This window comes from Ideonella paludis (genome assembly GCF_018069865.1).
GTDB lineage: Bacteria > Pseudomonadota > Gammaproteobacteria > Burkholderiales > Burkholderiaceae_C > Ideonella > Ideonella paludis.
In genome coordinates, this window is the sequence record NZ_JAGQDG010000005.1 from 111,760 (window position 1) to 224,470 (window position 112,711).

The window sequence follows — 112,711 nt, forward strand, 5'->3', positions numbered from 1 at the left end:
GCCACCTGGGCCTGCCCCGCACCCAGCGGCCATTGGGCCAAGTTGCTGGCAGACAGGCCGGGCAGGCTGCTGGCCACGACACGGGTTTGTGAGGGGCTGATCTTCAGCCAGGCCATGTGCAGGTCGGACAAGCCATGCAAGTCCTTGGGGGCTGCGTCGGTCAGCGGAAAGCCCATCACCACCCAGCCCACCAACAGCGGCGCCTTCATCGGCACGGTCACCACTTGGTAGGCCTGTTGATCGACCAGCAGCCACTGGCTGAGCTGCGGGCTGCCATCGGCTTGACGCGGCAGTTGGCCCAAGGCTTGTCGCAGCGCCTCATCGCCGCCGCTGACGGCCCGCACTTGGAGGTCCGGCCCCAGCCAAGCGGCCAGCGTGGCGCCAATGCGGCCGGACTGGTTGGCCAACGCGTCTTGGATGGTGGCGCTGTCTTCGGAGTTGACCGCCGCACGAAAGCCATAGTCGGCGGCCAGCAGCGCCGCGCCTTGCTGCAACTGCTGCGCGCTTTGCGCCAAGAGCCGTTGCAGCACGCGCTCGCCCACTTCCAGCTCATCTTCCAGCAGCGCCCGCGCATTGGCCTCGATGCTGTGGCGGATGCTCAAAAAGCCCAGGCTTTGCACCACCAGCATCAGGGCCAGGAACAGGCCCAAGATCCGGCCTGCCAAGCCACTGTAGATAGGGCGGTGTTTCATGAGGCCGGCAAGTCCAGGGTGATCTGCTCACTGCCGTTCACCGTCACCGGCTTGAGCAGCCCTTGCGAACCTGCGGGCAGGCTGGGGTGCCAGGCCCGCAATTGGTAGGCGCCGTTGGGCACCTCGTCCCAGCGGGCGGTGCCGGGTGCGGCCGTCTTGGCCCACCAGGGCGTGTCGGTCACCACCACCCAGCCCACCATTTGGTCATGGATGTTGCAGCCCAAGACCACCACACCGCTGCGCTCAAAGAGGATGGGCTTTTCAGGCTTGCCCACATAGAGCTTGATCTCGAACTTCTTGGCCGGCGAGAAGGAATACACGTGATGGCGCACCGTGTCACGGTTCGGAAAACTCACGGCCGTCCCCGCCGTCACCACACTGACCAAGGGCTCAAAGCGCCGCTGGCGCTGGCCAATCTCCACCTCGGCCATGGGTTTGACCGGCGCTTTGGCGCCGAGGGGCTCCAGCATCAACACCGCATCCACCAGGGGCTGGCCCTGCTGGCCGCGCACGGTGACGCTGACGCTGCCCGCCGTGGCAGACAGCGCCACCCCGGCACAGCACAGGCTGGCCAAGGTTTTGAGCAAAGGTGGAAGCGCCATGGGAAAACCAGTGAAGGAGGAGAGGCCCGTCGATCACCGCTTTTCGGCTGTTGGGTGGGGGAGCTTGAGGCCGAGTTGGGGCGGATCGCTCAAGGCTTGGCGGATTGCCTGGCCCTGGCGCGGGCTGGTCCCCAGGGCTCATGCGAGAGGCGGTCGGCTGGCGCCGACTCCCTTGCGGTGCTCGCGCTGGCCTGGGCGCTGCAGAACTCGCTTCACTCACTGGCGCTCGTTACGCTCAATCATCTGCTGCGAGTAAGAGATTGATGCTCCACAGCGCGTCTCAAATCGCCCTGCGGCCCACCCCGCGCAAGGGTGGTGGGTGCGGCGCCACGGTTACTCTGGCGAAGGCCGCCTTGCCTTTCGGGCGGTATGTAGGGCCACAATGCCGAGAGACAGTTGCTGAAGAAATGGCCAAGGGGGTGTAGTAGGCATCCAGCACGATCACGCGGTTTTCGGGCTTCAATGCCGTTGTTGTCGAAACTCGAAGTAAAGCTGGCCGAATTGGTCATGCAGCATGTCGCCTTCATCTCTGCCGTACTTGAAATGGACGCCTTGCCATTGAGCCGGAGGAACATCCTTCGGAGCTGCAACATTGTCCAGGAGGTGGAAAAACTTCATGAAGGCGCATTCGCAAGCTTGGGCAATGAGCCGTTTTAAGACGAGCTCCTGAGCGGCGGTCAGCTTCATGCTTTCGAGCGCATCCGCGTCGGTGTCCGTGATCGCGCCGTCGGGTGGGTAGGACAGGACGGCATTGCGCGCGATAGTCGCTTGCATGCTCTTCTGCCAAACCGGATGGGTGATGTCCAGAGGATCAAGCCGCTTAGCGGACTCGATATCGGCTGCAGTCAGGAACCCCTCTCGGGCGTCGTCAGGCACTGCTTTCCCAAGAGGCAAGAGCGCGGACTCGCTGGATTCCGCAATGATTCTGTGGATCTCAAGCATCAGCAGGCGTTCAAGTTCGCTTTGATTCATGAAGTGTCCTATCGCGGTTCATGAGCGAGAGCCTTTGCGATGCCCTCATCTGCACGAGCCATGTTCATCGACGGTTGCAGTCCAGGACGCATGGAAAGGCAGAGAGGGATGGGGCGTGATGCAGCGAAGTAAAGAAGGAGGCCGAAGGCCGGGTGACATGAGCGGAATCATGCCCCATCCCTCTCTGCGCGCTCCAGCCGCAGCAGATTTCCGTCACAGCATACGGCGACGCAGCGACAGGCACACGCTTCATGACTAAAGCCGACGCCCTCACGCCTCCTCCCCCAAGAACCCCCCACTCTGATGCGCCCACAAGCGCGCATACAAACCCCCTGCTGCCAGCAACTCAGCATGGCTGCCTTGCTCGACGATGCGGCCTTGGTCCATCACGATCAGGCGGTCCATGGCGGCGATGGTGGAGAGGCGGTGGGCGATGGCGACCACGGTTTTGCCTTCCATCAGTTGGTAGAGGCTGGCCTGGATGGCGGCTTCGACCTCGCTGTCCAAGGCGCTGGTGGCTTCGTCCAGCAGCAAGATCGGCGCGTCCTTCAGCATGACCCGGGCGATCGCCACGCGCTGGCGCTGGCCGCCCGAGAGCTTGACGCCGCGCTCGCCCACATGGGCGTCGTAGCCGGTGCGGCCTTTGGGGTCGGAGAGGCCTTGGATGAAGCCGTGGGCCTCGGCGCGCTGGGCGGCGGCGACCATCGCGGCATCGTCGGCATCGGGGCGTCCGTAAGCCAAGTTGTCGCGCACCGAGCGGTGCAGCAGTGACGTGTCCTGCGTCACCATGCCGACCTGGGCGCGCAGACTGTCTTGGGTCACTTGCGCAATGTCCTGGCCGTCGATCAAGATGCGGCCCGCGCGCAGGTCATGAAAGCGCAGCAACAGGTTCACCAGCGTCGATTTACCCGCGCCTGAGCGGCCCACCACGCCTATTTTTTCGCCGGGGCGGATGGTGAGGTTCAGCGTGTCGATGACCTTGGGGCCGTCGCCATACGCGAAGCAGACCTCCTCAAACTTGACCTCGCCGCGCTTCACGTCCAGCGCGCGAGCTTGCGGCGCATCCAGCACGGTGGGCGCTTTGGAGAAGATGTCCATGCCGTCTTGCACCGTGCCGATGTTCTCGAACAGCGAGGCCATCTCCCACATCACCCAGTGCGAAATGCCATTCATGCGCAAGGCCATCGCGGTGGCCGCGGCGACGGCGCCCACGCCCACCTCACCGCGAGACCACAGCCACAGGCCCATGCCGGCACTGCCGGCAATCAGGCCTACGCTCAAGGACTGAATGGTGATCTCCAAGCCCGTGGACAAGCGCATTTGTGCATAAGCCGTGCCCATGAACTCTTGCATGGCATTGCGCGCATACAGCGCCTCGCGCCGGGTGTGCGAGAACAGCTTGACGGTGGCGATGTTGGTGTAGGCATCGGCCACCCGGCCCGTCATCAGCGAGCGCGCATCGGCCTGGGCTTGGCCCACACGGGCCAAGCGCGGCACAAAGTAGCGCAGCGCCACCAAGTAAAGCCCCAGCCAGACCATGAAGGGCAGCATCATGGTGGTGGAAAAGCCCGCGACGATGGCCACCATGGTGCCAAAGTAGATCAGCACATAGACCAGGATGTCGGCCACCGTCATCACCGTGTCGCGCACGGCCAGCGCCGTTTGCATCACCTTGGTAGCCACGCGGCCGGCGAACTCATCTTGGTAGAAAGCCAGGCTTTGCGCCAGCATCTGGCGGTGGAACATCCAGCGCAGGCGCATGGGGAAATTCGCATGCAAGGCCTGGTATTTGGACAGCGCCCACACGCTCATCAGCAAGGGGCTGGCCAGCACGGCCGCGCCCATCCACAGCACCTGGGTCTGGTGCTCGGCCCACCAAGTGGCCGGGTTGGCGCCCGACAGCCCGTCGACGATCTCACCCATGAAGGCGAACATCAGCGCCTCAAAGATGCCGATGGCTGCGGTCAACAGGGCCAGCACCGCAATATGGCGGCGCATGCCGGCGGTGCAGGCCCAGATAAAGCGGCCCAGGCCCTTGGGGGGCACGGGCGGCAATTCGTCAGGAAAGGGGGCGATCAGGCGTTCGAAGTAGGCAAACACGGCGGCTCTGCGTAGGCATGAGAGCCCTCGACGTTAGCCTATACCGGGCCTGCTTGCCGCAAGCGCCCGAGGAGGCCCTGCTCACATCGGCGTGGGCGTGCCCGCCATGCGGTCGTACTTGCTGAAGTACTGCCGGGCCAGCGCCACCAGTTGCGCGTCTGTCGGGTGGTCAGCCTTTTGGCTGGCAACGATGGTTTTGGCCACCGCCGGCAGGTGCTTGGTGCAATGGGCCTTGAACTCATCGTGCGCCGCGCCAGGGCCCACCACCAAGACCTCGTGCACGCCGGCCAGCGCTTGCGCGACATGGTTGTAGAACTCGGCCTGCGCCTTGGCATCTGGGCCGTGGTGGCGGGGGTGGTGCGAGCGGGCTTTGACGCGCGAGGCTTCGACCGACTCTGGGTCGAACTGCAGCACGTGGGCTTCTTGATGGTCCATCCAAACGACGGCGTGGAATTTGCTCATGGTGTTGTCCTTTCAGTGAGCGTGTGATTCAAAGGCGGTGGTGGGCGACTTGGCCCTCATGGGCGCTTTGGCAGCGCACACAGCGCTCGGCCCAAGGCTCGATGGCAAGGCGCTCGGCGGCAATCGCGTCGCCGCAATCGATACAGGTGCCGAAGTCGTGTTGATAGAGGCGCTGCAGGGCGCGGCTGATCAGGGCTAACTCTTGGTTGACACGGTCCGAGCGGGCCATGTCCACCTCGCGGTCGGCGTCGCGCTGTGGGGCGTCATCGCCGTCTTGCGAGAGCAGCTCGTGGGCGTGCTCCACGCGGCTCTGACCCTCTTGGTGGGCGTCGAGCTGCTGGGTCAGGGCTTGTTGCCGCTGCCGCAAGAGGGCTTCCAGGGTTTGTCGTTCGGGGGTGTTGATGATGGTGCTCATGAAGGGGTCTCCTTGATGCTCATCGTGCGCCTGCGGGGGGGTGTTTGCCTTGACGGGGGTCAAGGGTGCTGCCGGTGCAGGCCCCTGCCTACAATGGCCGCTTTCCGCACTCTTGAGAGGCCTCTCGACAGGCCCGCCGCGCCATGTGCCAGCTCCTCGGCATGAATGCCAACACGCCCACCGATGTGATGTTCAGCTTCACCGGCCTGGCCACGCGCGCCGACGAGCACAAAGACGGCTTTGGCATTGGTTTTTTTGAAGACAAAGGCGTGCGGCTTTTTGTGGACCACCACAGTGCTCGCCAGTCGCCGGTGGCCGAGCTGGTCAAGACCTATCCGATCCGCAGCAAGCAGGTCATTGCCCACATCCGCAAGGCCACCCAGGGCGTGGTGGCGCTGGAGAACACCCACCCCTTTCAGCGGGAGCTGTGGGGCCGCTATTGGGTGTTTGCCCACAATGGTGACTTGAAGAACTTTGAGCCTCGGCTGCACGGGGCCTTCAAGCCTGTCGGCTGCACCGACAGCGAGCGCGCGTTTTGCTGGCTGATGCAAGAGCTGGCCAAAAGCCACGCCAGCGTGCCCGATGTGGCCGAGCTGACCCACACCTTGGCTGAGCTGATGCCGCAGCTGCACCGCCACGGCACCTTCAACATGCTGCTCTCCAATGGCCAGGCCCTGTGGGCGCATGGCTCGACCAAGCTGCATTGGCTGGTGCGCCAGCACCCGTTTCGCCGGGCGGCGCTGCGTGATGAAAACTTGCAAGTCGACTTTGCCAGCGTGACCACCCCGCAGGACCGCGTGGCCGTGATTGCCACCGAGCCGCTGACCAGCGACGAAGACTGGCAGGCTTTTGCGCCGGGCGAGTTGCGCGTGTTTGTGGACGGCGCGCCGCGCTGACATTCATGCAGGCCATCTGCCGTTCATGACGGCCAGGATGCACTTCGCCCGCTGAATGCGCCGCCGCCGCGCTGGCCTGCCTACACTGCACGCCATGTCCACGAGCCACAACGCCTTACAACGCGCCTACTTCCGCTGGGCCGAGCCTCACTACCTGCGGTTGCCGCTGGAGCTGCGGGCCGAGGCGCGGCGCATGGATGAGTTTCTCTACACCACCCGCGGCGGCTTGGCTCTGTGGCTGGGCTGGTTCGCGGCGGTGGCGGGCTCCATGGCGGGGCTGGTCTACGGCGTGGGCATGCCCTGGGGCTTGGCGCTGGTGTGCAGCGTGGGCGTATGGCTGGGCATCCTCATCGCGTTGGGCAGCGCCTGGCTGATGCCCGATAAGTTCACCGGCACGCGCCTCTGGCGAGGGGGCCTGTTGGCGGTCGTCATGGCCTTTGCCGGCGCCTTCACCGGCTTCTTGGTGGGGCGGCTGACGCGCAAAGGCAATCTGGCGCTGGCGTTTGAAGACCTGGGCGACAAGCTGGCCATTGCCGCCAAGCAGGCCACGCCCATCTTGCTGATCGGGGTGGTGGCCTTGTTCGCGCTGCTGTGGGGCGTGGCGCAGATCCGCCGCACCCAAGCCCAGCAGCAGTTGGAGCAGGCCCGCGTGGTGCAAGCCCAAGATGCCTTGGCCCGCCAGGTGGCCGAAGCCCGCCTGAAGCTGCTGCAAGCGCAGATCCAACCCCACTTCATCTTCAACACCTTGGCGGCCTTGCAGCATTGGGTGGACACCTCCGACGCCCGGGCTGCGCCCTTGCTGCGCTCGCTCACCGGCTTTTTGCGCGGCTCCACCGAGCTGATGGCGCGTGACGAGGTGGCTCTGGGCGAAGAGCTGGGCCTGGTGCGCCACTACCTGGCCATCATGCAAGCGCGCTTGGGTGAGCGCCTACAGGCTGAATTGAGCAGCAGCCCTGAGGCTGAAGTGTGGACGCTGCCGCCCGGCCTCTTGCTGACCCTGGTGGAGAACGCCTTAGAGCACGGTGTGAGCCCTGCGCTGCAGCCGGTGAAGGTGCAGGTGGCGGCAGCGGTTCAAGAGGGCCACTTGAGCGTGACGGTGCAAGACAGCGGCCCCGGCCTGAGCCCCGACTGGCAAGAAGGCGTGGGCCTGGCCAATGCGCGCGAACGCCTGCGCCACCGCTTTGGCGACCGAGCCCACCTGCGCGTGGAGGCGGCAGAGCCGGGGGTGCGCGCCACGCTGAGTGTCGCGGGCCCGGCTGCGGTGGAGGAGGTGCGCCATGTCTGCTGATCGCATTGATTGGAGCCAGCTGTGGTATCCGGGACCGGCGCGTCGCTTCACACCGGAGGAGTTGGCACGGGCGGGTCGAGATATGCCCTCCAAAACCTTGATCGTCACTGTCGGATTCAACTTGCTTTCGATGGCGCCCATGATTTGGGTGCTTTCGGGTGCCGATTACCGTTGGGCCATCGTGGGCATCGTTTTCGCCTACCTGATTCTTTTTCTGCCCCTGGCCTCATGGTGCTGGCGACAGCCTGTGCGCAGCCGCATGATGGTGGCGACCTTGGCTTTGGCTGTTGTGCAGGTGGGGTTGGCGCTTTGCATGCGCCAACTTGGTTTGGAGCGAGAGGCGCGTCATACGCTGGCTGCTGTGTCGGGCTTGGCTTTTGTGGCGGCCGCGGCAGGTCTGTGGGTCTGGACCGCCACCCGCTCCAGCCAAATCTCTGCTCGCCTGCGCGAACTCGACGAGCGCGACCAAGCCATTAGCATGGCCTTGCAGTTGGCCACGGCCCAGGTTCAGCCGCATTTCTTGTTCAACTCACTCGCGTCGCTGCAGCACTGGGTCAGCACGGGCGATGGCCGAGCCGCGCCACTGCTGACCGCGCTCACCGCCTACCTGCGTGCGACCTTGCCGTTGTTCGAGCGCCGCAGCCTGAGCCTGGCCCAAGAGCTGGAGGCTGTGCGTCACTACCTGGCGGTGCTGGAGCTGCGCTTCGGCCAGCGCCTGCGCAGCAGCGTGCAGGCCGCCCCCGACACCCTGCAGGCCAGCCTGCCGCCCGGCGTGCTGCTGACGCTGGTGGAAAACGCGGTGGAGCACGGCTTGGCGCCCAAGCTGCAAGGCGGCGAGGTGCGCGTGGATGCAGCGACCGCCGCCGACGGCCGCGTCCGCATCACCATCTGCGACGACGGCGTGGGCCTGCCCGACGCGTTGCTGAACCCCATTGCTACCACGCCCGAGCCCGCCAACGGCCGCGGTGTGGGCCTGCGCAATACCCGCACCCGCCTGCAGCAGTTGCATGGCGACGCGGCCGAGCTGCATCTGTTCAACCCGCCCAGCGGTGGTGCCTGCGCCGAGCTGCTGCTGCCCCCGGGCCCATCCGCCCGTTCGTGAAACCCGCTTGACGCCCACAAGGTTTGAGATGAGCACCACCCCCCTGACGGCCCTGATCGCCGACGACGAAGAAGCCCCCCGCGCCCAGCTCAAAGCGGCGCTGCAACAAGCCTGGCCCGAGCTGCAGATCGTGGCCGAAGCCAGCAATGGGGTGGACGCCTGGGACGCCTATCTGGAGCACGAACCTCAGGTCTGCTTTCTGGACATTCGCATGCCCGGCCTCTCGGGCATCGACGTGGCGCGGCGCATCGGCAGCCAGACCCCGGTGGTTTTTGTCACCGCCTTTGGCGACCATGCTGTGACGGCCTTCGAGGCCGGGGCGGTGGATTACGTGATGAAGCCCGTGGAGCTTGCGCGCCTGCAGCAAACGGTGGAGCGCCTGCAAGCGCGGTTGCACACCCACGCGCCTGCAGCCCCCCAGCCGGATCTACAGGCCTTGTTGAGCCAGTTGGGCCAGAGCTTGCGCAAGCCAGCCCCGCTGAGCGTGATCCAGGCGGCGGTGGGTAAAGAAGTCAAGCTGCTGCGGGTGGAGCATGTGGTCTTTTTCGAGGCCGACTCGCGCTACACCCGCGTGGTGGTGGACGACCCCGTCACCGGCCCCAGCGAGGCCCTGATCCGCACCCCGCTCAAGGAGCTGCTGGCCCAGTTGGACCCCGACCAGTTCTGGCAAGTCCACCGCTCGGTCATCGTCAACCACCACCACATCGCCAGCGCTGTGCGCGTGGACGAAGGCACCATGGTGCTGACCCTGCGCGGCCGCCCCGACCGCCTGCCCGTGTCTCGGCATTTTCAAGGGATGTTCAAGGGGCAGTGAGCCCCCGGCTCATGACGCCAAGGCACCCCGCTGAGTGAAGCCCACAGGGATTTGAGGTGGGCCGGGCTCGTACATGTCTACATAAATGAGCCGGTCCTGATCTGTTCCGTCGACCCGAACGCGATAGACATCCAGCAGGCCGAGGCCCAGGGGTGAATGCACGCTGGGGAACTCGCAACAAGCGCCCTGCCGCTCATACTCCAGCGGCTGGCCTTGGGGGCCACGAAGGGCGTTGAGCAGCAGGATGTGAACCCCTGTGCGAAGCCGAGGGCCGACCTTGATGGGCTTCTCTTTTGTAAAGCCATAGTCGGGATCTCGGGAGGTCAAGAGCGGTGTTCTGAAGTAGGGCGCCTGCGTGTCAGAGCGTCCATTCGGAACACCTTTTCCGGCCTTCGTTGATTTGGCCAGTATCTCGGGGGCGGCCTGCGGCGGGGGCGTGGGCGCCGGCGGGGCTTGACAGGCTGTGATCAGCGCCGACAGCGTGAGGGCGATGCACAGACGAAGGGAGGAGCGGCGCATGGGCTTGGGTTTGATGGGGTGAGCGGATACCTTGCATCTTAGAGGCTTGTTCGGTTGAACCCTTAGGCGCTGGGCTGTCTTGCTCCCTCTAAACTGTCTTCATCCGCACTGACCGCCTGATGTGATGCCCACTTCCCTTCCCACCCCCCACTTCGACCGCTTCTACCGCCACCCTGAACTCACCGCCTTGCTGCAAGCCTATGCCGATGCGCGGCCGGACTTGGTGCAATTGCGGGAGCTGGGTAAAAGCCATGAAGGGCGGCCGATCTGGGTCGTGGTGCTGACCAACACCGCCACCGGCGCCGATGAGGATAAGCCGGCGATTTGGGTGGACGGCAACATCCATGCGGCGGAGCTGACGGCGTCTACCGCCTGCTTGTATTGGCTGCATCAACTGGTGCAGGGCTATGGCAGCGATGCCGCCACCACCGAGCTGTTGAACACGCGGGTGGTCTATTTGGTGCCGCGCCTCAACCCGGATGGGGCGGAGTGGGCCCTGGCCGACAAGCCGCGTCACATCCGCTCTTCCACCCGGCCTTATCCGTTTGACGAGCCGCATGTCGACGGGTTGACGGTGGAGGATGTGGACGGCGATGGCCGCGTGCTGCTGATGCGCATTCCTGACCCGCACGGCGGCTGGAAGCCCCACCCCGAGGAGCCGCGGGTCTTGATCCCGCGCCAGCCCGGCGAGTTTGGTGGCACGTATTACCGCGTGCTGCCCGAGGGCACGGTGCAGCAGTTTGATGGCGTCACGCTCAAGGCCAACCGCGATGTCGAGGGCCTGGACTTGAACCGCAACTTCCCCTCGATGTGGCGGCAGGAGTTTGAGCAGGTGGGGGCCGGCCCCTACCCCACCAGCGAGCCCGAGGTGCGGGCCATGGTGGACTTCATCGTCAAGCATCCCAACATTGGCGCGGCGGTGAGCTTTCACACCCACTCGGGCGTGATCCTGCGGCCCATGGGCACGCAGAGCGACACCGACATGACGCCGGAAGACCTGTGGCTGATCAAGCGCCTCTCCGACATCGGCACCGAGCTGACGGGCTATCCCAGTGTCAGCATTTTTCATGACTTCAAGTACCACCCCAAAGAGGTCATCACCGGCACCCAAGACTGGGTGTATGAGCACCTGGGCGCGCTGTTCTGGACGGTGGAGATTTGGGCGCCCAACAAAGAGGCGGGCATCACCGACTACGACTGGATCCACTGGTACCGCGACCATCCGCCCGAGGATGACCTGAAGCTCTTGAAGTGGAGCGACGAGCAGTGCGGCGGGTTGGCCCATGTCGATTGGTACCCGTTTGAGCACCCGCAACTGGGCAAAGTCGAGCTGGGAGGCTGGGACCGCCTGAACTTCTGGCGCAACCCCCCGCCGCACCTGCGCGAGCGCGAGGCGGCGCGGTTTCCAAAATGGCTGACCCAGATCGGCCTGACCCTGCCCAAGCTGGAGTTGCTGCATGCCACCGCCGAGCCGCTGGGCGACGAGCGCTGGCGCGTGCGCCTGGCCGTGGCCAACGCGGGCTACTTGCCCAGCCACATCACCAAGCGGGCGGTGGAGCGCAAGACCTCACGGCCCTGCGTGTTTGAGCTGGACCTGCCCGAGACGGCGACGCTGGAGATGGGCACGCGCCGCCTCGAAGGCCCGCACCTGGACGGCCACGCCGCCAAGCAATCCTTGCAGGCCTTTTTGCCCAGCAAGGAGCTGACGGCCGACCGCGCCCAGGCCGAGTGGATCGTCAAGGCACCGGTGGGCACGGTGCTGCAGCTCAGCGCCCATGCGGGCCGAGCGGGGCGGGTGCGGGCGAGTGTGACGCTGGGCTGAGCGGCTCAGCCCGCCAACAGCGCCATGGCGGCTCGCGCCGCCGCGCGCCCTTCATCGGTGGGCACCACCCACAGCTCCACCGCGCTGTCGGCGGCCTGCAGGGCTTGCACGCTATCGCCACTAGCGGCTTGGTTGGCGGTACCGTCGAGCTTGACGCCGAGATAGGCGAGTGCGCGGGCGACCTCAGCGCGCAGCAGGGCATCGTGCTCGCCAATGCCGCCGGTGAAGGCGATCAGATCCACGCCGCCCAGCAGGGCCACCAAGCCGCCCATCTCGCGCACGATGCGGCGGGTGAACAGCGCGATGGCTTCTTGAGCGGCGGGGGCTGGGCTGGCGCGCAGGGTGCGCATGTCGGCGCTCAGGCCCGACACGCCTTTGAGGCCACTGTCTTTATAGAGCAGCTCTTCCACCTGAGTGTGGCTCCAGCCCTGGCGCCACAGGTGCAACAGCACGCCGGGGTCCAGGCTGCCGCTGCGGCTGCCCATCATCAGGCCGTCCAGGGCTGAGAAGCCCATGGTGGTGGCCACAGAGACCCCGCCTTGCGTGGCGCACAGGCTGGCGCCATTGCCCAAATGGGCCAGGATGGCGCGACCTGAGGCGCACGGGCTGCGTGCAGCCAGCACCTCGCTCACATATTGGTAAGACAGGCCATGGAAGCCGTAGCGGCGCAGGCCTTGCTCTGCCAGCGCAGAGGGCAGGGGCAGGCGCTGCTCCAGCGGTGGCAGGTGGGCATGAAAGGCGGTGTCAAAGCAGCCCACTTGCGGCACGCCGGGCAGGGCGTGGGCAAAGGCGGCCACGCCGGCCAGGTTGTGCGGCTGGTGCAGCGGGGCCAGCGGGTTGAGCGCCGCCAGAGCGTCCAGCGTCGGTGCATCCAGCAGGCAAGGCGCCACACAGACGCTGCCGCCGTGCACGATGCGGTGGGCCACGGCCTGCAGTGGCACCTGGGCGGCGCTCAGCAGGCTCACCAAATGCGTTAAGGCCTGGGCCATGGGCGGCTCGGCGCTGGCGGGAAGGGGCTGACTTTGGCCCTCGGCCTTCAGGCGCGGCTGGCCGCCGGGCTCCAGCCCTTCGTAGGTGCAGGTCCAGCGCGCAGGCCCTTCGGCGGGGTAGAGGCCGCACTTGAGCGAGGACGAGCCGGCGTTGACCGCCAGCACGGCGGGCTGGCCTTCAAAGCGCTCGCGCAGGGTGGGCGTCACGGGCGGCGGCCCACCAGGGCGGCCAGGGCGGCCGAGGCCACGCGTGAGGCGGCCGTGTCGGCACGGCTGGTCAGCGCGATGGGCACGCGCGCGCCCAGCACCACGCCGCAGCTGGCGGCGCCGGCCAGGTAGTCGAGCTGTTTGGCCAGCATATTGCCGGCCTCTAAATCGGGCACCAGCAAGATGTCGGCGTCACCCGCCACGGTGGATTGGATGCCTTTGATGCGCGAGGCGTCGGCCGAGATGGCGTTGTCAAAAGCCAGCGGGCCGTCGAGCAGCGCGCCACTGATCTGGCCCCGATCGGCCATCTTGCACAGGGCGGCGGCGTCCAGGGTGGAGGGGATGCGCGGCGTCACCGTCTCCACCGCCGAGAGAATGGCCACCTTGGGGCAAGCCACGCCCAGGGCGTGGGCCAGGTCAATGGCGTTGCGCAAGATGTCGGCCTTGGTCAGCAAATCGGGCGCGATGTTGATGGCTGCGTCCGTCACCAGCAGGGGCTTGGGATAGGCGGGGACATCGAGCCGGAAGATGTGCGACATGCGGCGCTCGGTGCGCAGGCCGGGCTCGGCCAGCACGGCTTGCATCAACTCGTCGGTGTGCAGGCTGCCCTTCATCAGCGCATGGGCCTGGCCAAGGGCTGCGAGGCTTGCGGCCATGGCGGCGGCGGCATGGCTGTGCGGCGCGGCGATGAGGCTGATGCCGGCCAAGCTGCGGCCCAAAGTGTCGGCCAATTTCTGGATGCGCGCTTCAGGCCCGATCAGCAGCGGAATGATGAGCCCGGCTTCGGCCGCGTCCAGCGCACCGCTCAGCGAGGCTTCGTCACAGGGGTGGGCCACGGCGCAGGGCACGGGCGGGCGGCCACGCAGCTCGGCCACCCAGGCCGACATGCGCGCTTCGGCGGCAGCGGCATCCGCACGGTGGCCTGCGGGCAGGGCATGGTCTGCCGGGCGGCTTAAAGAGGCATTCATGGTCAGGGCGTCAGAGTTTGCTGGCTTCGTCGCGCAGGGCGGCGGCCAAGGCGGTGTGGTCGATGCGCGCATGGCGCGGCGTGGTGGGCAGCAGCAGGCCGTCGCGCTTGAAGCTGCTGACCAAGCGGCTGGCCGTCTCGATGGTCATGTCCAGCATGGCGCTCATCTCTTGGCGGCCGGGCAGCCAGATTTCGCCGCCGTCGGCATATTCGGTGAGCTTGAGCAGCAGCCGCAGCATGCGGTAGCGGGCAGGGCCGGCGCACAGCTCGGTCAGCCATTCGTCGGCGTCATCCAAGGCGCGCTGCCAGCGCTTCATCATGTCGCGCATCAGCTCGGGCTGCTCGCGGGTGAGGTCGTCCACCAAGGTGCGCGGCAGGCGGCAGACCTCCACCGGCGTGCAGGCCACGGCATCGGCGGCATAGCTTTGGCCCAGCATGGCCTCCATGCCCAAGAGGTCAGAGCGGCCGGCCAGGCGCAAGATGCGGCGCTCGCCGCGCTCGTTGTTGCGCTCCAAGCGCACCACGCCAGAGCGCACGGTGAAGGCGGCATGGCCGCTGCCTTGTGCTTCGTACAGGCTTTGGCCGGGTTCCAGCTTCAGGCTGGCGATGTGGACATGGATGTTGTCCAGCTCGGCATGATCCAACACGCCAAACAGGGCGAACTTTCGGACGCCGCACTCTGCACACACCCGCGCTTGGGGGTTGAACAGCGGCTCCTGCGGGGTCAGCGGGATGATGGTGGCAGGCATGTGCTCAGTATGCCGTCTGCGGGCGGCGAGCTGGCGGCCGGCAAGAGATGACCCCGGCATGAAAAAGCCGCCCAAGGGGGCGGCTTGAATCAGGAGGGGAGAGAAACCTTGGGGCGATCAGCGCTTTTGATCGGCCTTGAGCACACGCGCCATGCAACGGCGGTCATTGTGAATGGCCATGCTCCAGAAGGGCTCGAACTTTTGGCCCTTGTCGTCCCGCGCGGCCGGGGCCACCGGGTGCAGGCGCTGAGCAGGAAACTGAGGATGAGCAGACTTTTGCATGATGGTTCGCTTTGACTTCTGGCGCAGGCCTGAGGGGCTTGCGAGCAGTACAACGAGTCATCTTTCAGCGCCGATGACAGAAATTTGAAAATTTTTTGCATCCGTGCAGACCCGTGGTTTTGACGGACTTTACTCAGGCGCTTGTGCGGCGGTAATGTGTGCGTTCACTCTCTATATAGGCTATAAATAACAAGCCATTGGGGCTGTGGCGGTGACGGGTCAAGGCCGTTCATGACGCATTTGTGGCGTTAGCACGGGCCTTGTTCAGGCCTTCGCAGCGGGCCGGTTGGGCCAAACAGCCCCGGCCCGTTATCATGGTCGGTTGCCCGCGATGCGCCTTGCCGACCCCATGCCACACACCGATTTGCCCGCTGTCTCTGCTGCTCCTTCGACAGGCTTGCCCACCCTGTCCGCCACGGCCTTGGCCCAGGCCGCCCGCATCTCGGTGCGCGGTGCCCGCACCCACAACCTGAAGAACATCGACCTCGACATCCCCAAGCACGCCTTGGTGGTGATCACCGGTTTATCGGGCTCGGGCAAGTCCTCGCTGGCCTTTGACACCCTGTATGCCGAGGGCCAGCGCCGCTATGTGGAGAGCCTCTCGGCCTATGCGCGGCAGTTCTTGCAGCTGATGGACAAGCCCGATGTGGATGTGATCGAGGGCCTGTCGCCCGCTATCTCCATCGAGCAAAAAGCCACCAGCCACAACCCGCGCTCCACCGTGGGCACGGTGACCGAGATCCATGACTACCTGCGCTTGCTCTATGCCCGCGCCGGCACGCCGTTTTGCCCCGACCATGGCCTGGCCCTGCAGGCGCAGAGCATCAGCCAGATGGTGGACGCGGTGCTGGCGCTGCCCGAGGGCACCAAACTGATGGTGCTGGCCCCGGTGGTGCGCGACCGCAAAGGCGAGTTTTTGGAGCTGTTCCAAGACATGCAGGCCCAGGGCTATGTGCGCTTTCGGGTGGATGGCCAGGTCTTGGAGGCGGCCGATGTGCCGCCGCTGAAAAAGGCCGAGAAACACGACATCGATGTGGTGGTGGACCGCCTCAAGACCGGCGAGGGCATGAAGCAACGCTTGGCCGAGAGCTTTGAGGCCGCGCTGCGCATTGCCGACGGCCGGGCGATTGGGCTGGAGATGGACACCGCCAAAGAACATCTGTTCTCGGCCAAGTACGGCTGCCCGGTGTGCAGCTACTCGCTGCAAGAGTTGGAGCCGCGCCTGTTCTCCTTCAACTCGCCCGTCGGCGCCTGCCCGCACTGCGATGGCTTGGGGCTGCAAACCGTGTTCGACCCCGACCGGGTGGTGGCCTTCCCGACGCTGTCGCTGGGCTCGGGCGCCATCAAGGGCTGGGACCGACGCAACGCCTACACCTACTCCATGCTGGAGAGCGTGGCCAAGCACTATGGCTTTGACCTGGAAACGCCCTATGAAGACCTTCCGCCCAAGGCCCAGCAGGTGCTGCTTTACGGCTCGGGCGGCGAGGACATTGAGTTTGTCTACGAGGCCGAGGGCAAGAACGGCAAGCCGCGCAGCGTCAAGCGCTCGCACCCGTTTGAAGGCGTGATCCCGAATTTCGAGCGCCGCTATAAAGAGACGGATTCGGTGGCGGTGCGTGAAGACCTGGCCCGTTACCAAAGTGCCAAGCCCTGCGGCCATTGCGGCGGTGCGCGGCTGCGGGTGGAGGCGCGCAACGTCTTCATCCCCGGCACCGACGCGCAAAAAGGCCGGCCCATCTATGAGGTGGAGCACCTGACGCTGGCCGATGCCCTGGCCTGGTTCAGCAGCCTGGCCTTGACAGGCGCCAAGGCCGAGATTGCCGACAAAGTGGTGCGGGAGATCCGTTCGCGTTTGCGCTTTTTGAATGATGTGGGCCTGAACTACCTGAGCCTGGACCGCAGCGCCGACACCTTGAGCGGCGGCGAAGCCCAGCGCATCCGCCTGGCCAGCCAGATTGGCTCCGGCCTCACGGGCGTGATGTATGTGCTGGACGAGCCCAGCATCGGCCTGCACCAGCGCGACAACGAGCGCCTGATCGGCACCTTGAAGCACCTGCGCGACTTGGGCAACAGCGTGCTGGTGGTCGAGCACGACGAGGACATGATCCGCGCGGCCGACTGGTGCATCGACATGGGCCCGGGGGCGGGCAAGCATGGCGGGCAGGTGATGGCCGCGGGCACCCCTGAGCAGGTGGCGGCGCATCCAGATTCCCTCACCGGCAAATACCTGGGCCAAGTGCTGCGCATTGCGGTGCCCGAGAAGCGCCACAGCCTGGCCGACAGCACCGACCCCAAGACCTTGCGGGTGGTCAACGCCCGGGGCAACAACCTCAAGGGCGTGACGGTGGAGTTCCCCGTGGGGTTGCTGACCTGCGTGACGGGCGTGTCCGGCTCGGGCAAGAGCACCTTGGTCAATGACACGCTGTATGCGGCGGTGGCGCGCAAGCTCTACAACAGCCATGCCGAGCCGGAGGCTCACGACACCATCGAAGGCTTGGAGGCCTTTGACAAGGTGATCAATGTGGACCAAAGCCCGATTGGCCGCACACCGCGCTCCAACCCGGCCACCTACACCGGCTTGTTCACGCCCATCCGCGAGCTGTTTGCCGAGGTGCCCACGGCGCGCGAGCGCGGCTATGGTGCGGGCCGCTTCAGCTTCAATGTGGCCGGCGGGCGCTGCGAGGCCTGCCAGGGCGACGGGGTCATCAAGGTGGAGATGCACTTTCTGCCCGATGTCTATGTGCCCTGCGACACCTGCAAGGGCCTGCGCTACAACCGCGAAACGCTGGAAGTGCTCTACAAGGGCAAGAACATCGCCCAGGTGTTGTCACTGACGGTGGAAGAGGCGCATGCCTTTTTCAGCGCCGTGCCCAGCATTGCGCGCAAGCTGCAAACCTTGTTGGATGTGGGCCTGGGCTACATCACCCTGGGGCAAAGCGCCACCACCTTGTCGGGCGGCGAGGCCCAGCGGGTCAAGCTGGCGCTGGAGCTCTCCAAGCGCGACACCGGCCGCACGCTCTATATCTTGGATGAGCCCACCACGGGCCTGCACTTTGCCGACATCCAGTTGCTGCTCAAGGTGCTGCACCAGTTGCGCGATGCGGGCAACACCATCGTCGTGATCGAGCACAACCTGGACGTCATCAAAACGGCGGATTGGCTGATCGACATGGGGCCGGAAGGCGGCTCGGGTGGCGGCACAGTCTTGTCCGAAGGGCCTCCTGAGGTGATTGCCGCTTGCGCGGCCAGCCACACCGGGCGCTTCTTGCTGCCTCTACTCAGCCGCTGAAAGCGCTCAGGCGGCGAGCACGGTCACCCGGTCGCGCCCGCCAGTTTTGGACGCATACAGCGCTTGGTCCGCCCGCTGGAAGAACTCGGTGGGCGACTCGCCCAGCTTGTGGCGGGTCACGCCCAGCGAGAGCGTGACGCGGGCCAGGGTTTCTTCGGCACCATGGCGCCGAATGCGTGCGGCGCTGATGCGCTGGCGAACCATTTCCGCCAGAGATTGCGCGTCGGGCAGGGCGGATTCCGGCAGCAGCACGGCGAACTCTTCGCCGCCCACGCGCGCAGGCAAGGCGCCCTGCGGGGCCAAAGCCTTGAGCACCGCAGCGACCGCCTTGATGACCTGATCGCCAAACGGGTGGCCCCAGGTGTCGTTGATCTTCTTGAAGTGGTCGATGTCGCCCACCAACAGGCAGGGGGCGCTCTCACCGCCGGCCACGGTGCTGGCCAAACAGGCGGCCAGGCGCTGGTCAAAGGCGCGGCGGTTGGCCAAGCCGGTCAGGGCGTCCAGCAGAGATTCCTCGCGGGCTTTGCGCACCTCTTCGCGCAAGGCCATGATCTGCTTTTGGCTGTCGTCAAAGCGGTCTTGCAAGGCTTTCATATTGCCTTGCATAGCGCGGGTTTCGGCCAAGGCTTCGGCCACGGCGTCGGCATGGCCGTCACCTTGGTCGAGTGCCGTGGAGAGCCGGCCCAGGGTTTCGCCGAAACGGGCGGTGTCGGTGCCGGCTTGCGCGGCCGAGGTGGCCATATGGCCCAACACGCGCTGAAAGCCTTCGGTCACGCGGGCGGCGGTGTCGGCGTCGATGTCGGCCACATGCCGGTCAAATAAATGCCGGGTGGTGGTTTCGTCCAGGGTGCCGCTGCGGGCCATGACCTCGTCAATCGCCTGACGCAAATCAGGGTTGCGATTGGACACATAGTCATACCAAATGGCGTAACTCACTGGGTGCAGACCAGCGGTCTGGCGGGACATCAGTGGCAGTGCTTTACGCAGGAGTTCGGCGCTTTGCTCGATGCTGTCTTCGTACTTCACAAACTTCCCCAACGACTTTGAATTGACGCTGTGCCAGTGAAGGCCACAACGCAGACTGGCGGGTGAGCCCCCAGCCGTAGCACGGCATCAATGTACTCCTGTGCGCCGCTGCTGTGTCGTTGAAATAGTCGCAGCTTGTACCGCATTTGAAAAAGCAGTTGTCGCCTGCAACGCAAGGCCTCAGAATCCGCGCTTCAACATTTTTGCTTGTTCCTTGAGGTACACCAAAGAGTATGCCCAAGGCAGCGATGATGCTGTGCGTGAGCATAGGCTTCGCTGAAAAGCGTGACGGGATAGGGCTTACCGTCACGAGGGAAGGTGGTATGGATGTCAGACCTGTGTGCGCCAATGGCCGATGAACACCTACGTTTGGAGGTGTTGCGCAGCTTGCGGCTGCAGGAATCGTCGCCGGACCCCAGCTTTTTGCCGCTGGTGCGTCTTGCAGCTCAATTGACGGCTTGTCCTTCTTGTGTGCTGTCAGTGCTGGAATCTGAGGTGGTGCGCCCCTTAGCGTGGTGGGGCTGGCCGTCCGATGCCATGCCCCGCGAGGCGACGATGTGCGCTCAGATGATCAGCCAGTCGTCGGTCCTGGTGGTTCCGGATGCGCGCAAGGATCCGCGCTTCATGCATCTGCCGTCGGTCAATGGGCCCTTGGGCGTGCGCTTTTATGCGGCGGCAGCGATACAGGTTGACGGTGAGGTGGTCGGCGTTTTGTGCGTCCTCCATACCGAGCCCAGCACGCTGTCCAGCGTGCAGTGTCAGTCGTTGCAAGAGTTGGCTGAGTTGGCAGCGTCCTTGTTGATCCAAGGCCGGCAACGCCGGGAAGCGGATGACCATGCGCAGCGTCTCTATGATTTGGCGCGCGCCTCCGGTGATTGGATGTGGGAGCTGGATGCCCAAGGCTGCTGTACCTGGATTTCTGGGGACATCCAGGCCGTGACAGGGGTTCACCCTCGCGAGTTATTGGGCAGCCCCATGCCGCCAGAATGGCTGGTCGACGACAAGGGCGAGCCCTTGAACCCCCCACAACTGCTGAGCGACTTGCTGGCCACACGTCGGCCGCTGTCGCGGGTGCTCAGCCGCTGGGATGCGCCGCAAGGGCCGGTGTGGCTGTCGCGCAGCGCGCTGCCCGTCTTTGATGCGCAGGGCGGGTTTGTGGGCTATCGCGGCACAGCACGCAATATGAGCTCCAAGCTGGTGGCCCAGCAACACCGGCGCGAACAAGACGAGCGCCTGCAGCGACTCTCTGCCGAGGTGCCGGGCGCTTTGGTGCAGTTTGTGGTGCCGGCCGAAGGCGGTGACCCGCGTTATCTCTATGTCAGTGCAGGCCTGAGCCGCTGGATTGCCCCAGTGCCGGAGGGCACCACCGCGCTCGCGCCGTTTGGCCCGGCGGATGACATGGTGCCTGACGACCAAGCCCGTTGGCGCGCGGCGCTCAAGCGCTCAGTCAACAGCTTGCGGCCCTTGCAGGTCGAGTACCGCCGCCGCAGCGGCCGAGGGCCTCAGCGCTGGTTCGAGACCCGGGCTTCAGCCCAGCGGCTGCCCGACGGCAGCACGGTGTTTCATGGCTTCACCGCGGACATCACCGAGCGGCGCAATCTGGAGGCTTCTCGACTGGAAAACGAGGTGCTGCGCCGAGAAAAGGCGGCGGCCGAGGCGGCCAATGTCGCCAAGAGTGAGTTCCTCTCTCGAGCCAGCCATGAGCTGCGCACGCCACTCAATGCGGTGGTGGGCTTTGCGCAGCTCATGACCTTGGATACCGCCAACCCGCTGCCGCCCGAGCAAGCGCACCGTTTGGTCGGCTTGCGCAGTGCCGGGCAACGCTTGCTCGATCTGGTCAACGACGTGTTGGATGTGGCTCGCATTGAGGCCGGCGGCCTCAAGCTCAAGAAGGAATGCGTGGACCTGGGGCCTGTGGTGGCCACGTGCCTGGTCACCATGCGCCCCATGGCGGCCGCGCGGGAGGTGGTGCTGCTGGCCGAGCTGACGGAGTCCGCCGCGGTTTGTGGCGATGCCATGGCGGTCGAGCAAGTCTTGATCAACTTGCTGAGCAATGCGATCAAGTACAACAGGCACGGGGGGCGGGCCACCGTGAAGGTCTCGGCGGAAGGCGAGTTTCAGGTCCTGTCCGTCACCGACCAAGGCTGGGGCTTGGATGAGGCGGCGCAAAGTCAGTTGTTCCAGCCGTTCAACCGTTTGGGAGCAGAGCGGCGCCGTATTGAAGGCAGCGGCTTGGGCTTGGTCATCGTGCGAGATTTGGTGCATGCCATGGGCGGCACCATTGAAGTCATCAGTGCGCCTCAGCAAGGCGCGGAGTTCCGGGTCCGGCTGCCCAGAGACACCGCCAAAGAGCTGCCAAAGGCTGAGCCTGAGCTGCCCCGAGGGCTCTCGCGTGAGCCGCCTTTGGCCACCAGTTCCGGCACGGTGTTGTATGTCGAGGATGAGCCACTGAATGTGCTGCTGATCCAGGAGGTGTTCCGGGCCTACCCCGGCTGGACGCTGCACATTGCCACCGATGGTGCCTCAGGGGTGGCCATGGCGAACGCCTTGCAGCCCGACCTGGCCTTGATCGACATGAACCTGCCTGACATCGGCGGCTTGGAGGTCTTGCGCCTCTTGCGGGCCTCGCCCAAGACGGCGGGCCTGTGTTGCGTGGCGCTGTCGGCTGACGCATTGGCCGAGCAGATCACCGCCGCGCGGGCGGCTGGCTTCGACGACTACTGGACCAAGCCCATCGACCTGGCCAACCTGATGCCGGCCGTGATGCGGGCGCTTCAAGCGCACGCGCGCCCATAAAAAAACCGACCCTCAGGTCGGTTTTGCGCTTGGCCACCGCGGCTGCGGTGGCGTGGGCAATCAGCTCAGGTGGCTGTTGATCAGCTTGGTCATCTCGAACATCGAGACTTGTGCCTTCTTAAAGATTTCCTTCAGCTTGGCGTCGGCGTTGATCATGGTGCGCTGGGCCTTGTCTTGAAGATTGTTCTTCTTGATGTATTCCCAGACCTTCTTGGTCACCTCGGTACGCGGCACAGCCTTGTCGCCAATGATGGCGGCCAAAGCGGCGCTGGGCGTCATGGCCTTCATGAAGGCCGCGTTCGGGGTGCGCTTCTTGGCCGGAGCCGCCTTCTTAGCAGGCGCTGCTTTCTTAGCAGGTGCTGCCTTCTTCGCTGGAGCCGCTGCCGCCTTCTTGGCCGGAGCTGCCTTCTTTGCAGGAGCTGCTGCCGCCTTTTTCGCGGGAGCCGCCTTCTTGGCCGGAGCGGCCTTCTTCGCAGTTGCCATATCGATTCTCTCCATCAAAGGAATGTTGATGTGCCAGACCTGGGCGGCAGCCGCGTGAGCCACCGATCCTCTACGTCAATGAGCGGGGTGAATGGTACTGCGTGTACGAGGGGCTGAGAAGCGGTTTTCCCAGGTAAATCGTGCTGTGACCCCCGTGAAACCACGCTTTTTGTCGTTCGCAGGCATCAGGCGTGGGGTTTGTGTTGCTTCAAGCGCTGCGCGAGGACCGATCCAGGCGCTGCAAAGGTCTGTCGCGACACCCTTAAAAATACGGTGCAGGGTATGTATCGCGACCTTGGCGACTTGCAAAACCCCGGCATGACCTCAAAATGCCCCCGGAAGAACTGCCTGAGCGCTGTCGCGCGCAGGGGGTTTGCCCCACAGAAAAGAGGAGCCAGATGAAGCTGATTGTGCGTTGGGCCCTGTTGGCCGTGGCCTTGCTGTCGGTGGCCCAGGTTTATGCGGGTGTCACCTTGACGGGCTATACCAGCGCCTTGCTGGCGGCCGGGGTGCTGGGCTTGCTCAATACCCTGGTGCGGCCCTTGTTGGTGCTGCTCACCTTGCCCGTCACCTTATTGACCTTGGGCCTGTTCTTGTTCGTGATCAATGCCCTGATGTTTTGGTCAGCGGCCGGTTTATTGGCGGGCTTCAACGTCACCGGATTCCCGGCCGCCTTGATTGGGTCTCTGCTCTACAGTGCCTGCGGCATGATCATCGATGCCGTGGTGGAGCGCTTGTTCAGCCGCCCGGCGGCTTGAGCCTTACTCAGGCCGCTCGCCGCGCATCTCGGCCAGCAGCCGACGCCGCGGGACTTCCAGATCCCGCAGCCGCGCGGCGATGATGCTGGCCTCCACGTCGTCGCGGTAGTCCGGCGCGCGGAAGTTCTCCTGGGCGACCCTGAGGCGATCATAGGCACCCAGCAGATCGCCTTGGGCATGGGCGGCCTCTGCGGCGGCGCGCATGGCACGCAGCTTCAGCCCGAGGGGCTCTGCGCATTGGGCCAAGGTTTGCCAGGCGGTGGCGTCTTGCTTGTGGTCCGTCACCCAGGTTTGCAACTGCTCCATCGCCGCACGCAAGGCCTGCGCGCTTTGCGCTTGGCCCGCGCGGTGCCGCGCCAGCGCAATCTCGGCCCGCATCAGCAAGCCTGGCCGGCTGGAGTCTGCGTCCAGCGCCGGCATCAAGGCCTCCAGCTCGGGGCTGAGAGGCTCGCCGCCACCGCGGGCACGCTCAATCAAACTTTGGGCCTTGAGATGGGCCACGGCCAGACGCGCAAAGGGCTGGGTCTTCAGCGCGCCTTGAACAGCCAAGGCCTCGGCGTCTTTGATGAACTGTGCGGCCTTGGCATGGTCACGCAAGTGCACCGAGGCCAGCGCAGCCGCATATACCGCGGCCAAGCGTGCCTCACCGACTTGCGGGGAGCCGGGCTCGCCTTGGTTTTGCAGCCGACGCAAGGCCGTCTCGCTGCGGTCCATCAAGACGCGAGCGCGGGCCTGCATCAAGGCATGGCGCACCGGCTCGGCATAGGCGGGCGGAGCGGGCCGGTTCTCGCGGGTGCGCAGGCGCGCTTCGCTGATCCGCTCAATCGTCAGCGGGTGGGTGCGCAGATAGGGAAACTGGTTGTTGTCATTCAGCCGCGAGGCTACTTCCATCTTCTCAAACATGCCCGACATGCCGGAGGGCATGAAGCCCGCCAGGACCAGCAGTTCAAAACCGATGCGATCGGCCTCGCGCTCCATCTCGCGAGTGAAGTTGATCTGGCCTTGGATCATCGCGGCCTGACCGCCAGCCACCACGGCTTGGGCCACATCCGCATTGTTGCTGCGGCTGGCGGCAATCAGGCCCAGCAAAACGGCCGCCATGGCTGCCGTGCCCTGGCGTTGGCCATTGACCATGCCCCGCGCGATGTGGCGCTGGTTGATGTGCGTGAGCTCATGGGCCAAGACCGACGCCAATTCGTCGCGCGAGGCGGTCATCCCGATCAGGCCCAGATACACCCCGACATAGCCCCCGGGCATGGCGAAGGCATTGATGGCCTTGTCACGCCCCAAAAAAATCTCCCAGGCAAAGGCGCGGTCCATATCGGGGCTGATGTCGCCGCGTGCGCGGGCCGCTTCCAGCAGCGGTGTCCAGAGGCTCTGAACATAAGCCTGCAGCAGGGGGTCATCGAGGAAGTCGGGGTCGCGGCGCAACTCCCGCATATAGCGGTCCCCGAGCTTGCGTTCAGTCAGCAAGTCCACATCGTCGGACACCGAGTCGCCCAGTGACGGCAGGTTGACCTGCGCTTGCGCTTGCGGCGCCTGGGCTGTCGCCATCAAGGTCATCAAGCCCAGCAGGGAAAACGCACGGGTCAAACGGGAAGTGCTCATCAGGCAAGGTCTCACTGCGCCACAACGGCGGTCAAAGCTCACCGCTATCATGACACCGACTTGTATCTCCGATGTTGCGCCTGCTATGAATGACCACCTGACCCATTTCGATGACCACGGCCAAGCCCATATGGTCGATGTCGGCGCCAAAAGCGAGACCCACCGTGTTGCGGTGGCTACCGGCCAGATCCGCATGCTGCCTGCCACGCTGGCGCTGATCACCAGCGGCAGCGCCAAAAAGGGCGATGTCATCGGCATTGCCCGCATTGCCGCGATCCAGGCCTCTAAGCGCACCGCCGACCTGATCCCTCTGTGCCACCCTTTGCCCTTGACCCGCGTGGCAGTGAGCTTTGACATCAACGAGGCCGCCAGCACCGTGTCTTGCACCGTGCAAGCCGAGACCTATGGCAAGACCGGCGTCGAAATGGAAGCCCTGACCGCCGTGCAAGTGGGCCTGCTGACCATCTACGACATGTGCAAGGCCGTGGACCGAGGCATGGTGATGGAGGGTGTGCGCTTGCTGGAGAAGCAGGGCGGCAAGAGTGGGCACTGGGTCGCCCCGAGCTGACGCCATACCCTAACCTAGGGCGGCGAGACCCGGCACAATCCGGCCATGAGCATTGCACCCACCAAGCGGCTGCGCGAGCCTGCGCCTGATCGCCCTCAAACTTTGGGCGAAGAGATCGCCAACGCCATCAGCCATGGCCTGGGCTGTGTGTTGGCCATTGCCGCACTGCCAATCTTGGTGCTGGATGCGTGGATTGAGGGGAGCGGCTCCGACGTGGCGGCCGTGGCCGTGTTCGGCGCCTCCATGATCCTGCTTTATGGCATCTCAGCGCTCTACCATGCGCTGCCGGCGGGCCGGGCCAAGCTGTGGCTCAATCGGCTGGACCATGCTGCCATCTATTTGTTCATTGCGGGCAGCTACACGCCGTTCACGCTGGGGGTGCTCAAGGGCGGCTGGGGGTGGACCCTGTTCATCATCGTCTGGAGTGCAGCGGCCGCCGGTGTGGCCATCAAGCTGCTGAACCGGCTCAAGCACCCGTGGCTCTCTACCGGCCTCTACGTCGCGATGGGCTGGGTGGCGGTGCTGGCCGCCGGCCCGCTGATTGAGCGCATGCCCGTGGCCGGCTTGGCCTGGTTGGTGGCGGGTGGGCTGAGCTACACCCTGGGCGCTTTGGTGTTCCTGATGGACAACAAGATCCGCTACGCCCACTTTGTCTGGCACCTCTTTGTGCTGGGGGGCAGCGTCTGCCACTTTTTTGCGGTGCTGGGCTACGCTCGCTGAAGCGCAGAGGCCTGAGCACTCATCCACTCGATCACGGCTTGTCGCGCTTCCGCGTTCAAATGCAAGCCCAGCTTGCTGCGGCGCCACAGCACATCCTCGCCGGTCAGGGCGAACTCTCTGGCTTGCAGGTGGCGCAATTCCGCCTCAAACACCCCGGGGGCCACTTCTGCGCCTAAGCCTTGCAGCGAGGTGGCCGCCCCTAGCAACTGGCTGACCTGGCCGCCATAAGCGCGGGCCCAGCGCAGCGCCAGGGCCGGCGGCAGCCACGGGTGGCGTTGCTGCAGCGCTTGCACAAAGCGGGCAAAGTCGGTGTCTGGCCGCTGCGGCGGGCCAATCCAGGCGCTCAGGTCGCCACCGGGCAAGAGCGCGCCTTCCGTCCAGGGGTGGCGTGCCTCGCCCAGCAGGCGGCCGACCTCGGTGGCCGCATCCTCCGCCAGCTTTCTGAAGGTGGTGATCTTGCCGCCCCACACACTGACTAATGGTGCCCCCCCCGCTGGCGCGGTGGCCCCCCCGAGGGGGGCAGCAGACTTGCTTGGGGCGGCCCGGCGCGCGTCTGATGGCGGTGCCCCCCCCGCTGGCGCGGTGGCCGATGGCGCCCCGCCCAAGGTCGGCAAGACATTGCTCTCCAGCATGTAGTCCCGCGTCACTGCCGAGGGGTCGCCCGAGTCGTCGTCCAGCAGCGGGCGAACGCCGCTGTAACTCCACGCCACGTCAGCCGGCGTGATGGGGCGCGTGAAGTAGCGGCTGGCTTGCTCGCAGAGGTAGGCCACCTCGGCCTCGCTGATGCGGGCCTGCGCCGGGTCGCCGTGGATCTCCTCATCCGTGGTGCCGATCAGCGTGAACTCGCGCTCATAGGGGATCGCAAAAATGATGCGCTTGTCCGGGTTTTGGAAGATGTAGGCGTGGTCGTGCTCAAAGCAGCGGGGCACCACGATGTGGCTGCCCTTGACCAGGCGCAGGTGCTTGGTGGCCAGGGCCTCACCCTGGGCGGGTGTGGCCGTGCCGCGCAAAAAGCTTTCGGCCCAGGGGCCGGCCGCGTTGACCAGGGCGCGGGCCTGCACGGTTTCTTGCCGGCCATCGGCATGGCTCAAAGTGACCAGCCAGCCTTGGGCGCTGCGCTGGGCGGCCGTCACCGCGCAGCGTGTCAGCACCCGCGCTCCTTTGGCGGCGGCATCTTGGGCGCACAGCAGCACCAAGCGGGCGTCGTCCACCCAGCCGTCTGAATAGACAAAACCTTGGCTGAAACCGGGCTTGAGCGGCGCGCCCGCCGGGTGCTGGCGCAGATCGACGCCGCGCGAGCCGGGCAGCACCTCGCGTTTGGCCAGGTGGTCGTAAAGGAACAGGCCCAGCCGGATCATCCAGGCCGGGCGCAAGAAGCTGGCGCTTGGGTCGTGTGGCATCACAAAGCGCAGCGGCCACATGATGTGCGGCGCGCTGCGCAGCAGCACCTCGCGCTCTTTCAGGGCTTTGCGTACCAGCGAGAACTCGTAGTACTCCAAGTAGCGCAGGCCACCGTGGATGAGCTTGGTGCTGGACGACGAGGTGTGCGAGGCCAGGTCGTCCCGCTCGGCCAAAACCACCCGCCAGCCGCGCCCGGCCAAGTCACGCGCAATGCCCGCGCCATTGATGCCGCCGCCCACTACCAGCACGTCGCAGGGGTGAGGCTCGGCCTGTGAGATCACGGAGTTCTGGTCCACAGCAATCTTGAGGATAGGATGGCTGCACTCTACCTTCATCCGATTGCAGGAGCACCGCTCATGGCTTATCTCTTGGCTTTGGACCAGGGCACGTCCAGCTCGCGCAGCATCATCTTTGACGAGCAAGGCCGACTCATCGCCTCGGCCCAGCGGGAGTTCACCCAGCATTTCCCACAGCCCGGCTGGGTGGAGCATGACCCGCTGGAGATCTGGCAGACCCAGCTCGCCACGGCCCAAGAAGCCATCGCCAAAGCGCAGATTCCGCCGCAAGCCATTCGCGCCGTCGGGCTGACCAACCAGCGCGAAACCACCCTGGTCTGGCACCGCCAAACCGGCCAGCCGCTGCACCGTGCCATCGTCTGGCAAGACCGGCGCACGGCAGAGCTGTGCGCCCAACTGCGCCAGCACGGCCATGCCAAGCTGATCCGCGAGACGACAGGCTTGGTCATCGACCCCTACTTTTCAGGCACCAAGCTGCGCTGGATCTTGGACAACGTGGCCGGCGCCCGCGCAGCGGCTGAGCGCGGCGAGCTGGCCTTTGGCACAGTTGACAGCTGGTTGCTGTGGCAGCTGACCGGCGGGCGCGTGCACGCCACTGATGTCAGCAATGCTGCCCGCACCCTGCTGTTTGACATCCGACGTAACGTGTGGGATGAGCAACTGCTGAACCTGCTGAACATCCCACCCAGCCTGATGCCCAGCGTTCACCCCAGCAGCCACCTGTTTGGCGAGACGAATGCCGAGCTGCTGGGCGCCGGACTGCCGGTGGGCGGCATGGCTGGCGACCAGCAAAGCGCGCTGTTTGGCCAGGCCTGCTTCAAAGCCGGTTTGGCCAAAAACACCTATGGCACCGGCTGCTTCATGCTGACCCACACCGGCGCACAGTTTCAAACCAGTGGCAACGGCTTGCTCACCACCAGCGCCTGTCAGGTCGCAAACCAAGCGCCACAGTTTGCGCTGGAAGGCAGCGTCTTCATCGGCGGCGCCGTGGTGCAGTGGCTGCGCGACGGCCTCAAGGCCATCCACAGCAGCGCCGACGTACAACCCCTGGCCGAAAGCGTGCCCGACGCCGGCGGCGTGATGTTCGTGCCCGCCTTCACCGGCCTGGGCGCGCCCTATTGGGACGCCGAAGCGCGCGGCGCCATCGTCGGCCTGACGCGCGGCAGCACCGTGGCCCACATCGCCCGCGCTGCTTTGGAGAGCATCGCCTTCCAAAGCGCCGCCCTGCTGCAAGCCATGAGCAAAGACGCCGTGGCCGCCTGCGGCGCCCCCGTGAGCGAGCTGCGCGTGGACGGCGGTGCCTGCGTCAACAACCTGCTGATGCAGTTCCAAGCCGACCTGCTGGGCATCCCCGTGCAGCGCCCCCAAGTCATCGAAACCACCGCCCTAGGGGCCGCCTACCTGGCCGGCCTGGCCACAGGCGTGTGGCGCAGCACCGAAGAACTCTCAACCCAATGGAAGGTCGAGCGCAGCTTCCACCCCACCATGCCGCGCGATCGTGCGGCCGAGTTGATGGCGGGCTGGGAGCGGGCGGTGAGGCAGGCGGTGGGGCGGGGGTGATTGGGGGGGCTTGCAAGGAAGGGTTTCATGCCAACGGGTGGGGTGGCCCCTCGACCTTGAGCGAAATCCCGGCCCCAAGTTTCCCATCAGGGTTCAAGTCAGGCTCAAGGGGGCAGGTTTGTGCTACCCGGCGGAGCCAATGGCAGCATGACACTCGACCCACAACCCAAGCACAGCTCGCGATAGCTTCGGGTGGCCTGCTCGAAGAGCCTGCCGCATGCAAGACATGGGAAATCTAGCGCGGGTTCGTGGGTGAGCGTAGACGCTCAATCCTTGTGGGCCGAACGAGTGCCACCCATTCGCCCTGTCGCCTGGCGGGGTCTGCGCGACAGGGGTCGAAGTGAATCAGGGCCTCGCACTCGATGTCTTCGGGCTCATAAATCAACACACGCATACCTTCTGACAAACGCAAGCCCTGCGCAGCCAGGCTAGACAATGTGCCGTAGCCTGTAAGCGGAATAACAGCGAGGCCAGTGGCATTGGTGCCGTGCTCGATGGCATTGAAGTCGGCATAGACCTGAGGCAGGCGCATGTGATTTCGGAGGGGCAGGCAGCGACTGGGCGGTAGATGGCTGGATGCTGTGGCGCGAGTCAAGGAACGCGGAGTGAGTCAGACATTAGAAAAATTCGGTCGGGGCTACACACTCAGCCCCGGATCATGCTCTAGCCCTCAGGGCGACTATTGACGGGAACTACCTCGCATCCAAGGATCACCAGTCGTTCAACCACACCGTTCTCACCGGGCTTGAGCCAAACACTTTTCATGGCCTTTTGAAACGCAAGATTCGTGCTGGCCTCTTGTTCAAGTCGCTCAATGTACGTGTCAGCGTGTGCTCCAACAAAGTCCTCTAGCGGCCCTGCCCCAATTTGCTCCAACATCTCTGGTTCGGCGCTGTCGATGAGCGCGAGGAGTGTCTCCCACGCATCGACTGGGCTCTCTCGGATCAGGTCGTCTAACGCCTCGAACGCCCACCAGTTTCGCTGGTAAGTGAGCCAAGCAGTAACGAGGGCGTTTCGATCAGTCATGTCGTTCAGAACGGTCAGGTTTGGTGTGTTGCTAGGCCGCTCCCCTCATCTTGAGAAGTCCTGCCGGTGACTCAGAGGCACTTTTCAGCAGCCTACTTTGGCCAAGTGACCCGATACACGTTCAGGCCATCACGCCAATACGATTTGCCTTGATGAACCCGGATGTTCAATTGAGGCGAATCGCCAATCGTTTCGCCATCTTTGATCACCGGGCCCTTCGACGCCAAGTACTGCGCCATTCCCAGAAGAAGTGGGAACACTTCTCGCCCAGATCGATTGACATCTTTGGCCTCAATCTCGTTCAGGCCGAGTTGGTCCATGCCAGAAGTCGATAGCGAGAAGCCCTTTTCTGCGTCATTGGTAATTCGGAAATTGACCCAAAGCCAGATCGGGGGCTCTTCCCTGCTGATCTTTGCAGACTTTCGCAAGAAGGCGTCTCGAGACTGAAGGCTTGCCAGCCAGTAGCTGGCTATCGCATTGTCATTCATCACTGCGCTGACTGCGTCAGTGAGCAAGAGCCGGGTGTCTAGTGCGTCGAGGGATGACTGCATCACTCCCACCACCGCCTGCGCCCGATGCCCGGACGTTGCTTCGCAGGCTTGTCGCCAGTACCAAGCGTTGACGCAAAGGTCCTTGATGAGAGCCTCTGGGGCCGGCTTTGGGACTAGTCTCACCAGGACAATGGCTTCGCCGACACGTAATGCAATGGCATCAGCATCTTCATGCTCCACACCCGTGATCTTGAGTCTGCCCGCAAGGCGACTGGCCAGCTCCTGCTGAAACTGCCTCGCGCTTGGAAGCTTCGGTTCTGCGAGAAGGACTATCGATACAGTGGACTTAGATTCGGTCTCCGAAGCCTGGGCTGACAGTACAAGTGACAGTAAAGCGAGGATGAAAAGTATCGAGCGCATAAGGTGCGGGCAGAGGTTTGGGGACAGGGCCACAACGCCGGGTACACATACTTTTATTGCCGGTCAGCCCATCGCGAAAGGCTCGGGGGCACTATAGCCCCATGCATTCAGCGTTTGAGCGCGTCTGTAACGCGGGCAGTAGGCGTCATGCCGCTGGATTAGAGGAGCCGAGGGCACTGCATTTGACTCCCGTAGCCGGTTGCAACGATGGACTCGCGCTGGCGTAGGCCGTGGCCTGGGGCGATTTCTGAGGTGCGGCGGCGCGCAGGGCAAGGGCGTGGCGCGTGTATTCACGCGATTCAAGAACATATTCGCCGGAAGGGTTTGACCATAGCGAGCCGCAGGCGAGCGGAGGGAGTTTGACGGCGCACGCCCTTGCCCGAGCACCGACGGGAGTCGGCGTGAGCCGACCGCCTCAGCATGAGCCCCGGGCCACGGCCTGTGCCAGCGCATGCGCATGCGCCACCTGCTTAACGCACAACAGACCCTCCGAATAAAACCGCCCCGCCGAGTCACAGCAAAGGCCGAACCATCAGACTTCCAAGGCCACGGCCAATGATCCATCTGCCCAATCGCCAGCCCGGCGACAATCCAGCATGAGCGTTTCATCTTCTCCCGTGTCCCAATCCTCCGCCACCCCCTCCGCGCTGGCGTTTTCCCACCTGCCGCTGAATGCGGCTGCCCAGGCCAACTTGGCGCAGCTGGGCTATGCACAGATGACGCCGGTGCAGGCGGCCAGCTTGCCGGCGGCACTGAGCGGGCGCGACCTGATCGTGCAGGCCCCCACAGGCAGCGGCAAGACGGCAGCCTTTGGCTTGGCTTTGTTGCATCGGCTGGACCCCAGCCTGTGGCAGGTGCAGGCCATGGTGCTGTGCCCCACGCGTGAGCTCGCCGACCAGGTGACCGAAGAGCTGCGCCGCCTGGCGCGTGCGGCCGGCAACGTCAAGATTTTGAGCCTGTGCGGCGGCGCCACCATGCGCCCGCAGCGCGAGAGCCTGGCCCATGGCGCCCACATTGTGGTGGGCACGCCGGGGAGGCTGATGGACCACCTAGAGAAGGGCAGCTTGCAGCTCGGTGCCTTGAACACCCTGGTGTTCGACGAGGCCGACCGCATGCTGGACATGGGCTTTTACGACGACATGGTGACGGTGGTCAGCCAGTGCCCGCCGCAGCGCCAGACCTTGCTGTTCTCGGCCACCTACCCCGAAGGCATCGCCAAATTGTCGGCGCGCTTTTTGCGCCAGCCGCAAAGCATCACCGTGGCCGCGCCGGCAGCGGCAGCCAAAGAGGCCACGGCCGGCGGGGCCATTCGCCAAGTGGCGTTTGAGGTGACCGAAACCGAGCGCCTGGACGCTGTCTCTAAGCTGCTGAACCACTATCGCCCGGCCAGCACCCTGGCCTTTTGCAACACCAAGCAGCAATGCCGCGATTTGGTGGATGTGCTCACCGCCCAAGGCTTTGTGGCCCTGGCCCTGCATGGGGACTTGGAGCAGCGCGAGCGTGACCAGGTGTTGATCCGCTTTGCGGGCCGCACGGCCTCGGTGCTGGTGGCCACGGATGTGGCGGCGCGGGGCCTGGACATCGAGCAGTTGGAGGCGGTGATCAATGTCGAGGTCACGCCCGATCCCGAGGTGCATGTGCACCGCATTGGCCGCACCGGCCGGGCCGGGCACGATGGCTTGGCGCTCAGCCTCGTCAGCATGGACGAGATGGGCCGCATCGGCCGCATTGAACTGGCCCACGGCATGACCCTGCCCTGGCAGCCGCTGAGCGATTTGACGCCTGCGGCCGGCGGCCCGCTGCGCCCGGCCATGGCCATGCTGCAAATCTTGGGCGGCCGCAAAGAAAAAATCCGCCCCGGCGACGTGCTGGGCGCGCTGACTGGCGAGGCCGGCTTTGCGGGCAGCCAGATTGGCAAGATCAAGGTGACAGAGTTCCACACCTATGTGGCGGTGGAGGCGGGCATTGCCCAAGAGGCGGTCAAGCGCCTGAGTGCCGGGCAGCTCAAAGGTCGCAAGGTCAAGCTGCGGCTGATGGACGATGTGGTGCGCTGAGCAGGGCTGACCCTGACGGTGCCTTAACGCGCCAACAGGGGCCAGAGCTGTGGGGTGGTGAGCAGGGTGGTGGCGCCGAAGACCACCACGCCGAGGATCGCCCACAAGGCGCGGGCATCGTCCACCGGGTCACCGTAATCGTTCTCGCCCGCGCTGCCCGGCCACAGTATCAGCACCAGGCTGAAGAGGCCGTTGAGGGCGGGCACCAGTTGCAGCAGCGCAAACCAGCCACTGCGGTTCAGGTCGTGCAGGCGCAGCACGGTCAGGCGAACGCCCCACCACGCCAAGACCACACCGAGCAGCAGGCCGCCCCAGAGCACCCCCGCATTGGACAAGGTGGCCGCCAAGACCAGCGCGCCCATCCATAGCCCTAGCCCAGCGGCCAGGCCCAAGGCACAGCAGCCCATGAAGCGCACGCGGCCCATGCGGCCTTCCACGGAGAGGCTCAGCAGCGGTGGCAGCTCATCGCCGTCCAACTCGGCATCGTCCTCACCGTTGAGGCGCGCTTGCTCTTGGGCCAGGCGCTGTTCATTGCGGGCGCGCAGCTCTTCCAGGCGGGCTTGGCGGCGGGCTTCGGCCTCGGCTTGACGCGCGGCCAAGGTGCGCGGCATGTCGCACACGCAGGCGCGGCAGATCACCCGCTTGGATTGGCGTTCGCCACAATTGGGGCAGGTGATCTCTTCGGCTGCGTTGCTGGCGGCAGGGCTGGCGCTGGCCGCGGCAGCGCGTGGGGCTGCCGCAGGCCGGGTGGCGGGTGCAGGGGGCGTTGGCAGCTCGCTGTCGGGCACCAGGGAGAGCATCAGGCTGGTGTCGGGCGGCGGGGCTGCGACGCTGGGGCGCACCACGGCGGGTGGCGCAGGTGCTTTGGCCTTGGCGGCAGCGGCGGCGGCGGCGCGCGCAGGGGGCGCCGGTTGAGGGGGGGCGGGCAGGGCGGCGGTGTGGGTGGCTGCAGGCTTGGCCGGAATGGCGTGCAGCACGGCGCCAATGGCACGAAAGCGCTGGACCCACTCGGCGGCCTCAGCGGGGGCGAGGTCGCGCTTGATGACCACGCGCTGCCCGGAAAACAGTTTGTTGAGGCGCTGCTCATCCAAGCGCAGGCGGCGCCCTAGTTTTTCTCGCACCTGAGCATGAGAAAAGCCCGCCAGGATCTCGCCTGCAAAAACCAGTTGAACCGCTGTACTACTCATGGGCTTTGACAAAACACGTACCCTGAAGTGTCGCCGCGCTTCCTTAAAAATGCTGTGATGAAGCGTGTCTACCTCGGCTGGTGTGCGCAGTAAGTCGTGAAATCAGCGACGAAGTGCACACAAGAGGGGCTCTTGCAGGCTTTAAGCCTGTGGCAAGAATGGGCCCTCGGCTTGGTCAACAATACGCGGTTGTTCCCACGTCTTGTAGGCTGCTGGCCGGGCTGGCAGGTGGGTGGCTCGGTCTTTGTTGAAGTTGTGTGGCATGTCCGATCGTTCTTGGCGCTGGTCGCCCTTTTTGCGGGTGCACGGCCTGCTGATCCCTTTGGGCTTGATCCTGCTGGCCAACGTGCTGCGCTTCAGCGGCTGGGATGATCGCCTCACCGCGCTGTTTTTTGACCCGGTGGCGATGACCTTTCCGGCCCGCGATTGGCCCGGCCTGGAGCGCTGGGGCCACCATTGGGCCAAGACGGCCGTGGTGTGCGTGTGGGTGGGCTTGCTCGGGGCTGCCGTGCTGGCGCCCAAGCTACCGCGCTTGGCGCCCCATCGCAAGCTGTTGTGGCTGACGGTGGCGGCCATGGGCTTGGGGCCGATCCTGGTGACGCTGATCAAAGACATCAATACCCATGACTGCCCCTGGAACCTCAAGATGTTTGGCGGCCCGGATGACTATTCGGCCGAATGGTTTGTGTCGCGCAGCCGAGCGGGGCGCTGCTTCCCTGGGGGGCATGCGGCGGGCGGTTTCTCAGTGATCGCGTTGGCCTTTGCGGCTGCGGCGCTGGGTTGGGTGGGCCGGGCTCGTGGCTTGTTGCTGCTGGCCATTGGGGTCGGGCTAGCGTTCAGTGCGGTTCGTGTCGTGCAAGGGGCGCACTTTGTGAGCCACAACCTGTGGTCGGCCGCCATTGATTGGGCTGTGGCGGCCTGGATCTTGGCCCCTATGATGCCCGCTGACCTCACCGCCACCCTGGGCCGCGCCCAGCGCACTTCAGGACCACACGCATGACCCGCGCTGCACCACGCTCCAAAATTTCCTTGTCCCGGTCGGGTGATGCCGCCGGTTTCTCGACCGAATGGGTGGTGTTGGCCGTGCTGGCCCTGCTGGTGCTGCTGGGCAATGCCGCTTTTTGGCAGCAGGCGCTGGCCGGGCGGTCTTGGGCCGATTGGCAGACATGGCGCTTTGCGCTGTCCGTCGGGGTGATGCTCACGGCGGCGCAAGCCGTGCCGGTGCTGCTGCTGGCCAACCGCTGGACCACCAAGGCTTTGTTGGTGCTGTTGGTGGTGTGCAGCACGGTCTCTAGCCACATGATGAGCCGCTATGGCGTGGTGATGGACCCCAGCATGCTGCGCAACGCCATGCGCACCGACGTGCGCGAGGCCACCGAACTGGTCAACCTGGGCCTCTTGGGCAGTGTGGCCATGGGCGCAGTGGTGGCCGCCCTGCTGTGGCGCTTGCCGCTGCGGCAGCGGCCCTGGCGGCGTGCGCTGTGGGTGCGTGGCGCCACCATCGTGGGTTTGCTGGTGCTGACGGTGGCGGCCTTGCTGCTGGTCTTCCAAGACTTCGGGTCCATGATGCGCAACCAGAAAGAGCTGCGCTACAAGATCACCCCGGCCAGCGTGATCTGGTCCAGCATCAAGGCGACGGTGGACGATTTGCGCGTGGCCAATGCCCAGCGCGAGCCCTCACAGCCCGCACAGCGCCTGGCCAAGGCAGAAGGCCGCAAGCCGCAATTGCTGGTGATGGTGGTGGGTGAAACCGTCCGGGCCATGAACTTTTCGCTGGGTGGCTATGCCCGCGTCACCAACCCCGAGCTGGCCCGCATCCAAGACTTGATCTACTTCCCCAAGACGGAAGCCTGCGGCACCTCGACCGAGGTGTCTCTGCCTTGCATGTTCTCGGCCCAAGGGCGTGAAGACTATGACGAAGACCTGATCCGACGCAGCGAGAGTGTCTTGCACCTGCTCGACCGCGCGGGCCTGCGCGTGGTGTGGCTGGACAATCAAAGTGGGTGCAAGGGCGTGTGCCAGGGGCTGGAGACTCGCGACGTCAGCAACGGGACCGACCCGGTGCTCTGCCCCGATGGCCGCTGCTACGACATGGCCCTGGTGGAGGGCTTGAAGGCCGAGATCCAGCGCTCTGGCGCCGCGGCGCCCGCCAAGGACACCGTGGTGGTTTTGCACCAGTTGGGCAACCATGGCCCCGCTTATTACAAGCGTTACCCCGAGAACTTCCGTCGCTTCATGCCCGAGTGCACCCGCAATGAATTGCGGGAATGCAGCCGCGAAGAAATCGTCAACGCCTACGACAACGCCATCCTGTACACCGATCACCTCTTGGCCAGCACCATTGCGCTGCTCAAGGAGAAGCAAAGCCAGTTCGATGTGGGCTTGATCTATGTCTCAGACCATGGCGAATCGCTGGGGGAGAACGGGGTGTTCCTGCATGGCTTGCCCAGAGCGATTGCGCCCAAAGAGCAACTGGCCGTGCCCATGTTGTGGTGGCTGGGCAGCGACCCCAAAGCGGGCTGGGGGGTGGATGCGGCCTGTTTGCGCCAGCGCGCCGAGCAAGCGGCCAGCCACGACAACTTGTTCCACTCCATGCTGGGTTTGATGGCGGTGCAGACGCCGCCCTACAAGCCGGAGCGCGATCTGCTGTCGAGCTGCCGGGCGCGCTGATCAGTGAGGCGCTAGGCTGCGCATCACGGCGTGCAGCAGTTGCTGGCTGTCGACCGGCTTGGTGAGGTAGTCCGCAAAGCCGATGCGGCGGCCGCGCTCGATGTCTTGCGTCATGGCGCTGGCGCTGACGGCAATGACCGGAATGTCTCGCGTGCTGTCGGCCGCTTGCAGGTGCCTGAAGACCTCAAAGCCATCCATTTCCGGCAGTTGAATGTCCAACAGGATCAGGTCGGGCTTGTGTTGGCGGGCCAAGGCCAGGCCGTCTTGCGGCATGGCCGCCGTCAAGACCTTTAGGCCGGGGAGGCGCGCCAGCATGGCCTCCATCAGCAAGGTGTTGACGGGGTTGTCCTCGATGTAGAGCACGGTACGGTCCATGGCGGCCGCGGCCAGCGCCATGTCGTCGGGGCTGTGCATCTGCTGCGGCAGCGCGGTGGGCATCTGCAGGCTGGTGTGCGGCAAGGTGACCCAGAAGAGGCAACCCTTGCCCACGCTGCTGTTGACGCCGATATGCCCGCCCATCAGCGCCAACAAGCGTTGGCTCAGCGCGAGGCCAATGCCGGCTCCTTCGATCGCGCCATGCTGGGCGCCCAAACGCTCAAAGGCCTGGAACAACTTGACTTGCTCATCGGCACTCAGGCCGGGGCCGCTGTCTTGGATCTCCAGGCGCAAGAGTTCGCCTGACCGCGCCCAGCGGATTTGGACGGTGCCGCCCTTGTGGTTGTATTTGATGGCATTGCTCAGCAAGTTCAGCAGCACCTGCCGCAGGCGGGTTCGGTCGGCCAAGACCATTTCGTCGGGGGCACTGCCGGTGGGCGGAACAACCTGCACATGGTGTCGCTCGGACAAGGGTTGAATCAAGAAGCGGCACTCATCCACCACCTCGGCCACCACCACGGGCTCCAGGCTGACCGCCAGGCGGTCGTTCTCGATGCGTGCCAAATCCAGCAGGTCGTTGATCAGGGCCAGCAAGTGCCGGCCGCCGCGCAGGATCTCGCGCAAGTAGAGCCGGTGGGTGGCTGACAAGGCATGGGCGTCCGCCTCCAGCAGCTGCCCAAACCCTAAGACCGAGTTCATGGGGGTGCGCAATTCGTGCGACATGCTGGAGAGGAATTGCGACTTGGCGCGGTTGGCGCGCTCGGCTTCGTCTTTGGCCAGCACCAAGGCCGCTTGGGCCTGCTTGAGCGCGGAGACATCGGTGCCAAACGCATAGCAACGGGGCTCGCCGGTGTGCGGGTCCGTGCCCCGCGCCAAGGTGATCAAGGTGTCGATCTGCGGGCCGCCGTTGAGGCCCGGCAATGGCGATTCATAGCGCACCCACTCCCCTTGCAAGGCTCGCTTGACCAAGGGCTGGAGGTACGCGTGCTTCTCGGGGCTCACCATCTCCGCCACGGTGCGGCCAATCCACTGCTCGGGGCTGCGGCCAGAGGCACGGGCCAAACGCTCGTTGACAAAGGTATAGCGCAGCTGCGCATCCAAGCAGGCGCAAAAGCCGGGGAACACCTCCAGCAGCAACCGTTGCTCAGTTTGGCTGGCCAGCAACGCCTTCAGGGCGACCTCATGTTCGGTGACATCGCGGCTGACGCGCACGGCGCCCCGCGTGCCGGTGACCGGGTCCACATAGGGGTGGAAGGTGGTGTCCAGCACTCGCCCCATCACGCCTGGGGCGTTGAAGGTGCCGCGGATGGTGCGCTGCTTGCCGTCTTCGAGGCAGGCTCTCAGCGCCTCGACGCGCGCGGCACTGACACCAAATCCCGGCAAGTCGTTGTTGTGGCGGCCTAGTGCTGCTTCGCGAGAAATGCCAGTGGCACGGCACCACGCATCATTGACCGCGCGGATAGTTTGATGCTGATCCACTACGCTGACGATGTCAGAGATATTGTTCAGCACGAACTCATAGGTCTTGAGGGCGTCTTGCTCGGCGGTGCTCAGCGGCAGTGGCGGCCGATGCGTCAGTGGCGCCAGCGGCAAGCGGCCCCGCCGTGCGGCCTGGCGGCGGCGCCACAGGGGGGTGGCGGGCAGCAGCAGCCAGGCGGCCACCAGGCAGGCCAGCAGCATCGACGTCTGGTGGCCTTGGGTCAGCAGCGTCAGCAGGGGGGGCAGCACCAAGCCGGCCAACAACACCAAGGCGGCGCGGATGTCGAAGGACAACAAGGCCCAGCCCAAGCCGGCACTCAGGCACAGGGCTGTGAGGGCGATGGGCAGGAGAGGCTCCAAGGCGAGTGCCGCAAAGCAGCCGGCCGCCACGCCATGCAGGCCGATGGCCCACCGCAGTGGGGTGAGGCGCGCGGCATCTTGCTGGGGGCTCTCGCCCCGAAGGTGTGCGATGAATCCCCAGAATGACAGCGTTAGCACAGTGAGTGAGCCCATGCTCACCAAAATGGGGGCGGCCAGTGGTTGCTGCGCCAGGGCTGCGATCAACACGGCCCAAGGCAAGAGCATGACGGCTGCACGGGGCCAAACGCGCTGGTGGGCTCTCACCCACCTGGCGGGAATGTGTGCAGACACAGCGCTGCGCGACGTCGTTCTCATGGGCCTTTCCTCGGCGGCGGCGCATGTCAGGGTGCGGTGTCCCTGTCCCTCGGGGGGCCGTGCATCGGGGGTTGAGCCGCCCGACGCCCGGTCAATGCTTTTGATCGTTAGGCAGATGGTGCCACAAAGCGCTAAGGCAAAAACCTGATATTCACGGGGGTGCGAGCGCTCGAAAAAAGGCTATGCTGCGCGCTGAAACTGTGATGCGCTCAAGGCCCGCTATGGGTGGCCCGGCTCGCATCAGGCGGCTCAGGCCGCACGCGCAGTGCCCACAGCACCCCAGCCACCAACAGTGCCACACCCGTGGTGGTGGTGGCATCCGGCCACTGACCGCGCAGCGCGTAGGCATAGCTCAACGCAGCCAGCGTTTCAAAGACGATCAACTGTCCCACCAAAGACGTGGGCAAACGCTGGCTGGCCTCGTTCCAGCACAAGGTACCCAGCCACGAGGCACACAGACCAATGGTCAGCATCAGGCCCACATAGGCTTCGGGACGCGGGCCCAAAGGCATGGTCCAGGGCGCTTGTGTGGCTTCGAAGTAAACCCAGGTCAGGCCAAAGCCGAGCAGGGCGACCGGCAGCGTCACCAGGCCTTGTGCCGTGGCCCAGGTACGGGGGGATCGGTCTTGGTGCGCGCGCAGCCAATCCGCATTGCGGATCGGATACCACGTCCAGCACACCACCGCGCCCAAGGCCAATAGCGCGCCCATGACGTAGCGGCTCAGGTCGGCTTGGGGGTCGGCGCGCAGCAAGCTCAGCTCATGCTGATTGACCAAGCCAATCCCGGCTGCAATCAGCAGCAATGAGGGCGCCAGCTTCAACCATGGCAGGCGGCCATCGCGCTGCGCGTCGCGCAGGTTGGACGTGATGGCGATGACCACCGGCAAGGTGCCGATGATCATGGTGGGCAAAGGCCCGCCCGCGCGTTGAATGGCAGCCGACAGGCACAGGTAATAGATGATGTTGCCGACTAACGTTAACTTGAGGGCCTCTATCCAATCGGCTCGTGTGAGCTGCCGAACGGCCGCCCAATCCAGCCACGCCAGTGGCAATGCAATCAGTCCAAAGGCCAAGTAGCGACCGAACGACAGCATCACGGCGGGGTAGTCGGCCAGCAGCAGCGGGCCGACAAAAACAAGCCCCCACATCAGGCCTGCAGCGAGGGCAAAAAGGGTGCCGAAAAGCATGAGAAACGTCGAACCGTTTTGAGGCCAAAAAGGGCATGTTCGCACGCTCCGGTAAAGTCACGCCTGTGAGTGCATTTCAATCTATCGAACTAAAAGCGGCTCAACGCCGCTACGAGACCGGGCTGCTGGCCCTGGATGGTGTGGATCTCAAGGTGGCCCGCGGCGAGCTGGTCAGCGTCGTGGGCCCTGCGGGCTGCGGCAGAAGCTCGCTCTTGCGGCTGCTTGCAGGCCTGGATCGGCCCAGCAGCGGCGAGGTATTGCGCAATGGCGAGCCCGCCCGCGGAGCGCTGTCCGACGCCGGCATGGTGTTCCAAGAACCCACGTTGATGTCCTGGGCCAGTGTGGCGGTCAATGTGGAGTTGCCGCTGCGTCTTCAGGGCGTCTCGCCCGAGAAGCGCGAAGCCGCGGCGCGTGACGCTTTGCAACGCGTGGGCTTGGCCGACCTGGCGGATGCCGCACCGCGTGGCATGGACCGTGCGCAAAAAATGCGTGCGGCCTTGGCGCGTGCCTTGGTGGCCAAGCCCGCCATGCTCTTGCTGGACGATGCGTTTGCCGGCTTGGAAGATGCGTCGCGTCTGGTCTTGCAAGACTTGTTGCTGAGCCTGTGGCGCCCTGAAGGCGGCACGGCCAAGTTTGCGGCGGTGGTGGTGACCAACAACGTTGAAGAGGCGGTGATGTTGGGTCAGCGTATCGTCGTGATGGCGGAGCGCCCGGGCCGAGTGGTCGAAGAGATCAAGGTCACTGGCACCGCCAAGCGCGATGCCAGCTTCCGGGACTCTGCGGCCTTCAGCAAAGCCTGTGAAAAGGTGCGTGCTGCTTTGGCACGGGTGTCTGCGCCCACAGAGACCATCGCCGGTTAAGCGCTTGCGCCAGCGCTGCGTGCTGGCGCTGCTCTCTCCATCAAAACAAAAGGCCGCTTTCGCGGCCTTTTGTCGTGGCGCCAAGGGCTTACTTGAAGCGGTATTGCGCGCTCAGGTAGAAATAGCGGCCACGCGGGTCGGTGTAGCTGGGGTCGTAGCCGGAGATGAAGTGGTAGGCCTGGTTGGAGAACGGCGGTGCGGTGTTTAACAGGTTTTGCACGCCCGCCCGCAGGACCAAGCCCTTGCTGGCTTCCCAACTGCCCGAGAGGTTCCACAGCGAGTAGGCCTTGACCCGGTTGTTGTCCACAATGCTGCCGGTGTTGGTGTCGATGGCGTTGTTTTGGTCCTCGTAGCCCGACAGATAGCTGTTGGACAGGGTCGCACCCCAGTCACCCGACTCCCAATCCAGGCTGATGGTGTGCCGCCAGCGCTGCACCACGCCGTCGTTCACAAACTTGCCCAAGTTGCTGATGTAAGGGTCGCCGTTGCCGGTCTGGCGCTTGGACGACAGGGCCAGGGTGCCGTTCAAGCGTGCGCCGAAGGTGCCGATGCTGGTTTTGAGGCCCCGCAGGTTCAGGCCAATGTCCAAGCCGCTGGCCTTTTCGCGACCCCGGTTTTGTTTGTTCAACTCGATGAAGCAGATATCAATGTCGTCTTCATAGTAGTCGCATAGCCCTTCGTCCTCACCGTAACGGTGCACTAGTGACTCGTACTTGGCTAGATTACCCAAGATGACATCGACACCCAAGGTGCTGATGAGGTCTCGCTTCTCGATGTTCCAGTAGTCCACGCTGAGGCTGAATTGCTCATTGGGCTCGAACACCGCGCCCAGGGAGAACTGCTTGGATTTTTCGGGCTTGAGTTGAGGGTTAGAGTAGGTGCGGGTTTCCCATCCATCAGCGCAGTCAGTTAAGGTTCCACCGGTTTCTAGGCACTTGGGATCTGCGATGGTGGCGGCCTCACCGGTTGCTAATGGACGATAGAGGTCTGTCATCGAAGGCGCGCGGAAGCCTGCGCCCACCGAGGCGCGCAGCAGCACCTCTTTGCTAGGCACATAGCGCAGGCCCAGCTTGGGGCTGGTGGCACTGCCGGTGACCTGATAGCGCTCGTGGCGCGCGGCCAGTTGCAGCTCCAGTTCTTTGCTCAAGGGTGCGCTCAACTCGGACCACACCGCTGAAACATTGCGGCTGCGGCGGAAGTCGGCATCCGGCCCCTGCGAGCTTTCGCCCAAGATGGAATCTGCGGCCAACTCAGGCGACTGGTGATACTCCTGCGACTCACGACGCAACTCAGCGCCCACGGCCAAGGCGAGGTTGCCGCCTGAGAGCTTCATCAGGTCGCGGCTGCCTTTGACATCCAGGCTGGTCATGGTGCCGGTGGCGCGGCGCACTTCGCCGCGGAATTGGGAGGCTTCGTAGACGGCGAGGCCAGCCGCGCTGGAAGGACCGAACAGGTTGATGCTGCCGTTATCGATGCCGTCCAGCACCTTTTGCTCGATCAGGTAGCCGTTATGGTCGCGGTCTGACACCTTGTTCACGCTGTGGTTCACACCGACCTCGTAGTCCCAGCTCGCCAGTGTGCCGCTAGCCCCCAAGACCAGGCGCTGGCCAGTGGAGACCAGCTCGCTGGTGCGTTTGCCGGCTTCGCTCAGGCGGGCGCGGACCGTGACGAACTCTCCACCATTACCTAATGTATCGAGGCCAGTGTTTTCGAGGCCTGGAATCTTGCGGTAATCAACTTCGAAGTCTTGTCGATTGGGCGTGCCAACGTAGTAAGAATTTGATCGCATCAGCGCGGCTTCGGCAAAGAGTTGGTGGCCGCCTCCGATGTCCAAGACCCCTCGACCAAACAGACTGGCCTTCTTGGTCTCAGGGTAGAGCTCCAGCTCTCTCATGTAGTCGTATGTGCAGGCTAAATCTCCACCAATGCCGGTGGGCAAGTACAGACTAGAAGGCGGGTTGCACACATCATTCTTGAGTTGAAGATTGATGGTTCGGTTGCTGAACTTGTCATCATCGAAAAAGTAGGGTTTGCCATTAACCAATAGAGTTCCGCGTTCGGAGATGCGTGCGGCTTGGGCTGAAGACAACCTCAGGTTGGCGGGGAAGGGCACCCCAGACAGCAGGTGAGGGAGCCGCTCGGGGATCTTCAAATCACTGATGAACTTGCGCTGCGAGGTGTCCAGGCGGCTGGTGGATTGAACGTCCAGCACGCCAAACACATTGAAACCGTCTTTGCTGAAGTCTCCCCAGCCGCCCGCCACGGAGGCGCTGCGCTTGCCTGCACCGCCCTCTTGGGTGTTGCCGACCAAGGCGTTCACTTCGACGCCTTGGTAGTCCCGGCGCGTGATGAAGTTGATCACCCCACCAATCGCGTCACTGCCGTAGAGGGCGGAGGCGCCATCGAGCAGGATCTCTACGCGCTGAATGGCGGCTGCGGGGATGTTGTTCAGGTCCACACCGACGCTGTCGCCTGGCGAGGCAAAGTTGGCCAGGCGGCGTCCATTCAGCAGCACCAAGGTGGAGCTCACCCCCAGGCCGCGCAAGTTCGCGCCATTGAAGCCCATTTGGTCGCGAAAGCCGCCGGTGCCGATGCTGACGCCGTCGGTCAGGTTATTGGCACTGGCGCTGATGCGCGACAGGATCTCAGAAGCGGTGGTCAGACCCGCCTTGTTGATCTCGTCGCGCGAGATCACCTGCACCGGCAAGGCGCTTTCACCGTCAATGCGCTTGATGGCCGAGCCCGTCACTTCCACCCGCTGCGTGGGGGCGGTGTCTTGGGCCAGGGCGGCCAGCGGCAGGCTGCTGGCCATGGCCAGCAAGGTGGCGCGGGCCGTGGTGCTCAATCGGAGGGGGCGAGAAGAGATGCGCAAGGCCATGGGCTTTCTCCAAGAATGTGAGACTTGTCATGAACGACGATGCAGTGTCCCTAGCTTGTCAGGAATCCTGGCCCGCAACCTCGGGATCGTCACGCTTCGATGGTAAAACCAGAACTCCTCATTCAGCCTGACGGCAGCGCGGCTGTTGCGTTTGGGCTGATGTGCAAAACGAGAATTGACAAGGGTGAGTGACTATGTGGCAGACGAGCGCGGCGCGCAGGCGTTGTTTGGTGGGTTTGCTGGCAGGGGCGCTGTGGGGCGCGGCAGCCGTGGCGCAGCCCAGTGCTGCGGCCAGCAGCAAGACGGCGCCGCCCCAGGGTTATGCGGTCATCATTGGTGGCGCCCTGAAGGCGGATAACGAAGATGTGTGGGCGCGCATGGTGGAGCTCTCCGGCGGCAAGGGCTCGCGCTGGGTGGTGTTTGGCACCGCCTCGGGCAACCCTGACCAAACGGCGCGCCGCGCGGCCGACATGCTGACCAAGCGAGGGGCGGTGGCGGAGTCTTTGCCCGTCGCACCGCAACTCAAGTGGGTGGATCTGGACAAAGCGGTGAGTGACCCGGCATTGCTGGAGACCGTCAGCAGCGCCACGGGCGTGTTCTTCACCGGCGGGGCGCAAGAGCGCATCGTTGACACCTTCGCCCCCGGTGGTCGCACCACCCCCATGCTGGAGGCCATTTGGGGCGTCTATCGGCGCGGCGGCGTGGTGGCGGGCACCTCGGCGGGGGCGGCCATCATGTCCACCGTGATGTTCCGCGACGCGCTCTCTGTGTTGGCCGTGATGAAGGGCCAGTTGCGCGACGGCAAAGAGGTCGACCGTGGCCTGGGCTTTGTCGGCCCCAACTTGTTTGTGGACCAGCACTTTCTCAAGCGCGGCCGCTTTGGCCGGATGATCCCGCTGATGTTGGCCAAGGGCTATAAGTTGGGCCTGGGCATTGACGAGAACTCGGCCGCCATTGTCCAGGGTGACATGATTGAGATCATCGGCGCCAAGGGCGCGCTGCTGGTGGACTTGAACGATGTGCAAACCAACCCGGCCATCGGGGCACTGAATGCCACGGGCATTCGGCTCAGCTACCTGGACCGCGGGGATCGCTACGACCTGGGCTTGCACAAGGTTTTGCCCTCGGCGCGCAAGCTGCGAGGCAACAAGCTGGACCCGAACGCCGCCAACTACAAGCCGGATTTCACCAACGACCCCTACTACACCGACATGCTGGGCGACACCACCATCAGCAATGCCATGGGCGTGTTGATGGACAGCACCCAAAAGGAGGCGCGTGGCATGGCCTTTGACCCTAAAGCCCAGCCGTCCGACGCCACCGCCGACCTCGGGTTTTCCTTCAGGCTCTACAAAGGAAAAGACAGCATCGGCTGGTACTCTGACGAGTTGGGTGCCGATGAATACACCGTCTCCAATGTCTACCTTGACATCATGCCGGTGCGCATGAGCCGCCCGCTGTTCACCCCTTGGTCTGGTCGCTAATGCCCTGCGCAATGCTTGCCTTTTGAAGGAGCTTTTCCCATGCAAAGACGTCACCTCTTCACCGCCTTGACCCTGGCTTGTGCCGCGCTGGCCGCGCAGGCGCAAGCCCCCGATTGGAAGATAGTTCGCATCGGTGTGGAGGGTGCCTATCCCCCGTTCTCGGAGGTGGGCACGGATGGCAAGCTCAAGGGCTTTGACATCGACATGGCCATGGCGCTGTGCGCCGAGATGAAGGCCGAGTGCACCTTGGTGCAGCAGGAGTGGGACGGCATGATCCCGGCGCTGCAGGCGCGCAAGTTCGACGCCATCATCGCCTCCATGGCCATCACCCCCGAGCGTCAAAAGCAGGTCAACTTCACGGACAAGTACTACAACACCCCGCCCGCATTTTTTGGCAAGGGTGGCGCGCGGGACATCAGCCCGGCCGCGCTGAAGGGCAAGAAGATTGGCGTGCAGCGCTCCACCAGCCATGACCGCTATGCCGCCGCTTACTACAAAGACAGCGAGATCGTCCGCTATGCCAAGCAAGACGAGGCCTTTCTCGACTTGGCCGCGGGTCGCATCGATGTGGCCTTGTGCGACCAAGTCGCCGGCACCGACGGCTTTTTAAAGAAGCCGGCTGGCAAGGGCTTTGGCGTCTTGGGTCAGCCCAAGGATGACCCGGCCATCTTCGGCTCGGGCTCTGGCATTGCAGTGCGCAAGGCCGACGCCGCCTTGCAGCAAAAGTTCAATGCGGCCATTGCCGCGGTGCGGGCCAACGGCACGTACAAGAAGATCCAAGACAAGTACTTCGATTTCGACATTTACGGCAAGTAAGCGGAGTCGGGGACCATGTTGCATGGCTATGGCGCCAGCCTGTTAGAGGGCGCGCTGCTGACGCTGGCGGTGGCGCTGGGCGCCTTGGCGGTGGCCTTTGTGCTGGGTTTGATGGGCGCGGTGGCCAAGCTCTCGCGCTGGCGCAGCCTGCAGGTGCTGGCCGAGGTCTACACCACCTTGATCCGCGCGGTGCCCGACCTTGTGATGATGCTGCTGGTGTTCTATGGTGGGCAGATGGCAGTCAACAAGCTGGGCGAGCGCCTCGGCTGGGACTATGTGGACATCAACCCCTTTGTGGCGGGTGTGCTGACCATTGGTTTCATCTTTGGGGCGTATCTCACCGAGGTGCTGCGCGGGGCCTTTCTGGCCGTGCCGCCGGGGCAGCGCGATGCTGCGCTGGCCTTTGGCATGCGGCCTGGGCAGGTCTTGTGGCGCATCGTTGGGCCGCAAATGCTGCGGCATGCGCTGCCCGCACTCTCCAACACTTGGTTGGTGATGATCAAGAGCACGGCCATCGTCTCAGTGATTGGCCTTTCAGACTTGATGAGCCGCGCCGGCCAAGCCGCCGGCGCCACGCGTGAACCCTTCTTGTTTTATCTGGCGGCCGGTGCCATGTATCTGCTCTTCACCACCTTGTCGGAGTGGGGCTTTGCCTGGGCGCAGCGGCGCTTGGATGTGGGTGTTCGGCAGGTGGCGCTGTGATGGAGTGGGGTGTTGTTCAAGACAGCCTGCCGCAGTACTTGTCGGGCGCGTTGGTCACGCTGCAGCTCTTGGTGCTGGCGTGTGGCCTGGGCTTGGCCGCTGCGCTGCCGCTGGCCATGTTGCGCAGCCTGCCGTCGCCCTGGGCGCACAAGCCGGTGTGGCTGTTCACCTATGTGATCCGCGGCACACCCATGCTGGTGCAGCTCTTCTTGCTTTACTACGGCCTGGCGCAGTTTGAGGCCGTGCGCGCCAGCGCGCTCTGGCCCTGGCTCAGCTCGGCCTGGTTTTGCGCGGTGCTGGCCTTTGCGGTCAACACCTGCGCCTACACCACCGAGATTTTGCATGGTGCGATGAAGGCGGTGCCCGCGGGCGAGATCGAGGCCGCCAAGGCCTTGGGCATGAGCCGCTGGGTGATGCTGCGCCGCATCGTGTTGCCCTCAGCGTTTCGGCGGGCGCTGCCGGCCTATGGCAACGAGGTGGTCTTGATGCTGCATGGCACGTCGCTGGCCAGCGTGGTGACCTTGTATGACCTGACCGGCGCGGCGCGCGAGCTGAACTCGGTGCACTACCTGCCCTTTGAGGCCTTCATCACAGCGGCCGTGTTCTACGCGCTCATCACCGCTGTGCTGGTGGCCCTGTTTCGCGCGGCCGAGCGCCGTTGGCTGCAGCCCATGCTGCCGCGCTGATTGTGAATGTCTCCCCCATGAAAACCGTTCATCACACCCTGATCCAAGACACACCGGGCGACCAACTCCAGCTCGTCAGCCTGCATTTTGGCGAGCCCGGGCGCGGCCCCAAAGTCGCCATTCAAGCCTCTTTGCATGCGGACGAAGTGCCGGGCATGTTGGTGGCGCATCACCTGCGCCAGCGCCTGCTCGACCTTGAAGCCCAGGGGCACCTCCTGGGCGAAGTGGTGTTGGTGCCCATGGCCAACCCTTTGGGCTTGCGGCAGTGGGGCTTGCGCGGCTTTCAGGGCCGCTTTGACATGAACTCGGGCGAGAACTTCAACCGCCGCTATGCCGACCTCTGCGCACCGGTGGTGGCGGCTGTGCGCGACAAAGTAGGCCCCGATGCGCAAGCCAATGTGGCCCTGGTGCGCCAGGCTTTGCAAGAGGCTGTGCAGGCGCTGCAGCCGGCCAATGCGCTGGAGCACCTGCGCCAGACCTTGCTGGGCTTGGCCATCGATGCCGACGCCGTGCTCGACCTGCATTGCGACGGTGTGGCCGTGATGCACCTCTACACCACCCCCGCCACATGGCCGCAGGCCGAAGTGCTGGCGCGTTGCATTGGGGCGCGCGTGGCCTTGTTGGCTGAGCATTCGGGCGGCGAGCCGTTTGACGAGGCTTGCTCGCAAGTCTGGGTGGACATCGCTGAAGCTCTGGGCGCTGAGGTGCCGCTGCCGCCGGCCTGCATGGCGGCCACCATTGAGCTGCGCGGCGAGATGGATGTGCGCCACGAACTGGCCCGTGAAGATGCTGAGGGCATCCTGCGCTTTTTGAGGGCGCGCGGTGTCTTGCAGGCTGATGACAAGCCCTTGCCTGCGCTGCTGTGCGAGCCCACGCCGCTGGCGGGTTCTATCCCGATGGCGGCACCGCATGGCGGCATGGTGGTGGCGCGGTGTGAGGTCGGCAGCCCCGTGAAGCAGGGCGAGCCCTTGATCGACGTGATCGACCCCTTGAGCGGCCAGGTGAGCACCTTGTGCGCACCGGTGGACGGCTTGTTCTTTGCCCACGACTGCAAGCGCTTTGCCTACAAAGGCATGGCCTTGGGCAAGGTGGCGGGCCGCGAGGCACAACGCAGCGGCGCGCTGCTCTCGGTATGAGCCAAGGGGCTACGCTGCAGGTCGACAACCTGCACAAGAAGTTTGGCCAGCGCGAGGTGCTGCGCGGCGTCAGCCTCACGGCGCGCCCTGGCGACGTGGTGGCGCTGATCGGCTCCAGCGGCTCGGGCAAGAGCACCTTGCTGCGCTGCTTGAACCTCCTGGAGCAGCCGCATGACGGCCGCCTGAGCCTGGGCGAAGAAACCTTGAACCTGGTGCGCGACCGCGACGGCAGCCTGCGGGCCCAAGACGCGGCCCAACTGCAGCGCTGGCGCACGCGCCTGGCCTTTGTGTTCCAGAGTTTCAACCTGTGGCAGCACCGCACGGCCTTGGAGAACGTCACCGAGGCGCCCATCCATGTGCTGGGCCGCCCTAAAGACGAGGCCATGGCGCGCGCGGAGCAATTGCTGGCCCGGGTGGGCTTAAGCCATCGCCAGCATGTCTACCCCGCGCAGTTGTCCGGTGGCGAGCAGCAGCGCGTGGCCATTGCCCGCGCCCTGGCCATGGACCCCGAGGTGATGCTGTTTGACGAGCCCACCTCGGCCCTGGACCCTGAGTTGGTGGGCGAGGTCTTGCGCGTGATGCGCGAGCTGGCCCAGGAGGGCCGCACCATGCTGGTCGTGACCCACGAAATGGAGTTCGCCCGCGAAGTGGCCAGCCATGCCATCTTCTTGCACCAAGGGGTGATAGAAGAGCAAGGGCCACCCAGGGAGATCTTGGTTCGTCCACGGAGCGAACGCCTGGCACAGTTTCTGTCGGGCGGCGTGAAATAGGCCGCATCATTCCTGGGTGGGTATGTGGTTTGTCGGGAACTTCAGACGGCTGCCTTCCAGCGCGCTCCTAGACTTGTGTGCCCCCCCAACCTCATTGGAGCAGCCCTAGGGGGAGGTGGACCGCAACGGTCTGGGCGTTGACCACTTAGGAGTAACTATGAAGAAGTCGTTGATGGTGGCAGCACTGATGACAGTGCTGTCTGGCGGGGTGTCGGCTCAAGGGTATGGCGGTGTGGATATCGGCAGCACCAAGATCACGGATCTGGGCACCAAGTCAGGCCTGGGCGTCTATGGCGGGTACGCATTCAACAAGTCGATGGCTGTGGAATTGGGCTATCGGAAGCTGGGTTCTTGGAAGGTCGGTCTGGCCGATGTTGACGTCACGACCTTCCAGTTGTCGGGTTTGTTTGGTGCGCCCATCAGTGACAGCGTCAGTGCCTACGCACGATTGGGCATGGGCCGAGTCAAGGTCAAGGCCTCCTTGGTGGCGACGCCTTACAGCCAGGGCTCTGAGAGCGAGTCCAAGTTCCTGTGGGGTTTGGGTCTCGACGCTAAGTTTGCCGACAATCTGTCCGGCCGCGTTGAGTACCAGAAGCCAGCCAGCGATACGGGCACCTTCAGTGTGGGCCTGAAGTACAGCTTCTGATTGACGCTGTCGCTGCTGAAGGGGCCGATGACCGAAAGTCATCGGCCTTTTTGCTGCGCGACACACCTGTCTCGGGTTTTCATCGGCTTGCGCAGCCGTTGATGCGTCGAATAATGCCCGCATGTCCATCCACGCCTTTGCCCCCCGTCCGCGTCGCGCCGCTCAAGGCGTTTGGCTGCCGGCGGCCTGCCTGGGGCTGGACGAAGCGGCGGCCCAGCAGGTGCTTGCCGACTGGCTGCGGGCCCGGGGGATCTCTGCCCCGCTGAGCTTGCAGGCCGGCGTGCAGGCCAGCGAGATTGGCTGGTGGGCGAGCCTGGCGCCCGAAGCCGCCCAAGCTTGGATGCCGCACTTCGACACACTGAGCTTGGCCGAGGTGGTTGAGGCCACGCTGCAGGTGCCGCCCGAGCAGGCTTTGGCCTGCGAGACCCTGGTGGCCATGCTGGGCTCGCCGCTGGGCTATCCCTTCAACAGCTTGGAGGCCTGGGCCTCGGCGGTGCGGGTTCGCTGCCATATTGCGCAGGCAGCCCAGCGCACGGCGCTGGCCTTCAAAACCCTGGCCGCGGAACGCCCCGAGGCCTTCTGGCGCTATGACGAGGACCACGGTTTTGTGCTGCAAGCTGGGGCTAGCTTGGTGGAGGCCTTGGTGGCGGCCACCCAGCCTGAGGCCACCGGTCGCCTCTATGACTTCTCTTGTTACCGCGCCACAGAGTACGTGATCTTGCTGGGCGTGGTGCGCGAATTGGCCGCTCACCATCCCGCCTTGTTGGCGCAGTTGCAGCAGGTCAATGAGGTTCACGCCATTCGCTCAGGGCTCTTTCACGATACTTTCTTGGTCGAGCATGGCGAGCATGCTGCGCCGCTGCCCCCCAAGTTTTATGTGCCCGGCGACAGGGTGTGGTTTCGCAATCCGGACATCGTGTCGTCTGACATCACCGGCTATGAAGGCTCATGGGTGATCTACATGGGCGGCGGGCTGTTCAGCAATTTCTGGCGCCGCGATGCGCCCTTCACGCTCGAAGCCAAGTGCGTGGAGATCTTTCATTGGCGCCATGCGATGGCCCTGGATGAGGACGGTGACTTGTGCATCGACGAAGGCCTGGTGGCTCGCCATGTGGCTGACACCGTGGCCGACCCCCAGCGCCTGGAGCAAGTGCTGGGCCGCATGATGCGTCACCGGGATGGCAAGGGTGTCTATGCCGATGGGGGCTGTATTGACACCACCCGCGAGCATCCCCGCTGCGTGGCCCTGGCGGAGACATCCCTACCGGCCACCTTAGCCGACTTGATGCAGCAGTGGGCGCAGCCCGCTTGCCGGGATTCCGCGCCTCAGGTCCAATGAGCTCGCAGCGCCGCTAGGCCATCCCCCTGGGGAGGGATGGTGTCTGCCAGCGCCCTCTCCTACACTCGGTGCGTGATGGACACACTGAGGGGTACTCAACGATGCGCGAGCCCGGCGGGACTTCCTTGACCCCCTGGGGCCCCAAAGGCCTGCCCAAAACGCTGCTCTGGACCTTGCTCGGTCTGAACCTGCTGGCCTTCACCCTGGCCGTGCTCACGTTGAATTACAGCCGCGAGCACTATCGCGAACAGGCCTTTGTGGCCACCCGCAACATCGCGCAGTTACTGGAACGCGATCTGACGGCGGACCTGGATCGCATCGACCAGATCCTCACCGATGTGCAGACGGAAGTGGAGCAACAACTCATCGCTGGCGCCTTGCAGCCCGCTGCCCTCGATCAACTGCTCAGCCGGCGCAGCTACAGGCTGGATGAACGAGACGCCTTGCGCGTGGCCGATGCCCAAGGGCGCTTGATTTATGGCTTGCCCCCTGGGCTCTCCTCCCAGGTCCAAATCGCGGACCGGCCTTACTTCCAGCGCATGCAGTCCGACAGCAGCCCTGGCGTGCAACTGTCAGAGCCGGTCGTGTCGCGCGTCACCGGCCGATGGTCTTTGGTTGTCGCGCGCAGGCTGACCGACCCCCTGGGCGAGTTTGCCGGCATTGTGTACCTGGCCTTGCGCCTGGATGGTTTGGAGCAGCGCTTTGCCAGCCTGGACTTAGGGGCTGCTGGTGCTGTGTCATTGCGTGACGCCCATCTGCACCTGCTGGCCCGGCACTCGGTGCGGCCCCAAGGGCCGACCCCGGTGGGCGAGCAGCGCGTCTCGGAGGACCTGAAACAAGCGCTCGCCCGAGCGCCTCTGCGTGGCGAGTATGTGGCGGCCACGGCACTGGATGGCATTGAGCGCGCCAACTCGTATCGACGCCTAGAGCGCTATCCCTTGCTGATCATCGTGGGCTTGGCCACGGACGACTACCTGGAGCGCTGGTGGAGCGAGTTGACCTTGACCTCGACTCTGATGCTGAGCTTTGCAGGCCTCAGTGTGCTGTTTGCGGGGCATCTGCGTGCGTCCTGGCGGCTGCGAGAGCAGGACATGCACAGTCTGGCGGCTCAAGGCGAAGTGCTTCGTGAGAGCGAGCAGCGCTTTCGCCTGTTGGTGCAAGGTGTGCGCGATCACGCCATCTTCATGCTGTCGCCCGAGGGCACTGTTCTGAGCTGGAACGACGGGGCCGAACGCTTGAAGCTCTGGACAGAAGCAGAAGTGGTGGGTCAACACTTCTCGGTGTTCTATCCCCCGGAGCTTGTGGCGGCCGGAGCGCCCGAGCGGCACCTGGCGCGGGCACGCACCCATGGTCACCATACGGTCGAGGAAATCCGTGTGCGCAAGAGTGGTGAGCGCTTCTGGGCGTCGGTGACACTCACGGCCTTGCATGACCAGGCCGGTCGCCTGACGGGATACGCCAAGTTAACGCGTGACATCACGGTCTCAAAACGGGTTGAGCTTCAGGAGCGCCGCCGCCGCACGGTGTTGGAGATGATGCTCAGTGACGCACCGCTGTCGGCCACCTTGCAGGCAGTTTTGCAAGGGCTGCCTGACCAGGGCGTGGGGCTGACTTCCGCGGTGCTGCTCAAGCCAGCGAGCGCGTCAAGCTTGATACTGGCCGCCCAGCAACCGGCAGCAGGCGCTTGGCAGAGCTTGCTCAGCGCGCACCCACTGGACACAGCCGACCCCTGGGCGGATTGGCTGCAATCGGCCCAACCCTTCTTGCTGTGGGGCCCGGACCCGCAAGACCCCGCTTGGTGCATGGCGGCACGCCAGGCACTGGGTGTGCAAACCCTGCTGCTGTGGCCGATTGGGCCGCGGGGTGCGCCCGCTCTGGGCGTGGTGGTGCTGGGGGTGAGCGACCCCACCCAAGAGAGAACGGCCTTGGCGGCGCTGGCACAAGAGGCAGCAGACCTTTGCTTGATCATCGTGCAGAGGGCTCGCAGCGCGGAGGCGCAGGCCCTCGCGGCGTCGGTGTATCAGGCCTTGGGTGAAGCCATTGTCGTGACCAGTGCCGCCGGCGAGATACAAGCCTTGAACCCCGCCTTCCAGCAATTGACGGGCTATCGCACCGAGGCTTTGCAAAGCCTGCCTTTGAAGGACTTGGCCGAGGACAGCAGGGAGTCGGCCTGGTGGGCTCGGCTCTGGCAGAGCCTGGAGACCACCGGGCGCTGGCAAGGTGAGGTGCGCACGCGCTTTGCCCATGGTGAGGTTCGGCCTCAGTGGTGGATGATCAGCACCATTGAGGATGAACAAGGCACGGCGCAGAAGCGGCTGCTGATCTTGTCCGAAGTGACTGACAAGAAGCGGGCTGAGGAAATCATTTGGCGGGAAGCCAATTACGACCCCTTGACCGGTTTGCCCAATCGGCGCCTGTTCATGGACCGTCTGGTGCAGGCGCTGAAGCGGGCGCAGCAAGGCCGTGAAGGCCTGACCTTGATGCTGATCGACCTGGACCATTTCAAATCGGTGAACGACCAGTGGGGCCACGAGGCCGGCGATGTCGTCCTGCAGACCGCTGCCCAACGCCTGTTGGCCTGCGTGCGCTCCACCGACACGGTCGCTCGCTGGGGCGGCGATGAGTTCACCGTCTTGCTGACCGGTGCCGAGGACGCCGCACGGGCTGGCGCCTTGGCCGAGCGCATGGTGGCGTCGCTGTCAGAACCCATTGCTTGGGAGGCCGAGCGCTTGAACATTGGGGCCAGTATTGGGCTGTGCCTGGCGGGCTCATCGCCGGACGACGCCGAACGACTGCTGAGCCATGCCGACCAAGCCATGTACCAGGTCAAGCGAGCGGGCCGTGGGGGCTTCCGCTTTTATGCGGGCGAGGACGACCTCTCTGCCAGTTTGACCAAGGCCCACAAGGCTTGATTCATGGGCGTGGCCACGCCCAACTCCGCACCTCGCCGCGCCACGAAGCCGTTGAGATGGTCGATCTCGGTGGGCTTGCCGCGGGCCAAGTCTTGGGCGGTGGACGAGCGCTGTGTGGCCATGCTGACCGCGACCTGGGCGGTGGCCGCCCACATGGCTTGGCCGTCCAGTGTCAGGCCTTCGGCCTGGGCCACCGCCAAGACTTCATTCACGATGGCCTGTTGAAAGGCCTGCAAGCCGGGCTGCTGGGCCATCACGCCGTAGGGCTGTTGGGTCAGGGCGGAGATGGCGTTGTAGGCGCAGTTGATCAGCAGCTTTTGCCATAAGGCTTCCATCACCTGGCTGGAGATGCTGACGCCGATCTGTGCGGGCGCGAAGTGCGCCACCACGGCCTGCAAGCGCTGCATCAAGGCTGGGTCTTGGGCCTGGGCGGCGGTGCGCGGGCCAATCACCAGCTCACCCCGGCCATGGTGGCTCACGTGGCCCGGCCCCGCCATGCCCGTGGCCACATACACGACGGTGGGGATGACGCAGGCGGCCAAGTGGCCGGCCAAGGTGGCTGCGTTCTCGACGCCGTTTTGCAGGCTCAGCACCAGGGCGTCTGGGCGCAGCAGCGGCGCGATCTGAGCCGCAATGCTGGCGGTGTCGGTGGATTTGACGCAGACCAGGACCAAGTCTGCGCTGCGCAGAGGCTCCAGGGAGCTGGTGGCTTGCACGTCAACGGTGTGCCGCTGCCCCGCCATGTCCAGCAGCAAGCCGCGGCCTTGAATGGCCGCCACGTGGGCGTCCCGGGCGATCAAAGTGACAGGCCGGCCGGCGCGGGCCAACATGGCCCCGTAAAAACTACCGACGGCGCCGGCGCCCACCACCACCGTGGAGGAAAACAAGTTCTGCATGCCTCAAGCATAGCAAGGGGGGCATCAAGTGTGGGGGGCGCTTGTGAACCCAGGTGCTGAGGCCCCCGCGCCAGCGCAGAATCACGCATCTGTTTTGATAGGCACGACCTATGACCATTCGATCCACCGCGCTGGCCCTGATGCTGGCGACCTTTGGCGCGGCCACGCTGGCCGCCACCCCAGTGGCTGGGCTGGGCCCCCTGCAGCAGCCGCTGTGGCTGCGCAACCCCGCCATTTCGCCGGACGGCAGCCAGATTGCGTTTGGCTTCCAGGGCCATTTGTTTGTGGTCCCCACCCAGGGCGGGGCGGCCCGTGTGCTGGTGGCCAACAGCCATCACAACACCCAGCCGGTGTGGTCACCGGATGGCCAGCAGATTGCCTATGCCTCGGATGCCCACGGCAGTTTTGATGTGATGCTGGTGTCAGCCCAAGGCGGGCCCTCGCGCCGCCTGACGCATCACTCGGCGGCCGAGTTGCCGGCCAGCTTCACCCCTGATGGGCGGCATGTGCTGTTCAGCGCCGCGCGCGCCGACAGCGTGCGCAATGTGCAGTTCCCCAGCCGCGCGGTGACGGAGCTCTACAAAGTCTCGGTCGACGGCGGCCGCCGCCCCGAGCAGGTGCTGACCACCCCGGCCTTGTCTGCGCAGCTCAACGCCGCGGGCAGCCAGATGCTGTATGAGGACTGGAAGGGCTATGAAGATGATTTGCGCAAGCATCATGTCTCGCCAGTGGCTCGTGATGTCTGGCGTTATGACCTGAAGACCGGCCAGCATCATCAGCTCACCCGCTTTGGGGGCGAAGACCGCAACCCGGTCTGGTCGCCCGATGAGCAGACGATTTACTTTCTGAGTGAAAAGAGCGGCTCCTTCAATGTCTGGAAGATGCCTGTTTCGCAGCCCGACGCGGCGGTGCAGGTCACCCAGTTCAGCAAGAACCCGGTGCGCTCTTTGAGCATTGCCCGCAATGGCACGCTGAGCTTTTGGTTTGACGGAGAGATCTACACCCTGGCGCCTGGCGCGGCGCAGCCCACCAAGCTGGCCCTGAGCATTGCGGCGGACACCCAGGCCCGCGCCAAAGAGGCGCTGACCTTGCGCCAAGGCGCCACCGAGGTGGCGCTGAGCCCCGATGGCCAGGAGATGGCCTTTGTGGTGCGCGGCGAGGTGTTTGTGGCCTCCACCGAGTTTGGCGATACCCGGCGCATCACCGACACCCCGGGCCAAGAGCGCTCGGTCAGCTTCAGCCCCGATGGCCGGCGCCTGATTTATGCGGCAGAACGCGCGGGCGTGTGGAGCTTGGTCGAGATTGCGCTGGTAGGCCCCAAGAAAGACGTGCCCTATTTCTTCAGCGCGACGCAGTTCAAGACGCGCACCGTGCTGAGCAACGCGCACGACAACTTCCAGCCGCGCTACTCGCCCGATGGCAAGGAAGTGGCCTACTTGGAGAACCGCAACACCCTGAAGGTGTTGAACCTGGCCAGTGGCCAGACGCGCGTGGTCATGCCGGGTAGCGCCACCTATTCCTATGCCGATGGCGACCAGTGGTTTGACTGGTCACCGGACGGGCGCCACTTGCTGGTCAATTTTGTCGACCGCAATCGTTGGAGCAGTGAGGTCGGTTTGGTGGACGCCCAAGGCAAGGGCGCGATGCTGAACCTGACGCACAGCGGCTATGAAGATGTGCGCCCGATCTGGGCCATGGGCGGTCAGATGATGATCTGGGCCAGCGACCGCATGGGCTTCCATGCCACCGGCGGCGCGGCCCAGCATGACATCTATGCCTTGTTCTTCACCCGGGCGGCGCAAGACCGCTTCAAGCTCGACAAGACGGACTTCGCCTTGCTGAAGAAGCGCGAAGACGAGCAAGAGAAGGCCGAGGCCGAGAAGAAAGACAAACCCGACGAAAAGGCTGGCAAAGCCAAGAAGGCTGAAGGCAAGGCCGCCGAGGGGGCCGAGGAGATCAAGCTCCCAGCGCCGCTGGCCATTGAGCGTGACCGCATTGAAGAACGCACCGCCCGCCTCACCACCCAATCCGCCGTGATGCGCGATGCCGCCATGAGCAAGGATGGCGAGACTTTGCTGACCCTGCAGCAGGTGGCCGATGGCGTGGAGTTGTGGCTGCACAAGCCGCGCGCCAAAGAAAGCCGCAAGCTCAGCAGCTTTGCCGGCGGCCCCAACCCCGAGGCCCCGACCCTGCTGGTCTTGGATGCCAGCACCGAGAACGGCGTGGTCTTGTCGGGCGGCGTGATCCACAAGTTCAAAGTGCCCAAAGACGAGGGCGAGTTCAAGGCCGAGCCGCTGAAGTGGGCTGCCTCGTTCACCCTGGACCGGGCGGCAGAGCGGGCTGAGATGTTTGAGCATGTCTGGCGCCAGACCAAGGCCAAGCTGTACGTGGAGGACATGAACGGCGTGGACTGGGACGGCTACAAGAAGATCTATGCCCGCCAACTGCCCTACGTCAACAACAACCACGACTTTGCCGACCTGCTCAGTGAGATGCTCGGTGAGCTGAATGTCTCGCACACCGGGGCCAGCTTCCGCGCCAACCGCAAGCCTTTGGACACCACGGCCGAGCTGGGTGCCTTCTTTGACGAGACGCATCGCGGGCCGGGTTTGAAGATCGCCGAGATCTTGGACGGTGGGCCGCTGGCCCCCGCCAGCTTAGGCCTGAAGCCCGGCATGGTGATCGAGCAGATCGACGGCGTGCCCATTGCGGCCGGTGCCGAGGTGGACAGCCTGCTGACGCAAAAGATTGGCCAGCGCCTGCGCCTGACCGTGCGTGACCCGGCCACGGGCAAGGCCGCCGAGCACAGCGTCAAGCCTATCCATCCGGGCGAGCACGAAGAGCTGCTGTATCGCCGCTGGGTGCGCCAGCAGCGCGAGACAGTGGACAAGCTCTCAGGTGGACGTTTGGGCTATGTGCATGTGCGCGGCATGGACGACGAGAGTTACCGTGACGTGTTCTCCGAGGTCATGGGCCGCCACAGCGGCAAGCAAGCGCTGATCGTGGACACCCGCTTCAACGGCGGCGGCAACCTGACCATGGACTTGGTGACCTTGCTCTCGGGCCGCAAGCATTTGGAGTTTTTGCCGCGCGGCCAAAGCCTGGGCTGGGAGCCTGCGGGCAAGTGGCACAAACCCTCTTTGGTGCTGATGAGCGAGAGCAATTATTCCGACGCGCACCTCTTCCCCTGGACTTATCGCCACTACGGCCTGGGCAAGCTGGTGGGCATGCCGGTGGCGGGCACGGGCACGGCCGTGTGGTGGGAGACGCTGCAAGACCCCAGCTTGGTCTTTGGCATCCCGCAAGTGGGCTTCCGCGACCAGAAGGGCGAGTTCATGGAAAACGCCCTGGTCGAGCCTGATGTGCGCGTGGCCAATGACCCCGCCCTGCTGGCGCAAGGCCGCGATCAGCAGTTGGAAGCGGCCGTCAAGGAACTGCTCAAAACCCCTTGAGCCCCGCAGTGGCGGGCCGGCCGGCACTCAGGCGCTGCTGGCCTCGCCGTCAAAGTCCACCAGCACGCTGGCCAGCTCCAGCGCGCGCCAGAGGTGGGGGGGCATGTTCAAGATGCCTTCGGGCGTCTTGGCCCAGCGCGTCCAGGCGCTGATGTCGTGGTGCTGCTCGGGGGTAAGCAAGTGTTTGGCCAGCATCTCGTCAAGCGTTTGCATATCACCCTCCAGTGCGGTGTTGACCCTTGCTGCAAATCATCGCACGGATGAGTGGAATGCCAATGGCTTGAATAAGCGCCGCCGCCCCCCACTTCCTTAGGGTCTGTTGACATACAAATCCTGCCCGCGCAGGAGTGTCCAAGGGCGCTGGAGTAGGCGCGATCCGCAGCCCGGGCTGATGCCCGGGCAAGGTGAGCAACGCCCGCCAGCACCCTTGGACGCCCTGCCCTCAGGGTGAGTCCTACAGGCCACGCCATTCGTTGTTACGCCGCTTGCCCGCACAGAGGTGCGGGCGGCGCAGCGCGCCTAGACTGGCATGGCCTGCAGGGCTCACGCGGGTAGGATTTGTATGTCAACAGACCCTAATCTCTCGACTGAAGGGTGTGGTGGTGAGTGAACTCACAGAGGTGATCGGGTCGGCGGGCCTGCTGCTGGTGCTGACGCTGCTGGCGCTGGGCTGGCTGCTGCGCGAGCCGCTGGCGCAGGCCTGGCGGCGCAGGCGGCTGGCTCAGCAGCCCTTTCCGGCCGCATGGCGGGCGGTGCTGCGCCAGCATTGGCCCTACTTTCGGCGCATGCCCGCAGACCTGCAGTTGCAGCTCAAAAAGCGCATGCAGGTGTTCCTGGCGGAGAAGCCCATCATCGGCTGCGGCGGCCTGGAGGTGACGGACGAGATGCGGGTGCTCATCGCCGCACAAGCCTGTTTGCTGCTGCTCAACCGCAGCCAGAGCCGCTTTGACGGCGTGCGGCAGATCCTGCTCTACCCGGGCGCGTTTTGGGTGCAGCGGCCGGTCACCCAAGACGGCGGTGTGCAGCACGAGCAGCGCCGCGCCTTGTCCGGTGAGTCGTGGGTGCAAGGCCAGGTCATCTTGTCGTGGGACGATGTCTTGAGGGGGGCGGCCGATGCGGGCGATGGGCAGAACGTGGTGATCCACGAGTTTGCCCATCAGCTTGACCAAGCCAAAGGGGCGGCCACCGGCCTGCCGGCTGACATCAGCCGCTGGCAGCGCGCGCGCTGGGCGGCGGTGATGAGCGGTGAGTATGCGGCGCACCAACAGCGCGCGGCGGCGGGCCAGGTATCGCTGCTGAGCGACTACGCCGTGACCGACCCTGCAGAGTTCTTTGCCGTGGCCAGTGAGGTGTTTTTTGAGCAAGCCGAGGCCCTGTCGCAACAGCACCCGGCGCTCTACGAGCAACTCAGCCGCTACTACCGCCTGAACCTGCTGAGCTGGTCATAGATAACTCAGCGCGGTTTGTGCGCCGCTGATGAGCACATGGCTGACGGTCAGGCCAAAACCGATGGCGCCCAAGCCCACCGCGCCAGAGAGCAGCAAGGCCAAGCCGTCACGGAACATCCAGCCCAGGCTCAGCAGCATCAGGCTGATGGCGGGCAGCACATTGCCAAAGGGCAGGGGCAGCATGATGAGGACAGCCATCATCGCAATCCAGGCGCTCCACCAGGTGTGGGTGAGGCGGTGGTGAAGCCAGCCCCAGCGCTCTCGAAGGCAGCGTGAGGCCTGCTCGTACGTCCAGGCCAGCAGGCGCAGACAACGGTTGGACCACTGCGGAGATAGGTTCACCTGTGCCAACTTGGCCGGCAGAGGCGGTGGCTGGTCGTGGTCGCGCCGCCATTGCCACGCCAAAGCCAGAATGAACAAGGACAACACCGTGCCCACGCCCGCAATCGGGATGGTGCTGCAGAGGGCCAGCACCATCAGCAGAACGGCCACCGAGCCTTGGCCGTGCAAGTCCAGCAGCTCTTCCAGGCTCATGGCCGTGGCGTCCGGCGCGGCCTCTCGCAGGGTCTGCGCCAAGCTGCGGGCGCACCAGTCTTGCGTGGCGCTACTCATGCCACCACCTGTGGGCTTGTGGGCCGCGGCTGGCTCTGGCGGATCATCCAGCGCACCCAGGCATGCAGCACGCCGCCCAGCACCAGCAAGGCCAGCACGCCCACGGCCCACAGCACCCATAGCACGGGCTGCAGCCAGCTCAGGGCTTCAGCCAACCAAGGCCAGCTCGTGGACAAGCCTTCCATCAGCGCCTGGGCCAAGCTCTGCCATTGCGCCACATCACCCCAGCCCATCCAGGCCGAGAGCTGCAGCAGCCAAGGCGGTGGCTCCCAGGTCTTGAACACAGCGGCCCAATCGGCCGCAGGGCTGGCGCTGGCGGTGTCCACCACCCAGGACAACAAGCTGCTGAAGAGCCAAGCGCCACCGCTCCACAGCGCGGCCAGCAGGCCCACGACCACCCAGATCAAGGTGGTCCAACCGGACTTTGAGGAAGAAGGAGTGCTCATCACCCCAGTATGCAGAGCGCGAGGCACAGGTTCAAGGGTGGGCTGGCGGAATAAAGGTCAGGAAAAACCTGAAGATCGATGGATCTTCAGGGGTGTGACACCTTCGAATGAGCGCCTTGTGCGGATGTTAGAAAAGGACGGGCGCTTTGTCGTTGACCGGCGCGTAGTTCAAGGAACGACTCCTCAGCGCCAAGCCGAAAGTACGACTGCTCTGCAGCGATTGCAGTCCGCCGGGGCTTTGGGGTGACGCACGCTCAGCGCTACAAAGCGGTCATCGCCGTAGGCGATAGCATCAAACGTTCTAGCTCAGCGGGCGGCGTAGCCGTCCGATGCAGCGAAGGGTTGAACCGCAACTGCACGTCAGAGGCCTCACGAAACGCGAAAGTGAACGAACTCACCTGGTTGCCTTTCACCGAGCAGACGCGACAGGTCGCGCAGCCCCTCGCCGTGTAGGCGCAGTCCAGCCGAATACCCGGCGGGAACTTCCGCAAGCGACTTGCGAAACACGAACACTTCATCGAGCGTGAGTGCAACGCGAGCCGCGACGCCCAGTTCGACGGTGGCGAAGTCAGGCAAAGATGCGGTGACTCGGGTCTTGCAGATGGCAGTAAAGGTGGTTCCGATCGGCACAGCGGTGTATCCATTGGAGCAAACGACCATGCCGTCTGGCTCGATCCGATCTACAAGGACATCAGGTGTCGCCATTGCTGTTCAACGTTCGCGCTCAGCGGGCGGCGAAGCCGTCCGCTGCAGAGAGGGGCTAAGTGGTGACATGCGCTACCTTCCCCAAGAGGATTAAAGAAACTCTGTTGCGGCCGCTGTCCCAATGGACGACCTTCTCTGCCGCTGTGTAGAAGTGCTCGTATCCCATCAGATCGCCATAAGCCTCAACGGTGACGGAGCGATCCGGTTCGCCAAACTCACGTAGAAGATGATCGTGATCTTTGATGTAGCCGAAGCACTGCAGATGATGTCCATAAACTGCGACGCCGATGACTCGGCCATCGGCAATGTGAAACCCGAGGCTACCTTCGCTATTTAGTGTTCCTCCATAGGATAGCGCGCTGCCAACGACCTCCTGAAACGGAATGCGCGCGCCCGACTCATCGAAATACTCCGCGCCGTCCTGTGCTGTCCACGACGAGCTGTGAACGATTTGGGCCCGCGCCTGCTGCACGGCAACCTTGGCTAAGACATCCTGTGCTGGCCCGCCAAGCGCAACACCCGCCACTGAAACACCCTCTAGCCGCAGCTTGGGATCTTTGAGAAATTGGGTTGTTCCGAGAAGCTCAATCATTGGTAGTGGAGCCGCTTAACGTTTGAATTCAGAGGACCAGCCAGCGCAGCTGGCGCAGGTCCGCTGCAATGAATGGTTGGGCGTCACCGCGCCGCTACCCTGTGTGCTTGCGATGCTAGCCAGACTGCCAGTTCCTCTGCCCGACTTGGGTTCCCGATCATTAGATCGCTTTGCCCCGGCGAGACAACCTCGCAGTAGTGCTTTCCGGGCCACATTCCCTCATCGTTCCAGTCGCCCGTTCCATTGACCATGAATCGAAGGTCTTGGTTGTTTGGGACGTTGACGCGCTTGTAGCGAATTCCTGCCCACCACCGCTCAATGACTATGTTGTTCGGATGAACTGATACCTGATAACGAAAGGGCAGTACAAGCAGGGATAGCGCAGCAAGTGCCACCAAGGTGCATAGAAACGCTGTTTGCCAAGGCATTGCGAAGAACCCTGGAACAATCAGCCATGGCAACACACCGCCGGCGATTCCAAACCAGTTGAAGACGGCAGAGGAGTGATCGAAGCCAGCGACTTCTGCTGACCTTGCCCCTGTTTCGTAGCGGGATCGCATGCGGAACTCAGCCTCTAGAGTGACGCCCAACGTTCGAGCTCAGCCGACCAAGGCAGCGCAGCTGGCGCGGGTCGGCTGCAGCGAAGGATTGGGGCGCTCGCTCGACGGACGCCTCGCTTGTGTTTCGAGCGAAAGGAACAACTTCCAGCGGCTGTCGAGAATCCTGCAGTAGCCCACCGCAGCATTGCCAACTCGGCCAGCTTTGAACTCAAGTTCGATCGCGACAAGTTTTTGCCCTGTGTCATCGATGACCTCGGCCGATTGGTAGGAGTCACCTAGTTTCTTTAAACCTGATCGGCAAAGGGACACAGCCAACTCAAATTTCGATTCGCCGATTGCAGCAATCCCATCCTTCAGGAGCGCTCCCGGCAAGCACTCACCGTTGGCAAGTGCCGATCCGTGGAACGCTGCTGCAAGTAGAAGAAACTTCATTGGCAAGCGCCTCAACGTTCGCGGTAAGCGGGCCAGCCAGCGTAGCTGGCGCAGGTCCGCTTGACCATCAGGTTGGACATCACTCCACGTCGTACTGACATTTCGAGCCCTCAGACTTTTTCGTAAAGCAGCCGGCAGCCTGCGTAGGCATAAGCAGCGACTCCGGGAGTGGGCATACGGCTGGATCACCCCGTTGGAGTTGGCGATTGCGGTAACGACATGGCAGAACGTCCGCCATCTCCTTGTCCTCCGACCACATGCGAATCGGTTCGCCGTGTGAAACCTCTACAACCCAAGCAAAGCGAGTTCCTTGGCCCGGACTTGTGGCGAACACGACCTGACAACCGGAGTAGTTGGGCCCAATGTCACCGGTTCGTGGAAAGACTAAGAGAACAAAGCCGTGCCCACCTTCCTCGCCCGACTCAGTTGGAGGCCGCGAGAGACTGCAATTGGATCCGGATGGGCGCGGCTCTGCAGCACTCGCCATCGTCCAGATCAGCATGGCAAAAAGCGCCAAAGCAATTCGCTTCACGGTGATGCCCAACGTTTGACATGAGCGGTGGCAGACCGGCGCAGCCGGTTGGACATCCGCTCGATGGGAGGGGTTAGGTTGCAGCTTGGCCATGGGCAGGCCCCGCAAAGTAGATACTTTGCTCAGCGCCGAAGCGGACAACCTTGCGGAGTAGACGAAAGCCAAGGTGCTCAAGAAGACGAACTGAGGCGGTATTGGCCGATTGCGTTTCGGCAACTATACGGCGAAGGCCCAGCGTGCCAAAAGCTCGGGCGACGACTTGGCGAACGGCTTCCGACGCATAACCCCGCCCCCAATGCTCTGGCAGGAAGAGATACGAAACCTCGAGGTCTTCGAGTTCGTGATGCCGATCGAGCACTACAACACCGAGCAGTGGGCTACCAAGGCTCTCACGCACAGCCCAGGCGTGGGTCGACTGCTTTGCAAGCTCGGCTGCTCGCTGCTCGGCCAGTTGCGGGCTGAGCGGACCACCCAGAAACGCTCGCACTTTGCACTCGGAGAACAGGCGGGCGACCGACGCGAGGTCGGCTGCTTGAATGGAATCAAGAACGCATGCAGACGTGACCATGCAACCTAACGTCTGACATAACTGGCGCTGCGCGGCTTCATCGCGCAGCGTCCGTGTTGATGGATGGGTTAGCGATTTTCATTGCTAAGGTCAAAATTTGAGCAAAACCTACTCTCGGCAATTGCCTTTGCGACCCACTGCAGGTTCTGAAGATCCCAGAGTGTTGAGTAGTACGGCCGATTGAACCGCTCAACCAACCCAGAGTATTTGGTCGCAGCCTCTTTCTTCATCGGTAGTCCGTCTAGCCATAGGCCGAAGCCGCTGCTAATTGACAAGATTAACGAGCGCCCTTTTAGATCCTTTGATATCGATTCGGGACTTGGGTCGTGAATAGGACTTGCAAGTCGATAGCCGTTGGGATACCACGATTTCAAGTCCAGAGTCAGCCCAGATTCCACCCCGGCATCTTTTACGCCTATGCCATCTGGATACCCTTCGATACTTCTCGCGGTCGCTATCACCTTTGCTATCTTCACTGTCAGCAGCATATTGCATTCCTTGTGACCACCCCACTGCGATAAGTGGCACTTGATGTCTGCTTCGATAATCTCACCAAGAGCAATATGTGTCGAGTTACAAAGAATTTGTTCGCCTGTGGCGAAGTTTGAGCTAATAGCCGGAAGTGGAATGCCTGCAAGCACCACGAGCAAAAACCAGTGACGTGTCATAGTAGGCAGATCGCTAACGTCGGCGCTCAGCGGGCGGCGTAGCCGTCCGCTGGAGCAAAAGGTTAAAGCGAACTTGGACAATCCTCATTGCTTTCGCTGGAGCAGCGACCTCACTTTGTCCCGTTCGTTGATCGTGTACTGAAACGACGGGTCAAGGCCTACCGCATGATCCAAATCATGCAATGCGTCCTCAAGAAGACCGAGCTCGGCCTGCATGTAACCTCGTGTTCGCCGAAGCCAGACATCGTTTGGTGCGATAGAGATCGCAAGACCAAGGCTTTCCATCGCTTCGGTAATCCGCCCCAGCTTGTGAAGCATCACGCCTTTGTACTGCGCCGGCATGTGACTGTCTGGAAGCGCTGCAATGGCTGCGTTGAAGTCGACTAACGCCTCTTGGTTCTGCCCGATCTCCCACCGTGCAATCGCTCTGTTGTGAAGTGCCGCTCCAGTGTTGAGTCCCTGGTCAATGAAGCTGGTCAACTCACCAATGACGAGTTCGTAGTCCTCGATCTCGTCGAGCATCAGCGCCGCATATGGCGTATCGAAGTAGTCGCTCATGCGCTTTAACGTAGAGGTGAGCCGAGGCTGCCGGCGTGGTGCCTTGGCCGCGAGACCGAAGATGAACTACCCCGGCATCGCGGCCAAGGTGCCACGCCGGTGGACGTCGGCTCGACCGGCAAGTTAGGCAACGCCCGGGTTGTGTGCAGAGACTGGCTAGTAGTCATCGGCCAAGACCAGGATCCACCAGAGCTTGGGCTCTGGTACGTATACGCAGAACGATGCCTCCAGCGTATTGCCGCTTGAAAGCTCAGACCATGCCTCATCATCGAGTCGATAGGCCAAAAGCGAAGCAGGCTCGGCCCCAACAATCTCTTGTAGCAACGCCTGCGCAGTTTCTCGGGCATCGCCAACGCCTGAGACGACGTCCCTTGTCGCGGTGCCGCCAAGCAACAATTGAATGAGGGCCCCTTCAAACTCGAAACGCTGCTGCAACGAAAAGTGTTTGGCGGCTTCGAGATTGAGCGCCCCAAGCTCAGGCAAGATGTAGCTCGCTTTCAGTTCGGCTAGGAACTCGAGCAACACCACTTCATGCATTCGGCCAAAGCCGAAGTTGGGGTAGCTTTCCTGCGGGGAGACTGGCTCGACGAAGAAGGAATGCAGGATTCCTTCGAATCGAGTCTGGACCGATGCGAGCGTTGTTGAGTTGCGCTGCGTTGTGCGAAGCATGGCCTAACGTTCGACGTAAGGGGTCTGCCGCAGGCAGGTCCCTTTGACGTAGGGGTTAGGCAGCTGCGCGCACCTCATTGCTTGAATGACCAAAGGTGATCAATATCTTGAACGTCGAAGTCTGCTGCCTCGACGAAGCTGGCAAGCATTCTAGGAACATATGTTTCGATCGGTTCGGCAGAGCGTGAGGTACGAATGGTCACTTTCCACTCGGGAATTTCGCCCCTGCAAACAATTAGAAAGTATTGGCTTGGCTCGCCTTTGACGACACACACTTCGCAAGACGAAAGGTCGTCTATGGTCTGCTCGAAGACGAAGCCGTACTTGCGAGATAGCTCAGCTTCTTGAAGTGGCGTGAGAGCCAAATCTTGCAGAAATTCAGTTTCCCGTGGGACTTCTTTGAGTGATGTTGGCTGATATGTCACCGACGACCTTCCAAAGATGTCTAACGTCGCCGTTCAACCGACGCCGAAGGCGGTCGGTTGCAGCGGCCTGTTATACGGCTTTTAGAGAACATGCAAGTTGTCCAATTCCACGCGAACTTGCCCCGCCTCGATTTCAACGAGCGTCATTTCTAAAGTCAGGTCTGAACGACCTTCCTCCAGAGTGTATGCCGTTGCTTGGACGGACCATGCGCGTGGCGACGCATCGTTGACTTCAACCACATCAATTGGCAAATCTCCCGCATGTGGCCAAGCCGCAATAGTGAAACGGTAGTCGCGAACTGCGCGCTCAATTTCCGCCGCACCTAACCGGACTCCTCCAGTCTTTCTTGCCAGTGCATCGTATTCACCCCGAGCCAGATAGCCATAGATGTCCTCGACGGCAGCGCGAATATGAGCGTCCATGTCAGGCCGTACAACGTTGGAGCTGAGAGGCCGAAGACAGCTGGCCGCGCGCAGCGATGATGAACTGATGAGCGTAGCGCGGCCAGCTGGCAGAGGTCCACTTCAGCGACCAGTTAGGCAGCGCCAGGGCACTCAACGGTCCTGCTCCTTGCCAAGAAGGGCAAGAAGTTCTTCATGCAGCGCATCGGCTGCTTGAACCTCGTGCGCCCAAGCGGGTGAACGGGCGAACAACTGCTTAGCCTCACCGAGGGTAACCATCCGGGATTGGTGGATTGCCTTGATGGCTTGCACTGGAGTTGCGCCATGCGTCCGAAGCAGTGCTAGCGCCGCATCAAACGTTGCTCCGCCAGCCATTGCAGATTCAAGAAGCGCCGCAAAACGATCCATGCCTGCTGCCTAACGTCGGACGTAACTGGCGCCGGAGCGCAGCGGAGGGAACCGAACTGCGCAGCAGTTTGGCGTCCCGTTGACGGACTGGTTAACGCGGCACCCCGGTGGTGAGGTCACTTCAAATCCTCGAGCCAAATTCTCTCGATGTAGCCCGACTCGCCGAACCTACGCACTTGTGTGATCAGTGCTTCGCGCGTGAGGCGGCTCAGCCAAGCCGGAATCGTATTTTCCAGATGCGCTGCCAACAAGGACCAGTCGGAATCAACCGGGTGGTTGCTGTGATCATAACGAAGAAGCTTGCTACGGTATTGAAAGTCGCCTGACTCAATTTCATGGAGGGTGAGCTTGAAAGGATAGGCATGCGGCTCTTTTTCAAACTCAATGGACTCTTGCTCCAAGTTGCGCATGCCGCGCCGCCTGACGCAAACCACAAATGCGACCGAGCCGGGAAGCTGGAACTTCCCTCCCATACGGATGAACGACACCTGCCATTCGCCGAACGCTTTGCTGGCGAATGACTTGTTCCGCACTGACCATGATTGGCCATCAAGATGCGAAAGAAAATGGTCAAAGTTCATTTGTGCGCGCTAACGTGTTCTATACAGACAGCATACGCCACCTAGGCAGCAAGCCTGCTCCCTAAAACGGGCGGGGTGAATGCAAAAAAGTGCCTGTCGCATAAACACTGTTGCTCAAAAGCTGGATATTTATCCAGCATTAAATTCTCGACAAAAGCGGCACGCGGTTACAAGTTCTCTTTGAGAGCCCAGCGTGCACCGGGAGGCCATGATGCCAGTCACCTTTCCCGCTGTACCCGCACTGCCGCCACGCAAGACGCTTCGTCCCGAGCCGCCCGGTCAAGACCTGCCGCCACTGAAGTCACCACGCCTGTTGGCGCAGCTTCGTGAACGGTTGCGCTTCATGCACTACAGCCTCCGCACCGAGGAGGCTTACGTCTACTGGGTCAAGGCTTTCATCCGCTTTCACGGCCTGCGGCATCCCGCCGAGATGGGCGGCTCCGAGGTGGAGGCGTTTCTCACGCACCTAGCAAATGATCGATCAGTGGCGCCCTCCACCCACAGCCAGGCGCTGTCCGCCCTGCTGTTTTTCTACGGCAAGGTGCTGGGCCATCAATTGCCCTGGCTGAAGGAAATCGGACATCCCAGGCGGCAACGCCGGCTGCCAGTGGTGCTGACCGTGGAGGAGGTACGTCAGGTGCTGCGCGCCATGGTTGGCGAGCATCAACTCCTCGCACAGCTGGGCTTGCTCAAAAAGGCTGAACTACCCCTTGGGCCCATGGCGGCGAACTGCAGCTAGAGCGCAAAGCAGACTGTCAAGGTGAGTCGTTGAATGTCTGCAATCAACCTGTCGCCGACATTCACAATGAATGAGGTTTGCTAATCCTTTAGAGCCGCAACAAGCGCCGTGCTTCGTCCGGGCTGGCCAGCGGGCGCTCCAGCTCTCGGGCAAGGCGTGCCACCCGAGCCACCATCTGCGCATTGCTCTGGGCCAACTCGCCCTTGCGGTAGTAGACATTGTCTTCAAAGCCCACGCGCACATGGCCGCCCAGCACAATGGCCAAGGTGTTCAGCGGCAGTTGGGCTGCGCCAATGGCGGCGACTGTCCAGGTGGCGTCTGCGGGTAGTTGGGCGCGCAAGAACATCAGCGACTCTGGCGTGCCCGCCATGCCGCCGGGGATGCCCAGCACCAGGTCAAAGTGGGCCGGGCTGGGCAGCAGGCCTTTTTTGAGCCAGCGCAGCGCGGTGCTGAGCATGCCGCTGTCAAAGATCTCCAGCTCAGGCCGCACGCCATGCTCGGCCATGACGCGGGCGAACTCGGTGATGTCGTTCGGGGCATTGAGGAAGACATCGTCACCAAAGTTGACGCTGCCCATGGAGAGCGTGGCCATCTCGGGCTTGAGGGTGACGGGGGCCAAGCGCTCGGCCGCTGTCATGCCCACCGCGCCGCCGGTCGAGACCTGCACGATGACATCGCTGCGGGCTTTGACCTCGGCGATGATCTCGCGATAGACCTCGCGGTCTTGCGTGGGCGTGCCGTCCGCCAAGCGGCCATGCACATGCACCATGGCCGCGCCCGCCTCGGCACACTCGGCCGCGGCAATGCCGATCTCACGCGGCGTCAGCGGCAGCGCAGGCTGCTGCGCCCGCGTGACCTCGGCGCCGGTGAGTGCCGCCGTGATGATGAGCTTGTCCAAGTCACCCCTCCTGTATTTCTCTGTGCCTCTGTGTCTCTGTGACGGTCTTCCCAATCAGCCCGGCTTGCGCTGGAACCCCACCGGCACCACGCAGGTGCCCGAGGCGCGGCACACCACCACCGGCGGGTTCAAGACATCGGCGGCAGAGACCTGGCCCGGCACGTTCGCCGCGCTGATGACCTTGCGCGCTTCAAATTCCATCTTGCGCGAGCTCTTGCCCATCTGGGTGATGCGGCCGTGGGCCTCGATGAAATCGCCGGCCAGCACTGGCGCCAAGAACTCGACCTTGTCGTAGGCCACAAACAGGCCTTCATCGCCGTCGCTGCGGATCAGCAGCTCGGTGGCCACATCGCCAAACAATTGCAGCATCTTGGCGCCATCGACCAGGTTGCCGGCGTAGTGGGCATCGTGCGAGCCCAGGCGTAGGCGGATCATGCTGGTGATCTCTTGGGTGTCAGACATGAGCCTCGGCTCCTTTGAAGCGTTGAATCCATTCGTGGATGGCAAACGAGGCCACATCCTCGGCATAGGTCTTGGTGCCAAAGCCGGCGTCGTAGCCCAGCTCTTTGGCCAGCTCATGGCTGATGCGGGGGCCGCCCACAATCAGCACGACCTTCTCGCGCAGGCCTTCGGCTTCCAAAATGTCAGCCAGGCGGGTCAGGTTGTCGAGGTGGATGTTCTTTTGCGTCACCACCTGCGAGACCAGAATCACATCGGCTTTTTCTTCAATGGCCCGTGCCACCAGCACCTCAGAGTCCACCTGCGCGCCCAGGTTCAGCGCACGGATCTCGTGATAGCTCTCCAGCCCTTTGTGGCCGTTATAGCCCTTCATGTTCATGATGGCGTCGATGCCCACGGTGTGGGCGTCGGTCTCGATGGTGGCACCGATCACCACCATGCGCCGGCCCATGTGCTTGGCGATCTTGGCATTGATGCCGTCTTTGTCCAGCACCTCAAACTCAGGCTTGGCCACCTGCAGCGCGGAGAGGTCGACCTGGTATTTGCATTGCCCATAGACCACGAAGAAGCTGAAGCCCTGGCCCATGCTTTCGGCATGCACCACGGCGGGCTCCTCCAGGCCCATTTGCAAGGCCAGGCGCTTGGCGCCCTCCTTGGCGGTCTCGTCCAAGCTCACCGGCAAGGTGAAGGAGAGTTGAACCCGGCCGTCCCCCAGCGTGTCGCCGTAGGGCTTGACCCATTGCTCAGGCAGTTTGATCTCAGACATGGTGTGCAGCGCCGCCGTTCATGCGGGCAGGGAAGGGGTTGTAGTACTCAGCGGTCTTGGCAATCACACCGTCCAGGCCCTTGCCGCCGGTGGGGGTGCGGGAGATGTCCGCAAAGGTGCCTTCGCCGATCGCGGCGGCCAGGCCGATCTGCTCAATGCGGGCCAAGATGGCTTCGGTTTCGGCCAGCACGGCTTGGGCGCGGCGCTCCACCAGGCCGCCTGGCTTGACTTGCAGCTCGCTGTGCAGGTCCTTCATGGTGCCAAACACATACTTGGCGTTCTGGATGGCCAAGAAGCGGTCTTGGATGAAGGGCGTGTGGATGGCCTCGGTCATCATGCCCAGCAGGTGGATGTGCTGGCCGGTGACGGTGCTGACCACATTGAACAAGGTGTCCTGCACCTGGCCCTTGAAGATATTGCCCGTCATGTGCTTGGTGGGCGGCATGTACTTCAGTGAGGCCTCCGGGAAGACCTGACGCACCAGTTGCGCATGGGCCAGCTCCCACAAAAAGCCGTTCTCCAGCTCGGGGTTGATCTCGAAGGCATGGCCCAGGCCCATCTGGTCGGGCTTGAGCCCGGAGAGGTAGGCGAACTGCTCGTTGATGAGCTGGGAGGCCAGCACCGTGTGCGCGGCCTCCACGGCATCGGCCGTGGTCAGGTAGTTGTCTTCACCGGTGTTGATGATGATGCCGGCATAGGCGTTCACCATGCGCGAGAAGAACTGGTCAATGAAGGTCCGCTTCATATTGATGTCGCGGAAGATGATGCCGTACATGGAGTCGTTGAGCATCATGTCCAGCCGCTCCATCGCGCCCATCGCGGCGATCTCGGGCATGCACAGGCCGGAGCAGTAGTTGGTCAGCCGGATGTAGCGGCCGATGCGCTGCCCCACCTCGTCCAAGGCGGTGCGCATCAGGCGGAAGTTCTCTTGCGTCGCAAAGGTGCCGCCAAAGCCTTCGGTGGTGGCGCCGTAAGGCACATAGTCCAAGAGGCTTTGGCCGGTGGAGCGGATCACCGCGATGATGTCTGCGCCTTGCTCGGCCGCTGCGCGGGCCTGCGCCACGTCTTCGTAGATATTGCCGGTGGCCACAATCAAATACAGCCAGGGCGTGGGCGCATCGCCTTGGGTGCTCAAGAACTGCTGGCGCTGGGCGCGTTGGCTCGCAATGTGCTGGCACATGCGGTCGGCCAAGGCGTCGGCCTGCTGCCGCGCAGCGCCCAGGTCTGCAGGCATGTTCAGGGTGATCTGGCCCGCCGCCACGCCCTCGGCCACTTGCTGGGCGCTGAGCTGATGCTGCTGCATGGCGGCCCCCACCATCAGGGCTGCGCCATGGGCCAGCAGGCCTTGGGCTTGCAGGTGCTCGACCACGCGGTTGGGCAGTGGCACCTCGTTCTCGTCGATGCCATCAATGCCCATCAGGCGCAAGGTGGCGCGCTCCACCGTGGTGGTGGTGAAGGCCGACATCTCGTCATAGACCTGGCGCGCAATGCGCCGGGCCGAGCCCCGGGCGCGGTCAATCTGCGCCGTGTCTAACTGCAGGGGGTTCATGCGGAAACTCCGTCAAATTCAAGCAGCACATCGCTGACACACAGGCCGGGGAAGGCGTGTTGGGCGGTGGCTAAAAAGTCGTCGGCCTGGAAGCTGCCGCCGTAAGGTGAAAAGGGGTTGACGGTCAGGCCCATCAAACGGATGGCACGGTGCGCCAAGAGCTGCGCGCCCAGGCGCTGCAGTTGCGCCAAGTCGCTGGCTTCGACGAACAGCTTGGTGCCGTCCGCCACCATCACGGTCAGGCCCGGGTTGGCTTGAGCCAAGCTCAGCAAGGCTGCCCACAGCGCGCGCCCCACCGCACCGCTGACCGCCACCAGCGCCACGGCCCGGCCCTGGGCTTGGGCCAGCAGCGTGGTGCCAGCGTTCAGCGTGGCAATCGGGGCTTGAAACACGGCCTCACCCGCCGGGCCCCACAGGCCCACGCCACCGTCCTCAAACACCATGGCGCAGCGCTGTTGCACCTCGGCAGGTGCTGCGGCCAGATTCAGAATCGCGAGGCGGTCGCGCGTCTTGCGCAGCACATCGCCCATGCCACCGCCCAGGGCTGCGCCCGTGGCCAGCACCACGCCGTCGGCAATCGCCGGCGAGGCATGGTGGCTGCGGCCCAAGGCGCCGTCCAGCATCACGCGGTCTGCCCCGCATTGCTGCAAGAGCGCGATGGCCGTGTGCTGGTCCGCGCTGCGTGAGGCCCCGGCAATCTCCATCTCGCCCTTCTCCAGCACCTGCACCAGCAGGATCTCGCCCATGGGGCTGGAGATATCGGTGCTGCCCAGATAGCGGGTCTTGACCTTGGCGCGTTGCAGCGTGGTGCGTGCGGTGGCCACCAAGCTGCCCGGCCACACCATCACCGGGGGCTTGGGCACTTGGAAGACCTGATCGCGGTCTTCACCATCGCGGCCAATGCTGGTGACCCCGGCCGTGCAGCCTGCCTGTGCCGCAGCGGCTAACACATGGTTGAGCGCCACCGTCTTGCCGGTGTTCTTGGTCATGCCCATGAAGGCCACGGTACGCACGTCCGAGCCGACGATATGGCGCCACAGCGGTGAGCGAGGTTCAGACATACAGCTCTTCAAACAGGGCGCGCAGCGCAGGGCTTTCGCGCAGCAGGCCCAAGGCATGGTCGGCATGGCCGGTGGCGTAGCCATTGCCCACGATCATTTGCACATCTTTGCCCACGCCTTCCGCGCCCAAGGCGGCGGCGGTGAAGCTGGTGGCCATGGAGAAGAAGTAAATGGTGCCGTGTTGGCGCGTGGCCAAGATGCTGCCCATCTCGGTGTTGGGGATGTTGACGCAGTTGATCACCACATCGGCCAGGCGGCCTTGGGTGACGCCTGCCACCGCTTCCATCAAGCCCAATGCATCGCGGGCATCGACCTGCAAGGTGTGGTCGGCCCAGCCGAGCTGGCGCATGCGCGCGCAGTCTTTCTCGAAGGGCGAGACACCGATCACGCAGCCGCTGGGGCCGGCGCGCTTCTTGGCTTCATAGACGCACAGCGTGCCTGACTTGCCGCCGCCGCCAATCACCACCACGGTTTGGCCGGGCTGCACCAGGCGGGCTGTTTGCGCCGGCGCACCGGCCACATCCAGAATGGCCAGGGCCAGCTTCTCGTCGATGTCAGCGGGCAGCTTGGCATAGAGCCCGGTTTCAAACAGCACGGCTTGGCCTTGGATGTCGATCTGGTCTTTGTCCAGGTGGATCTTGACGATCTGGTCAATGCGCAGGGGCGTGAGCGACAGCGACACCAGGGTGGCGATTTTGTCGCCCACCTTCAGGTCGGTGCGGCCGCTCAGGGCCGGCCCGATCTGCGCGACGGTGCCAATCAGCATGCCGCCCGAGCCCGTGACCGGGTTGTGGTGCTTGCCGCGGGTCTCCACAATGCCCTGCACGATCTTGGCTACGCGGTCCAGATCACCGGCGGCCTCTTGTTTGATCTGGGTGAAGCTGGCCGCATCGATGTTGAGGGCCAGCACATCAATCAGGATCTCGTTGTCAAAGATCGACATGGTGTTGTCGATCTTCCAGGCCCCTTGCGGCATCACACCTTGGGGCTCCAGCACGCGGTGTGTTCCGTAAGGCGACCCTGGTCTGAAGACTGCGTTCATGCCGGGCCTTCAGTTGCTGGTGGTGGGCAGGCTGAAGTCTTGGCCCAGGCCAGGCATCTCCACCGTCATGCCTTTGTAGTTGCGGCACTTCACGGTGGTGCCACTGCCGTCGGGCAAGGGCTCTTCACGCACATAGGTGGGGATGATGGGCAGCTTGCCCAAGCCGCCCAGGCCATCCACGATGAAGGTGGGCACGGCCGGGCCGCTGATCCAGCCGCGCAGGCCTTCATAGAGCTCCAGCATGCGGCGGTGCGGCACGATGAAGTGGTGAGCGCCTTCCACCATGTCGGTGGAATACACATAGTAAGGACGCACGCCCATCTCAATGGTCTGCATGAACAGCTCGCGCATCACTTCCACGCTGTCATTCACCCCCTTCAGGCAGACGGTTTGCAGGCCCATCATGATGCCGGCCTTCTGCAGCATCTTCACGCGCTGGCGCAGCAGCGGGGTGATCTCTTTGTGGTGGTTGATGTGGATGTTGACCATCTGCACGCGGTGCTTTTCCAGCACGGCGCACAGCTCGGGCGTGATGCGGGTGGGCAGTTGCACCACCATGCGCGAGCCCATGCGCAAAAAGCGCACATGCGGGGCGCGGCGGCGCAGCTCGCCCAGGATGTAGTCCAGGCGCTCGTCGGTGAAGGTCAATGGGTCGCCGCCCGACAGCAGCACATCCTCAATATTTTTGTTATCGGCGATGTAGTCGATGGAGGCTTCGATCTCGTCTTTGTGCACCGAGCCCGTGGGCTGAGACACCATGCGCTTGCGGGTGCAGAAGCGGCACAGCGTGGCACAGGTGTTGGAGACCAAGAACAGCACGCGGCGCGGATAGCGGTGCACAACGCTGGTGCCAGGAATGGTGTCACCCTCTTCGCCCAACTGGTCGAGCATGGTGGCAAAGCCGGGCTTGGTTTCTTCGTGGAAGCTGGGCAGGTACTGCAGGCGGATGGGGCAGTTCGGGTCGTCGCGGTCCATCAGCTGCGCCATATAGGGCGTCACGGCGATGGCGAACTTTTTATAGACCGTCTCGTTGACGTCTTCCACATGGTTGAGCACGCCCATCAGGTCCGAGTGGTGGGTGTAGCGCCGCGCAAACTGCTTTTGCCAGTCTTCGCTCTCTGGGTCATAGGCTTGCAGCGCTTCATAAGTGAGCAGCTTCTTGGGAGAGGTGGCGAAATCAACTTTTTGCAGCATGGTGTGCCTCGGCAATGTGGTGGTGAGCGGCCCGGCGCTTTGTCTCGTGCAACCCTGATGGTCGCAGGGTGATGTGCCGTCAGTGTAGAAATCCAAGCGGCCGAATAAAACTGTCAAAGTGAATGATTCAAGTGCCAAAATTCAGTCACTTTGACTGACGATCATCCACAATGAAAAAAGCACTCTCTGCGGCCCCTGCGGCAGCCGGCCTAGACGCCCTGGATCACCAGTTGATCGAGCTGCTGAAGGTCAACGCCCGCCTGCCCTTGGCCAGCATTGCCAAAGCCTTGGGCTGCGCCCGCAGCACGGCGCAGTTGCGGCTCAAGGCGCTGGAGGCAACGGGGGTCATCACCGGCTACACCGTCAGCGTGGCCAGCACGCGCGGCAGCAATGTGATCCGCGCCATGGTGCTGATGTCCATCGACACCCAAAACGAGGCCGACGTGATCAAGGCCCTGTCCAAGCGCCATGAGATCACCAAGCTCTACACCGTCAGCGGCCGCTACGACCTCTGCGCCCTGCTGCTGACCGAGTCCACCCAAGAACTGGACGCCGTGATCGACAAGATCCGCATGGTCAAGGGGGTGCGGGATACCTTCTCGACCATTTTCCTAACGGCGAAGTTGGACCGCCCCGAGTGATCGTGGCCGACAGGGTCCTTGTGAGCCGCTCCCGGCGTCCTCGCAGCCTCACACCTGCGGCAACAAGAACCGCCGCTCCCACGCGCTGATCTCGCGCAGGTAGCTGTCATGCTCCAGTTGCTTGACGGCTAGATAAGCGCGCACAAAGTCAGCCCCCAACAGCCGTGCGGCATGGGGGCTGGCGGCGAGGCGGTCGTGGGCCATCAGAAAGCTGCGCGCCAAGGTGTGGGCGTGGTCGTAGCCATTGCCTTCAATCGGAGCGCTGGGGGTTAACTGCTCTTGCAAGCCGGCCAGCCCAGCAGCCAGTGAGGCAGCAATGGCCAAGTAGGGGTTTGCGTCGGCGCCGGCGATGCGGTTCTCGACGCGCCGGGCCTCGGGGCCGCTCAAGGGGATGCGCAGGCCGGTGGTGCGGTTGTCGTGGCCCCAGTCCAGGTTGATGGGTGCTTGGCTGCCGGTGACATAGCGGCGGTAGCTGTTCACAAAGGGCGCGTAGACCAGCATCAGGTCCGGCCCATAGGCCTGTAGGCCACCCAGGTAGTGGCTGAACTCGGGGGTGGCGCTGCTGTCTGCCGCGCTGAAGATGTTGCGGCCTTGCCCATCGACAATGCTCTGGTGCAGGTGCATGGAGCTACCCGCCTCGCCCGAGAGCGGCTTGGCCATGAAGACGGCATTGAGGCCGTGCTTGAGCGCCACTTCCTTGGCCGCCATCTTGAAGAGAAAAGCCTGGTCGGCCACGGCCAGCGCGTCGCCATGCAGCAGGTTGATTTCGTACTGCGTGGGGCCGACTTCGTGGATCCAGGTGTCGGCGCGGATGCCCAAGGCATCAATGGCGGCATGGAACTCATCCCAAAACGGCGCCAGCTCATTGAGCATATTCATGCTGAAGGCCGACTGCCCCACTTCGGCGCGGCCCCCACGGCCCACGGGCGCGCGCAGGGCCTCGGCGGGGTCGGTGTTGGCGGCGGTCAGGTAGAACTCAATCTCAGGGGCGACCACTGGCGTCAAGCCGGCCTGGGCATAGCGCGCCAGCACGGTCTTCAGCACCGAGCGTGGTGCAAAGGCGCACAGCGTGCCGTTCATCTCCACGCAATCGTGAATGGCCATATAGCGCGGCACGCTGGCCCAGGGCACGGGCTTGAGGGTGGCCATGTCGGGCACCAGGCGCACATCGGGGTCGGCGTCGGGGAAGATGGGGTCGTAGGAGTACTCGCCCGTCACGCATTGCATGGGGATGGCCTGGGCGATGCGCAGCTCCTGCCCCTTGGCAAAGCTGACGGCCGGCATCAGCTTGCCGCGCGGGTAGCCCGAGACATCGGGGAAGAGGCATTCCACGTCGCGCACGCCTTCGGCGCGAAAGCGTTGAGCGAGGTCGGTGGGGTGGGTGCTCATGGTGCAGGCGGGCGGCCGCGGGGCGGCGGTCAAAGTCGCAATGTGTCCATGCTGACACAACTTTCATGCGCTACTGACACAGCGCTGCTCTTTAATCCATGGCATCGAAGCCCATGGCGCACAGGCGCCCCACGCAGGAGAGATGACCATGTCCCAACACCCCCACGGCTTAGCCCAGGATCTCGCGACCTTGATGCAACAAACCCAAGCCCGGCGCCAGGCGCTGCGATGGCTGGCCGGCGCGGGGGCGGTGGCCTTGGTGGGCTGCGGTGGCGGCGGGGACGACAACAGCAGTGACATTGGGTCCGGCAGTGGCAGCGGTAGCGGCAGTGGGTCGGGCTCAGGCAGCAGCGCAAGCTGCTCTGTGGCTCCGGAAGAAACGGCGGGGCCTTATCCAGGTGATGGCTCCAATGCCAACAGCAGCGGCGTGGCCAATGCCTTGGCCCTGAGCGGCATCGTGCGGCAAGACATTCGCAGCAGCTTTGCCGGGGCGACCGGCGTGGCCAGTGGCGTGCCGCTCACGGTGATTTTGGATCTGGTGAATGTCAATGGTGCTTGCGCCGATTTGTCGGGCTATGCCATCTACCTGTGGCATTGCGATGCGCTGGGGCGCTATTCCATGTACTCGTCGGGCATCACGGCCGAGAACTATTTGCGTGGGGTGCAAGCCACCAACAGCAGTGGCGAGGCGAGCTTCACCACCATCGTGCCCGGCTGCTATGACGGGCGGGTGCCCCATATGCACTTTGAGGTCTATCGCAGCACCACCACGGCCACCTCGTTCAGCAACAAGCTCAAGACCTCGCAGCTCTGCTTTCCCAGCAGCATGACGGACGCGGCCTACGCCACCTCAGGCTATAGCGGCAGCGCCGCCAATGCCGCGCGCATCAGCTTGGCCAGCGACAACGTGTTCAGCGATGGCTACAGCACCCAGCTCACCACGGTGACAGGCAATGTGACGGACGGCTTTGTGGCTCGGCTGACCGTGGGGATCTCAGTGTGACTGAGTTAGGCTCTGCAGCTTGACTGTGGAGACCTGCCCGATGACCCGCTGTTTGCTGGTGGACGACGATGCCGCATTGCGCACAGAGCTCAGTGAGTACCTGCAAGGCTTTGGCTTTGAGGTGACGGCGGTGGCCTCTGGCGTGGCGATGCGCCAGTGCCTGGCGGCCCAGCCTTTTGCGGTGGTGCTGCTGGACGTGATGCTGCCCGGCGAAGACGGGGTCAGCCTGCTGCGCGGCCTGCGGCAAACGAGCAGCACACCGGTCATCATGTTGACGGCGCGGGGTGACACCTCCAGCCGTGTGCTGGGCTTGGAGTTGGGGGCTGACGACTATGTGGCCAAGCCCTTTGAGCCGCGCGAGCTGGTGGCCCGCATTCAAGCGGTGCTGCGCCGGGGCAGCGGCGGGCAAGACCCCGGGCGGCGCTATGTCGCATTTGCCACGTGGCGTTTTGATCGGGTCGCGCGCCAACTGATCTCGGCCGATGACGTGGTGCTGCCGCTGTCTAGTGCGGAGTTCAGGCTGCTGGAGGCCTTTGTGTCAAAGGCCGGCCAGGTCTTGAGCCGAGACCGTTTGCTGGAGCTGACGCGGGCGCCCGGCGTCGAGGTGAATGAGCGCAGCATCGACCTGGCGGTTTCGCGCCTGCGCACCAAGCTGGGCGATGCCTCGCGGGAGCCCGGTTTGATTCGCACCATCCGCGGTGAGGGTTATCTCTTTGACACCGAGGTGGCCTGAGATGCGCCAAGCCTTCGCCCGCTGGGACACGCTGGGCCTGCGTCTGTTCCTGCTCATGTGGCTGGCCCTGGTGCTCAGCCATGCGGCAGCCTGGGGCTGGAATCAACTGGGGGGGCCAGCCAGCCCCTCACACCGACCCCCAGGCCTGGGTGATGGGCCGCCCGCCCTGCGCTCGGGAGCAAGCCCTCCGCCAGGGGCCCCGCACCCACCCGGCGAGGGGCCGCCACGGCCACCCGCGCCCCGTGCAGAAGGCCAGGGTGATTGGCCGACCTTTCCGTCGCTGCCGCCCATGTCCATGGACGGTGGTCCCGGCCTGCCCGCTGGCGCACTGATGGCCGACTATGGGATCCGCCTGCTCTTGATCGCCTTGGCCTCGTGGTGGGGAGCGCGCTGGTTGGCCCGGCCCATGGCCCAGCTCAGTGCAGGCGCACAGGGCTTGGAGCGCGCCCTGAGCTTGGGCCTAAAGCCACCACAACTGGAGGAGCACTCGGGCACGCGAGAGGTGCGCCAAGGCGCTGCGGCCTTTAACCAGATGGCGGCTCAATTGAAGCGTCAGTTCGATGAGCGTGGCTTGATGGTCGCGGCCATGTCGCACGACCTCCGCACGCCCTTGACCCGGCTGCGGGTGCGGCTGGAGGGCGCACCCATGCCTGAGGAATGGCGCGCCCGCAGCATCAGCGACCTGCAAGAGATGTCGGCCCTCATCGATACCACCTTGGAGGTGTTCAGCCTGCAGAGCCGGCCGCCCGGTGCTTGGCAGCGCGTCGAGTTGTCGGCCCTGCTGCAAGCCGTGGCGGACGATGCGGCAGAGTTGGGCCAGGAGGTGCAGAGCTTGGCCACCGAGCCCGTCTATGCCCAGACCGACCCTCTGGCACTGCAGCGTATCGTGGGCAATTTGGTCAGCAATGCGGTGCGCTATGGGCAGCGGGCGCGCTTGAGCCTGCAACGTGACTCGGAGAGCCGCTTGTGCATTCACGTGGAGGACGACGGGCCGGGCATCCCGCCCGCCCTGTTGGCCGAGGTCATGCAGCCCTTTGTGCGCTTAGAGGCCTCTCGCAACCGCGAGACGGGTGGGGTCGGGCTGGGTCTCTACATCGCCCGGGAGCTCAGCCGACGCCTCGGGGCCGAGTTGCACCTGCGCAATCACGCCAGCGGAGGCCTGCAAGCCATCGTCCGGCTTTAGCGCTGCGCATCAACCCTGGCCAAGGGCGGCAACATGTCCCCCGACACCAAGGCGGTCAGCAACTGCTTGATGCCCGGCAGTTGGGCACAGGGCGCCAGCACATGGTCGCGCAGCAGGGGCAGCACCCGGCTGCCCGATTGGTACATCGGCGTGAAGACGGCGCTCATGGCTTGGTAGCTGCGCACATGCCAACGCCGCATCGCTGCATAGCGGGGCAGGGCCCGCTCCAACGGGTGGTTTTGCAGGGCCGTGAACAGGGCCAGGGCGTCCAGCAAGGCCATATTGGCGCCTTGTCCCAGTTGGGGGCTGGCGCGGTGGGCGGCGTCGCCGATGAAGACCAGGCCGGGTTCGTAGGGGCGCCGCAGCGTGCCGTGGGCATAGCGGGCCGGGGTCATCTGCGCGGTGTCGGTGATCTGCGTGATGAAGGGATGCAACTCCGGCCACAGGCCCAGCGCCTGGGCTTGCCAGGCGGCGAGATCGGTGTGCGCCCAGGCGTCCAAGTCTCGGGCGGGCATGGACCAGAACAAGGCGGCGCGAGGGTCCGAATCACCGGGGAGGCGCCCCACAGGCAGCACGCCGACCATGTGGCTGGCACCTCGATAGCGCTGGCGCAGTTCATTGAAGGGCAGGGCGGTGTCATGGGGCCAGCGCACCGTGCCCCAGATGGCGCCGTAGTTCAGGGGCCGCGCCTGCAGCGTCGAGAGGCGCGAGCCCGCGCCACTGGCGTCCACGACCAGGTCCACCGCCTCCAAGGCCTGGCCCTGGGCATCGCGCAGCACCCGCTGGCCGCTCTCCAGGGTCGCACTGTGAATGCTCATGCGGGTGCGCACCGGCACGCCAGCCGCTTGCGCGGCTTGCCACAGCACCTCGAACAGCGCAGCGCGGTGCAGGGCCAAGCCCGGCTGGTCGGGCCGGTAGGCGACATCCAGCACCGAGCGCCCCTGGGGCAAATGGCCTTGCATGCGCACGAGGGGGGCGCCCATGGCGCGGGCCTGGTCGCCCAGGCCCAAGTGGTCCAGAACGCCCAAGCCCACCGGTTGAATCACCAAGCCGGAGCCCACGGGCTTGGGCTGTTCAAAGCGCTCCCACAGGCACACCTGGTGCCCCGCCCGCTGGACCATGGTGGCCAGGGCCAGGCCACCGATGCCAGCGCCCACGATGGCAATCTTCATCTTGTCTGGGGGATCGATGACCGATCCGTTACACCGAGGGCCGCATCATCCCAGACGAACGCAGCACTTTCCTTCGGCCTTGGCGCGATACAGCGCCACGTCAGCACGCTTGAGGGCAGCCAGTGGGTCCTCTTGTGAAGAAGTCACGGTCGCCACGCCGGCGCTGAGGCTCAACTGAAGCGTCTGCCCCGTCGCGGCGAGGTGCAGGTCACTCTGGCTGGCGTCCACAAAGCGTTGGGCCACTTGTTGTGCGACCTGTGGATCGCCGCAGTCATGCAAGACCACGGCAAACTCGTCGCCCCCCAATCGTGCCACCACATCCGACGGGCGTTTCACATGGCTGAAACGGGCGCCCAAGGTGCGCAAAACCTCGTCACCGACATCGTGGCCATGGCGATCGTTGATGGGTTTGAAGCCGTCGAGGTCCAGCATGATCACGGCATAGGGCGTGCCGTGTTGTTGCAGGGCTTCGCTGGCCTGGGCCAGTGCGGCATGCAGGCTGACCCGGTTGGGCAAGTCGGTCAGGACATCGTTGTAGGCCAGCCGGGTCATGGCCCGCTCGGCTTCTTGGTGCAGGGTCACGTCCTCGGCCACCAAGATGATCATCGAGGGGGCCACATCATCATGCAAGGTCAGGGCCAGCTTACAGGCAATGAGCCCGCCGTCGCTGTTGCGCAGGGTGGCCAGCAGGTCACGGATCGAGCGGTCTTGACGGGCTTGCAACTGCTGCACCAAGGCCTGCCATTGCCCGGGCTGCGGCCACAGGCTCGCTTCCCCCAAACTCTGGCCGGTGTCAACACGCAGGCCGAACAGGCGGTGCCAGGCATCGTTGGTGGCCACCAGTTGGCTGTCTTGCAGGCGGACCACGGCCGTGGCCACCGGCAGAACCTTGATGAGGTTCAGCAGGCGGGTCTTCATGGTCAGCACGGCATCGATCAAGGGCATCTGCCCCCGCTCGCCCGGGGCGCTGGCGTCCTGGGTCAAGTCGCCCCGGATGATCTGCTGCGCCAGCGCAATCACGTGTTGGTCGTCGTAGCCTTCTCGGCGCAGCCAAATGGCCAGGTAAGACATCATCCCGACGAAGGGCAGAAAGTAGAGGACGTGGATGGCGAAGGTCGCCCAGAAATGGGTGTTGTCAAACACGTAGATCGGGCTGCCTCGCCACTGGGCATACCCCAGCAACAGGTGGTGCAGATAGATCACCACGGTGGCCATCACGATGGTGCGCCAGTCGCGGTAATACAGCAGCACGCCGATCAGGCCGAACGCCGAGAAGTGGGCTTCTATGTCGCCGCCCGTCTGGTGGATGATCAAGGCGGTGAACACCATGAACCCGCTGGCCATGAAGAGGCGGGTGATCAGGGCGCCGTTGTGCTGCCGTGCCAGCCAGGCTCCTAACAAGGCGGTGGGCAGGCCAATGGCCAGGGCCGACAGGTAGGTGCCGCGCAGGGGGGCCAAGGCCAGGCAGACCAGCAGGAGAAACAGGCTCATGCGCACCATGATCCGGTCGGCGCGCTCGCGATAGGGCCGCACAAAGGGGTCGAATGCCGCTTCGGCGGCCAGCAGGCGGCGGATCATCGGCGCACGCAAAGATCCATCAGGGCGGCGTCCTGCAAGGCCAAGGCCACCAGCCCCAGGGCTGCCCCCAGAGCCCACAGACTCACCACCGCCCCAGGGTGGCGTTTGGCACTGTCGTGCAGGCGATGCGCTGCCGATGCGGCGGCAGGCCAAAAGCCCCGCTGACGCAGAGCCTTGTTGATGCATGTGCAGCAGGCGAGCTTGGCCCGAACGATCACGGCGGCCCTCTTCTTGGTTGACACCCTCCACCCCATGCCCGAGAGGCACGGTGGGCAGGACGCTACCTTAGCGGGGTTTGGCCTGGTCGATCAACAGAAAATGTCAGCCAGTGCGGCGCTGTTCCGCGTGGAGCAGGGCATTGCGGGCAGGGCCGCGGGTGGCGCTGGCCCGCGCGATGCGGGCCGCCGCCTCCCGCCACCTTATGCCGCCTTATGCCGCCTTATGCCGCCTTGCGCTGGCTGCCGCTTTGGCGCCACTGGTCCATCAGCGATTGCCACTGGCCGCGCACGGCCGCCAAGTGGCGGGCCTTGACGTGGCCATAGCCGCGGATGTTCTCGGGCAGGCGGGCGATCTCCAGCGCCAGGGGCAGCTTCTCGGCGCTCAGGCCTTGCAGCAGGGTGTCGATGGTGTCGCGGTATTCGCCGATCAGCGCGCGCTCGGTGCGGCGCTCTTCGGTGCGGCCGAATGGGTCCAGTGCGGTGCCGCGCAAGCCTTTGAGCTTGGCCATCAGGCCAAAGGCGCTGCGCATCCAGGGGCCAAAGGCTTGCTTCACCGGCTCACCTTGGGCGTTGGTCTTGGCCAGCATCGGCGGCGCCAAGTGGTGCACCAGCTTGAAGTCGCCCTCAAACTGCGCATTCAGCTTGGCCAGGAAGCTGGGGTCGGTGTGCAGGCGCGCGACCTCGTACTCGTCCTTGTAGGCCATCAGCTTGAAGAGGTAGCGGGCCACGGCCTCGGTCAAGCGGGTGCTGGACAGCGGCGCCTCGGCGGCGCGAACCTTCTCGACAAAGCTGCGGTACTGGGCCGCATAGGCCTCGTTCTGATAGCCCGTCAAGAAGCTGACGCGCTGGGTGATCATGTCGTCCAGGCTGGTGCGCTTGACGAACTGGATCACCTGACCCGTGGTGAACAAGGCCTTCACGGCGGCCAAGTCGTGGGCGCAGCGACGGCCCCACTCGAACGCGGCCTTGTTCTTCTCGACTTGCACGGCATTGAGTTCAATGGCGCGCATCAGCGCGGCATGGCTCAGGGGCACGCGGCCCTTTTGCCAGGCAAAGCCCAGCATCAAGGGGTTGGTGTAGATGGAGTCACCCAGCAGTTGGGTGGAGACTTCTTCGGCATCAAAGGCCGCCAAGTGCTGCGGGCCCACGGCGGCCGCAATGGCGGACTCGCAGGCCTCAGCCGGGAAGCTCCAGTCCGCGTCCAGCACAAAGTTGGCGGTGGGGGTGCGGTGGTTGTTCATCGCCACAAAAGTGCGCTGCGGGTGCATCACCGACAGCGTGGTCTTGTTGGCGGTGGTGATGGCCTCGCAGCCGATGATCAGGTCGGCCTTGGCCGTGTCTACCTTGGTGGTGTGAATGGCGTCCAGGGTGTTGGCGATCTGCACATGGCTCCAGGTCGCACCACCCTTTTGGGCCAAGCCCGCCGCGTCTTGGGTGATGATGCCCTTGCCCTCAATGTGCGCCGCCATGCCCAGCAACTGGCCGATGGTGATCACACCGGTGCCGCCAATGCCGGCCACCACAATGCCCCAGGCGGTGTCGCAGGCGGGCAGGGTGGGCTCGGGCACAGCAGGCATGCTGGCCGCGGCGCCTTGGGCTGGCTTGGCCTTTTTGAGCGTGCCGCCTTGCACCGTCACAAAGCTGGGGCAGAAGCCCTTGACGCAAGAAAAATCTTTGTTGCAGGTGTTCTGGTTGATCTGGCGCTTGCGGCCAAATTCAGTTTCCAGCGGCTCCACGGAGACGCAGTTGCTCTGCACGCCGCAGTCGCCGCAGCCCTCGCACACCAGCTCATTGATGACCACGCGCTGCTCGCTCTCGGCCATGGTGCCGCGCTTGCGGCGACGGCGCTTTTCGGTGGCGCAGGTCTGGTCGTAGATGATGGCCGTGGTGCCCTTGATCTCGCGGAATTGGCGCTGGATGGCATCCAGCTCATCGCGGTGGTGCACGGTGATGCCGGGCAGCAGGCTGACGCCGTCGTACTTGCCGGGGTTGTCGCTGACGATGACCAGCTTGGCCACGCCTTCGGCCGTCAAGCTCTGCATGATTTGCAGCACGGTGTGGCCTTCGGCGCGCTCACCCACGCGCTGGCCGCCGGTCATGGCCACGGCGTCGTTGTAGAGGATTTTGTAGGTGATGTTCACGCCGGCCGCAATGCTCTGGCGGATGGCCAGTAGGCCGGAGTGGAAGTAGGTGCCATCACCCAGGTTGGAGAAGATGTGTTCTTCTTTGGTGAAGGGCGCCTGGCCCACCCAAGGCACGCCCTCGCCGCCCATTTGAGTGAAGGTGCTGGTGCTGCGGCCGGGCATCCAACTGACCATGTAATGGCAGCCGATGCCGGCCACGGCGCGTGAGCCTTCGGGCACGCGGGTCGAGGTGTTGTGGGGGCAACCGGAGCAGAACCAGGGCGTGCGGTCCCCGGTCTTGACCTCCAGCGTGGCGAGTTCGCGCTCCTTGGCCTCGATGACGGCCACGCGCTGGTCCATGCGCTGCGCCACGTCATCGGGCACGCCCAGCTTTTTCAGGCGCTTGGCAATGGCCTTGGCGATGAGGGCCGGGGTCAGGTCAGCCTTGGCGCGCAGCAGCCAGTTCTCGCTCGGGTTGGGGCGGCTCCATTCGCCGCCGGTGTTGTCGCCCTCGGCTTCTTCAAACTTGCCGATCACATTGGGGCGCACATCCGCGCGCCAGTTGTAGAGCTCTTCCTTGAGTTGGTACTCAATGACCTGGCGCTTTTCCTCGACCACCAAAATCTCTTGCAGGCCTTGGGCAAAGTCGCGGGTGATGGTGGCTTCTAGCGGCCACACCACATTGACCTTGTGCAGGCGCAGGCCAATGGCGCGGCAGATGTCATCGCTCAAGCCCAGATCGGCCAAGGCCTGGCGGGTGTCGTTATAGGCCTTGCCGCTGGCGATGATGCCGAAGCGGTCTTGCGGGGTGGCAATGACGTTGTAATTGAGCTTGTTGGCACGCACATAGGCCAGGGCGGCGTACCACTTGTAGTCCATCAAGCGGGCTTCTTGCTCCAGCGGCGGGTCGGGCCAGCGGATGTGCAGGCCACCGGCCGGCATCTGGAAGTCCTCGGGCAAGAGGATCTTCACGCGGTTCGGCGAGACATCCACGCTGCTGCAAGACTCCACCACCTCTTGGATGGTCTTCATGCCGGTCCAGACCCCAGCAAAGCGGCTCATTGCAAAGGCATGCAGGCCCATGTCCAGAATGTCTTGCACGCTGGAGGGGAAGAAGGTAGGGAAGCCGCAGGCTTTGAAGACGTGGTCGCTCTGGTGGGGCGCGGTCGAGCTCTTGGAGACATGGTCGTCACCGGCAATCGCAATCACGCCACCATGCTGGGCCGTGCCGGCCATATTGGCGTGCTTGAACACGTCCAGGCAGCGGTCCACGCCCGGGCCCTTGCCATACCAAATGCCAAACACGCCATCGTGCTTGGCCTTGTCTTTGTAGAGGTCGAGCTGCTGCGTGCCCCAGACGGCGGTGGCACCCAGTTCTTCGTTGACCCCCGGCTGGAAGACGATGTTTTGCGTGGCCAAGTGCTTTTTGGCCGCCATCAGGGCTTGGTCATAGCCGCCCAGCGGTGAGCCGCGATAGCCGCTGATGAAGCCGGCGGTGTTCAGCCCCACGGCCGCGTCACGCACCCGCTGCAGCATGGGCAGGCGCACCAGGGCTTGCACCCCGCTCATGAAGGCACGCCCCTCAGGCAGGGCGTATTTGTCGTCCAGGGTGACCTTTTCCAGCGCGAGGCGAATGGAATCAGGCAGTGGTGCGTTCATGGTTTGTCTCCGTGGGGCGCGAGGATAGGGCGCGAAAGGGGGCGCACGGCAGACAGGCTTGTGACCCGGCCGCAGCCCCACACCTGCGTGAAGGGCGTGTGGGTCAGAGTGTAGGGCTAAGCCCGCGACAGGTGCTTTCTTTCAATTGCTTGTTATTCTTCTAATTGGCAAGAACATTGCCAAAAAAATGAATCAATAGAAAGAATAATGCCTTGATGGGGTGGTTTCGGGTAAACCACGAGCCTCAAGCAGGGCGGTGAACCCGTGCCAAGTAAGCCGGCATCTCGGCGGCTGGCAGCGCAGGGCTGTAGAGCCAGCCCTGAAAGAGGTCACAGCCCAAGTCTTGCAGCAGGTCGCGCTGAGCCTGGTGTTCCACGAACTCGGCCACCACGCACACACCCTGAGACTTGCCCAAGCGGGCCACGGCGCGGATGATGTCTTGGTCGACGGGGTTGTTCAGCACGTCGCGGGTCAGCCGCCCATCCAGCTTGATGGAATGCATGCGGAAGCGCTGCATATAGAGCAAGGAGGTGCACCCCATGCCGAAGTCGTCCATGGAGAGTTTGAGACCCAAGGCCTCCAGTTCAGCCAGCGTGTCATCAGCCTGCTGCGAGGAGGACATCATCCGGCCTTCGGTGATCTCCAGGTCCAGCGAGGGCGCATCAAGGTTGTGGCTTTGCAGGGCTTTGCGCACGACGGTGACCCAGTCGGGGTTTTCCAATTGCGCAGGCGACATGTTGATGCTCACCACGAACCCGTCCCAGCCCGCGCGCCGCCACTGCGCCAAGTCAGCACACGCTTGGTTCACCACCCAGTGACCAATGGTGTGAATGGTCTCGCACTCTTCGGCGATGTTGATGATGGCTGCCGTTGGGATCGGGCCATGCACCACATGGCGCCAGCGCAGCAGGGCCTCGACGCCCACCACGCGGCCGGTCGCATCATGCTGCGGCTGGTAGGCCAAGGTGACCTGGGGGCCCCCTAAGTCACGGCGGAAGTCCTCCATCAGCGCCCGGGCGATGTCGCCGAGGTTGTCAGCGCGCTCCAGCAAGCTCGGAGGCGCCTGGATGGGGTTGGTCAAAAAGCTCAACGCGGCGCTGAGCGTGCGCTGATTGCGCCGCTGACGCTGCGCTTCCAGCCGTCGCACATAAGGCAGATAGATCAGCACAGAACAGCACAAGGCCACCGCCTGCACTGCCGCGCCGGACCAGGAATCGGTCAACACATATCCGGAAATCAACATGGGCGTGGACCAGACCACAGCTTGGCCGCTCAGGGCCATGCCACCCCATTCCACGGCCGCCACCGCGATCAAGCAGTTGAGGGCCGGTGCCGCCACAAAGGGCACCAGCAGCGCGCGCCCGAACACCAGCGGAATGCCGAAAAGCAGCAGCTCGTTCACATTCAGCAAGGCCGGCAGCGCTGAGAACCAAGCCAGCTTGCGCAAGCCCGCGTCTTTGCAATTCAACAGGCACGCGATGATCAAGCCCCAGGTTGCCCCAGCGCCCCCTAAGTGGGCAAAAGCGTTGACAAACGTGGGGCTGGCCGCGTGCGGGGCATAGAGCACAGCCGGGTCTGCAAGATAGGTGGCGCCCGCCGCGCCCATGCTCAAGAAAAGCTGCCCGCCATTGATGCCCACCAGCCATAACAGCTGGTTGATGAGGACCAGCAAGACATTCATCAGCCAAGCGCCCGGTAGATGGGCTTGGAGGGTTTGATGCAGGGGAGCCAGCACGGTGCTCAGCAGCCAAGGCCCGATCACACTGCTCAAGGTGTGGTGACCCAGGTAGACCAGGCCCAGAACAATGGCGGCTTGCTCCGACAGGCGCAAGGCTTGCTGCAGCGGCACGCCCGACTCCAGGGCATTCAGCCCCTCATGACGCGGCAGCCAGCGGCTGGCCCAATGCATCAACTCTGCCGTGGCCAGGCCCACGAGCAAACCTTCCAAGATATGCACATACCCCAGGACACTCAAGTCCTTGGGCTGACCCGGCAGAACCACCAGCATGAACCCCGCCGCGGCCACCGCCGCCACGCTGGCTTGCGGCGCTTCCGAACGGGATCCATGCTCCGCCAGCAAGGCCGACAGGCGCATGGCAATCACCATCGCGCTGGCCAGCCCCATGATCCCCATCGTGGCGTTGAGGCTCAGTGCGGCGGTGTCGGCCCACTGTGGGCCGAAAGACTGGCTCATCCACGCGTTATAGCCTTGGATGGGGAGGTAAGCCAGGACGTTGGCCATGGCGCCCAAGAGCGTGAGCGGCAACAGCGCCACAAATCCTTCGCGAATGGCATAGGCCCAAAGACGGCGCCGGGACAAGCGACGCGTCTCTTTGGGAGCTTGAAAGCCGAGCAGTGTGGAGTCTGGCGGATCTTTGGGTCGCAAGGTGCTGGTCGAGGTGAGGCTTGACATAGAGGTGGCCGTAACGCAAAGCTCACGCACAGGAGACCAAAGGCCTCCTGTGCGCCAGCAGGAGTGAACATGGAGCACGCTTCAGCCGGGTAGGCTGGGTGCTTGTCGGTCATCACTCCCCGTCGACTACGGTCTTTATGGGTATGCCGCGAACCTATACTAGCCGCTCGACCACAGGGCGCCTAGCCGGACATATGTCCCCTCCGCGCTGTATACCTGATGACCTGGGGCCTCAAAAGCCATGACTCACAGCATCACGCCCCCACAGGCATTGACCGCGACATCGGTGGCGCCTCAGCTCGACCGTTACGACATCGCGATTCTTGGCGTGCTGCAGCGCGACGCCCGTATCTCCAACGCTGATTTGGCGGCCGCCATTGGTTTGTCTGCCGCCCCCACCTGGCGGCGAGTCCGGCGTCTCGAAGAGCTGGGGGTGATCACCGGCTACCGGGCCGAGATTGACCGACGCAAGATAGGCCTGGGCGTGCTGGCCTTTGTGCGGGTGGATTGCGAGCGCGACAACGCCGAGGCGATGCGCGCCTTGGAGGCGGCGATTCGTGAGTTGCCTGAAGTCATCGCCTGCCACTACATCAGTGGGGCAGGCACCTTCGAGTTGCAAGTCTTGGTCACTGATCTGGACGCCTATTCACGCTGGACCATGGACACCTTGTTCAAGCTGCCCAACGTGAAAGACCTGCACACCAGTTTCTCGCTCGGGGAGATCAAGGCGTCGGCGGCGCTGCCGTTGGGGCATTTGTTGGCTTCGGCGGAGCTGCCCAAGTGAAGCCTCAAGCCGGGGGCCTGAGATCCGAAATGAAGTTCATGAAGACTCTTCTTTGTGGGGCCGCGCTGGCGGCTTCAGGCCTCGCGGCCGCTCAACCTTGCGAAGCTCCCGCGACAGCCACGGCATCCAAGGCCTCGGCGACGGATGCGCCACCCGCGGTGCGCCTGCGTCTGGAGTTGCGTGACAGTCTGCCCGCGGCCTCCTCGGAGACGGTGGTCTCGACCCAGTCTGGCGCAGGGCGACCGGTGCTGACTTTGTGGACCGACAACAACCACGGCGTAGAAGCGCGAATGAGCCTGGTGGCGCCAGCACCGCAGGGCGCGTTGCACTGGATGTGGTCGGCCCAGCAGGGTGCCGTGGTCACGCCTGCGGCACCGCACAGCCCTACGACGCCTCAAGCTCGCTGGTGGTTCTGCCCGACATGGGCGGGCGGGACGTCCCTGGTGCGCGTGAGCTATGAAGCCCCTGCCACCGATGCTGCCGCTTTCAGCCCCGCGCGGCCGGCCCTGCGTGGCCACATCAGCGTGCCCTTGGATGAATGGGTGCCGCTGTGGGCGCCGCAAGCAGAGCCGCCCAGAACCGGGGGCGATGTGGTCTGGCGCAGCAACCATGCCGCACCGCTGCCGCGCCTGGACATGCGCTGGCGCCGCGAATAAGCGGGCCTTACTTGGGCCAGAGCACCCAGGTGCGCAGTGCTTGCTTGGTGCGCCCGGCCTGGGCTTCGGCCTCGTCGCCCCAGCCCCAGAAGTAGTCGGCACGCACCGCGCCCACAATCGCACTGCCGGTGTCTTGCGCCACCACCAAGCGCTGCAAGGGTTTGGTGCTGAGGGGCTCCGTCGCGTCCAGCCACATCAGGCTGCCGTAGGGCACGCTTTGGGGGTCTACCGCCACCGAGCGTCCCGGGCTCAGCGGCACGCCTTGCGCGCCTTTGGGGCCGACGCTGGGGTCGGGCAGAGGCTCCTCGCGGAAGAACACCATGCGCGGGTTCTGCCACATCATTTCTTGCAGGCGCGTGGGGTTGCGCCGCGTCCACTCTTTGATGCCCGGCCAGGAGGCTTCGCTGGCCTTGAGCTCGCCTTGTTCAATCAGCCAGCGGCCGACCGAGCGGTAAGGGTGGCCGTTGTGATCGGCATAGGCAATGCGCACCATGCGCTCGCTGCCGTCGGGCTCTTGCAGGCGCAGGCGACCAGAGCCTTGGATTTGCAGGACCAGCGCATCCAGCGGGTCGTCCAGATAAGCGATCTCACGGCCCTTCACGGCAGCTTGAGCGGCAGGAAGGGACTCCAGCTCTTGCCGCGTCCAATAGGGGCGGCGGCTGGCCAAGTCTGCGGGCGGTGCCCACAGCGGCACGCGGCGGGTCTCGGTGGGCTGGCGGCTGGCAGTCATCAGCGGCTCGTAATAGCCAGTCAGCAGGCCTTGGGCGTCGCCGGTCAAGGACTCCACGCGGTAGACGCGCAGGCTGTCTTCCAGCCAGCGGCGGGTGGCGATATCGTCCTTGAGGGTCTGGGTGCGCAACTGCGCGCAGAGCATCAGCCAGCCCTCGGCCGGGCGCACGCAGCTGCGGCGCAAGGCGGGCAAGACCTCCGTCACGCGGTCAAGGCCCCAGCCGGGCAGCTCGCCCCAGGCGGCAGGCACCCAGCGGGCGCGGGGGCGCTCCACCACGCCGGCGGGCCATTCCAGCTTGGGCGCCGCAGGCACTGCAGTGGGGCTGGCCACCGGCGGCACAGAGGAGGCGGGCTGAGGCTTGGAGAGCCATTGGCAGCCCGTCAGCAGGGCCATGCACAGCAGCGAGAGCCCGGCCAGCGAGAATGGGATGGAGCGCGCCTCGGGGCGCGAAGAGGTGTGGTTCATGACGATTCTGATTCTGGAAGCTTTGGGCGCTGGCGCCTTGCTGATCTTCATTGTCTGGTGGACGATGTTCTCAGGCCGCAAAGGCGGTGAGCCACCCCCAGACCATGCCACACCCGGCGACGCGCCCAAAGCTGAAAAAGACATCACACCGGGGGCTTGAAGAAGCTGCCCGGCGCTTGGCGCCAACGCTGGCGCAGCGCGGCATAGAGGCGGCCCCGCTCTTGAACCTGCAGCCCGCGTGAGGCCAAAGCCACCCGAAACGCCAGCGTAAAGCTGACGGCCAAGTTCAAGAGGCCGGTCACGCCAATGCCTGCCAAGCACCACCAAAACGCGGGCTGCTGAAAGATCTCCAGCCCCAAAGCCCCCACCGCCGCCGCCAACTGGCCCATGCCCAAGGTGACATGGCGAACCTCCAGCGGCAAGCCCACAAAGGCCGCCAAGGCAGGGATGATGCCCAGCATCAGGCCCAGGGAGACATTGGCGGCCAGCCCCGAGATATTGCCCCGCCACCACCGCGCCCAGCGCTGCGCCCGGCTGGGCCCCAGCAGGTCGGTGATGCGCGGGTTCCAGGCCAGTGCGCTTTCCAGGCGATGGTAGACAAACCAGTTTTCGACCCAGCCGGCGATCAGGCTGGAGGCAAACAGCAGCACGCCGGTAAAGGCAGCAAACAGCGCGGTTGGGCCGAGCAGCGTCAGCGAATGCAGCACATAGTGCGCGTCCTTCTCGCCCACCAGCGGTGCGCCTTGCACCCACCACGCCAAGCCTTGGGCGGCCAGCACCACGGGGGCGACCAGCGCGAGGTTGCCCACAATGCCTGCAATCTGGGAGCGGATGAGGTGGGTGACCTCATCGACAAAGCCCTCGATCGCGCCCTCCTGCTGGCCGACGGCCTCCAGCTTGGCGGCCAGGGCAGGGGCGGTCATGGCCGGCTGTTTGGTGGCCACGGTCCAGTGCAGCAGGTGCACCAGCACAAAGCTCAGGGCGTAGTTCACGCCTGCCAAAAAGCCCACCCAAAAAGCGCTGACCTGTAGCGCGGTGAGCGCAAATTTGGCCAGCGTGGTCAGGCCAATCACCGCGCCGCCGCCGGCCGCCTTGCCCAGCATTTGGCGGTACTCGGCGCGGTCGCGGGTGATGTAGTGCTCGCCCGTCTCGGCACTGCGCTCGGTCACCTTGCGGGCCAAGAGCGCATAGTGGTGGGTGAACAGCGCACCAATGCCCTGGCGGTCTTGGGCTGCGCTCAGCAAGGCCAGCCACAGGGCCTTGAAGGCCGGGGCGGGCTCGGCGGCCAGGGCCGCGTCCAGCAACTGTTCAATGCGCTGGGCGCGCTTGCGCATCTGGTCCATTTGGAAGACCACATCCACTGAGATGCCCCATTCATCCAGGTGCTGGCGGGCGCTGTGGGCGGCGTCCAGGCAGCGGCCCAAGACGGCGCGCAGGCGGGCCGCATGCGCTGCCAGTGCTTCGGCGCCGGCCCCTTGCTGATGGGCCGCTTGCAAGGCCTCAGCCAGCGCCACCACTTGGTGAAAGGGCCGGTCGGCCATGTGGCTGGGCGCGATGCGTGAGCGCAGGGCTTTGCTCAGGCCATTGGCGCGGATCTGGCTGGCCAGCAGTTGCACGGCCTCCACCATCTCGTCACGCCAGGCCGCGGGGGTGCCGCTGCTGTGCTCCAGCCAGCGCAAGAGGCGGCCCAAGGTGGCCTCGTCCAGGGCCGCGACCCAGGCCGCATCGTCAGGCCGGTTGAAGAGCAGAGAGAACAGCTCGCCCGCATCCGAGGTTTGTGGCGTGCCCGGCAGCCAGGCCAAGCGCAGCCGGTCGCCCAACTCGCTCACAAACCCTTGTCGAGGCGGAAAGCCAAAGTCGGCCAAGAGCCCGTTGCTGTCCAAGTCGCGCAGGCTGTGGTGCACCACACCCCCTACGCGCTGGCTGATCTCGGGCTGGGTCTCCAGCACATCGAGCAGCAGCCCCATGCGCACCACGGGCCAGGGCGTCAACGAGTGGGCGCCCTCCGGCGGCGGCTGGCGCAGCCAGTCCATGAGGCGCACCAGCCAGAGATGGCGCTCGATGGCGGAGGCGGCCGGGTCAGCGCTGTGCAACAGCGCGCTCAGGTCCCACGCCATCAGTGCAGAGCTTGCGCCTGCGCCAGCTCGAAGGCGGGTACCGGCGTGTCAAACCAATGCGCGTCCTCGGTGATGCAAAAGAACGTGCCCTGCATACGACCCCGTGGTGTGGCCAGGCGGGTCCAGCTGGTGTATTCGAATTGCTCGCCGGGCTTGAGGACCGGCTGATGCCCGACCACGGCCAAGCCTCGGACCTCTTCGATGCGGCCCAGGGCGTCGGCAATCTGCCAGTGGCGAGCCACCAGTTGCGCGGTGACCGTGCCTATGTTGCGAATGGTGATGGTGTAGGCAAAGGCGTACACCGAGTCGGCGGCCGAGGACTGCTCAGGCAGGTATTGCGTGACGACCGAACAGGTGAATTGGGCTGTGCTCATGGTGGGATGCTAGCCCACCGTCTTTAAAATCGCGCTTTTCCTCTCTATTCGCCCCTGTCGGCGTCCCAGCCATGAGCACTTACCGCATTGCCCCCAGCATTCTTTCTGCCGACTGTGCCCGCCTGGGTGACGAGGTGCGCAATGTGCTGGCCGCAGGCGCCGACTGGATCCATTTCGATGTGATGGACAACCACTATGTGCCCAACCTGACCTTTGGGCCCATGGTGTGTGAGGCTCTCAAAAAGCATGCCGTCAAGCCCGACGGCACACCGGCCCCCATCGATGTGCACCTGATGGTGCAGCCGGTGGATGCCCTGGCCCAGGCCTTTGCTCGGGCCGGTGCCGACATCATCACCTTCCACCCCGATGCCTCGGCCCATGTGGACCGCACGCTGCAGCTCATCAAGGCCGAAGGCTGCCAAGCCGGCTTGGTGTTCAACCCCGCCATGCCGCTGGACGTGCTGGAGTGGGTGATCGACAAGGTCGATGTGGTGTTGCTGATGAGCGTAAATCCAGGCTTTGGCGGCCAGAGCTTTATTGAGAGCACGCTGCGCAAGGCCGAGTTGGCGCGCAAGATCATTGACGCCTCGGGGCGCGACATCCGCTTGGAGATCGACGGCGGCATCAAGCCCGACAACATCCGCCGCGTGGCCGATGCCGGTGTCGACACCTTTGTGGCCGGCAGCGCCATCTTTGGTAAGCCCGACTACAAGGCGGTGATCGACGCGATGCGTGCGGAGTTGGCGCGTTGAGCCTGCTCGGCTTCACGCATGATCTGCGTGCTGCCATCGTCGACCTGGATGGCACGATGGTGGACACCCTGGGCGACTTTGACGTGGCGCTCAACCGCACGCTGCAAGGTCTCGCTTTGGCAGAGGTGAGCCGGGCTTTCATCGAGCGCACCGTGGGCAAAGGCGGCGAGCATTTGGTGCGCCAGACTTTGGCCCATGTGGGCGCCGATGCAGCCCTGTTTGACGCAGCCTGGACGGCATATCAACAGCACTATGCCGAGGTCAACGGCCAGCATTCCCAGGTGTTTGAGGGCGTGGTCGAAGGCTTGGAAAGCTGGCGCGCGCGCGGCTGGCGCTTGGCCTGCCTGACCAACAAGCCCCAAGCCCCGGCGCTGGCGCTGCTCCAGGCCAAGGGCTTGGCCGGCTTCTTTGAACAATGTTTTGGGGGCGACAGCTTTGAGCGCAAAAAGCCCGACCCGCTGCCGCTGCTGCGCACCTGCGAGGCGCTGGGTGTGGCCCCGGCACAGGCCCTGATGGTGGGCGACTCGCGCAATGACGCTGAGGCCGCCCGGGCGGCCGGCTGCCCGGTGGTGCTGGTGAGCTATGGCTATAACCACGGCGAGCCCATCCAGTCGGTGGGTGCGGATGCGGTGATTGAGCGCTTGGACGCGCTCTGAGTCTCGCCTGCGCCTAGTCGAGATCGAAGCCAAGCACCACCACGCCCGGTTTGGCGGCATCGATGGGGGCAAAGCGCCATTGGGCCACGGCCTCCAGCGCGGGGGTCTCTAGGCGGGGATGGCTGCTGCGCAACACGCTCGGAGCGCTCACGCTGCCGTCCGGCAGCACGGTGAAGGCCACTTCGACTGAGCCTTGGCGCAGGCGTCGCTGAAGGGCGCTCGGGAAGTCGGGCTCAACCTGATTCAGCAATCTCAAGGTGGCCGAGCTGGCTGCAGAGCCGGTCGCCCTGTCCGCCTGGCGGCTGTTGGCGGACGATGTGGCAGCCGGTGACGCCGTGGTGGCTCCTGGCGCGGTGGGGGTGGAGGGGGCGCTCAACGCCGCAGGCTCAGCGGCCGGGGGCGCGGGCAGGCCTGCGGCAGGTGGGGCGCTCTCCAGCGTGGCGATCAGGCGCTCTGCGGCTGCGTTGGGCGGGGGGTCCGAGGTGGCCAGGGCAGGGCTGTCAAATATGGGGGTCACACGTTCCGTGATGCCGCTCACACGGGTAGGCAGGGTGGGTGCCGAGGTGGCCGCCTCAGCCGTTGCAGGCGCTGCTTTCGTGGCGGGTCGGGCCGCACTCTTGGGGCGCGCTGCGGGCTGCTCTGGCGCCTGCGCATTCAGTTTGATCCAGTAGTACGGGCGCTCTGCGGCCCGCTTGACATGGTCGGCAATCGGCGCCGAGGCTGCGGGGCTGGGCGGTGTTTGAGCCAGCGCACTGGCGCCTCCTGCAATCAGCAACACCTGGGCGCACCCTTGGGCCAAGTGGGTGGCGCGACGGCGAAGCGCCCTGCGCAAAGCAGCAATCAGAGACATCAGCATGGTTGAGAAACAAGGGTGAGCGGCTCATGCTGGGTCGCAGCAGAACCAAACCGTGCTGCGCTCCTCCAGCGGTGACCGGTGCGCAGCGTGGGCGCCCAGTGTCGACGCAGTCGACGGGGCTGTCCATGCGGGATGCCTCTGACTGTGCCGCACTTCACAGCGCGACCGGCGGGATGTGAGGGCGCGGGCACTGCTAAACTCTGAGCCTATGTTCACTTCGCGCAAACAGCTGTCGCTCACGCACCCCCGTGGGCACGACCGGGGAGCCTGGCCCTGGCGTCGCTGGTCATCAACGACTGCGCTGTTTGCCGCCTGAGCGGCGCGGGCCACGAGCCCCGCTGCGTTGCGGCTTCCTTGAGTGGGTTGAGTCTCTCCCCTCCCCACGCTTCTCTCCTGCATTTTTGGCGCACTGTCTGGCAGCGGCCCACGGGCTGGGCTGACGGGCGGTGGTGCACCTCCAGAGGATTCCGCTGTGATCACCGAACTTGAATTCAAAAGCCTGGCTGCCCAGGGCTTCAACCGCATCCCCTTGATTGCCGAGGCCTTTGCCGACCTCGAAACCCCGCTCTCGCTCTACCTCAAGCTGGCCGGCGGCCAGCGCAACAGCTTTTTGCTGGAGTCGGTGGTGGGTGGCGAGCGCTTTGGTCGCTATTCCTTCATTGGCCTGCCGGCCCGCACCCTGCTGCGCGCCACCGGCCAGCGCAGTGAGATCGTCACTGATGGCCGGGTGGTCGAGACCCGCGAGGGCAACCCGCTGGACTTCATTGCCGAGGTGCAAGCCCGTTTCAAGCCCGCGCTGCGGCCCGGCCTGCCGCGTTTTTGCGGGGGGCTGGCCGGCTACTTTGGCTATGACACGGTGCGCCATATCGAGCCCCGGCTGCAGGGTGTGAAGAAGCCGGGCGGCATCGGCACACCAGACATTCAACTGCTGCAAACCGAAGAGCTGGCCGTCATCGACAACCTCTCCGGGCGGCTCTATCTCATCGTCTGGGCCGACCCCGCCAAGCCCGAGGCTTGGTTCGAGGGCAAGCGCCGCCTCTCGGAGTTGGTGGACAAGCTGCGCTACAGCGTCACCGCGCCGCAGGTCAAGCGCGGGGCCAGCCATGCCGTGGAGCGCGAGTTCGACAAGACCGCGTTTTGCGCGGCCGTGGAGAAGGCCAAGGCCTATATCGCGGCGGGGGACTGCATGCAGGTGGTGCTGGGCCAGCGCCTGCAAAAGCGCTTCACCGAAAGCCCGCTGAGCCTGTACCGCGCGCTGCGCTCGCTCAACCCCAGCCCTTACATGTACTACTACGACATGGGGGACTTCCAGATCGTTGGTGCCTCGCCTGAAATCTTGGTGCGCCAAGAGACCCGCGACGAGGGCGAGGTGGTCACCATTCGCCCGATTGCCGGCACCCGCCCGCGCGGCGCCACACCCGAGCTGGACAAGGCCATGGAGGCCGAGCTGCTGGCCGACGCCAAAGAGCGCGCCGAGCATGTGATGCTGATCGACTTGGCCCGCAACGACATTGGCCGCATCGCCCAGACCGGCAGCGTCAAGGTGACCGAGGCCTTTGGCATCGAGCGCTATTCGCATGTGATGCACATCGTCAGCAATGTGGAAGGGCGGCTGAAAGAGGGCTTGTCCAGCCTGGATGTGCTCAAGGCCAGCTTCCCGGCCGGCACGCTCAGCGGTGCGCCCAAGATCCGCGCCATGGAGATCATCGACGAGCTGGAGCTGACCGAGCGCGGCATCTACGGCGGCGCCTGCGGCTACCTCAGCTTTGCGGGCGATATGGACGTGGCCATCGCTATCCGTACGGGCATCGTCAAGAACAACACCTTGTATGTGCAGGCGGGTGCCGGTGTGGTGGCGGACTCTGTGCCCGAGCTGGAGTGGAAGGAAACCGAAGCCAAAGCCCGTGCGGTGATCCGCGCGGCCGAGTTGGTGGAAGAAGGTTTCTGAAGGCAGGCCACGAGGAGCACAACATGCTATTGATGATCGACAACTACGATTCCTTCACCTTCAACCTGGTGCAGTACTTTGCTGAGCTGGGCGAGGACGTGAAGGTGGTGCGCAACGACGAGATCACCCTCGACGAGATCGCGGCCTTGCAGCCCGACCGGCTGGTGTTTTCGCCGGGGCCTTGCTCGCCGGCCGAGGCGGGCATCTGCGTGCCAGCCATTCAGCGCTTTGTAGGCCGCTTGCCCATCTTGGGCGTGTGCCTGGGGCACCAAAGCATTGGCGCCGCCTTGGGCGGGCGCATTGTGCGGGCCAAGACGCAGATGCATGGCAAGACCAGCGTGCTGCGCACCGACGGCCGGGGGGTCTATCAAGACCTGCCTGAGCAGTTCACGGTGATCCGCTATCACTCCCTGGTCATCGAAGAGGCCAGCCTGCCGGCGGATTTGGAAGTGACCTCGCGCTCCGAGGATGGCGAGATCATGGGTGTGCGCCACAAGAGCTTGGCCGGTGGCCCCGCACCCCTGGAAGGCGTGCAGTTCCACCCGGAGTCCATCCTCTCGGAGCATGGCCATGCCATGCTGAAAAACTTCTTGAACATGGGGCGTGCAGCATGAAGGTTGTGGACTTACGCAGTGACACCGTCACGCGGCCGACTGCTGCGATGCGCGAGGCCATCGCCCGTGCCGAGGTGGGCGACGATGTGTTTGGCGATGACCCCACCGTGCTGGCGCTGCAGGCTCGCGTGGCCGCCTTGACGGGCAAAGAGGCGGCGCTGTTCATGGCCTCGGGCACACAAAGCAATTTGTGCGGGATGCTGGCCCATTGCCAACGCGGCGACGAATACATCGTCGGCCAGTTGGCCCACACCTACCGTTATGAAGGCGGTGGTGCGGCGGTCTTGGGCAGCATTCAACCCCAGCCCTTGGTCCAAGATGCTCAGGGGCGCATGGCACTGGCCGACATTGCCGCCGCCATCAAGCCCGATGACCCGCACTTTGCCCGCACGCGCCTGCTGTGCCTGGAGAACACCTGGAACGGCCAGGTGATGAGCCACGACTATTTGGCGCAAGCCACCGCGCTGGCGCGCCAGCATGGCTTGGCCTGCCATTTGGATGGCGCACGCGTGTTCAATGCCGCGGTGGCTGACGCCGGGCCTGGCGGCGATGTGCCCGCTGCGCTGCGGCGCATCACGGGCTACTTCGACAGTGTCTCGGTCTGCTTCAGCAAGGGCTTGGGCGCGCCGGTGGGCTCCATGCTGTGCGGCTCGCGCGAGCTGATCGCCCGCGCGCACCGGGTGCGCAAAATGGTGGGCGGCGGCATGCGCCAAGTCGGCCTGTTGGCGGCGGCGGTGGACCATGCGCTGGACCACCATGTCGAGCGACTGGCGGAGGACCACCGCCGTGCCGCCAAGTTGGCCCAAGGGCTGCAAGGCCTGCCGGGATTGAGCGTGCGCTCGGCGGCCACCAACATCGTGTTTGTCGATGTGGACCAGGGCCGCGGTGCGGACCTGCTGGCCCACCTGAAGGCGCGCGGCATCTGGGCCACCGGCCTGATCGGCCTGCGCTTTGTGACCCACCTCGATGTGGATGACGACGGCATTGAGCGCACCCTGGCGGCGGTGCGTGAATTCTGTGCGCAAGGCTCAACTGTGTCCGCTTCACCTGCGGCGGCTGCCGGCCCTTACTGAACTCGATTTTTGGAGTGACCATGCCCATCACCAACACCGAAGCCCTGACCCGCGTCATTGACCACCGCGAGATCTTCCACGACGAGATGCTGGCCCTGATGCGGCGCATCATGAGTGGCGAGATGTCGCCAGTGATGATTGCGGCCCTGTCGATTGGCTTGCGGGTCAAGAAGGAAAGCATTGGCGAGATCGCGGCGGCCGCGCAGGTGATGCGCGAGTTTGCGACCCCCGTGCCAGTGGCCAATCGTGAGCACTTGGTGGACATCGTGGGCACCGGTGGCGACAGCTCGCACACCTTCAACATCTCGACGGCCTCGACCTTTGTGGCGGCGGCGGCCGGCGCGCGCGTGGCCAAGCATGGTGGGCGCAGTGTGTCCTCCACCTCGGGCAGTGCCGATGTGATGGAGGCCTTGGGTGCCTACATCAACCTGAGCCCCACGCAAGTGGCCGAGTGTCTGGAAGAGTGCGGCATTGCCTTCATGTTTGCGCCCAACCACCATGCCTCGATGAAGCATGCGGCGCCGGTGCGCAAAGAGCTGGGTGTGCGCACCATCTTCAACATCCTGGGTCCCTTGACCAACCCGGCTGGCGCGCCCAACCAATTGATGGGCGTGTTCCACCCCGACTTGGTGGGCATCCAGGTGCGGGTGCTGCAGCGCTTGGGCTCCGAGCATGTGATGGTGGTCTATGGCATGAATGGCATGGACGAAATCTCGCTGTCGGGCGAGACCTTGGTGGGTGAGCTCAAAGACGGCTCGGTCAAGGAGTACATGGTGCATCCCAGCGATTTCGGCCTGCCGGTCTACGACTCTCGCGTGCTGCGAGTGGCCAATCAGCAAGAGTCGGTGCAATGCATTCAGCGCGTGTTGGCCAATGAAGACGGCCCGGTGCGCGATGTGGTGCTGCTGAATGCCGGTGCGGCGCTGTACTGCGCGGGCGTGGCAGGCTCGGTGACAGAAGGGGTGAAGCAAGCCCGTGAAGCCGTGGCTTCGGGGGCGGCCGCCGCCAAGCTGTCGCAGTTTGTGGCCATCACCAACCGGCATCGCCCGGCGGCTTAACGGAGATCGGGCATGAGTGGAACCCCAGACATCCTGCGCCGCATCGTCGAGGTCAAACACCAAGAAATGGTGGCGGTCAAAGCGCGGCGCTCGCTGGCCAGTGTGCGGGCTGAGGCCGAGTCGCGCCACGATGTGCGCGGCTTCGAGCGCGCCTTGCGCGCCAAGGTGGCGCAAGGCCAGCCCGCCGTGATTGCCGAGATCAAAAAGGCCAGCCCCTCCAAAGGCGTGCTGCGTGAAGACTTTCGCCCGGCCGACATCGCCCGCAGCTACGAGCAGCATGGCGCAGCCTGCTTGAGTGTGCTGACGGACGAGCAGTTCTTCCAAGGACACGCCGACTATCTGCAGCAGGCCCGTGCGGCCTGCGCCTTGCCCGTGCTGCGCAAAGACTTCATGGTGGACGACTACCAAGTCTTTGAAGCCCGGGCTTGGGGAGCAGACTGCATTTTGCTGATTGCCGCCTGCCTGGACGATGCGCAGATGGCCGACTTGGAAGCCACGGCGCAGGCGTTGGGCCTGGATGTCTTGGTCGAGGTGCATGACGCGCGCGAGTTGGAACGCGCCTTGCGCTTGAAGACGCGCTTGGTGGGCATCAACAACCGAGACCTGCGCAGCTTCGAGGTCTCGCTGCAGACCACGCTGGGCATGCTCAAAGAGGTGCCTCCTGATCGCCTGCTGGTGACCGAGTCGGGCATCTTGAGTCGGGCCGACGTGGCCCTGATGCGGGCTGCGGCCGTGCATTGCTTCCTGGTCGGCGAGGCTTTTATGCGTGCGGCTGAGCCGGGCGAGGCCTTGGCGGCTTTGTTTGCCTGAGGCCAAGGGGGTGGCGCAAGGGGATTTGTTTGGCGGGCCGTCCGCGGCGGTGTCCTCGCTCGGCCTGAGTGCGCCCTTGCCGGCCTTGATGGCCGAGGTGCCGCAAGACTGGCAGCCGGTGCTGCGGGCCTGGGCAGCGTCGCCTGCCGGGCAGGGCTTGCTGAGCTTTGTGACGCAGCGCCAGGCCCAAGGCGCGGTGATCTACCCGGCCACGCCCTTCAAGGCGCTGCAACTCACGCCGCTGGCTTCGGTGCGCGTGGTGATCTTGGGTCAAGACCCTTATCACGGCCCGGGGCAAGCCGAAGGCCTGGCCTTTTCGGTGCCGGTCGGGCAGAAGATTCCGCCCAGCTTGCGCAATATCCATAAAGAGCTGCAGCGCGACCTGGGACTGACGGCGCCCGCGCATGGGCAGTTGGCGGGCTGGGCGCAGCAGGGCGTCTTGCTGCTCAATACCTGTTTGACGGTGGAGGACGGCCAGCCCGCCAGCCACGCCAAACACGGCTGGGAGGCTTTGACCGACGGGCTGATCGCCGCTGTGGCGGGGCTGGATCGATCCGTGGTGTTCATGCTGTGGGGCGCGCACGCGCAGGCCAAAGCGGCGCTGATCGAGGCCGTTGCGCCGGGGCGGCATCTCTTGCTGCAGGCGAATCACCCCTCGCCGCTGTCTGCTCAGCGCCCGCCCGTGCCTTTTCTGGGCTGTGGACACTTCAGCGCTTGCGGCCGAGCCGGGGTGGAGATTGATTGGGCGCGTTCCCTGCCTCTTTGAGGCGCATCTTGCAAAAGCTGAAAAAACAGTGCTACACTCTCAGGCTCGCTGCGGAGGGGTGGCCGAGTGGTTAAAGGCAGCAGACTGTAAATCTGCCCGCATAGCGTACGCTGGTTCGAATCCAGCCTCCTCCACCACAGCGAACGAACGATTGGTCAAACAATCGGGCAAGCAATTGGTCAGAGAGCCTGTCGCTTGGTCTGCATGAGCAGGCCGCCAAGCGGGAGTAGTTCAATGGTAGAACCTTAGCCTTCCAAGCTAATGACGCGGGTTCGATTCCCGTCTCCCGCTCCAGTGAAGGTCAGGGTTGAGAGAGTTGGTTGAGTGATAGGTCGACACAGGCCTGGGTGCAGTCCCCCTTCGGGTGTGGCCGTTTTTAGCCCTGTGTCGATGCCCATGTGGCTCAGTGGTAGAGCACTCCCTTGGTAAGGGAGAGGTCGCGCGTTCGATCCGCGCCATGGGCACCACCCTCTTTGAAGTTTGTCTGACGTTTTTGAACTGACTTGGCCCTCGCGGGCACATGATTAGGAGCGCAAGATGGCAAAAGGTAAATTCGAACGGACCAAGCCGCACGTGAACGTGGGCACCATTGGTCACGTGGACCATGGCAAGACGACGCTGACGGCAGCGATCACCACGATCTTGTCGGCCAAGTTTGGCGGCGAGGCCAAGGCCTACGACCAGATTGACGCAGCGCCTGAAGAAAAGGCTCGCGGCATCACCATCAACACCGCTCACGTCGAGTACGAGACCGCCAACCGCCACTACGCGCACGTTGACTGCCCCGGCCACGCTGACTATGTGAAGAACATGATCACCGGTGCCGCCCAGATGGACGGCGCGATCCTGGTGTGCTCGGCCGCTGACGGCCCCATGCCCCAGACCCGCGAGCACATCCTGTTGGCTCGTCAGGTGGGCGTGCCCTACATCATCGTGTTCCTGAACAAGTGCGACATGGTGGACGACGCTGAGTTGCTGGAACTGGTCGAAATGGAAGTGCGCGAGCTGCTCTCCAAGTACGACTTCCCCGGCGACGACACCCCCATCGTCAAGGGTTCGGCCAAGCTGGCCATCGAAGGCGACAAGGGTGACCTGGGCGAGCAAGCCATCATGCGTTTGGCCGATGCGCTGGACAGCTACATCCCCACGCCTGAGCGCGCTGTGGACGGCACCTTCCTGATGCCTGTGGAAGACGTGTTCTCGATCTCTGGCCGTGGCACCGTGGTGACTGGTCGTGTGGAGCGCGGCATCATCAAGGTTGGCGAAGAAATCGAAATCGTCGGTATCAAAGACACCCAGAAGACCACCTGCACGGGCGTGGAAATGTTCCGCAAGCTGCTGGACCAAGGTCAAGCGGGTGACAACGTCGGTATCTTGCTGCGCGGCACCAAGCGCGAAGACGTCGAGCGTGGTCAAGTGCTGTGCAAGCCCGGTTCGGTCAAGCCGCACACCCACTTCACGGCTGAGATCTACGTGTTGTCCAAGGACGAAGGTGGTCGTCACACCCCGTTCTTCAACAACTACCGTCCTCAGTTCTACTTCCGCACCACCGACGTGACCGGCGCTGTGGAACTGCCGGCCGACAAGGAAATGGTGATGCCTGGCGACAACGTGTCGATCACCGTCAAGCTGATCGCCCCCATCGCCATGGAAGAAGGCCTGCGCTTCGCTATCCGTGAAGGTGGCCGTACCGTCGGCGCCGGCGTGGTTGCCAAGATCCTCGCCTAAGTGAAGAAAGCTGCAGGGGTATAGCTCAATTGGCAGAGCGTCGGTCTCCAAAACCGAAGGTTGTAGGTTCGATTCCTACTGCCCCTGCCAACTGATCTGAACGACGTCGCGAAGTCGTCCAGATCAGGAAGCCAAGAGAAGTCAACGCTGCATCTCGCGATGCAGCCCCGGCCCTGACAGCCAGCCCGCAGGCGAAATGCCCCGCGGGCTTTGCTGCTGTTGGGACTTTGTCGTCTGAGGTGATGTGCGCCTTGGGTGGCAAAGGGAAAATGTCAGGAAGTCATGTCCACGAACACGCAAGTCGAAACCATCTCTACCGGCGCTGATAAGGCCAAGCTGGCCGCATCTGTGGTGCTGGTGCTGGGTGCGATCACCGCCTTCTACCTGCTGAATGGCAAGGACATGTGGATGCGGGTGGCCGTGTTGCTGGTCTTGTTGGCCATGGCGGCGGGTACCTTCTTTGTCTCTGACATGGGCAAGCGCCTCATCGCCTACGGCCAAGAGTCGGTGCGCGAAGTCCGCAAAGTGGTGTGGCCGACCCCCAAGGAAGCCGGTCAGATGACGCTGTATGTGTTCATCTTTGTGGTTTTGATGGCCCTGTTCCTGTGGCTGACCGACGTGACGCTGAGTTGGATCTTGTACGACCTGATCCTGGGCTGGAAGCACTGATCACGGTCTCTCGACGTCACGCACACTAGAAAAGGACTCTTCAGCATGAGCGAAACCATTGCCAATGAAGCCGGTGCCGCAGCACCCGCCTCCAGTCCTCTGCGTTGGTATGTGGTGCATGCCTACTCCGGGATGGAGAAGGCCGTGGAGCGCAACCTGCGCGAGCGTATTGACCGCGCGGGCATGCAGTCCAAGTTTGGCCGCATCTTGGTCCCCACCGAAGAAGTGGTCGAACTGAAGAACGGCAAGAAGTCGGTCACCGAGCGTCGTTTCTTCCCCGGCTATGTGCTGGTCGAGATGCTGATGGACGACGAGTCTTGGCACTTGGTCAAACACACCTCCAAGGTCACCGGCTTTGTGGGGGGCGCCAAGAACCGTCCCGCGCCGATCTCCGAAGCGGAGGTGATGAAGATCGTCAACCAGATGCAAGAAGGCATCGAGAAGCCGCGCCCCAAAGTGGAGTGGGAAGTTGGCGAGTTGGTGCGTGTCAAGGAAGGCCCGTTCACCGACTTCAACGGCGCTGTCGAAGAAGTCAACTACGAGAAGTCCAAGGTTCGGGTATCGGTCACCATTTTTGGTCGCGCCACGCCCGTCGAGCTGGATTTCTCCCAAGTCGAGAAGGTCTGAAGCCAGTCTTCAGGCCTGCGGCTGAAGCCCGATAGGGTGGAGGTCAAAGGATTGAGCAGTCAGCGGTGTTGACCGACCCGGCACCGCTGATGAAGTTTGAAACGGGTCATTTGACGAGGAGCCGAGGCGGCGCAAGCGGCCTAAGCGTTTGTACTCGAGGAGCCAATCATGGCAAAGAAAATTGTCGGCTTTATCAAGCTGCAAGTCCCGGCCGGCAAGGCCAATCCTTCCCCTCCTATCGGCCCGGCGCTCGGTCAGCGCGGTCTGAACATCATGGAGTTCTGCAAGGCCTTCAACGCCCAAACTCAGGGCATGGAGCCTGGCATGCCGATTCCGGTGACCATCACCGCTTTCGCAGACAAGAGCTTCACCTTCAAGATGGGCACGCCTCCCGCGACCTATCTGATCAAGAAGGCCATCAAGCTGGACAAGGGTTCTGACAAGGCTCACCTGAACAAGGTTGGCAAGATCACCCGCGCTCAGCTCGAAGAGATCGCCAAGTTGAAGATGAAGGACCTGACGGCTGCCGACATGGACGCCGCAGTCAAGACCATCGCCGGCTCTGCCCGTTCGATGGGTGTGATCGTTGAGGGGGTGTGAGATGGCAAAGCTGACTAAAAAGGCCAAGGCCCTGCAGGGCAAGGTTGACAGCCTGAAGCTGTACTCCATCACTGACGCTCTGGCGCTGGTCAAGAGCTGCGCAACCGCCAAGTTCGATGAGTCCATCGACGTGGCCGTGCAGCTGGGCATCGATGCCAAGAAGTCGGACCAAGTCGTTCGCGGCGCTGTCGTGATGCCTAACGGCACCGGCAAGACCAAGCGTGTGGCGGTGTTCGCCCAAGGCGCCAAGGCTGAAGAAGCCAAGGCTGCTGGCGCTGACGTCGTGGGCATGGAAGATCTGGCTGAGCGCGTGAAGGCTGGCGACATGCCCTTCGACGTGGTTATCGCCTCGCCCGACACCATGCGTATCGTCGGTACCTTGGGTCAGATCCTGGGCCCCCGTGGCCTGATGCCTAACCCCAAGGTGGGCACGGTGACTCCGGACGTCGCCACGGCTGTGAAGAACGCCAAGGCAGGTCAGGTGCAGTTCCGCGTTGACAAGGCCGGCATCATCCACGGCACCATCGGCCGTCGCTCGTTTGACGACGACAAGCTGGTGGGCAACTTGGCCGCTCTGCTGGACGCTCTGAACAAGGCGAAGCCCGCTTCGTCCAAGGGTGTCTACCTGCGCAAGGTGGCCGTGTCGTCGACCATGGGTGTGGGCGCACGCGTCGACATCTCGTCGGTCAACCCGGCCTGATTTTGAATACTGTCAGCACGGCCGTCTTGACGTGCTGACAGCTCATGGTGGTGGAGTCTGGGTCGCAAGACCTGGCTTTCGCCATCCAAGACCGCTGGTGACTGCTGCTCTCGGGCGGCAGTCTTAATCGGTGGCCTGAGGCCCGCTTCAGGCGTCCTGCCAGCGCAGATGGCGTCCACGCCGTGACGATGATTCTCTGAGAAAGCCCCTCGTGGTGAATTTGGAGCGTGATTCGGAAACGGTTAGGTCGCTGAACCCCCGGTGTGTCCACCGAGCCCGCAAGGGCCACGGAGGCACGTTTTTGTGAGGAGTAGACCTTGAGTCTCAACCGCAACGAGAAGGCGGCCGTGATCGAGGACGTGGCAGCGCAAGCCGCCAAGTCCCAGACCCTGGCTCTGGCCGAGTACCGTGGCCTCACCGTCGAAGCCTTGAACAAGCTGCGCGTCGAAGCGCGTGCCAAGGGTGTGTATCTTCACGTGCTGAAGAACACCCTGGCGCGTCGTGCTGTCGCTGGCACCCCGTTCGAGGTGGCGTCGGAGAGCATGGTCGGTCCGCTGATCTACGGCTTTTCTGAAGACGCTGTTGCCGCGGCCAAAGTCATTGCTGACTTTGCCAAGGGCAACGACAAGCTGGTCATCAAGGGCGGCGCCTATGCAGGCAAGGCTTTGGATGTCGATGGTGTGAAGGCCTTGGCGTCTGTGCCGAGCCGCGAAGTGCTGCTGTCCCAGATCGCTGGGCTGCTCAAGTCGCCGGTTCAGCGCATGGCTGCTGTGCTGGCTGCACTGTCTGAGCAACGTGGTGGCGCTGCAGAGGCTCCGGCCGCTGCTGAAGCTCCTGCCGCTTGATCGCCTACAGCTTTTCCCAATTCACTGAATCAAACAATCGAGGTAACTCAAATGGCATTCGATAAAGACGCCTTCCTGACCGCCCTGGACAGCATGTCTGTCATGGAACTCAACGACCTGGTCAAGGCCATTGAAGAGAAGTTCGGCGTGTCCGCTGCTTCTATGGCTGCTCCCGCTGCTGGCGGCGCTGCTGGCGGTGGCGCTGCTGCTGCTGAAGAGAAGACCGAATTCAACGTCGTGCTGCTCGAAGCCGGCGCGAACAAGGTGGGCGTGATTAAGGCCGTGCGCGAGCTGACCGGTCTGGGCCTGAAGGAAGCCAAGGACTTGGTCGACGGCGCTCCGAAGAACGTCAAGGAAGGCGTTGCCAAGGCTGACGCTGAAGCCGCTGTCAAGAAGCTGGTGGAAGCCGGTGCTAAGGCTGAACTGAAGTAATTCAGTCCGCTGTCAGGAGGCTGGGAGTCCCCCAAAGGGCTCCCGGCCTTTTGTGCTTTCAAGCACAAATCCCTGCGAGAGCAGCTGGAAGCCCCGTGCGTCATAATGCCGGGTTTTCCAAGTGTTCTCTGATCCGACTGCAGAGGAACAGGTTTGGTCGGACTCCGGTGCAACGCCGGGGTTGTCCGCCAGCGGTTGGTAGTGGCCAACCACCAAGCTTTCAGGCCGTCCAAAAGCGGACTCCAGCCTGCATAAGCCAGTCGCCGACGAGGCGTTTCCGCCAACAGGCCCTAAGGAGCCTTTGCGGGCCGTCGCTACGGAGTGTTCAATGGCGCAAGCATCCCCCTACAGCTATACCGAGCGCAAGCGTATTCGCAAGAGCTTCGGCAAGCGCGAGAGCGTTCTCAACGTCCCTTACCTGCTCACCATGCAGCAGGTGTCTTATGTGGCCTTCCTCCAGAAGGACACCCCGCCCGCACTGCGCAAGCCTGAGGGCCTGCAAGCTGCCTTCCTCGCCGCATTCCCGATTGTTTCGCACAACGGTTTTGTGGAGATGAAGTTCATCGAATACAACATCGCCAAGCCCACGTTCGACGTGCGCGAGTGCCAGCAGCGGGGCTTGACCTACGCTGCAGCCGTGCGAGCCCGCCTGCAGATGATCATCTATGACCGTGAGGCCCATCCGGCCAAGGTGGTCAAGGAGATCAAGGAGCAAGAGGTCTACATGGGCGAAGTGCCCCTGATGACGGACTACGGCTCTTTCATCGTCAACGGCACCGAGCGCGTCATCGTCAGCCAGTTGCACCGCTCGCCGGGCGTGTTCTTTGAGCACGACAAGGGCAAGACCCACTCCTCGGGCAAGCTGCTGTTCTCGGCTCGGATCATTCCTTACCGCGGCTCTTGGCTCGACTTCGAGTTCGACCCCAAGGACATCCTCTACTTCCGAGTGGACCGCCGCCGCAAGATGCCGGTCACCATCCTGCTCAAGGCCATCGGCCTGCAGCCGGAAGCCATCCTGGCCCACTTCTTCAGCAATGACAACTTCCGCCTGATGGACACCGGCGCGCAGTTGGAGTTCGTGCCTGAGCGCATGAAGGGTGAAGTGGCTCGCTTTGACCTGACCGACAAAGAAGGTAATGTCATTGTCGAGAAGGACAAGCGCATCACCGCGCGCCATGTGCGCCAACTGGAGCAGTCGGGCACCAACTTCATCTCGGTGCCGGAAGACTTCCTGGTCGGCCGCATCGTGGCTCGCAATATGGTCGACGGTGACACCGGCGAAATCATTGCCAAGGCCAACGAAGAGCTGACCGAGTCCCTGCTGAAGAAGCTGCGCTCGGCCGGTCTGAAGGACCTGCAGTGCCTGTTCACCAATGAACTGGACCAAGGCGCTTACATCAGCCAGACCCTGGCCCAAGACGAGACCGCAGACCAACTGGCTGCGCGTGTCGCCATCTACCGCATGATGCGCCCTGGCGAGCCGCCCACCGAAGACGCTGTCGAAGCGCTGTTCGGTCGTCTGTTCTACAACGCTGACACCTACGATCTGTCGCGCGTCGGCCGCATGAAGTTCAACGCCCGCGTGGGCCGCGAAGTGCCGGAAGGCCCGATGACCCTGACCAACGAGGACATCCTCGACGTGGTCAAGATCTTGGTCGAGCTGCGTAACGGCCGTGGTGAGGTGGACGACATCGACCACTTGGGCAACCGTCGTGTGCGTTGCGTGGGCGAGCTGGCTGAGAACCAATACCGTTCTGGCCTGGCGCGTATCGAAAAGGCCGTGAAGGAGCGTTTGGGCCAGGCTGAAACCGAAGCCCTGATGCCGCACGACCTGATCAACTCCAAGCCCATCTCGGCGGCCTTGAAGGAGTTCTTCGGCGCCTCGCAGCTGTCGCAGTTCATGGACCAGACCAACCCCCTGTCGGAAATCACGCACAAGCGTCGTGTTTCCGCACTGGGCCCGGGCGGTCTGACCCGCGAGCGCGCAGGATTTGAAGTGCGTGACGTGCACCCGACCCACTACGGTCGTGTCTGCCCGATCGAAACGCCTGAAGGCCCGAACATCGGCCTGATCAACTCCTTGGCGCTGTACGCTCAACTGAACGAGTACGGCTTCTTGGAGACGCCGTACCGTCGCGTGGTCGATGGCAAGGTGACCGACCAGATCGACTATCTGTCGGCCATCGAAGAAGGCAAGTACGTGATCGCTCAGGCGAACGCGACCTTGGGCAAGGACGGCCAACTGACCGACGAGCTGGTGTCGGCCCGTGAAAACGGCGAATCCGTGCTGCTGTCGCCCGAGCGCGTGCAGTACATGGACGTGGCCCCCGCGCAGATCGTCTCGGTGGCGGCTTCGCTCGTGCCCTTCCTGGAGCACGACGACGCGAACCGCGCATTGATGGGCGCCAACATGCAGCGTCAAGCTGTGCCGACCCTGCGCCCCGAAAAGGCCTTCGTGGGTACAGGCGTGGAGCGTGTGGCGGCTGTGGACTCGGGCACCG

Annotated in this window: 104 protein-coding genes and 4 tRNA genes (2 of these 108 running past the window's edge); 54 read left to right on the forward strand and 54 right to left on the reverse strand. The window is 64.0% G+C overall.

Annotation, left to right across the window (positions count from 1 at the left end; genetic code table 11):
- The 6 genes from KAK11_RS13730 to KAK11_RS13755 form a co-directional block, all read right to left on the reverse strand.
- Positions 1-692 carry the 5' portion of a putative bifunctional diguanylate cyclase/phosphodiesterase gene (locus tag KAK11_RS13730; RefSeq protein WP_210809754.1) on the reverse strand. 1,645 nt of this gene lie to the left of the window's left edge, so 692 of the gene's 2,337 nt are visible here — the first part of the coding sequence; the start codon lies at positions 690-692; the stop codon falls past the left edge of the window.
- Positions 689-1,294: a methylamine utilization protein gene (locus KAK11_RS13735; protein WP_210809755.1), complete on the reverse strand. Its 606-nt coding sequence runs from the start codon at positions 1,292-1,294 to the stop codon at positions 689-691. Before KAK11_RS13735 ends, KAK11_RS13730 begins: the two co-directional genes overlap by 4 nt.
- 459 nt (positions 1,295-1,753) lie before the next feature.
- A complete protein-coding gene (locus KAK11_RS13740; protein ID WP_210809756.1) occupies positions 1,754-2,266 on the reverse strand; it encodes a hypothetical protein in 513 nt (170 codons plus the stop codon).
- A 270-nt stretch (positions 2,267-2,536) separates the two neighbouring features.
- Positions 2,537-4,366 (reverse strand): ABC transporter ATP-binding protein, encoded by a 1,830-nt coding sequence (locus tag KAK11_RS13745; protein WP_210809758.1) that lies wholly within the window; start codon positions 4,364-4,366, stop codon positions 2,537-2,539.
- A gap of 81 nt (positions 4,367-4,447) precedes the next feature.
- A complete protein-coding gene (locus KAK11_RS13750; protein ID WP_210809759.1) occupies positions 4,448-4,828 on the reverse strand; it encodes a hypothetical protein in 381 nt (126 codons plus the stop codon).
- Positions 4,829-4,856: 28 nt separating this feature from the next.
- Positions 4,857-5,243, reverse strand: a complete 387-nt coding sequence (locus tag KAK11_RS13755; RefSeq protein WP_210809760.1) for a TraR/DksA family transcriptional regulator — start codon at positions 5,241-5,243, stop codon at positions 4,857-4,859.
- 143 nt (positions 5,244-5,386) lie between these two features.
- On the opposite strand from KAK11_RS13755, the gene KAK11_RS13760 reads away from it, so the two are divergent.
- The 4 genes from KAK11_RS13760 (at position 5,387) to KAK11_RS13775 (ending at position 9,343) form a co-directional block, all read left to right on the forward strand.
- Entirely contained in the window at positions 5,387-6,139 is a 753-nt protein-coding gene (locus tag KAK11_RS13760; RefSeq protein ID WP_210809761.1) for a class II glutamine amidotransferase, read from the forward strand.
- Between the two features lie 94 nt (positions 6,140-6,233).
- Positions 6,234-7,427, forward strand: a complete 1,194-nt coding sequence (locus KAK11_RS13765; RefSeq protein WP_210809762.1) for a sensor histidine kinase — start codon at positions 6,234-6,236, stop codon at positions 7,425-7,427.
- Positions 7,417-8,529 (forward strand): sensor histidine kinase, encoded by a 1,113-nt coding sequence (locus KAK11_RS13770; RefSeq protein ID WP_210809763.1) that lies wholly within the window; start codon positions 7,417-7,419, stop codon positions 8,527-8,529. Before KAK11_RS13765 ends, KAK11_RS13770 begins: the two co-directional genes overlap by 11 nt.
- Before the next feature lie 28 nt (positions 8,530-8,557).
- Entirely contained in the window at positions 8,558-9,343 is a 786-nt protein-coding gene (locus tag KAK11_RS13775) for a LytR/AlgR family response regulator transcription factor (protein ID WP_210809764.1), read from the forward strand.
- Between the two features lie 9 nt (positions 9,344-9,352).
- On the opposite strand, the gene KAK11_RS13780 is transcribed toward KAK11_RS13775, so the two are convergent.
- The gene (locus KAK11_RS13780; RefSeq protein WP_210809765.1) at positions 9,353-9,670 is read right to left on the reverse strand and encodes a hypothetical protein; all 318 of its coding nucleotides are present in this window, start codon (positions 9,668-9,670) and stop codon (positions 9,353-9,355) included.
- A gap of 316 nt (positions 9,671-9,986) precedes the next feature.
- Between KAK11_RS13780 and KAK11_RS13785 the strand changes: the two genes are divergently transcribed.
- Complete coding sequence (locus KAK11_RS13785) at positions 9,987-11,684, forward strand: M14 family metallopeptidase (protein WP_210809766.1); 1,698 nt, start codon at positions 9,987-9,989, stop codon at positions 11,682-11,684.
- Positions 11,685-11,689: 5 nt separating this feature from the next.
- Here KAK11_RS13785 and KAK11_RS13790 read toward each other — a convergent pair whose 3' ends face one another.
- From KAK11_RS13790 to KAK11_RS13805, 4 genes are all read right to left on the reverse strand, one after another.
- Positions 11,690-12,880 carry an acetate/propionate family kinase gene (locus tag KAK11_RS13790; protein ID WP_310737805.1) on the reverse strand — a complete coding sequence of 397 codons (1,191 nt, stop codon included), beginning with the start codon at positions 12,878-12,880 and terminating at the stop codon, positions 11,690-11,692.
- Positions 12,877-13,848, reverse strand: coding sequence for a bifunctional enoyl-CoA hydratase/phosphate acetyltransferase (locus tag KAK11_RS13795; RefSeq protein WP_210809767.1), 972 nt, complete (start codon positions 13,846-13,848; stop codon positions 12,877-12,879). Before KAK11_RS13795 ends, KAK11_RS13790 begins: the two co-directional genes overlap by 4 nt.
- Positions 13,849-13,858: 10 nt before the next feature.
- A complete protein-coding gene (locus tag KAK11_RS13800) occupies positions 13,859-14,596 on the reverse strand; it encodes a Crp/Fnr family transcriptional regulator (protein WP_210809768.1) in 738 nt (245 codons plus the stop codon).
- Positions 14,597-14,713: 117 nt separating this feature from the next.
- Positions 14,714-14,878, reverse strand: coding sequence for a hypothetical protein (locus KAK11_RS13805; protein ID WP_210809769.1), 165 nt, complete (start codon positions 14,876-14,878; stop codon positions 14,714-14,716).
- Positions 14,879-15,227: 349 nt separating this feature from the next.
- Between KAK11_RS13805 and uvrA the strand changes: the two genes are divergently transcribed.
- Positions 15,228-18,167, forward strand: a complete 2,940-nt coding sequence (uvrA, locus tag KAK11_RS13810) for an excinuclease ABC subunit UvrA (protein ID WP_210809770.1) — start codon at positions 15,228-15,230, stop codon at positions 18,165-18,167.
- A 6-nt stretch (positions 18,168-18,173) separates the two neighbouring features.
- Here the strand turns inward: uvrA and KAK11_RS22215 are convergent, their stop codons facing one another.
- Complete coding sequence (locus KAK11_RS22215; RefSeq protein ID WP_210809771.1) at positions 18,174-19,193, reverse strand: GGDEF domain-containing protein; 1,020 nt, start codon at positions 19,191-19,193, stop codon at positions 18,174-18,176.
- 327 nt (positions 19,194-19,520) lie between these two features.
- Between KAK11_RS22215 and KAK11_RS13820 the strand changes: the two genes are divergently transcribed.
- Positions 19,521-21,989, forward strand: a complete 2,469-nt coding sequence (locus KAK11_RS13820; protein ID WP_210809772.1) for an ATP-binding protein — start codon at positions 19,521-19,523, stop codon at positions 21,987-21,989.
- 60 nt (positions 21,990-22,049) lie between these two features.
- Here KAK11_RS13820 and KAK11_RS13825 read toward each other — a convergent pair whose 3' ends face one another.
- The gene (locus KAK11_RS13825; RefSeq protein ID WP_210809773.1) at positions 22,050-22,472 is read right to left on the reverse strand and encodes an SWIB/MDM2 domain-containing protein; all 423 of its coding nucleotides are present in this window, start codon (positions 22,470-22,472) and stop codon (positions 22,050-22,052) included.
- Between the two features lie 398 nt (positions 22,473-22,870).
- Here KAK11_RS13825 and KAK11_RS13830 point away from each other — a divergent pair, with 398 nt between their 5' ends.
- Complete coding sequence (locus KAK11_RS13830) at positions 22,871-23,230, forward strand: phage holin family protein (RefSeq protein WP_210809774.1); 360 nt, start codon at positions 22,871-22,873, stop codon at positions 23,228-23,230.
- Positions 23,231-23,233: 3 nt separating this feature from the next.
- Here the strand turns inward: KAK11_RS13830 and KAK11_RS13835 are convergent, their stop codons facing one another.
- Complete coding sequence (locus KAK11_RS13835) at positions 23,234-24,838, reverse strand: M48 family metalloprotease (RefSeq protein ID WP_210809775.1); 1,605 nt, start codon at positions 24,836-24,838, stop codon at positions 23,234-23,236.
- 85 nt (positions 24,839-24,923) lie between these two features.
- Between KAK11_RS13835 and moaC the strand changes: the two genes are divergently transcribed.
- Positions 24,924-25,406 carry a cyclic pyranopterin monophosphate synthase MoaC gene (gene moaC / locus KAK11_RS13840; protein ID WP_210809776.1) on the forward strand — a complete coding sequence of 161 codons (483 nt, stop codon included), beginning with the start codon at positions 24,924-24,926 and terminating at the stop codon, positions 25,404-25,406.
- Positions 25,407-25,451: 45 nt separating this feature from the next.
- Positions 25,452-26,126: a PAQR family membrane homeostasis protein TrhA gene (gene trhA / locus KAK11_RS13845; protein ID WP_210809777.1), complete on the forward strand. Its 675-nt coding sequence runs from the start codon at positions 25,452-25,454 to the stop codon at positions 26,124-26,126.
- Here trhA and glpD read toward each other — a convergent pair.
- Positions 26,114-27,862 carry a glycerol-3-phosphate dehydrogenase gene (glpD, locus tag KAK11_RS13850; RefSeq protein WP_210809778.1) on the reverse strand — a complete coding sequence of 583 codons (1,749 nt, stop codon included), beginning with the start codon at positions 27,860-27,862 and terminating at the stop codon, positions 26,114-26,116. The genes trhA and glpD overlap by 13 nt on opposite strands.
- A gap of 21 nt (positions 27,863-27,883) precedes the next feature.
- On the opposite strand from glpD, the gene glpK reads away from it, so the two are divergent.
- The gene (gene glpK / locus KAK11_RS13855; RefSeq protein WP_210809780.1) at positions 27,884-29,383 is read left to right on the forward strand and encodes a glycerol kinase GlpK; all 1,500 of its coding nucleotides are present in this window, start codon (positions 27,884-27,886) and stop codon (positions 29,381-29,383) included.
- 663 nt (positions 29,384-30,046) lie between these two features.
- Here glpK and KAK11_RS22305 read toward each other — a convergent pair.
- Together KAK11_RS22305 and KAK11_RS22220 are read right to left on the reverse strand one after the other, a co-directional pair.
- On the reverse strand, positions 30,047-30,409 hold the full coding sequence (locus tag KAK11_RS22305; protein ID WP_375140686.1) for a DUF6869 domain-containing protein: 363 nt from the start codon (positions 30,407-30,409) through the stop codon (positions 30,047-30,049).
- A 92-nt stretch (positions 30,410-30,501) separates the two neighbouring features.
- On the reverse strand, positions 30,502-31,140 hold the full coding sequence (locus tag KAK11_RS22220) for a DUF4261 domain-containing protein (protein WP_310737806.1): 639 nt from the start codon (positions 31,138-31,140) through the stop codon (positions 30,502-30,504).
- 797 nt (positions 31,141-31,937) lie between these two features.
- Here KAK11_RS22220 and dbpA point away from each other — a divergent pair.
- On the forward strand, positions 31,938-33,374 hold the full coding sequence (dbpA, locus tag KAK11_RS13865) for an ATP-dependent RNA helicase DbpA (RefSeq protein ID WP_310737807.1): 1,437 nt from the start codon (positions 31,938-31,940) through the stop codon (positions 33,372-33,374).
- 23 nt (positions 33,375-33,397) lie between these two features.
- Here dbpA and KAK11_RS13870 read toward each other — a convergent pair whose 3' ends face one another.
- The gene (locus tag KAK11_RS13870) at positions 33,398-34,561 is read right to left on the reverse strand and encodes a DUF805 domain-containing protein (RefSeq protein ID WP_210809783.1); all 1,164 of its coding nucleotides are present in this window, start codon (positions 34,559-34,561) and stop codon (positions 33,398-33,400) included.
- A 262-nt stretch (positions 34,562-34,823) separates the two neighbouring features.
- Here KAK11_RS13870 and KAK11_RS13875 point away from each other — a divergent pair, with 262 nt between their 5' ends.
- Complete coding sequence (locus tag KAK11_RS13875; protein ID WP_210809784.1) at positions 34,824-35,561, forward strand: phosphatase PAP2 family protein; 738 nt, start codon at positions 34,824-34,826, stop codon at positions 35,559-35,561.
- A complete protein-coding gene (locus tag KAK11_RS13880; protein ID WP_210809785.1) occupies positions 35,558-37,231 on the forward strand; it encodes a phosphoethanolamine transferase in 1,674 nt (557 codons plus the stop codon). The genes KAK11_RS13875 and KAK11_RS13880 overlap by 4 nt, the downstream gene beginning before the upstream one ends.
- On the opposite strand, the gene KAK11_RS13885 is transcribed toward KAK11_RS13880, so the two are convergent.
- Positions 37,232-39,670 carry a hybrid sensor histidine kinase/response regulator gene (locus KAK11_RS13885; RefSeq protein WP_210809786.1) on the reverse strand — a complete coding sequence of 813 codons (2,439 nt, stop codon included), beginning with the start codon at positions 39,668-39,670 and terminating at the stop codon, positions 37,232-37,234.
- Between the two features lie 299 nt (positions 39,671-39,969).
- Positions 39,970-40,947, reverse strand: a complete 978-nt coding sequence (locus tag KAK11_RS13890) for a DMT family transporter (RefSeq protein WP_210809787.1) — start codon at positions 40,945-40,947, stop codon at positions 39,970-39,972.
- Between the two features lie 65 nt (positions 40,948-41,012).
- Between KAK11_RS13890 and KAK11_RS13895 the strand changes: the two genes are divergently transcribed.
- Complete coding sequence (locus KAK11_RS13895) at positions 41,013-41,807, forward strand: ABC transporter ATP-binding protein (protein ID WP_210809788.1); 795 nt, start codon at positions 41,013-41,015, stop codon at positions 41,805-41,807.
- Between the two features lie 88 nt (positions 41,808-41,895).
- On the opposite strand, the gene KAK11_RS13900 is transcribed toward KAK11_RS13895, so the two are convergent.
- A complete protein-coding gene (locus KAK11_RS13900; protein WP_210809789.1) occupies positions 41,896-44,685 on the reverse strand; it encodes a TonB-dependent receptor in 2,790 nt (929 codons plus the stop codon).
- 230 nt (positions 44,686-44,915) lie between these two features.
- Between KAK11_RS13900 and KAK11_RS13905 the strand changes: the two genes are divergently transcribed.
- The 9 genes from KAK11_RS13905 (at position 44,916) to KAK11_RS13945 (ending at position 55,176) form a co-directional block, all read left to right on the forward strand.
- Positions 44,916-46,169: a cyanophycinase gene (locus tag KAK11_RS13905; protein ID WP_210809790.1), complete on the forward strand. Its 1,254-nt coding sequence runs from the start codon at positions 44,916-44,918 to the stop codon at positions 46,167-46,169.
- Positions 46,170-46,208: 39 nt separating this feature from the next.
- Positions 46,209-46,985 (forward strand): L-arginine-binding protein AotJ, encoded by a 777-nt coding sequence (aotJ, locus tag KAK11_RS13910; protein ID WP_210809791.1) that lies wholly within the window; start codon positions 46,209-46,211, stop codon positions 46,983-46,985.
- Between the two features lie 15 nt (positions 46,986-47,000).
- Entirely contained in the window at positions 47,001-47,687 is a 687-nt protein-coding gene (locus tag KAK11_RS13915; RefSeq protein WP_210809792.1) for an ABC transporter permease, read from the forward strand.
- Positions 47,687-48,373 (forward strand): ABC transporter permease, encoded by a 687-nt coding sequence (locus KAK11_RS13920; RefSeq protein ID WP_210809793.1) that lies wholly within the window; start codon positions 47,687-47,689, stop codon positions 48,371-48,373. Before KAK11_RS13915 ends, KAK11_RS13920 begins: the two co-directional genes overlap by 1 nt.
- Before the next feature lie 17 nt (positions 48,374-48,390).
- Positions 48,391-49,509, forward strand: coding sequence for a succinylglutamate desuccinylase/aspartoacylase family protein (locus tag KAK11_RS13925; RefSeq protein WP_210809794.1), 1,119 nt, complete (start codon positions 48,391-48,393; stop codon positions 49,507-49,509).
- On the forward strand, positions 49,506-50,279 hold the full coding sequence (locus KAK11_RS13930) for an ABC transporter ATP-binding protein (protein WP_210809795.1): 774 nt from the start codon (positions 49,506-49,508) through the stop codon (positions 50,277-50,279). Before KAK11_RS13925 ends, KAK11_RS13930 begins: the two co-directional genes overlap by 4 nt.
- Positions 50,280-50,436: 157 nt before the next feature.
- Entirely contained in the window at positions 50,437-50,925 is a 489-nt protein-coding gene (locus KAK11_RS13935) for an outer membrane protein (protein WP_210809796.1), read from the forward strand.
- Positions 50,926-51,046: 121 nt separating this feature from the next.
- Entirely contained in the window at positions 51,047-52,264 is a 1,218-nt protein-coding gene (locus KAK11_RS13940; RefSeq protein WP_210809797.1) for a TGL-type protein-glutamine gamma-glutamyltransferase, read from the forward strand.
- 125 nt (positions 52,265-52,389) lie between these two features.
- A complete protein-coding gene (locus KAK11_RS13945; protein WP_210809798.1) occupies positions 52,390-55,176 on the forward strand; it encodes a sensor domain-containing diguanylate cyclase in 2,787 nt (928 codons plus the stop codon).
- Here the strand turns inward: KAK11_RS13945 and KAK11_RS13950 are convergent.
- Complete coding sequence (locus KAK11_RS13950; protein ID WP_210809799.1) at positions 55,122-56,072, reverse strand: ketopantoate reductase family protein; 951 nt, start codon at positions 56,070-56,072, stop codon at positions 55,122-55,124. The two genes, KAK11_RS13945 and KAK11_RS13950, sit on opposite strands and share 55 nt — an antisense overlap.
- A 110-nt stretch (positions 56,073-56,182) precedes the next feature.
- On the opposite strand from KAK11_RS13950, the gene KAK11_RS13955 reads away from it, so the two are divergent.
- Complete coding sequence (locus tag KAK11_RS13955) at positions 56,183-59,524, forward strand: S41 family peptidase (RefSeq protein WP_210809800.1); 3,342 nt, start codon at positions 56,183-56,185, stop codon at positions 59,522-59,524.
- A 27-nt stretch (positions 59,525-59,551) separates the two neighbouring features.
- Here KAK11_RS13955 and KAK11_RS13960 read toward each other — a convergent pair whose 3' ends face one another.
- Positions 59,552-59,737: a hypothetical protein gene (locus KAK11_RS13960; RefSeq protein WP_210809801.1), complete on the reverse strand. Its 186-nt coding sequence runs from the start codon at positions 59,735-59,737 to the stop codon at positions 59,552-59,554.
- A gap of 389 nt (positions 59,738-60,126) precedes the next feature.
- Between KAK11_RS13960 and KAK11_RS13965 the strand changes: the two genes are divergently transcribed.
- The gene (locus KAK11_RS13965) at positions 60,127-60,972 is read left to right on the forward strand and encodes a M90 family metallopeptidase (RefSeq protein ID WP_310737808.1); all 846 of its coding nucleotides are present in this window, start codon (positions 60,127-60,129) and stop codon (positions 60,970-60,972) included.
- Here KAK11_RS13965 and KAK11_RS13970 read toward each other — a convergent pair.
- From KAK11_RS13970 to KAK11_RS14035, 14 genes are all read right to left on the reverse strand, one after another.
- Positions 60,967-61,584, reverse strand: a complete 618-nt coding sequence (locus KAK11_RS13970) for an exopolysaccharide biosynthesis protein (protein ID WP_210809802.1) — start codon at positions 61,582-61,584, stop codon at positions 60,967-60,969. The genes KAK11_RS13965 and KAK11_RS13970 overlap by 6 nt on opposite strands.
- Positions 61,581-62,030, reverse strand: coding sequence for a hypothetical protein (locus KAK11_RS13975; RefSeq protein ID WP_210809803.1), 450 nt, complete (start codon positions 62,028-62,030; stop codon positions 61,581-61,583). The genes KAK11_RS13970 and KAK11_RS13975 overlap by 4 nt, the downstream gene beginning before the upstream one ends.
- A 369-nt stretch (positions 62,031-62,399) precedes the next feature.
- Complete coding sequence (locus tag KAK11_RS13980) at positions 62,400-62,735, reverse strand: hypothetical protein (protein ID WP_210809804.1); 336 nt, start codon at positions 62,733-62,735, stop codon at positions 62,400-62,402.
- A gap of 55 nt (positions 62,736-62,790) precedes the next feature.
- Positions 62,791-63,327, reverse strand: coding sequence for a hypothetical protein (locus KAK11_RS13985; protein WP_210809805.1), 537 nt, complete (start codon positions 63,325-63,327; stop codon positions 62,791-62,793).
- Between the two features lie 83 nt (positions 63,328-63,410).
- Positions 63,411-63,887 carry a hypothetical protein gene (locus tag KAK11_RS13990; RefSeq protein WP_210809806.1) on the reverse strand — a complete coding sequence of 159 codons (477 nt, stop codon included), beginning with the start codon at positions 63,885-63,887 and terminating at the stop codon, positions 63,411-63,413.
- A 39-nt stretch (positions 63,888-63,926) separates the two neighbouring features.
- Positions 63,927-64,319, reverse strand: a complete 393-nt coding sequence (locus KAK11_RS13995) for a hypothetical protein (protein ID WP_210809807.1) — start codon at positions 64,317-64,319, stop codon at positions 63,927-63,929.
- Positions 64,320-64,924: 605 nt separating this feature from the next.
- Entirely contained in the window at positions 64,925-65,419 is a 495-nt protein-coding gene (locus KAK11_RS14000) for a GNAT family N-acetyltransferase (RefSeq protein ID WP_210809808.1), read from the reverse strand.
- A 68-nt stretch (positions 65,420-65,487) separates the two neighbouring features.
- On the reverse strand, positions 65,488-66,168 hold the full coding sequence (locus KAK11_RS14005; protein ID WP_210809809.1) for a hypothetical protein: 681 nt from the start codon (positions 66,166-66,168) through the stop codon (positions 65,488-65,490).
- Between the two features lie 3 nt (positions 66,169-66,171).
- Positions 66,172-66,645, reverse strand: coding sequence for a tetratricopeptide repeat protein (locus KAK11_RS14010; protein ID WP_210809810.1), 474 nt, complete (start codon positions 66,643-66,645; stop codon positions 66,172-66,174).
- A gap of 156 nt (positions 66,646-66,801) precedes the next feature.
- Positions 66,802-67,314: a hypothetical protein gene (locus tag KAK11_RS14015; RefSeq protein WP_210809811.1), complete on the reverse strand. Its 513-nt coding sequence runs from the start codon at positions 67,312-67,314 to the stop codon at positions 66,802-66,804.
- Positions 67,315-67,388: 74 nt separating this feature from the next.
- Positions 67,389-67,739, reverse strand: coding sequence for a hypothetical protein (locus KAK11_RS14020; protein ID WP_210809812.1), 351 nt, complete (start codon positions 67,737-67,739; stop codon positions 67,389-67,391).
- 81 nt (positions 67,740-67,820) lie between these two features.
- Positions 67,821-68,162 (reverse strand): DUF7668 domain-containing protein, encoded by a 342-nt coding sequence (locus KAK11_RS14025; RefSeq protein ID WP_210809814.1) that lies wholly within the window; start codon positions 68,160-68,162, stop codon positions 67,821-67,823.
- 132 nt (positions 68,163-68,294) lie between these two features.
- Positions 68,295-68,549 carry a hypothetical protein gene (locus tag KAK11_RS14030; protein ID WP_210809815.1) on the reverse strand — a complete coding sequence of 85 codons (255 nt, stop codon included), beginning with the start codon at positions 68,547-68,549 and terminating at the stop codon, positions 68,295-68,297.
- A gap of 116 nt (positions 68,550-68,665) precedes the next feature.
- Complete coding sequence (locus KAK11_RS14035) at positions 68,666-69,130, reverse strand: hypothetical protein (protein WP_210809816.1); 465 nt, start codon at positions 69,128-69,130, stop codon at positions 68,666-68,668.
- 208 nt (positions 69,131-69,338) lie between these two features.
- On the opposite strand from KAK11_RS14035, the gene KAK11_RS14040 reads away from it, so the two are divergent.
- The gene (locus KAK11_RS14040) at positions 69,339-69,869 is read left to right on the forward strand and encodes a phage integrase N-terminal SAM-like domain-containing protein (protein ID WP_445666945.1); all 531 of its coding nucleotides are present in this window, start codon (positions 69,339-69,341) and stop codon (positions 69,867-69,869) included.
- An 88-nt stretch (positions 69,870-69,957) separates the two neighbouring features.
- Here the strand turns inward: KAK11_RS14040 and kce are convergent, their stop codons facing one another.
- The 7 genes from kce to KAK11_RS14075 are packed head-to-tail and all read right to left on the reverse strand — an operon-like array spanning position 69,958 to position 76,838.
- Positions 69,958-70,767, reverse strand: coding sequence for a 3-keto-5-aminohexanoate cleavage enzyme (gene kce / locus KAK11_RS14045; RefSeq protein WP_210809817.1), 810 nt, complete (start codon positions 70,765-70,767; stop codon positions 69,958-69,960).
- 54 nt (positions 70,768-70,821) lie between these two features.
- Positions 70,822-71,229 carry a 3-aminobutyryl-CoA ammonia lyase gene (gene kal, locus KAK11_RS14050; RefSeq protein ID WP_210809818.1) on the reverse strand — a complete coding sequence of 136 codons (408 nt, stop codon included), beginning with the start codon at positions 71,227-71,229 and terminating at the stop codon, positions 70,822-70,824.
- The gene (gene kamE, locus KAK11_RS14055) at positions 71,222-71,992 is read right to left on the reverse strand and encodes a lysine 5,6-aminomutase subunit beta (RefSeq protein ID WP_210809819.1); all 771 of its coding nucleotides are present in this window, start codon (positions 71,990-71,992) and stop codon (positions 71,222-71,224) included. The genes kal and kamE overlap by 8 nt, the downstream gene beginning before the upstream one ends.
- On the reverse strand, positions 71,985-73,541 hold the full coding sequence (gene kamD / locus KAK11_RS14060; RefSeq protein ID WP_210809820.1) for a lysine 5,6-aminomutase subunit alpha: 1,557 nt from the start codon (positions 73,539-73,541) through the stop codon (positions 71,985-71,987). The genes kamE and kamD overlap by 8 nt, the downstream gene beginning before the upstream one ends.
- On the reverse strand, positions 73,538-74,602 hold the full coding sequence (kamB, locus tag KAK11_RS14065; RefSeq protein ID WP_210809821.1) for a lysine 5,6-aminomutase reactivase subunit KamB: 1,065 nt from the start codon (positions 74,600-74,602) through the stop codon (positions 73,538-73,540). Before kamB ends, kamD begins: the two co-directional genes overlap by 4 nt.
- Positions 74,595-75,644, reverse strand: a complete 1,050-nt coding sequence (kdd, locus tag KAK11_RS14070; RefSeq protein ID WP_210809822.1) for an L-erythro-3,5-diaminohexanoate dehydrogenase — start codon at positions 75,642-75,644, stop codon at positions 74,595-74,597. The genes kamB and kdd overlap by 8 nt, the downstream gene beginning before the upstream one ends.
- A gap of 9 nt (positions 75,645-75,653) precedes the next feature.
- On the reverse strand, positions 75,654-76,838 hold the full coding sequence (locus tag KAK11_RS14075) for a KamA family radical SAM protein (RefSeq protein ID WP_210809823.1): 1,185 nt from the start codon (positions 76,836-76,838) through the stop codon (positions 75,654-75,656).
- 170 nt (positions 76,839-77,008) lie between these two features.
- Here KAK11_RS14075 and KAK11_RS14080 point away from each other — a divergent pair, with 170 nt between their 5' ends.
- On the forward strand, positions 77,009-77,479 hold the full coding sequence (locus KAK11_RS14080) for an Lrp/AsnC family transcriptional regulator (RefSeq protein ID WP_210809825.1): 471 nt from the start codon (positions 77,009-77,011) through the stop codon (positions 77,477-77,479).
- A gap of 48 nt (positions 77,480-77,527) precedes the next feature.
- Here KAK11_RS14080 and KAK11_RS14085 read toward each other — a convergent pair whose 3' ends face one another.
- Positions 77,528-78,868 (reverse strand): glutamine synthetase family protein, encoded by a 1,341-nt coding sequence (locus KAK11_RS14085; RefSeq protein WP_210809826.1) that lies wholly within the window; start codon positions 78,866-78,868, stop codon positions 77,528-77,530.
- Positions 78,869-79,016: 148 nt separating this feature from the next.
- On the opposite strand from KAK11_RS14085, the gene KAK11_RS14090 reads away from it, so the two are divergent.
- From KAK11_RS14090 to KAK11_RS14100, 3 genes are read left to right on the forward strand one after another with little or no spacing between them, the layout of a single operon-like run.
- A complete protein-coding gene (locus KAK11_RS14090) occupies positions 79,017-79,871 on the forward strand; it encodes a dioxygenase family protein (RefSeq protein ID WP_210809827.1) in 855 nt (284 codons plus the stop codon).
- Between the two features lie 40 nt (positions 79,872-79,911).
- A complete protein-coding gene (locus tag KAK11_RS14095) occupies positions 79,912-80,604 on the forward strand; it encodes a response regulator (RefSeq protein WP_210809828.1) in 693 nt (230 codons plus the stop codon).
- 1 nt (position 80,605) lies between these two features.
- Positions 80,606-81,787 (forward strand): ATP-binding protein, encoded by a 1,182-nt coding sequence (locus tag KAK11_RS14100; RefSeq protein ID WP_210809829.1) that lies wholly within the window; start codon positions 80,606-80,608, stop codon positions 81,785-81,787.
- Here the strand turns inward: KAK11_RS14100 and KAK11_RS14105 are convergent.
- The 5 genes from KAK11_RS14105 to KAK11_RS14125 all read right to left on the reverse strand — a co-directional run bounded on the left by KAK11_RS14105 (position 81,784) and on the right by KAK11_RS14125 (position 90,950).
- Positions 81,784-82,959 (reverse strand): FAD-dependent oxidoreductase, encoded by a 1,176-nt coding sequence (locus KAK11_RS14105; protein ID WP_210809830.1) that lies wholly within the window; start codon positions 82,957-82,959, stop codon positions 81,784-81,786. The genes KAK11_RS14100 and KAK11_RS14105 overlap by 4 nt on opposite strands.
- Before the next feature lie 45 nt (positions 82,960-83,004).
- A complete protein-coding gene (locus tag KAK11_RS14110; protein ID WP_210809831.1) occupies positions 83,005-84,537 on the reverse strand; it encodes a GGDEF domain-containing protein in 1,533 nt (510 codons plus the stop codon).
- A complete protein-coding gene (locus KAK11_RS14115) occupies positions 84,534-84,755 on the reverse strand; it encodes a hypothetical protein (RefSeq protein WP_210809832.1) in 222 nt (73 codons plus the stop codon). Before KAK11_RS14115 ends, KAK11_RS14110 begins: the two co-directional genes overlap by 4 nt.
- A 221-nt stretch (positions 84,756-84,976) precedes the next feature.
- Positions 84,977-88,537, reverse strand: coding sequence for an indolepyruvate ferredoxin oxidoreductase family protein (locus KAK11_RS14120; RefSeq protein WP_210809833.1), 3,561 nt, complete (start codon positions 88,535-88,537; stop codon positions 84,977-84,979).
- 244 nt (positions 88,538-88,781) lie between these two features.
- Entirely contained in the window at positions 88,782-90,950 is a 2,169-nt protein-coding gene (locus KAK11_RS14125; RefSeq protein WP_210809834.1) for an EAL domain-containing protein, read from the reverse strand.
- Positions 90,951-91,191: 241 nt separating this feature from the next.
- Between KAK11_RS14125 and KAK11_RS14130 the strand changes: the two genes are divergently transcribed.
- Positions 91,192-91,734 (forward strand): Lrp/AsnC family transcriptional regulator, encoded by a 543-nt coding sequence (locus KAK11_RS14130; protein ID WP_210809836.1) that lies wholly within the window; start codon positions 91,192-91,194, stop codon positions 91,732-91,734.
- 38 nt (positions 91,735-91,772) lie between these two features.
- The gene (locus KAK11_RS14135) at positions 91,773-92,390 is read left to right on the forward strand and encodes a hypothetical protein (protein WP_210809837.1); all 618 of its coding nucleotides are present in this window, start codon (positions 91,773-91,775) and stop codon (positions 92,388-92,390) included.
- A 7-nt stretch (positions 92,391-92,397) separates the two neighbouring features.
- On the opposite strand, the gene mltA is transcribed toward KAK11_RS14135, so the two are convergent.
- Positions 92,398-93,585 (reverse strand): murein transglycosylase A, encoded by a 1,188-nt coding sequence (gene mltA, locus KAK11_RS14140; RefSeq protein WP_246498952.1) that lies wholly within the window; start codon positions 93,583-93,585, stop codon positions 92,398-92,400.
- Here mltA and KAK11_RS14145 point away from each other — a divergent pair.
- Positions 93,584-93,745, forward strand: a complete 162-nt coding sequence (locus KAK11_RS14145; RefSeq protein WP_210809839.1) for a hypothetical protein — start codon at positions 93,584-93,586, stop codon at positions 93,743-93,745. The two genes, mltA and KAK11_RS14145, sit on opposite strands and share 2 nt — an antisense overlap.
- Here KAK11_RS14145 and tlpB read toward each other — a convergent pair.
- Positions 93,729-95,702, reverse strand: coding sequence for a transporter-like protein TlpB (tlpB, locus tag KAK11_RS14150; protein WP_210809840.1), 1,974 nt, complete (start codon positions 95,700-95,702; stop codon positions 93,729-93,731). The genes KAK11_RS14145 and tlpB overlap by 17 nt on opposite strands.
- Positions 95,702-96,076: a Co2+/Mg2+ efflux facilitator ApaG/CorD gene (gene apaG, locus KAK11_RS14155; RefSeq protein ID WP_210809841.1), complete on the reverse strand. Its 375-nt coding sequence runs from the start codon at positions 96,074-96,076 to the stop codon at positions 95,702-95,704. Before apaG ends, tlpB begins: the two co-directional genes overlap by 1 nt.
- A gap of 71 nt (positions 96,077-96,147) precedes the next feature.
- On the opposite strand from apaG, the gene rpe reads away from it, so the two are divergent.
- Together rpe and gph are read left to right on the forward strand one after the other, a co-directional pair.
- A complete protein-coding gene (gene rpe, locus KAK11_RS14160; protein WP_210809842.1) occupies positions 96,148-96,828 on the forward strand; it encodes a ribulose-phosphate 3-epimerase in 681 nt (226 codons plus the stop codon).
- The gene (gene gph / locus KAK11_RS14165) at positions 96,825-97,484 is read left to right on the forward strand and encodes a phosphoglycolate phosphatase (RefSeq protein ID WP_259373562.1); all 660 of its coding nucleotides are present in this window, start codon (positions 96,825-96,827) and stop codon (positions 97,482-97,484) included. The genes rpe and gph overlap by 4 nt, the downstream gene beginning before the upstream one ends.
- A gap of 13 nt (positions 97,485-97,497) precedes the next feature.
- On the opposite strand, the gene KAK11_RS14170 is transcribed toward gph, so the two are convergent.
- Positions 97,498-98,334, reverse strand: a complete 837-nt coding sequence (locus tag KAK11_RS14170; RefSeq protein WP_210809844.1) for an energy transducer TonB — start codon at positions 98,332-98,334, stop codon at positions 97,498-97,500.
- Positions 98,335-98,812: 478 nt separating this feature from the next.
- On the opposite strand from KAK11_RS14170, the gene trpE reads away from it, so the two are divergent.
- The 18 genes from trpE to rpoB form a co-directional block, all read left to right on the forward strand.
- Positions 98,813-100,288 (forward strand): anthranilate synthase component I, encoded by a 1,476-nt coding sequence (gene trpE / locus KAK11_RS14175; RefSeq protein ID WP_210809845.1) that lies wholly within the window; start codon positions 98,813-98,815, stop codon positions 100,286-100,288.
- 23 nt (positions 100,289-100,311) lie between these two features.
- Positions 100,312-100,902, forward strand: a complete 591-nt coding sequence (locus KAK11_RS14180) for an aminodeoxychorismate/anthranilate synthase component II (protein ID WP_210809846.1) — start codon at positions 100,312-100,314, stop codon at positions 100,900-100,902.
- Complete coding sequence (gene ltaE / locus KAK11_RS14185; protein WP_210809847.1) at positions 100,899-101,975, forward strand: low-specificity L-threonine aldolase; 1,077 nt, start codon at positions 100,899-100,901, stop codon at positions 101,973-101,975. The genes KAK11_RS14180 and ltaE overlap by 4 nt, the downstream gene beginning before the upstream one ends.
- Positions 101,976-101,995: 20 nt before the next feature.
- Complete coding sequence (trpD, locus tag KAK11_RS14190) at positions 101,996-103,033, forward strand: anthranilate phosphoribosyltransferase (RefSeq protein ID WP_210809848.1); 1,038 nt, start codon at positions 101,996-101,998, stop codon at positions 103,031-103,033.
- A gap of 12 nt (positions 103,034-103,045) precedes the next feature.
- Positions 103,046-103,843: an indole-3-glycerol phosphate synthase TrpC gene (gene trpC / locus KAK11_RS14195; protein WP_210809850.1), complete on the forward strand. Its 798-nt coding sequence runs from the start codon at positions 103,046-103,048 to the stop codon at positions 103,841-103,843.
- 88 nt (positions 103,844-103,931) lie between these two features.
- Positions 103,932-104,609, forward strand: a complete 678-nt coding sequence (locus KAK11_RS14200; protein WP_210810068.1) for a uracil-DNA glycosylase — start codon at positions 103,932-103,934, stop codon at positions 104,607-104,609.
- Positions 104,610-104,661: 52 nt separating this feature from the next.
- Positions 104,662-104,746 (forward strand) — tRNA-Tyr (locus KAK11_RS14205).
- Between the two features lie 83 nt (positions 104,747-104,829).
- Positions 104,830-104,903: transfer RNA gene (locus tag KAK11_RS14210), tRNA-Gly, on the forward strand.
- Positions 104,904-105,001: 98 nt separating this feature from the next.
- A tRNA-Thr gene (locus KAK11_RS14215) sits at positions 105,002-105,076 on the forward strand.
- A 70-nt stretch (positions 105,077-105,146) separates the two neighbouring features.
- A complete protein-coding gene (gene tuf, locus KAK11_RS14220) occupies positions 105,147-106,337 on the forward strand; it encodes an elongation factor Tu (protein ID WP_210809851.1) in 1,191 nt (396 codons plus the stop codon).
- A 14-nt stretch (positions 106,338-106,351) separates the two neighbouring features.
- Positions 106,352-106,427, forward strand: a tRNA-Trp gene (locus KAK11_RS14225).
- Between the two features lie 192 nt (positions 106,428-106,619).
- Positions 106,620-107,006, forward strand: a complete 387-nt coding sequence (secE, locus tag KAK11_RS14230) for a preprotein translocase subunit SecE (protein WP_210809852.1) — start codon at positions 106,620-106,622, stop codon at positions 107,004-107,006.
- Between the two features lie 45 nt (positions 107,007-107,051).
- Positions 107,052-107,633: a transcription termination/antitermination protein NusG gene (gene nusG, locus KAK11_RS14235; protein ID WP_210809853.1), complete on the forward strand. Its 582-nt coding sequence runs from the start codon at positions 107,052-107,054 to the stop codon at positions 107,631-107,633.
- A gap of 168 nt (positions 107,634-107,801) precedes the next feature.
- Positions 107,802-108,233, forward strand: a complete 432-nt coding sequence (rplK, locus tag KAK11_RS14240; RefSeq protein ID WP_210809854.1) for a 50S ribosomal protein L11 — start codon at positions 107,802-107,804, stop codon at positions 108,231-108,233.
- A 1-nt stretch (position 108,234) separates the two neighbouring features.
- Positions 108,235-108,933, forward strand: a complete 699-nt coding sequence (gene rplA, locus KAK11_RS14245) for a 50S ribosomal protein L1 (protein ID WP_210809855.1) — start codon at positions 108,235-108,237, stop codon at positions 108,931-108,933.
- A 317-nt stretch (positions 108,934-109,250) separates the two neighbouring features.
- Positions 109,251-109,778: a 50S ribosomal protein L10 gene (gene rplJ / locus KAK11_RS14250; RefSeq protein ID WP_210809857.1), complete on the forward strand. Its 528-nt coding sequence runs from the start codon at positions 109,251-109,253 to the stop codon at positions 109,776-109,778.
- A 51-nt stretch (positions 109,779-109,829) separates the two neighbouring features.
- Positions 109,830-110,210: a 50S ribosomal protein L7/L12 gene (rplL, locus tag KAK11_RS14255; protein WP_210809858.1), complete on the forward strand. Its 381-nt coding sequence runs from the start codon at positions 109,830-109,832 to the stop codon at positions 110,208-110,210.
- 328 nt (positions 110,211-110,538) lie between these two features.
- A protein-coding gene (gene rpoB, locus KAK11_RS14260) for a DNA-directed RNA polymerase subunit beta (protein ID WP_210809859.1) crosses the window boundary here: on the forward strand, positions 110,539-112,711 show its 5' portion. It continues 1,949 nt past the right edge of the window; the window shows 2,173 of its 4,122 coding nt (coding positions 1-2,173); the start codon lies at positions 110,539-110,541; its stop codon lies off the right edge, out of view.

What these genes read in the sequence shown, in the direction of transcription:
- KAK11_RS13735 (WP_210809755.1), bottom strand. Translation starts at nt 1,294, where the DNA reads ATGGCGCTTCCACCTTTGCTCAAAACCTTGGCCAGCCTGTGCTGTGCC.
- KAK11_RS13740 (WP_210809756.1), bottom strand. Translation starts at nt 2,266, where the DNA reads ATGAATCAAAGCGAACTTGAACGCCTGCTGATGCTTGAGATCCACAGA.
- KAK11_RS13750 (WP_210809759.1), bottom strand. Translation starts at nt 4,828, where the DNA reads ATGAGCAAATTCCACGCCGTCGTTTGGATGGACCATCAAGAAGCCCAC.
- KAK11_RS13755 (WP_210809760.1), bottom strand. Translation starts at nt 5,243, where the DNA reads ATGAGCACCATCATCAACACCCCCGAACGACAAACCCTGGAAGCCCTC.
- KAK11_RS13760 (WP_210809761.1), top strand. Translation starts at nt 5,387, where the DNA reads ATGTGCCAGCTCCTCGGCATGAATGCCAACACGCCCACCGATGTGATG.
- KAK11_RS13765 (WP_210809762.1), top strand. Translation starts at nt 6,234, where the DNA reads ATGTCCACGAGCCACAACGCCTTACAACGCGCCTACTTCCGCTGGGCC.
- KAK11_RS13770 (WP_210809763.1), top strand. Translation starts at nt 7,417, where the DNA reads ATGTCTGCTGATCGCATTGATTGGAGCCAGCTGTGGTATCCGGGACCG.
- KAK11_RS13775 (WP_210809764.1), top strand. Translation starts at nt 8,558, where the DNA reads ATGAGCACCACCCCCCTGACGGCCCTGATCGCCGACGACGAAGAAGCC.
- KAK11_RS13785 (WP_210809766.1), top strand. Translation starts at nt 9,987, where the DNA reads ATGCCCACTTCCCTTCCCACCCCCCACTTCGACCGCTTCTACCGCCAC.
- KAK11_RS13795 (WP_210809767.1), bottom strand. Translation starts at nt 13,848, where the DNA reads ATGAATGCCTCTTTAAGCCGCCCGGCAGACCATGCCCTGCCCGCAGGC.
- KAK11_RS13800 (WP_210809768.1), bottom strand. Translation starts at nt 14,596, where the DNA reads ATGCCTGCCACCATCATCCCGCTGACCCCGCAGGAGCCGCTGTTCAAC.
- KAK11_RS13805 (WP_210809769.1), bottom strand. Translation starts at nt 14,878, where the DNA reads ATGCAAAAGTCTGCTCATCCTCAGTTTCCTGCTCAGCGCCTGCACCCG.
- uvrA (WP_210809770.1), top strand. Translation starts at nt 15,228, where the DNA reads ATGCCACACACCGATTTGCCCGCTGTCTCTGCTGCTCCTTCGACAGGC.
- KAK11_RS13820 (WP_210809772.1), top strand. Translation starts at nt 19,521, where the DNA reads ATGTCAGACCTGTGTGCGCCAATGGCCGATGAACACCTACGTTTGGAG.
- KAK11_RS13825 (WP_210809773.1), bottom strand. Translation starts at nt 22,472, where the DNA reads ATGGCAACTGCGAAGAAGGCCGCTCCGGCCAAGAAGGCGGCTCCCGCG.
- KAK11_RS13830 (WP_210809774.1), top strand. Translation starts at nt 22,871, where the DNA reads ATGAAGCTGATTGTGCGTTGGGCCCTGTTGGCCGTGGCCTTGCTGTCG.
- KAK11_RS13835 (WP_210809775.1), bottom strand. Translation starts at nt 24,838, where the DNA reads ATGAGCACTTCCCGTTTGACCCGTGCGTTTTCCCTGCTGGGCTTGATG.
- moaC (WP_210809776.1), top strand. Translation starts at nt 24,924, where the DNA reads ATGAATGACCACCTGACCCATTTCGATGACCACGGCCAAGCCCATATG.
- trhA (WP_210809777.1), top strand. Translation starts at nt 25,452, where the DNA reads ATGAGCATTGCACCCACCAAGCGGCTGCGCGAGCCTGCGCCTGATCGC.
- glpD (WP_210809778.1), bottom strand. Translation starts at nt 27,862, where the DNA reads ATGAAGGTAGAGTGCAGCCATCCTATCCTCAAGATTGCTGTGGACCAG.
- glpK (WP_210809780.1), top strand. Translation starts at nt 27,884, where the DNA reads ATGGCTTATCTCTTGGCTTTGGACCAGGGCACGTCCAGCTCGCGCAGC.
- KAK11_RS22305 (WP_375140686.1), bottom strand. Translation starts at nt 30,409, where the DNA reads ATGACTGATCGAAACGCCCTCGTTACTGCTTGGCTCACTTACCAGCGA.
- KAK11_RS13870 (WP_210809783.1), bottom strand. Translation starts at nt 34,561, where the DNA reads ATGAGTAGTACAGCGGTTCAACTGGTTTTTGCAGGCGAGATCCTGGCG.
- KAK11_RS13875 (WP_210809784.1), top strand. Translation starts at nt 34,824, where the DNA reads ATGTCCGATCGTTCTTGGCGCTGGTCGCCCTTTTTGCGGGTGCACGGC.
- KAK11_RS13880 (WP_210809785.1), top strand. Translation starts at nt 35,558, where the DNA reads ATGACCCGCGCTGCACCACGCTCCAAAATTTCCTTGTCCCGGTCGGGT.
- KAK11_RS13885 (WP_210809786.1), bottom strand. Translation starts at nt 39,670, where the DNA reads ATGCTCTTGCCTTGGGCCGTGTTGATCGCAGCCCTGGCGCAGCAACCA.
- KAK11_RS13890 (WP_210809787.1), bottom strand. Translation starts at nt 40,947, where the DNA reads ATGCTTTTCGGCACCCTTTTTGCCCTCGCTGCAGGCCTGATGTGGGGG.
- KAK11_RS13900 (WP_210809789.1), bottom strand. Translation starts at nt 44,685, where the DNA reads ATGGCCTTGCGCATCTCTTCTCGCCCCCTCCGATTGAGCACCACGGCC.
- aotJ (WP_210809791.1), top strand. Translation starts at nt 46,209, where the DNA reads ATGCAAAGACGTCACCTCTTCACCGCCTTGACCCTGGCTTGTGCCGCG.
- KAK11_RS13915 (WP_210809792.1), top strand. Translation starts at nt 47,001, where the DNA reads ATGTTGCATGGCTATGGCGCCAGCCTGTTAGAGGGCGCGCTGCTGACG.
- KAK11_RS13920 (WP_210809793.1), top strand. Translation starts at nt 47,687, where the DNA reads ATGGAGTGGGGTGTTGTTCAAGACAGCCTGCCGCAGTACTTGTCGGGC.
- KAK11_RS13925 (WP_210809794.1), top strand. Translation starts at nt 48,391, where the DNA reads ATGAAAACCGTTCATCACACCCTGATCCAAGACACACCGGGCGACCAA.
- KAK11_RS13930 (WP_210809795.1), top strand. Translation starts at nt 49,506, where the DNA reads ATGAGCCAAGGGGCTACGCTGCAGGTCGACAACCTGCACAAGAAGTTT.
- KAK11_RS13935 (WP_210809796.1), top strand. Translation starts at nt 50,437, where the DNA reads ATGAAGAAGTCGTTGATGGTGGCAGCACTGATGACAGTGCTGTCTGGC.
- KAK11_RS13940 (WP_210809797.1), top strand. Translation starts at nt 51,047, where the DNA reads ATGTCCATCCACGCCTTTGCCCCCCGTCCGCGTCGCGCCGCTCAAGGC.
- KAK11_RS13950 (WP_210809799.1), bottom strand. Translation starts at nt 56,072, where the DNA reads ATGCAGAACTTGTTTTCCTCCACGGTGGTGGTGGGCGCCGGCGCCGTC.
- KAK11_RS13955 (WP_210809800.1), top strand. Translation starts at nt 56,183, where the DNA reads ATGACCATTCGATCCACCGCGCTGGCCCTGATGCTGGCGACCTTTGGC.
- KAK11_RS13960 (WP_210809801.1), bottom strand. Translation starts at nt 59,737, where the DNA reads ATGCAAACGCTTGACGAGATGCTGGCCAAACACTTGCTTACCCCCGAG.
- KAK11_RS13970 (WP_210809802.1), bottom strand. Translation starts at nt 61,584, where the DNA reads ATGAGTAGCGCCACGCAAGACTGGTGCGCCCGCAGCTTGGCGCAGACC.
- KAK11_RS13975 (WP_210809803.1), bottom strand. Translation starts at nt 62,030, where the DNA reads ATGAGCACTCCTTCTTCCTCAAAGTCCGGTTGGACCACCTTGATCTGG.
- KAK11_RS13980 (WP_210809804.1), bottom strand. Translation starts at nt 62,735, where the DNA reads ATGGCGACACCTGATGTCCTTGTAGATCGGATCGAGCCAGACGGCATG.
- KAK11_RS13985 (WP_210809805.1), bottom strand. Translation starts at nt 63,327, where the DNA reads ATGATTGAGCTTCTCGGAACAACCCAATTTCTCAAAGATCCCAAGCTG.
- KAK11_RS13990 (WP_210809806.1), bottom strand. Translation starts at nt 63,887, where the DNA reads ATGCGATCCCGCTACGAAACAGGGGCAAGGTCAGCAGAAGTCGCTGGC.
- KAK11_RS13995 (WP_210809807.1), bottom strand. Translation starts at nt 64,319, where the DNA reads ATGAAGTTTCTTCTACTTGCAGCAGCGTTCCACGGATCGGCACTTGCC.
- KAK11_RS14000 (WP_210809808.1), bottom strand. Translation starts at nt 65,419, where the DNA reads ATGGTCACGTCTGCATGCGTTCTTGATTCCATTCAAGCAGCCGACCTC.
- KAK11_RS14010 (WP_210809810.1), bottom strand. Translation starts at nt 66,645, where the DNA reads ATGAGCGACTACTTCGATACGCCATATGCGGCGCTGATGCTCGACGAG.
- KAK11_RS14015 (WP_210809811.1), bottom strand. Translation starts at nt 67,314, where the DNA reads ATGCTTCGCACAACGCAGCGCAACTCAACAACGCTCGCATCGGTCCAG.
- KAK11_RS14025 (WP_210809814.1), bottom strand. Translation starts at nt 68,162, where the DNA reads ATGGACGCTCATATTCGCGCTGCCGTCGAGGACATCTATGGCTATCTG.
- KAK11_RS14030 (WP_210809815.1), bottom strand. Translation starts at nt 68,549, where the DNA reads ATGGATCGTTTTGCGGCGCTTCTTGAATCTGCAATGGCTGGCGGAGCA.
- KAK11_RS14035 (WP_210809816.1), bottom strand. Translation starts at nt 69,130, where the DNA reads ATGAACTTTGACCATTTTCTTTCGCATCTTGATGGCCAATCATGGTCA.
- KAK11_RS14040 (WP_445666945.1), top strand. Translation starts at nt 69,339, where the DNA reads ATGATGCCAGTCACCTTTCCCGCTGTACCCGCACTGCCGCCACGCAAG.
- kal (WP_210809818.1), bottom strand. Translation starts at nt 71,229, where the DNA reads ATGTCTGACACCCAAGAGATCACCAGCATGATCCGCCTACGCCTGGGC.
- kamE (WP_210809819.1), bottom strand. Translation starts at nt 71,992, where the DNA reads ATGTCTGAGATCAAACTGCCTGAGCAATGGGTCAAGCCCTACGGCGAC.
- kamD (WP_210809820.1), bottom strand. Translation starts at nt 73,541, where the DNA reads ATGAACCCCCTGCAGTTAGACACGGCGCAGATTGACCGCGCCCGGGGC.
- kamB (WP_210809821.1), bottom strand. Translation starts at nt 74,602, where the DNA reads ATGTCTGAACCTCGCTCACCGCTGTGGCGCCATATCGTCGGCTCGGAC.
- kdd (WP_210809822.1), bottom strand. Translation starts at nt 75,644, where the DNA reads ATGAACGCAGTCTTCAGACCAGGGTCGCCTTACGGAACACACCGCGTG.
- KAK11_RS14075 (WP_210809823.1), bottom strand. Translation starts at nt 76,838, where the DNA reads ATGCTGCAAAAAGTTGATTTCGCCACCTCTCCCAAGAAGCTGCTCACT.
- KAK11_RS14080 (WP_210809825.1), top strand. Translation starts at nt 77,009, where the DNA reads ATGAAAAAAGCACTCTCTGCGGCCCCTGCGGCAGCCGGCCTAGACGCC.
- KAK11_RS14085 (WP_210809826.1), bottom strand. Translation starts at nt 78,868, where the DNA reads ATGAGCACCCACCCCACCGACCTCGCTCAACGCTTTCGCGCCGAAGGC.
- KAK11_RS14090 (WP_210809827.1), top strand. Translation starts at nt 79,017, where the DNA reads ATGTCCCAACACCCCCACGGCTTAGCCCAGGATCTCGCGACCTTGATG.
- KAK11_RS14095 (WP_210809828.1), top strand. Translation starts at nt 79,912, where the DNA reads ATGACCCGCTGTTTGCTGGTGGACGACGATGCCGCATTGCGCACAGAG.
- KAK11_RS14100 (WP_210809829.1), top strand. Translation starts at nt 80,606, where the DNA reads ATGCGCCAAGCCTTCGCCCGCTGGGACACGCTGGGCCTGCGTCTGTTC.
- KAK11_RS14105 (WP_210809830.1), bottom strand. Translation starts at nt 82,959, where the DNA reads ATGAAGATTGCCATCGTGGGCGCTGGCATCGGTGGCCTGGCCCTGGCC.
- KAK11_RS14110 (WP_210809831.1), bottom strand. Translation starts at nt 84,537, where the DNA reads ATGATCCGCCGCCTGCTGGCCGCCGAAGCGGCATTCGACCCCTTTGTG.
- KAK11_RS14120 (WP_210809833.1), bottom strand. Translation starts at nt 88,537, where the DNA reads ATGAACGCACCACTGCCTGATTCCATTCGCCTCGCGCTGGAAAAGGTC.
- KAK11_RS14125 (WP_210809834.1), bottom strand. Translation starts at nt 90,950, where the DNA reads ATGTCAAGCCTCACCTCGACCAGCACCTTGCGACCCAAAGATCCGCCA.
- KAK11_RS14130 (WP_210809836.1), top strand. Translation starts at nt 91,192, where the DNA reads ATGACTCACAGCATCACGCCCCCACAGGCATTGACCGCGACATCGGTG.
- KAK11_RS14135 (WP_210809837.1), top strand. Translation starts at nt 91,773, where the DNA reads ATGAAGACTCTTCTTTGTGGGGCCGCGCTGGCGGCTTCAGGCCTCGCG.
- KAK11_RS14145 (WP_210809839.1), top strand. Translation starts at nt 93,584, where the DNA reads ATGACGATTCTGATTCTGGAAGCTTTGGGCGCTGGCGCCTTGCTGATC.
- mltA (WP_246498952.1), bottom strand. Translation starts at nt 93,585, where the DNA reads ATGAACCACACCTCTTCGCGCCCCGAGGCGCGCTCCATCCCATTCTCG.
- tlpB (WP_210809840.1), bottom strand. Translation starts at nt 95,702, where the DNA reads ATGGCGTGGGACCTGAGCGCGCTGTTGCACAGCGCTGACCCGGCCGCC.
- apaG (WP_210809841.1), bottom strand. Translation starts at nt 96,076, where the DNA reads ATGAGCACAGCCCAATTCACCTGTTCGGTCGTCACGCAATACCTGCCT.
- rpe (WP_210809842.1), top strand. Translation starts at nt 96,148, where the DNA reads ATGAGCACTTACCGCATTGCCCCCAGCATTCTTTCTGCCGACTGTGCC.
- KAK11_RS14170 (WP_210809844.1), bottom strand. Translation starts at nt 98,334, where the DNA reads ATGTCTCTGATTGCTGCTTTGCGCAGGGCGCTTCGCCGTCGCGCCACC.
- KAK11_RS14180 (WP_210809846.1), top strand. Translation starts at nt 100,312, where the DNA reads ATGCTATTGATGATCGACAACTACGATTCCTTCACCTTCAACCTGGTG.
- ltaE (WP_210809847.1), top strand. Translation starts at nt 100,899, where the DNA reads ATGAAGGTTGTGGACTTACGCAGTGACACCGTCACGCGGCCGACTGCT.
- trpD (WP_210809848.1), top strand. Translation starts at nt 101,996, where the DNA reads ATGCCCATCACCAACACCGAAGCCCTGACCCGCGTCATTGACCACCGC.
- trpC (WP_210809850.1), top strand. Translation starts at nt 103,046, where the DNA reads ATGAGTGGAACCCCAGACATCCTGCGCCGCATCGTCGAGGTCAAACAC.
- KAK11_RS14200 (WP_210810068.1), top strand. Translation starts at nt 103,932, where the DNA reads ATGGCCGAGGTGCCGCAAGACTGGCAGCCGGTGCTGCGGGCCTGGGCA.
- tuf (WP_210809851.1), top strand. Translation starts at nt 105,147, where the DNA reads ATGGCAAAAGGTAAATTCGAACGGACCAAGCCGCACGTGAACGTGGGC.
- secE (WP_210809852.1), top strand. Translation starts at nt 106,620, where the DNA reads ATGTCCACGAACACGCAAGTCGAAACCATCTCTACCGGCGCTGATAAG.
- nusG (WP_210809853.1), top strand. Translation starts at nt 107,052, where the DNA reads ATGAGCGAAACCATTGCCAATGAAGCCGGTGCCGCAGCACCCGCCTCC.
- rplK (WP_210809854.1), top strand. Translation starts at nt 107,802, where the DNA reads ATGGCAAAGAAAATTGTCGGCTTTATCAAGCTGCAAGTCCCGGCCGGC.
- rplA (WP_210809855.1), top strand. Translation starts at nt 108,235, where the DNA reads ATGGCAAAGCTGACTAAAAAGGCCAAGGCCCTGCAGGGCAAGGTTGAC.
- rplL (WP_210809858.1), top strand. Translation starts at nt 109,830, where the DNA reads ATGGCATTCGATAAAGACGCCTTCCTGACCGCCCTGGACAGCATGTCT.